The 114,172-nt window shown below is 68.9% G+C and carries 101 protein-coding genes and 2 pseudogenes (2 of these 103 running past the window's edge); 79 read left to right on the plus strand and 24 right to left on the minus strand.

The window, feature by feature from the left end:
* Positions 1-198, minus strand: the 5' portion of a protein-coding gene (locus tag D3H34_RS01330; protein WP_119551451.1) for a cell envelope biogenesis protein TolA. It extends 141 nt beyond the left edge of the window; 198 of the gene's 339 nt are visible here — the first part of the coding sequence; it begins with the start codon at positions 196-198; its stop codon lies beyond the left edge, outside the window.
* 219 nt (positions 199-417) lie between these two features.
* Here D3H34_RS01330 and icd point away from each other — a divergent pair, with 219 nt between their 5' ends.
* The 11 genes and pseudogenes from icd (at position 418) to D3H34_RS01385 (ending at position 12,228) form a co-directional block, all read left to right on the plus strand.
* Positions 418-1,677, plus strand: coding sequence for an NADP-dependent isocitrate dehydrogenase (gene icd / locus D3H34_RS01335; RefSeq protein WP_119551454.1), 1,260 nt, complete (start codon positions 418-420; stop codon positions 1,675-1,677).
* Positions 1,678-2,036: 359 nt separating this feature from the next.
* Positions 2,037-2,762, plus strand: a pseudogene (locus D3H34_RS34605) (Clp protease N-terminal domain-containing protein); the annotation flags it as partial.
* Positions 2,749-3,732: pseudogene (gene tssG, locus D3H34_RS01345) on the plus strand (type VI secretion system baseplate subunit TssG); the annotation flags it as partial. The pseudogenes D3H34_RS34605 and tssG, both read left to right, overlap by 14 nt.
* 25 nt (positions 3,733-3,757) lie before the next feature.
* A complete protein-coding gene (locus D3H34_RS01350) occupies positions 3,758-4,798 on the plus strand; it encodes a type VI secretion system protein TssA (protein WP_286185336.1) in 1,041 nt (346 codons plus the stop codon).
* Positions 4,795-5,367: a hypothetical protein gene (locus D3H34_RS01355; protein WP_119551459.1), complete on the plus strand. Its 573-nt coding sequence runs from the start codon at positions 4,795-4,797 to the stop codon at positions 5,365-5,367. The genes D3H34_RS01350 and D3H34_RS01355 overlap by 4 nt, the downstream gene beginning before the upstream one ends.
* Positions 5,368-5,507: 140 nt before the next feature.
* Positions 5,508-5,867, plus strand: coding sequence for an ATP-dependent Clp protease adapter ClpS (clpS, locus tag D3H34_RS01360; RefSeq protein WP_119551462.1), 360 nt, complete (start codon positions 5,508-5,510; stop codon positions 5,865-5,867).
* A gap of 67 nt (positions 5,868-5,934) precedes the next feature.
* Positions 5,935-8,256: an ATP-dependent Clp protease ATP-binding subunit ClpA gene (clpA, locus tag D3H34_RS01365; RefSeq protein ID WP_119551465.1), complete on the plus strand. Its 2,322-nt coding sequence runs from the start codon at positions 5,935-5,937 to the stop codon at positions 8,254-8,256.
* A 99-nt stretch (positions 8,257-8,355) separates the two neighbouring features.
* Positions 8,356-9,804, plus strand: a complete 1,449-nt coding sequence (gene cls / locus D3H34_RS01370; protein WP_119551468.1) for a cardiolipin synthase — start codon at positions 8,356-8,358, stop codon at positions 9,802-9,804.
* Positions 9,805-11,244, plus strand: coding sequence for an exodeoxyribonuclease I (sbcB, locus tag D3H34_RS01375; RefSeq protein ID WP_119551471.1), 1,440 nt, complete (start codon positions 9,805-9,807; stop codon positions 11,242-11,244).
* A gap of 17 nt (positions 11,245-11,261) precedes the next feature.
* Positions 11,262-11,693: a DUF3574 domain-containing protein gene (locus D3H34_RS01380; protein ID WP_119551474.1), complete on the plus strand. Its 432-nt coding sequence runs from the start codon at positions 11,262-11,264 to the stop codon at positions 11,691-11,693.
* Entirely contained in the window at positions 11,680-12,228 is a 549-nt protein-coding gene (locus D3H34_RS01385) for a GNAT family N-acetyltransferase (RefSeq protein ID WP_286185337.1), read from the plus strand. The genes D3H34_RS01380 and D3H34_RS01385 overlap by 14 nt, the downstream gene beginning before the upstream one ends.
* Here the strand turns inward: D3H34_RS01385 and D3H34_RS01390 are convergent.
* Entirely contained in the window at positions 12,225-12,734 is a 510-nt protein-coding gene (locus D3H34_RS01390; protein ID WP_119551480.1) for a GNAT family N-acetyltransferase, read from the minus strand. The two genes, D3H34_RS01385 and D3H34_RS01390, sit on opposite strands and share 4 nt — an antisense overlap.
* Positions 12,735-12,742: 8 nt before the next feature.
* Positions 12,743-13,807 carry a DUF72 domain-containing protein gene (locus tag D3H34_RS01395; RefSeq protein ID WP_119551484.1) on the minus strand — a complete coding sequence of 355 codons (1,065 nt, stop codon included), beginning with the start codon at positions 13,805-13,807 and terminating at the stop codon, positions 12,743-12,745.
* A gap of 61 nt (positions 13,808-13,868) precedes the next feature.
* On the opposite strand from D3H34_RS01395, the gene D3H34_RS01400 reads away from it, so the two are divergent.
* The 8 genes from D3H34_RS01400 (at position 13,869) to D3H34_RS01435 (ending at position 20,316) form a co-directional block, all read left to right on the plus strand.
* Positions 13,869-15,347, plus strand: coding sequence for a sensor histidine kinase (locus tag D3H34_RS01400; RefSeq protein ID WP_119551487.1), 1,479 nt, complete (start codon positions 13,869-13,871; stop codon positions 15,345-15,347).
* On the plus strand, positions 15,344-16,000 hold the full coding sequence (locus tag D3H34_RS01405; RefSeq protein WP_119551490.1) for a response regulator transcription factor: 657 nt from the start codon (positions 15,344-15,346) through the stop codon (positions 15,998-16,000). Before D3H34_RS01400 ends, D3H34_RS01405 begins: the two co-directional genes overlap by 4 nt.
* 117 nt (positions 16,001-16,117) lie before the next feature.
* Entirely contained in the window at positions 16,118-16,618 is a 501-nt protein-coding gene (locus D3H34_RS01410) for a GlcG/HbpS family heme-binding protein (RefSeq protein ID WP_119551493.1), read from the plus strand.
* Positions 16,618-17,316: an ankyrin repeat domain-containing protein gene (locus tag D3H34_RS01415; RefSeq protein WP_119551496.1), complete on the plus strand. Its 699-nt coding sequence runs from the start codon at positions 16,618-16,620 to the stop codon at positions 17,314-17,316. The genes D3H34_RS01410 and D3H34_RS01415 overlap by 1 nt, the downstream gene beginning before the upstream one ends.
* Positions 17,317-17,381: 65 nt before the next feature.
* A complete protein-coding gene (locus D3H34_RS01420) occupies positions 17,382-18,017 on the plus strand; it encodes an FMN-binding negative transcriptional regulator (RefSeq protein WP_119551498.1) in 636 nt (211 codons plus the stop codon).
* Position 18,018: 1 nt separating this feature from the next.
* Positions 18,019-18,243, plus strand: coding sequence for a hypothetical protein (locus D3H34_RS01425; RefSeq protein ID WP_119551501.1), 225 nt, complete (start codon positions 18,019-18,021; stop codon positions 18,241-18,243).
* Positions 18,233-19,339 carry a tRNA adenosine(34) deaminase TadA gene (tadA, locus tag D3H34_RS01430; protein ID WP_119551504.1) on the plus strand — a complete coding sequence of 369 codons (1,107 nt, stop codon included), beginning with the start codon at positions 18,233-18,235 and terminating at the stop codon, positions 19,337-19,339. Before D3H34_RS01425 ends, tadA begins: the two co-directional genes overlap by 11 nt.
* On the plus strand, positions 19,336-20,316 hold the full coding sequence (locus D3H34_RS01435) for an LD-carboxypeptidase (protein ID WP_119551507.1): 981 nt from the start codon (positions 19,336-19,338) through the stop codon (positions 20,314-20,316). The genes tadA and D3H34_RS01435 overlap by 4 nt, the downstream gene beginning before the upstream one ends.
* A 52-nt stretch (positions 20,317-20,368) precedes the next feature.
* On the opposite strand, the gene D3H34_RS01440 is transcribed toward D3H34_RS01435, so the two are convergent.
* Entirely contained in the window at positions 20,369-20,704 is a 336-nt protein-coding gene (locus D3H34_RS01440; protein ID WP_119551510.1) for a hypothetical protein, read from the minus strand.
* 336 nt (positions 20,705-21,040) lie between these two features.
* Between D3H34_RS01440 and D3H34_RS01445 the strand changes: the two genes are divergently transcribed.
* The 3 genes from D3H34_RS01445 to D3H34_RS01455 all read left to right on the plus strand — a co-directional run bounded on the left by D3H34_RS01445 (position 21,041) and on the right by D3H34_RS01455 (position 22,874).
* Complete coding sequence (locus D3H34_RS01445) at positions 21,041-21,988, plus strand: adenylate/guanylate cyclase domain-containing protein (protein WP_119551513.1); 948 nt, start codon at positions 21,041-21,043, stop codon at positions 21,986-21,988.
* 122 nt (positions 21,989-22,110) lie between these two features.
* On the plus strand, positions 22,111-22,458 hold the full coding sequence (locus D3H34_RS01450; protein ID WP_119551515.1) for a hypothetical protein: 348 nt from the start codon (positions 22,111-22,113) through the stop codon (positions 22,456-22,458).
* A 185-nt stretch (positions 22,459-22,643) separates the two neighbouring features.
* Positions 22,644-22,874, plus strand: coding sequence for a hypothetical protein (locus D3H34_RS01455; RefSeq protein WP_070060568.1), 231 nt, complete (start codon positions 22,644-22,646; stop codon positions 22,872-22,874).
* Positions 22,875-22,909: 35 nt separating this feature from the next.
* On the opposite strand, the gene D3H34_RS01460 is transcribed toward D3H34_RS01455, so the two are convergent.
* The 5 genes from D3H34_RS01460 to D3H34_RS01480 form a co-directional block, all read right to left on the minus strand.
* Positions 22,910-23,269, minus strand: a complete 360-nt coding sequence (locus D3H34_RS01460; RefSeq protein WP_119551518.1) for a response regulator — start codon at positions 23,267-23,269, stop codon at positions 22,910-22,912.
* Between the two features lie 77 nt (positions 23,270-23,346).
* Positions 23,347-24,573, minus strand: a complete 1,227-nt coding sequence (locus D3H34_RS01465) for a hybrid sensor histidine kinase/response regulator (RefSeq protein ID WP_119551520.1) — start codon at positions 24,571-24,573, stop codon at positions 23,347-23,349.
* Positions 24,563-25,174, minus strand: a complete 612-nt coding sequence (locus D3H34_RS01470; protein ID WP_119551523.1) for a chemotaxis protein CheB — start codon at positions 25,172-25,174, stop codon at positions 24,563-24,565. The genes D3H34_RS01465 and D3H34_RS01470 overlap by 11 nt, the downstream gene beginning before the upstream one ends.
* A complete protein-coding gene (locus D3H34_RS01475) occupies positions 25,171-26,001 on the minus strand; it encodes a CheR family methyltransferase (protein ID WP_491047148.1) in 831 nt (276 codons plus the stop codon). The genes D3H34_RS01470 and D3H34_RS01475 overlap by 4 nt, the downstream gene beginning before the upstream one ends.
* A gap of 53 nt (positions 26,002-26,054) precedes the next feature.
* Positions 26,055-29,573: a response regulator gene (locus tag D3H34_RS01480; protein WP_119551526.1), complete on the minus strand. Its 3,519-nt coding sequence runs from the start codon at positions 29,571-29,573 to the stop codon at positions 26,055-26,057.
* Between the two features lie 141 nt (positions 29,574-29,714).
* On the opposite strand from D3H34_RS01480, the gene D3H34_RS01485 reads away from it, so the two are divergent.
* The 8 genes from D3H34_RS01485 to bioD all read left to right on the plus strand — a co-directional run bounded on the left by D3H34_RS01485 (position 29,715) and on the right by bioD (position 38,285).
* Positions 29,715-32,051, plus strand: a complete 2,337-nt coding sequence (locus D3H34_RS01485) for an ATP-dependent DNA helicase (RefSeq protein ID WP_119551529.1) — start codon at positions 29,715-29,717, stop codon at positions 32,049-32,051.
* Positions 32,029-32,646, plus strand: coding sequence for an alpha-ketoglutarate-dependent dioxygenase AlkB (locus D3H34_RS01490; protein WP_119551532.1), 618 nt, complete (start codon positions 32,029-32,031; stop codon positions 32,644-32,646). The genes D3H34_RS01485 and D3H34_RS01490 overlap by 23 nt, the downstream gene beginning before the upstream one ends.
* Entirely contained in the window at positions 32,643-33,233 is a 591-nt protein-coding gene (locus D3H34_RS01495; protein WP_119551534.1) for a DUF4304 domain-containing protein, read from the plus strand. The genes D3H34_RS01490 and D3H34_RS01495 overlap by 4 nt, the downstream gene beginning before the upstream one ends.
* 125 nt (positions 33,234-33,358) lie before the next feature.
* Positions 33,359-33,670 (plus strand): plasmid stabilization protein, encoded by a 312-nt coding sequence (locus tag D3H34_RS01500; protein WP_119551536.1) that lies wholly within the window; start codon positions 33,359-33,361, stop codon positions 33,668-33,670.
* Between the two features lie 12 nt (positions 33,671-33,682).
* Positions 33,683-34,549: an NmrA family NAD(P)-binding protein gene (locus tag D3H34_RS01505; RefSeq protein WP_119551538.1), complete on the plus strand. Its 867-nt coding sequence runs from the start codon at positions 33,683-33,685 to the stop codon at positions 34,547-34,549.
* Positions 34,550-34,889: 340 nt separating this feature from the next.
* Entirely contained in the window at positions 34,890-36,287 is a 1,398-nt protein-coding gene (bioA, locus tag D3H34_RS01510; protein WP_119551540.1) for an adenosylmethionine--8-amino-7-oxononanoate transaminase, read from the plus strand.
* Entirely contained in the window at positions 36,271-37,503 is a 1,233-nt protein-coding gene (gene bioF / locus D3H34_RS01515; protein WP_119551542.1) for an 8-amino-7-oxononanoate synthase, read from the plus strand. Before bioA ends, bioF begins: the two co-directional genes overlap by 17 nt.
* Positions 37,500-38,285, plus strand: a complete 786-nt coding sequence (gene bioD, locus D3H34_RS01520) for a dethiobiotin synthase (protein WP_119551544.1) — start codon at positions 37,500-37,502, stop codon at positions 38,283-38,285. Before bioF ends, bioD begins: the two co-directional genes overlap by 4 nt.
* Here the strand turns inward: bioD and D3H34_RS01525 are convergent.
* Positions 38,268-39,320, minus strand: coding sequence for an aldo/keto reductase (locus tag D3H34_RS01525; RefSeq protein ID WP_119551546.1), 1,053 nt, complete (start codon positions 39,318-39,320; stop codon positions 38,268-38,270). The genes bioD and D3H34_RS01525 overlap by 18 nt on opposite strands.
* 246 nt (positions 39,321-39,566) lie before the next feature.
* Between D3H34_RS01525 and D3H34_RS01530 the strand changes: the two genes are divergently transcribed.
* Positions 39,567-40,550, plus strand: a complete 984-nt coding sequence (locus tag D3H34_RS01530; protein WP_119551548.1) for an AraC family transcriptional regulator — start codon at positions 39,567-39,569, stop codon at positions 40,548-40,550.
* A gap of 175 nt (positions 40,551-40,725) precedes the next feature.
* The gene (locus D3H34_RS01535; RefSeq protein ID WP_119551550.1) at positions 40,726-41,955 is read left to right on the plus strand and encodes an SAM-dependent methyltransferase; all 1,230 of its coding nucleotides are present in this window, start codon (positions 40,726-40,728) and stop codon (positions 41,953-41,955) included.
* 33 nt (positions 41,956-41,988) lie between these two features.
* Here the strand turns inward: D3H34_RS01535 and D3H34_RS01540 are convergent, their stop codons facing one another.
* The gene (locus D3H34_RS01540; RefSeq protein WP_062482179.1) at positions 41,989-42,195 is read right to left on the minus strand and encodes a dodecin; all 207 of its coding nucleotides are present in this window, start codon (positions 42,193-42,195) and stop codon (positions 41,989-41,991) included.
* A gap of 179 nt (positions 42,196-42,374) precedes the next feature.
* Here D3H34_RS01540 and D3H34_RS01545 point away from each other — a divergent pair, with 179 nt between their 5' ends.
* The 12 genes from D3H34_RS01545 (at position 42,375) to D3H34_RS01600 (ending at position 54,650) form a co-directional block, all read left to right on the plus strand.
* A complete protein-coding gene (locus D3H34_RS01545; protein ID WP_119551552.1) occupies positions 42,375-42,575 on the plus strand; it encodes a hypothetical protein in 201 nt (66 codons plus the stop codon).
* Positions 42,576-42,688: 113 nt separating this feature from the next.
* Positions 42,689-43,696, plus strand: coding sequence for an LLM class flavin-dependent oxidoreductase (locus tag D3H34_RS01550; RefSeq protein ID WP_119551554.1), 1,008 nt, complete (start codon positions 42,689-42,691; stop codon positions 43,694-43,696).
* A 36-nt stretch (positions 43,697-43,732) separates the two neighbouring features.
* The gene (locus D3H34_RS01555) at positions 43,733-45,073 is read left to right on the plus strand and encodes an LLM class flavin-dependent oxidoreductase (RefSeq protein WP_119551556.1); all 1,341 of its coding nucleotides are present in this window, start codon (positions 43,733-43,735) and stop codon (positions 45,071-45,073) included.
* On the plus strand, positions 45,073-46,293 hold the full coding sequence (locus tag D3H34_RS01560) for a M20 aminoacylase family protein (protein ID WP_119551558.1): 1,221 nt from the start codon (positions 45,073-45,075) through the stop codon (positions 46,291-46,293). The genes D3H34_RS01555 and D3H34_RS01560 overlap by 1 nt, the downstream gene beginning before the upstream one ends.
* A complete protein-coding gene (locus D3H34_RS01565; protein WP_119551560.1) occupies positions 46,290-46,826 on the plus strand; it encodes a GNAT family N-acetyltransferase in 537 nt (178 codons plus the stop codon). Before D3H34_RS01560 ends, D3H34_RS01565 begins: the two co-directional genes overlap by 4 nt.
* Positions 46,823-48,649, plus strand: a complete 1,827-nt coding sequence (locus D3H34_RS01570) for an amino acid ABC transporter permease/ATP-binding protein (protein WP_119551562.1) — start codon at positions 46,823-46,825, stop codon at positions 48,647-48,649. Before D3H34_RS01565 ends, D3H34_RS01570 begins: the two co-directional genes overlap by 4 nt.
* A 40-nt stretch (positions 48,650-48,689) precedes the next feature.
* Positions 48,690-49,613 carry an ABC transporter substrate-binding protein gene (locus D3H34_RS01575; RefSeq protein WP_119551564.1) on the plus strand — a complete coding sequence of 308 codons (924 nt, stop codon included), beginning with the start codon at positions 48,690-48,692 and terminating at the stop codon, positions 49,611-49,613.
* Between the two features lie 12 nt (positions 49,614-49,625).
* Positions 49,626-50,555 (plus strand): ABC transporter substrate-binding protein, encoded by a 930-nt coding sequence (locus tag D3H34_RS01580; protein ID WP_119551566.1) that lies wholly within the window; start codon positions 49,626-49,628, stop codon positions 50,553-50,555.
* Positions 50,556-50,584: 29 nt separating this feature from the next.
* Positions 50,585-51,628, plus strand: coding sequence for an LLM class flavin-dependent oxidoreductase (locus tag D3H34_RS01585; RefSeq protein ID WP_119551568.1), 1,044 nt, complete (start codon positions 50,585-50,587; stop codon positions 51,626-51,628).
* A gap of 132 nt (positions 51,629-51,760) precedes the next feature.
* Positions 51,761-52,711, plus strand: coding sequence for a sulfurtransferase (locus tag D3H34_RS01590; RefSeq protein ID WP_119551570.1), 951 nt, complete (start codon positions 51,761-51,763; stop codon positions 52,709-52,711).
* A 127-nt stretch (positions 52,712-52,838) separates the two neighbouring features.
* Entirely contained in the window at positions 52,839-54,047 is a 1,209-nt protein-coding gene (locus tag D3H34_RS01595) for a YeeE/YedE family protein (RefSeq protein ID WP_119551572.1), read from the plus strand.
* Between the two features lie 156 nt (positions 54,048-54,203).
* Positions 54,204-54,650, plus strand: a complete 447-nt coding sequence (locus D3H34_RS01600; protein ID WP_119551574.1) for a DoxX family protein — start codon at positions 54,204-54,206, stop codon at positions 54,648-54,650.
* On the opposite strand, the gene D3H34_RS01605 is transcribed toward D3H34_RS01600, so the two are convergent.
* The 3 genes from D3H34_RS01605 to D3H34_RS01615 form a co-directional block, all read right to left on the minus strand.
* Positions 54,622-56,529, minus strand: a complete 1,908-nt coding sequence (locus tag D3H34_RS01605) for an esterase/lipase family protein (RefSeq protein ID WP_119551576.1) — start codon at positions 56,527-56,529, stop codon at positions 54,622-54,624. The two genes, D3H34_RS01600 and D3H34_RS01605, sit on opposite strands and share 29 nt — an antisense overlap.
* Positions 56,526-57,539, minus strand: a complete 1,014-nt coding sequence (locus tag D3H34_RS01610; protein WP_119551578.1) for an Lnb N-terminal periplasmic domain-containing protein — start codon at positions 57,537-57,539, stop codon at positions 56,526-56,528. The genes D3H34_RS01605 and D3H34_RS01610 overlap by 4 nt, the downstream gene beginning before the upstream one ends.
* A 75-nt stretch (positions 57,540-57,614) precedes the next feature.
* Entirely contained in the window at positions 57,615-60,308 is a 2,694-nt protein-coding gene (locus D3H34_RS01615) for a bifunctional acetate--CoA ligase family protein/GNAT family N-acetyltransferase (protein WP_119551580.1), read from the minus strand.
* A gap of 318 nt (positions 60,309-60,626) precedes the next feature.
* Between D3H34_RS01615 and D3H34_RS01620 the strand changes: the two genes are divergently transcribed.
* The 16 genes from D3H34_RS01620 to D3H34_RS01695 all read left to right on the plus strand — a co-directional run bounded on the left by D3H34_RS01620 (position 60,627) and on the right by D3H34_RS01695 (position 89,298).
* On the plus strand, positions 60,627-62,000 hold the full coding sequence (locus D3H34_RS01620; RefSeq protein ID WP_119551582.1) for a homoserine dehydrogenase: 1,374 nt from the start codon (positions 60,627-60,629) through the stop codon (positions 61,998-62,000).
* Positions 62,001-62,115: 115 nt separating this feature from the next.
* Positions 62,116-62,547 (plus strand): type II secretion system major pseudopilin GspG, encoded by a 432-nt coding sequence (gene gspG / locus D3H34_RS01625; RefSeq protein WP_119551584.1) that lies wholly within the window; start codon positions 62,116-62,118, stop codon positions 62,545-62,547.
* 75 nt (positions 62,548-62,622) lie between these two features.
* Positions 62,623-63,573 (plus strand): type II secretion system minor pseudopilin GspK, encoded by a 951-nt coding sequence (gene gspK, locus D3H34_RS01630; RefSeq protein ID WP_167481096.1) that lies wholly within the window; start codon positions 62,623-62,625, stop codon positions 63,571-63,573.
* Positions 63,570-64,736, plus strand: a complete 1,167-nt coding sequence (gene gspL, locus D3H34_RS01635) for a type II secretion system protein GspL (protein ID WP_119551588.1) — start codon at positions 63,570-63,572, stop codon at positions 64,734-64,736. The genes gspK and gspL overlap by 4 nt, the downstream gene beginning before the upstream one ends.
* Positions 64,737-64,747: 11 nt before the next feature.
* Entirely contained in the window at positions 64,748-65,341 is a 594-nt protein-coding gene (locus D3H34_RS01640) for a type II secretion system protein M (RefSeq protein ID WP_147400356.1), read from the plus strand.
* Complete coding sequence (gene gspD / locus D3H34_RS01645) at positions 65,338-67,953, plus strand: type II secretion system secretin GspD (protein ID WP_286185339.1); 2,616 nt, start codon at positions 65,338-65,340, stop codon at positions 67,951-67,953. Before D3H34_RS01640 ends, gspD begins: the two co-directional genes overlap by 4 nt.
* A gap of 5 nt (positions 67,954-67,958) precedes the next feature.
* Positions 67,959-69,401 carry a type II secretion system ATPase GspE gene (gene gspE, locus D3H34_RS01650; protein WP_119551592.1) on the plus strand — a complete coding sequence of 481 codons (1,443 nt, stop codon included), beginning with the start codon at positions 67,959-67,961 and terminating at the stop codon, positions 69,399-69,401.
* A 16-nt stretch (positions 69,402-69,417) separates the two neighbouring features.
* Positions 69,418-70,623, plus strand: coding sequence for a type II secretion system inner membrane protein GspF (gene gspF, locus D3H34_RS01655; protein ID WP_119551594.1), 1,206 nt, complete (start codon positions 69,418-69,420; stop codon positions 70,621-70,623).
* A 164-nt stretch (positions 70,624-70,787) separates the two neighbouring features.
* Entirely contained in the window at positions 70,788-72,017 is a 1,230-nt protein-coding gene (locus D3H34_RS01660) for a substrate-binding domain-containing protein (protein WP_119551596.1), read from the plus strand.
* Between the two features lie 221 nt (positions 72,018-72,238).
* Positions 72,239-72,982, plus strand: a complete 744-nt coding sequence (locus D3H34_RS01665) for a hypothetical protein (protein ID WP_205736650.1) — start codon at positions 72,239-72,241, stop codon at positions 72,980-72,982.
* On the plus strand, positions 72,979-73,527 hold the full coding sequence (locus D3H34_RS01670) for an RNA polymerase sigma factor (RefSeq protein ID WP_119551600.1): 549 nt from the start codon (positions 72,979-72,981) through the stop codon (positions 73,525-73,527). The genes D3H34_RS01665 and D3H34_RS01670 overlap by 4 nt, the downstream gene beginning before the upstream one ends.
* Before the next feature lie 11 nt (positions 73,528-73,538).
* Positions 73,539-74,558: a FecR family protein gene (locus tag D3H34_RS01675; RefSeq protein ID WP_119551929.1), complete on the plus strand. Its 1,020-nt coding sequence runs from the start codon at positions 73,539-73,541 to the stop codon at positions 74,556-74,558.
* 73 nt (positions 74,559-74,631) lie between these two features.
* On the plus strand, positions 74,632-74,970 hold the full coding sequence (locus D3H34_RS01680) for a FecR/PupR family sigma factor regulator (RefSeq protein WP_119551602.1): 339 nt from the start codon (positions 74,632-74,634) through the stop codon (positions 74,968-74,970).
* The gene (locus D3H34_RS01685; protein ID WP_119551604.1) at positions 74,961-87,902 is read left to right on the plus strand and encodes a filamentous hemagglutinin family protein; all 12,942 of its coding nucleotides are present in this window, start codon (positions 74,961-74,963) and stop codon (positions 87,900-87,902) included. The genes D3H34_RS01680 and D3H34_RS01685 overlap by 10 nt, the downstream gene beginning before the upstream one ends.
* Before the next feature lie 125 nt (positions 87,903-88,027).
* On the plus strand, positions 88,028-88,660 hold the full coding sequence (locus D3H34_RS01690) for an RNA polymerase sigma factor (RefSeq protein ID WP_119551606.1): 633 nt from the start codon (positions 88,028-88,030) through the stop codon (positions 88,658-88,660).
* Positions 88,661-88,680: 20 nt separating this feature from the next.
* On the plus strand, positions 88,681-89,298 hold the full coding sequence (locus D3H34_RS01695) for a transposase (protein ID WP_167481097.1): 618 nt from the start codon (positions 88,681-88,683) through the stop codon (positions 89,296-89,298).
* A 13-nt stretch (positions 89,299-89,311) separates the two neighbouring features.
* Here the strand turns inward: D3H34_RS01695 and D3H34_RS01700 are convergent, their stop codons facing one another.
* Positions 89,312-89,743, minus strand: a complete 432-nt coding sequence (locus D3H34_RS01700) for a type II secretion system protein N (protein WP_147400357.1) — start codon at positions 89,741-89,743, stop codon at positions 89,312-89,314.
* A gap of 159 nt (positions 89,744-89,902) precedes the next feature.
* Here D3H34_RS01700 and D3H34_RS01705 point away from each other — a divergent pair, with 159 nt between their 5' ends.
* The 3 genes from D3H34_RS01705 to D3H34_RS01715 are packed head-to-tail and all read left to right on the plus strand — an operon-like array spanning position 89,903 to position 91,396.
* On the plus strand, positions 89,903-90,400 hold the full coding sequence (locus D3H34_RS01705; protein ID WP_119551930.1) for a prepilin-type N-terminal cleavage/methylation domain-containing protein: 498 nt from the start codon (positions 89,903-89,905) through the stop codon (positions 90,398-90,400).
* A complete protein-coding gene (gene gspI / locus D3H34_RS01710) occupies positions 90,390-90,755 on the plus strand; it encodes a type II secretion system minor pseudopilin GspI (protein WP_167481098.1) in 366 nt (121 codons plus the stop codon). Before D3H34_RS01705 ends, gspI begins: the two co-directional genes overlap by 11 nt.
* Entirely contained in the window at positions 90,752-91,396 is a 645-nt protein-coding gene (locus tag D3H34_RS01715) for a type II secretion system protein GspJ (protein ID WP_119551614.1), read from the plus strand. The genes gspI and D3H34_RS01715 overlap by 4 nt, the downstream gene beginning before the upstream one ends.
* A 6-nt stretch (positions 91,397-91,402) precedes the next feature.
* Here D3H34_RS01715 and D3H34_RS01720 read toward each other — a convergent pair whose 3' ends face one another.
* From D3H34_RS01720 to D3H34_RS01735, 4 genes are read right to left on the minus strand one after another with little or no spacing between them, the layout of a single operon-like run.
* On the minus strand, positions 91,403-92,104 hold the full coding sequence (locus D3H34_RS01720) for an MOSC domain-containing protein (RefSeq protein WP_119551616.1): 702 nt from the start codon (positions 92,102-92,104) through the stop codon (positions 91,403-91,405).
* Positions 92,101-92,793: a glutamine amidotransferase gene (locus D3H34_RS01725; protein ID WP_119551618.1), complete on the minus strand. Its 693-nt coding sequence runs from the start codon at positions 92,791-92,793 to the stop codon at positions 92,101-92,103. The genes D3H34_RS01720 and D3H34_RS01725 overlap by 4 nt, the downstream gene beginning before the upstream one ends.
* Before the next feature lie 21 nt (positions 92,794-92,814).
* The gene (locus tag D3H34_RS01730) at positions 92,815-93,366 is read right to left on the minus strand and encodes a redoxin family protein (protein WP_119551620.1); all 552 of its coding nucleotides are present in this window, start codon (positions 93,364-93,366) and stop codon (positions 92,815-92,817) included.
* 1 nt (position 93,367) lies between these two features.
* Complete coding sequence (locus D3H34_RS01735) at positions 93,368-93,916, minus strand: carboxymuconolactone decarboxylase family protein (RefSeq protein WP_119551622.1); 549 nt, start codon at positions 93,914-93,916, stop codon at positions 93,368-93,370.
* A 104-nt stretch (positions 93,917-94,020) separates the two neighbouring features.
* On the opposite strand from D3H34_RS01735, the gene D3H34_RS01740 reads away from it, so the two are divergent.
* Positions 94,021-94,908 carry an AraC family transcriptional regulator gene (locus D3H34_RS01740; protein WP_119551624.1) on the plus strand — a complete coding sequence of 296 codons (888 nt, stop codon included), beginning with the start codon at positions 94,021-94,023 and terminating at the stop codon, positions 94,906-94,908.
* Positions 94,909-94,912: 4 nt separating this feature from the next.
* Here D3H34_RS01740 and D3H34_RS01745 read toward each other — a convergent pair whose 3' ends face one another.
* Together D3H34_RS01745 and D3H34_RS01750 are read right to left on the minus strand one after the other, a co-directional pair.
* Entirely contained in the window at positions 94,913-96,100 is a 1,188-nt protein-coding gene (locus tag D3H34_RS01745; RefSeq protein ID WP_119551626.1) for a M20 aminoacylase family protein, read from the minus strand.
* Positions 96,097-97,083, minus strand: coding sequence for a tripartite tricarboxylate transporter substrate binding protein (locus tag D3H34_RS01750; protein WP_119551628.1), 987 nt, complete (start codon positions 97,081-97,083; stop codon positions 96,097-96,099). Before D3H34_RS01750 ends, D3H34_RS01745 begins: the two co-directional genes overlap by 4 nt.
* A gap of 138 nt (positions 97,084-97,221) precedes the next feature.
* On the opposite strand from D3H34_RS01750, the gene D3H34_RS01755 reads away from it, so the two are divergent.
* Entirely contained in the window at positions 97,222-98,106 is an 885-nt protein-coding gene (locus D3H34_RS01755; protein ID WP_119551630.1) for a LysR family transcriptional regulator, read from the plus strand.
* Here D3H34_RS01755 and D3H34_RS01760 read toward each other — a convergent pair.
* Positions 98,103-99,062, minus strand: coding sequence for a LysR family transcriptional regulator (locus D3H34_RS01760; protein ID WP_119551931.1), 960 nt, complete (start codon positions 99,060-99,062; stop codon positions 98,103-98,105). The genes D3H34_RS01755 and D3H34_RS01760 overlap by 4 nt on opposite strands.
* A 207-nt stretch (positions 99,063-99,269) precedes the next feature.
* Here D3H34_RS01760 and D3H34_RS01765 point away from each other — a divergent pair, with 207 nt between their 5' ends.
* From D3H34_RS01765 to D3H34_RS01785, 5 genes are read left to right on the plus strand one after another with little or no spacing between them, the layout of a single operon-like run.
* Positions 99,270-100,601, plus strand: a complete 1,332-nt coding sequence (locus tag D3H34_RS01765) for an MFS transporter (RefSeq protein WP_119551632.1) — start codon at positions 99,270-99,272, stop codon at positions 100,599-100,601.
* A gap of 51 nt (positions 100,602-100,652) precedes the next feature.
* Positions 100,653-101,207 (plus strand): 2-oxo-4-hydroxy-4-carboxy-5-ureidoimidazoline decarboxylase, encoded by a 555-nt coding sequence (gene uraD / locus D3H34_RS01770; protein ID WP_119551634.1) that lies wholly within the window; start codon positions 100,653-100,655, stop codon positions 101,205-101,207.
* Positions 101,200-101,712 carry a hydroxyisourate hydrolase gene (locus tag D3H34_RS01775; protein ID WP_119551636.1) on the plus strand — a complete coding sequence of 171 codons (513 nt, stop codon included), beginning with the start codon at positions 101,200-101,202 and terminating at the stop codon, positions 101,710-101,712. The genes uraD and D3H34_RS01775 overlap by 8 nt, the downstream gene beginning before the upstream one ends.
* 46 nt (positions 101,713-101,758) lie before the next feature.
* Positions 101,759-102,100: a hydroxyisourate hydrolase gene (uraH, locus tag D3H34_RS01780; protein ID WP_119551638.1), complete on the plus strand. Its 342-nt coding sequence runs from the start codon at positions 101,759-101,761 to the stop codon at positions 102,098-102,100.
* 18 nt (positions 102,101-102,118) lie between these two features.
* On the plus strand, positions 102,119-102,610 hold the full coding sequence (locus tag D3H34_RS01785) for a nucleoside deaminase (RefSeq protein ID WP_119551640.1): 492 nt from the start codon (positions 102,119-102,121) through the stop codon (positions 102,608-102,610).
* Positions 102,611-102,677: 67 nt separating this feature from the next.
* On the opposite strand, the gene D3H34_RS01790 is transcribed toward D3H34_RS01785, so the two are convergent.
* A complete protein-coding gene (locus D3H34_RS01790) occupies positions 102,678-104,744 on the minus strand; it encodes a DUF6351 family protein (RefSeq protein ID WP_147400358.1) in 2,067 nt (688 codons plus the stop codon).
* 279 nt (positions 104,745-105,023) lie between these two features.
* Here D3H34_RS01790 and D3H34_RS01795 point away from each other — a divergent pair, with 279 nt between their 5' ends.
* The 5 genes from D3H34_RS01795 (at position 105,024) to D3H34_RS01815 (ending at position 109,205) form a co-directional block, all read left to right on the plus strand.
* Complete coding sequence (locus D3H34_RS01795; RefSeq protein WP_119551644.1) at positions 105,024-105,830, plus strand: Crp/Fnr family transcriptional regulator; 807 nt, start codon at positions 105,024-105,026, stop codon at positions 105,828-105,830.
* 55 nt (positions 105,831-105,885) lie between these two features.
* On the plus strand, positions 105,886-106,206 hold the full coding sequence (locus D3H34_RS01800; protein WP_119551646.1) for a CoA transferase: 321 nt from the start codon (positions 105,886-105,888) through the stop codon (positions 106,204-106,206).
* Positions 106,207-106,273: 67 nt separating this feature from the next.
* Positions 106,274-106,885 (plus strand): TetR/AcrR family transcriptional regulator, encoded by a 612-nt coding sequence (locus tag D3H34_RS01805; RefSeq protein ID WP_119551648.1) that lies wholly within the window; start codon positions 106,274-106,276, stop codon positions 106,883-106,885.
* 53 nt (positions 106,886-106,938) lie between these two features.
* Entirely contained in the window at positions 106,939-107,388 is a 450-nt protein-coding gene (locus D3H34_RS01810; protein ID WP_167481100.1) for a nuclear transport factor 2 family protein, read from the plus strand.
* A gap of 119 nt (positions 107,389-107,507) precedes the next feature.
* On the plus strand, positions 107,508-109,205 hold the full coding sequence (locus tag D3H34_RS01815) for a long-chain fatty acid--CoA ligase (protein WP_119551932.1): 1,698 nt from the start codon (positions 107,508-107,510) through the stop codon (positions 109,203-109,205).
* A gap of 6 nt (positions 109,206-109,211) precedes the next feature.
* Here the strand turns inward: D3H34_RS01815 and D3H34_RS01820 are convergent, their stop codons facing one another.
* Positions 109,212-110,144, minus strand: coding sequence for a LysR family transcriptional regulator (locus D3H34_RS01820; protein WP_119551652.1), 933 nt, complete (start codon positions 110,142-110,144; stop codon positions 109,212-109,214).
* 152 nt (positions 110,145-110,296) lie between these two features.
* Here D3H34_RS01820 and D3H34_RS01825 point away from each other — a divergent pair, with 152 nt between their 5' ends.
* The 4 genes from D3H34_RS01825 to D3H34_RS01840 form a co-directional block, all read left to right on the plus strand.
* Entirely contained in the window at positions 110,297-110,722 is a 426-nt protein-coding gene (locus D3H34_RS01825) for a Rid family hydrolase (RefSeq protein WP_119551654.1), read from the plus strand.
* 135 nt (positions 110,723-110,857) lie between these two features.
* Positions 110,858-111,385, plus strand: coding sequence for a sigma-70 family RNA polymerase sigma factor (locus tag D3H34_RS01830; RefSeq protein WP_119551656.1), 528 nt, complete (start codon positions 110,858-110,860; stop codon positions 111,383-111,385).
* Positions 111,352-112,374: a FecR domain-containing protein gene (locus D3H34_RS01835; protein ID WP_286185343.1), complete on the plus strand. Its 1,023-nt coding sequence runs from the start codon at positions 111,352-111,354 to the stop codon at positions 112,372-112,374. Before D3H34_RS01830 ends, D3H34_RS01835 begins: the two co-directional genes overlap by 34 nt.
* A 144-nt stretch (positions 112,375-112,518) precedes the next feature.
* Positions 112,519-114,172, plus strand: the 5' portion of a protein-coding gene (locus tag D3H34_RS01840; RefSeq protein ID WP_119551658.1) for a TonB-dependent receptor. The gene runs 875 nt beyond the window's last position; the window shows 1,654 of its 2,529 coding nt (coding positions 1-1,654); its start codon is at positions 112,519-112,521; its stop codon lies off the right edge, out of view.

Below are 114,172 nucleotides of genomic sequence, written 5' to 3' on the forward strand. Positions count from 1 at the left end.
GCCTTCAGGCGTCTTGGCGATGTCGCCAGCAGCAGGAGCCACTTGACCAGCGGGCTTGGCTTCCTTCTTGGCTTCAGCGCGTGCTTGCGGCTTGCTGTTGGTTGCGTTGCCTTGTTCGGGCGTCGTGCCGGCCGGGTTCTGGGCATACGCGCCAGCGGCGAACAGGCCAGCGATCATGACTGCGAGAAGTTTGCTCATTGATGATTCCTCTATCGAGAATTGGTTGGAAACGCCTCCCGGCAGGCAGAAGGTCAGCCAGTAACGGACTCTATGGCCCTACGGTTGACAATCGTCCGCTGATGGGTTGCGTCTAAAATGTACAGCGATTTGTCAACGGGCTGTACAGCGATTCTCCCTCGCTGTCTTAATTCGTTGACACTCTCTCGAACCATGTCATTCTTGGAGTCAATCCCCCTCATGTCCAGCTATCAGCACATCAAGGTTCCGACCGAAGGTCAGAAGATCACGGTCAACGCCGACAATTCGCTCAATGTGCCTGATCAGCCGATCATTCCGTTCATCGAAGGCGACGGCACGGGGCTGGACATCACGCCCGTCATGCTCAAGGTGGTGGACGCCGCAGTGGCCAAGGCCTACGGCGGCAAGAAGAAGATCCACTGGATGGAGGTCTACGCAGGCGAGAAGTCGACCAAGGTCTACGGCCCCGACGTCTGGCTCCCCGAGGAAACCCTGCACGCGGTGCGTGACTATGTGGTGTCCATCAAGGGCCCGCTGACCACGCCCGTGGGTGGCGGCATCCGTTCACTCAACGTCGCACTGCGCCAGGAACTCGACCTCTATGTCTGCCTGCGACCCATTCAATACTTCGAGGGCGTGCCCAGCCCGGTGCGCGAGCCGCACAAGACCAACATGGTCATCTTCCGCGAGAACTCGGAAGACATCTATGCAGGCATCGAGTTTGAAGCCGAAAGCGACAAGGCCAAGAAGCTCATCAAGTTCCTGCAAGACGAGATGGGTGTCAAGAAGATCCGCTTCCCGAACACGTCGGGCATCGGCGTCAAGCCGGTGTCGCGCGAAGGCACCGAGCGCCTCGTGCGCAAGGCGTTCCAGTACGCCATCGACAACGACAAGCCGAGCGTGACCCTGGTCCACAAGGGCAACATCATGAAGTTCACCGAAGGTGGCTTCCGTGACTGGGGCTACAACCTGGCCGCCAAGGAGTTCGGCGCCGAGCTGATCGACGGCGGCCCGTGGATGAAGTTCAAGAACCCGAAGACGGGCAAGGAAATCACCGTCAAGGACAGCATCGCCGATGCGTTCCTGCAGCAGATTCTTCTGCGCCCCGCCGAGTACAGCGTGATCGCCACGCTGAACCTGAATGGCGATTACGTCTCCGATGCGCTGGCCGCACAGGTCGGTGGCATCGGCATTGCCCCGGGCGCGAACCTGAGCGACACCGTCGCCATGTTCGAAGCCACCCACGGCACGGCGCCCAAGTACGCCGGCAAGGACTATGTGAACCCGGGTTCCGAGATCCTGTCCGCAGAAATGATGCTGCGCCACATGGGCTGGACCGAGGCGGCCAACCTGATCATCAGTTCGATGGAAAAGGCGATTGCCAGCAAGAAGGTCACCTATGACTTTGCACGCCTGATGGACGGTGCAACGCAGGTGAGCTGCTCTGGTTTCGGCCAAGTCATGATCGACAACATGTAATTGCAAGCGCTGACGTCAAGAAACGTCATGCCTGTCCAAAGCCCTCGAGCTTCCGAAAGGACTCGAGGGTTTTTTTCTTGCCCGGCGTGCCCTCGATATCGTTGTTGAATTACCTCCTTTGTCTTCTGAATGTAAGGAGCGGCGGGCAAACATCACGGATCAATAGGACGCCTCTTTCGTTTAACCATTGGTAGAAACTGTACTGAATTTTCCTTGCAGAGAGCCGCCAGAATCGCGCCCATTCCAAGAAGCATGGGGCGCGAAATGGGGAAGAAGAACGCAGAAATCTGCTCGGCGATATCGAGCGTCGAAGATGATTCGGTTGAACGGAGCGTGTATGCCGCACGGCAGATCGCGCAATGACGATCTCTCGGCGAGCACTGTTCGGCAAGCTCAATCTCACCTTGTTTCGTGGCATCGAATCCGCCACTGCATTTGCCAAGTTGCGCGGCAATCCTTATGTCGAACTGACGCATTGGATTCATCAGCTCTGGCAGCTTAACGACAGCGATCTGCACCGAATCTGCAGGCATTACCAGATCGATCCGCAAGCTATCGAAAGAGACTTCGCATCGGCGTTGTCCAAGCTCCCTTCCGGGGCGACGTCGTTGACCGATTTTTCCAACCACATCGAAGTGGCCATCGAGCGCGCCTGGGTGGTGTCCAGTCTCGAATTGGGTGTGCATTGCGTGCGTGGTGCCTGGTTGTTTGCCGCGCTGCTGCAAACGCCAGAACTCCGGCGCGTGCTTCTCACAATTTCGCCCGCATTCCGAGGAATCCCCGCAGATCAATTGATGGAGGCCGCCGGCGCGATCGTGGCTGGGTCTCCTGAAGGGAAGGAAGGACCGCACGATGGCTCCGGCTTGCCATCCGCTGTGCCCGGTGAAGCCAGTGCCGTGTTCGCGGAGACGGCGCAGGATGGAAAGTCGGCGCTGCGACGCTACTGCACGGATCTGACCGAACGTGCGTCTCAGGGGCAGATCGATCCCGTCATCGGCCGTGGACACGAGATCCGCACGATGGTCGACATCCTGCTGCGCCGGCGTCAGAACAACCCTTTGCTCACGGGAGATGGGGCAGGCCGCGGCCTTGACTTTCGCGCCGCGCGAAATCGCCGGTGTGGTGCTTCCCGGCGAGTCGGAGCGCCGATTGCCGGGGGCGTCGCCGACGCGAGCTGGCAACAACCCCGCGCTTCCGATCGTGCGCCTGTACGGCCTCGGCCTTCTGGGACCCAACGGCCCCTTGCCGCTGCACTACACCGAACAGGTGCGGGACCGCACGGAAAACCACAACGACAGCACCCTCGCGGATTTCCTCGACCTGTTCCATCACCGTTACCTGACGCACATGTACCGCGCATGGGCACAAGGGCAAGCCGCGGCCGGGCTCGACAGGTCGGACGACGAGGTGTTCAGCGGCTATGTCGCGCGGCTGACGGGGCACGACCCGCTGGAGATTCGCGATTCGGTGCTGCCTGCGCACGCGCGGCTGGCGGCCTCGACCCACCTGGCCCGTGAGGCCCGCAATCCCGACGGGCTGGCCGCCACCCTGGCGCAGTTTTTCGCGGTGCCCGTGCAATTGCAGGAATTCGTGCGCCACTGGATCCGGATCGATCCCGAGGACCAGAGCCACCTGGGGCTCGCGCGAACCTCCAGCATCATGGGTGTGGGCGCCATTGCGGGGGAGGTCGTGGCCGACCGGCAGAACAAGTTCCGGCTCGTGCTCGGCCCGCTGAGCCTGGCGCAGTACCTGCGTTTCACGCCGCAGGGCCAGGACCTGGGCCTGCTCGTCGAATGGGTCCGCGGCTTCGTCGGCCATGAGTTCGTCTGGGAGGTGGAGTTGCGTGTGCGCAACGACAGCACGCCACCGGCGCGGCTTGACGACACCGAGAAGCTGGGCTGGTCCACCTGGCTCAGCGGCTCCGGGGGGGATGCAGACGAAGGGCGTGCCGTCGATGCGCTGCGCTCACCCCCCGGCTACACCGTCGGGATGGTGTTCGAGCCCGAGGCGTACATCGGCTCGCGCTGTCACGGCAATGCGACCGCAATACGCTGAATTCTTCACAGTCGAAGCCTGCCTCATGACCTCTCCCGTCCACACAGACGCCGTGCCCGCCGCCTACGCCATGCCAGCCCGAATCGAGGCGGACCGACTGTCGCCTTTCAGTGCAACGGCGCCTTGCGGTCCCAGCCTGGAGTACGACGCCGAATATGCCGTCCTGCTGGCGCGCATGGCTCCCCGCGGCGACGCTCAGTATGGCCAGTTCGTCGGAACGCCGGAGGCCCCCAACTGGGCCGAGATCGAGCGGGATTGCCGCCGATTGTTGCTGCGGACCCGCGACATCAACCTATTCGTCTGGCTGTGCCGCGCGCGCACCCGGTTGGCCCAGGCATCAGGGCTTGCGCAGTCCCTGGTCCTGCTGGCGGAGGCGCTCCAGACCTGGCCCGAGGCGGTCCACCCCCAACTGGTGATCGAAGGCGAGCGCGATCCGGCGGTGCGGGCCAATGCCCTCGCAGCGCTGGCTGATCCGGAAGGCTTGTTGGGCGACATACGCGAGATCGTCATTGCGGCCAATGCTGCACGTCATCTGACGGTGCGTGAAGTCGAGCGGTCGTTTGCGATACCTCGGCCCATTGATGCCGCCAGCCCCGAAGCCATGGCGCAACAACTGGCGGATCTGACGGCTGCCACGTCGGATGACGACCGGGCACCGCTGCATCTGTTGGCGCAAGCGGCCGAGGCCGCTGCACAGATCGTCGCCTGGGCCGGACAGCACCTGGGTCAGGACGCGCCCCCTCTGCACGCGCTGGTGCGATTGCTTGCCCATTTCCAGCGAAGCGCGTCACCGGCGGCACATGTCGTGGTCGCCACAACGCCAGATCCGCGACCGCCGTGGCCGGAGAGCAAGCCCCTCGGCAGGGGGCTTGCGACACGCGACGAGATCCTTCGCGACATCGGCAATGCCCGCCGATGGTTCGAGTGCAATGAGCCAAGCAGCCCGGTCGCCGTGCTGCTCAAGCAGGCGGAACGCATGACGGGCCTGCGTTTTTCGCAGGTGGCCGACGCCATTCCGCTTGATCTGTTGCGTAAATGGGATAGCGATGGGGAGATTTCGCTGTGACGCTGATTCAGGCCAATTTCCTTGTCATCTGTTTTGCGGTGGGCGTCGCCGGAGCCTTGCTTGGTCTCTGTGTGTCTGCGCACAGGATCGGCAGACAATTCGACGCCCAGCGCCGCGTATGGGAGATCGAGCGTGAGCAGACGCGGCAGATGGTTCGTGCCGAGTTGGCGCAATGGGGGCTGCAACAGGCCGGACACCACGAAGCGCAGCGCTTGGCGACAGTGCGCTGGCAGGCCGAGCAGGACGCGCGGCGACAGGCGGAGTGGCAGGCCTTGTGGCGAGAGCCCCAGACCTGGCCCGCCAGGAGAGAAGAACCGCCTGCGTTCCCGCAGCCGGTGCAGCCAAAGGCGCGCCCGTCCGCCCCCGTTCTTCGCCGGGATTCAGAGCCACAGGCTCCGCCTGTACCGCACGAGGTGTCGGCCCTGACCGTACAGAAAGAAGAGCCTGCGCCCGAACGCGAGCTCTCGGACGAAGAAATCGATGCCTTGCCGCCGGAACTACCGGTTGCGACCCGGGTGCTCGGCCGGAAACTGCCGGCACCCAAGGGGCCTGTTCTGCGTCAGCTCTGAAAAAAACCGGCAATTTGCCGGTTTTTTTACGTCTGTCTTCGTGCTGTCGTACACGACGCGTGCCCCTTGATTTGTCGAATAGGCGCCACCAAGTCGGTTGGCGTCGGCACGGTGCTTGCACGCTCTATAGAATCATTTTCATGGCAACGAGAATTCCCAAGACTCCCAGCACCCCACCGGCGCAGAAACCGGCGGGCGACGACGGAGATTCGGTCGTTCTGGAGCGCCGACCGCAAAAAACGGCACCGCCCCAGATGTACCAGGTCGTCATGCTCAACGACGACTACACGCCGATGGAGTTCGTGATCGTGGTCCTGCAGGAATACTTCAGCAAGGACCGAGAAACGGCGACCCAGATCATGCTCAAGATCCACCTCGATGGCCGGGGTATTTGTGGGGTTTATTCCCGCGACATGGCGGCCACCAAGGTCAATCAGGTGATGGAGGCCGCGCAGCAGGCAGGGCACCCGCTGCAATGTGTCAGCGAACCGGTCGCGTGAACCAGTTGAATTGCACGCGCTCCAACCCATCTGAGAACATATTTACAGCAAGGCAAAAGGAAATCACATGATTGCCCAGGAACTGGAAGTCAGCTTGCACATGGCCTTCGTCGAGGCCCGGCAGCAACGCCACGAGTTCATCACCGTGGAACATCTGCTGCTCGCTTTGCTGGACAACCCGAGCGCCGCGGAAGTTCTGCGCGCCTGCTCGGCGAACGTCGACGACCTGCGGGCGTCGCTCACCAACTTCATCAAGGACAACACGCCCCAGGTGGCGGGTACCGATGATGTCGACACCCAGCCCACCCTGGGTTTCCAGCGCGTGATCCAGCGCGCCATCATGCATGTGCAGTCCACCGGCAACGGCAAGAAGGAAGTCACCGGCGCCAACGTGCTGGTCGCGATCTTTGGCGAGAAGGACTCGCACGCCGTGTACTACCTGCACCAGCAGGGCGTCACCCGCCTCGACGTGGTCAATTTCATTGCCCACGGCATCAAGAAGAGCGATCCGCCGGAAGCCGTCAAGGGCAGCGGCGAAGCGCCTCAAGGTGAGGGCGAAGAGGGCGGTGGCGAACGCAACGAGAAGGCCTCGCCGCTCGAGCAGTTCACCCAGAACCTCAACCAGATGGCCAAGGACGGCAAGATCGATCCGTTGATCGGCCGCGAGTACGAGGTCGAGCGCGTCATCCAGATCCTGTGCCGCCGGCGCAAGAACAACCCGCTGCTGGTGGGTGAGGCCGGCGTGGGCAAGACTGCCATCGCCGAAGGCCTGGCATGGCGCATCACGCAGGGCGACGTGCCGGAAATCCTGGCCGAGTCGAACGTGTTCTCGCTCGACATGGGCGCGCTGCTGGCCGGCACCAAGTACCGCGGCGACTTCGAGCAGCGCCTGAAGGGCGTGCTCAAGTCGCTCAAGGACAAGCCGAACGCCATCCTGTTCATCGACGAAATCCACACCCTGATCGGTGCGGGCGCAGCCTCGGGCGGCACGCTCGACGCGTCGAACCTGCTCAAGCCGGCGCTGTCGAGCGGCCAGCTCAAATGCATCGGTGCGACCACCTTCACGGAATACCGTGGCATCTTCGAGAAGGATGCGGCCCTGTCGCGTCGTTTCCAGAAGGTCGACGTGGTCGAGCCGTCGGTGCAGGAAACCGTCGACATCCTCAAGGGCCTGAAGTCGCGCTTCGAGGAACACCATGGCGTGAAGTACGCCGTGGCGGCCCTGCAGGCTGCGGCCGAGCTCAGCGCCAAGTACATCAATGACCGTCACCTGCCCGACAAGGCGATCGACGTCATCGACGAAGCCGGCGCCGCCCAGCGCATCCTGCCGCCGAGCAAGCGCAAGAAGACCATCAGTAAGACCGAGGTCGAGGAAATCGTGGCGAAGATCGCGCGCATTCCCCCGGCCAACGTCAGCAACGACGACCGCAGCAAGCTGCAGACGATCGAGCGCGACCTCAAGAGCGTGGTGTTCGGCCAGGACAAGGCACTCGAAGTGCTGGCTTCCGCGGTCAAGATGGCGCGTTCGGGCCTGGGCAAGGGTGACAAGCCGATCGGCTCGTTCCTGTTCTCCGGCCCCACGGGCGTCGGCAAGACCGAAGCGGCGAAGCAGCTGGCCTACATCATGGGCATCGAGCTGATCCGCTTCGACATGTCGGAGTACATGGAGCGTCACGCGGTGAGCCGCCTGATCGGCGCGCCTCCGGGCTACGTCGGTTTTGACCAGGGCGGTCTGCTGACCGAGGCTGTCACGAAGAAGCCGCACGCGGTGCTGCTGCTCGACGAAATCGAGAAGGCGCACCCGGACATCTTCAACGTGCTGCTGCAGGTCATGGACCACGGCACGCTGACCGACAACAACGGGCGCAAGGCCGACTTCCGCAACGTCATCATCATCATGACGACGAACGCGGGTGCCGAGACCATGAACAAGGCGACCATCGGCTTCACGAACGCACGGCAGGCCGGCGACGAAATGGGCGACATCAAGCGCCTGTTCACGCCTGAATTCCGCAACCGTCTGGACGCTATCGTCAACTTCAAGGCGCTCGACGAACAGGTCATCCTGCGCGTGGTCGACAAGTTCCTGCTGCAACTGGAAACCCAGCTTAGCGAGAAGAAGGTCGAGGTCACCTTCACCGACAAGTTGCGCAAGCACCTGGCGAAGAAGGGCTTCGATCCGCTGATGGGCGCACGTCCGATGCAGCGTCTGATCCAGGACACGATCCGTCGTGCACTGGCCGACGAACTGCTGTTCGGTCGCCTGACCGATGGCGGTCGCCTCGAAGTCGACCTCGACGAGAAGGACGAAGTGCTGCTCGATATCCAGCCGATCCCCAAGAAGGAAGGCAAGTCGAAGCCCGAAGCCGAGGAAGCCGCAACGGGCTGATCGAGGCTCCACAGAGACTGAAGTCAAAGGTCGGTAGCATTCGCTGCCGGCCTTTTTCTTTGGGCCGGCCGAAAACACCCGTCTTCATCCGCTTTCGCCTTGATCCTTCCAGAACTTAGCCACGAATGGAAAACCGGCCTCTCCCTGGCGTGGAGCGGCTACATCGCCGTGCTGTCGATCTGGATCGTGATGCAAAAGCGCGCGCCGGTGTCCACCATGAGCTGGATCCTGTCGCTGGCGCTGCTGCCGTTCGCGGGCTTCATCGTCTATTACTTCCTGGGGCCGCAGCGGTTGCGCAAGCAGCGGCTCAAACGCCTGCGCACCCGCGCGAGTGCACATGCGCAGGCCGACCTGGCGCGGCTGCGGGATGCGTCGCAGCACGCGCCACCGGCGTTGCAGCAGATGGCCCGCCTGGGCACGGCAGCCTGCGGCCTGCCGGTGTCGAGCGCCACGGGCGTCGAGCTGCTCTCGGGCGGTGCGCGCACCTTCGACGCGATCTTCGAGGCCGTGCGGGCTGCGCGCGACCACGTCCACCTCGAGTACTACATCTTCGAGCCCGACCGGATCGGCACCGCGCTGCGTGACCTGCTGATCGAGCGTGCGCAGGCCGGCGTGCGGGTGCGCCTGCTGCTCGACGCGCTCGGCTCCAAGCGCATCGGCCGCAAGTTCATGGCGCCGATGCATGCGGCTGGCGTGGAGGTGGCGCTGTTCCACGACACCAAGATCGGCCGGCGTCTGCGCCCCGTGACCAACTACCGCACCCACCGCAAGATCGTGGTGTGTGATGGCCGCGTCGGCTTCACGGGCGGCGTCAACATCACCGACGAGGAAGACAAGCGCACCAACCCCAAGGACGCCTACCACGACGTGCACGTGCGCATCGAAGGCAGCGCGGTGCGCTGGTTGCAGACCACCTTTCTCGAGGACTGGAGCTACGCCACCGGTGACAGGCAGAACAAGTCGGATGCGGTCCTGGACGTACTGCTGCCCCAGGTGGAGGCGGGCGACATCCCGGTGCAGATCGTCACCAGCGGGCCCGACAACGCGCTCGAGGCCATCCACCGCATGCACGTCGAGGCCATCCATTCGGCCACGCGTCGGGCCTGGCTCACCACGCCGTACTTCGTGCCGGGAGAGCCCGCGCTGATGGCGCTGACCAGTGCGGCACTGCGCGGTGTCGATGTGCGCCTGCTCGTGCCGCGCCGCAGCGATTCGGCCATCGTGAGCGCGGCGGCGCGTTCGTACTTCGACGAACTGATGGCCGCCGGCGTCAAGGTCTGGGAGTACAAGGCGCGCATGCTGCATTCCAAGACGCTGGTGGTCGACGACCATTGCGCGATGATCGGCACCGCCAATTTCGACAACCGCAGCTTCCGGCTCAACTTCGAGGTCTGCGCCGTGGTCTACGGACCCGCGCTGACCCAGCCGCTGGCGGCGCAGTTCGAAACCGACCTGCACAGTTCCGGCGCCGTGCGCGCCAACCGGCCGCAGACTTTCTGGCGTCGCCTCGGCGACGCGATTGCGCGACTGTTTTCTCCCTTGCTCTGAATGAACCACACCTTTCTCTGGCACGACTACGAAACCTTTGGCGCCGTGCCGCGCCGCGACCGTCCCTCGCAGTTCGCGGCCATCCGCACCGACGCCGAACTCAACGAGGTCGGCGAGCCGCTGATGATCTATTGCAAGCCCGCGCCGGACTACCTGCCCAGTCCCGAGGCCTGCCTGATCACCGGCATCACGCCGCAGGTCTGCCTGGAGCGCGGCATTCCCGAGCACGAGTTCGCGGCCCACATCGAGAAGGCCTTCTCGCAGCCCGGCACGGTCGGCGTGGGCTACAACACCATCCGCTTCGACGACGAGGTCACGCGCTTCCTCTTCTGGCGCAACCTCATCGATCCGTACGCGCGCGAGTGGCAGAACGACTGCGGCCGCTGGGACCTGCTCGACGTGGTGCGCCTCACTTATGCGCTGCGCCCCGACGGCATCGAGTGGCCGAAGAAGGAGGACGGCAAGCCCAGCTTCAAGCTCGAAGACCTGGCGCGTGCCAATGGCCTGCTGCACGAGTCGGCGCACGATGCCTTGTCCGACGTGCGCGCGACCATCGCGCTGGCGCGGCTCATTCGCGACAAGCAACCCAAGCTGTTCGACTTTGCCTTCAGCCTGCACAAGAAAGACCGTGTGGCGATGGAGCTCGGCCTGCCCGCGATGCGCGAGACCGCCAAGCCCTTCCTGCACGTGTCGGGCATGTTCCCGGTCGAGCGCGGCTGCCTGGCCGTGATGTGGCCGCTGGCCAGCCATCCGACCAACAAGAACGAGCTGCTGGCCTGGGATCTGTCCCAAGACCCGAGTGAGCTGCGCGACCTGGATGCCGAGACGCTGCGCCTGCGCCTGTTCACGCGCACCGCCGACCTGCCGGAGGGCATGACGCGGCTGCCGATGAAGAGCGTGCACCTCAACAAATCGCCGATGGTGGTCGGCAACCTGCGCACGCTCGCGGCGCCCATGGCCGAGCGCTGGGGCGTCGACATGGACACCGCCATGCGCCACGCCGCCATCGCGCGCGACCTGCCCGACATGAGCGCGATCTGGTCGCAGGTCTTCGCCCGCCCGAAGGAGGCGACGCCCGATGTCGATGAAGACCTCTACGGTGGTTTCGTCGGTAACGGCGACCGTCGTCGCTTGAACCAGTTGCGCGGTCTCTCGCCCGAAGGGCTCGCCAAGGAACGCGTGGCCTTCGACGACGGACGGCTGGAAGAGATTCTTTTCCGCTACCGTGCGCGCAACTGGCCCGAGTCGCTGAACGAGGAGGAAACCGAGCGCTGGGAAGCGCTGCGCGTGGCGCGCCTGTTCAAGGGCGAGGGCGGGGCGCGCACCATCGAGGCGCTGTTCAGCGAGGTCGATGCGTTGTCCGAGAACGCCGACGAGCGCGGCGAGGAAATCCTGGGCGCGCTGTACGAGTACGCCGAGGCGATCGCGCCCGAGGCCTGAAAGACCGAGGCACCGAAATGAACGTCGCGCACCGACTGTCTCGCGCAGGCATGGCGGGCGCGCTGACGACGGCGGCGTTAATGCTTGCAGGCTGCGCCACGGGGCAGCCCGGCAACTGCGCCGAGGGCTTCGAAGCCTTCGAGCGCGACACCCTCTATTTCGGTCGCTCCATCCCAACGGGTGGACAGGTGTCCGATGCCGACTGGACCGACTTTCTCGACACCCGCGTCCCGGCCTTTCCGCAGGGCTTCACCGTGATCGACGCCGCCGGCCAGTGGCGCGGCGCGTCGGGGCAGGTGGTGCGCGAGCCTTCGAAGCTGGTGGTGCTGCTGCATCCGCGCGATGCCAAGGCCGATGCGGCCATCGCCGCGTTGATCGACACCTATCGCCAGCGTTTCGCCCAGGAAGCTGTGTTGCAGGAAAGGCAGGCCGTCTGTGCCCGTTTCTGAACCCGCCCATGTCGTTCGCCGCCTGGCGCCGCCGGACGCCTCAGCCTACCGAGCCTTGATGCTCGACGCGTACGCCAATCATCCCGAGGCCTTCACCTCGACCGTGGAGGAGCGCACCGCGCTGCCGCCGGACTGGTGGGTGGCGCGGCTGCAAACCGGCAGTGACACTGCCGAGGTGGTGTACGGCGCCTTCGATGCCGCGGGCACGCTGGTGGGCGCTGCGGGAATCGGCCGCGAGGCGCGGCAGCGTGCGCGTCACAAGGCCACCTTGTTCGGTATGACGGTGGCTGCTTCGGCACGGCGCGCGGGCGTCGGACGGTTGCTGGTCCTGGCGCTGCTGGCGCATGCCCGCGCGCTCGATGGTGTGCGGCTGGTGCAGCTCACGGTGACCGAGGGCAATCGACCGGCTCAGGCGTTGTACGCGCGCTGCGGGTTCCAGGTCTTCGGCACTGAGCCGAAAGCCATGTTGCTCGATGGCGTGTTCCTGTCGAAGGTCCACATGTGGTGCGACCTTGATGCCGTGCCGGCGGCTTAGGCGTCGCGCTCGCGCACCATCAGCAGGGCGGGCCCGTCCGGCGTAGCGACCTCGTCAACCGCACGAAAGCCCGCCTTGGCGAAGCTGCGGATCGCGCGCAGGTTGCGCGGCGACGGGTCGGTCTGCACGCGCGTGACCGCCGGGTCGGCGAACAGCTGATCGGTGAAGGCGCGCACCATCGCGCTGCCAAGTCCGCGATTCAGCTGGTCGGCCTGCGCCAGGAACTGGTCGATGCCGCGCGCGCCCGGGTCGCGTTCGTCCTCCCACCAGCCGCCTCCCGACCCCATCACGACATAGGACTGGATGAAACCCAGCGGCTGCCCGTCGAGCAGCGCGATGTAGCCGCGATCGGTCGAGCCGGGCGCCAGCATCGGCGTGAAGTCGGCCTCGACCTCGGCGAGCGTGGGCACGGGTGTCCACCACTCGGCCACATGCGGGCGGCACAGCCATTCGTGGAGCATGGCGAAATCCGTGGTGCGCAGTGGGCGGAACGAGATCGGGTGCATGGGGCGTGCTAGCGGGACATCCGGTCGACGATGTCCTGCGCCAGCGAGGCGATGGTCAGCGGCGCGCAGCCTTCCGCGTTGTTGCTCACGGTGACGAAGGCGTTCTGCCCGGCGCCCGTGGTGCCGGCGATCACCTTGGCCAGCGCGGCGCGGGTTTCGGGGTCGGGGTCGAGCACCTTGTCGAAGGGGCCGTAGAGTTTTTCGGCATCTTCATAGCCGAAGCGGCCGTGGCGGCGGTGCAGGTTCCAGCGGCACACCAGCGGACCGGGCCACAGCGCGCGCAGCATCGGCAACTGGTCTTCGATGGGCGGCATCTTCGCGTGCAGGCCCATGCAGAAGGTCGCGCCCACGCTGCGCAGCATGTCGGCGAAGGCGGGGCACAGGAGTTGCGGGTCGCGCACCTCGACGGCCAGCACGGCGTCGGGCGCGATCGGCTTCAGGTCGGGCAGCGAGGCCAGCATGGCGCCGATGCGCGCGATCAGCGCGGGCTGGTCGGCCAGCAGGTGCGACGGGATCGGGCTCAGCTGGAACACGAGCGCGCCGATGCGGTGGCCCAGCCCGTCGAGTGCCGGTTGCACGAACTCCTGCAGTGCGATCGCGTGGCTCAGGAACACCGGGTTGGCCTGCGTGCCGCGGCCGCTTTCGTCGCGCACGGTGGCGTCGGTCACGAGGCTCGGGGCCTTCACGACGAAGCGGAAGTCGTCCGGCACCATGGCCGCGTAGCGCGCATACTGGCTGGCCGTGAGGGCGCGATAGAAGTTGCGATCGAGGCTCACGGTGCGCAGCAGCGGGTGCTGCGCCAGAGCCGAGAGGCCGTTCTTGGACAGCACGGTTTCGGCGTAGTCGCCATCCCAGACCAGGCCGGCCCAGCCGGGGTAGCTCCACGACGAAGTGCCCAGCCGCAGCTGCGGTGGCAACTCCGCGGCCAGGGCGACCAGCGCCGCGTCGGCCGCCACGGGCTTCACGGTGGCGCCGCGCGACTTCTTCGGCGAAGGCGCCGGCGCGTCGACCTCTTCGGCCGGGCGCGGAAGTTCGGGGAGATCGGAAAAGAGGGAGTCCTGCACGTCAGCCATGTCTGGGTCGGCATTTTCGGCCAAGCAGGGAGGCCCGTCGGCGCCGGGCACAATCCGCGCCATGACACAGTGGTTGCGGACGCGGGGTGGTTGGTGGCTGGCCTGGCTGGTGCTCACGGCCGCCGGGGCCGTGTGGTTCGCGCGCGCCGAGCTGACCCGGCTCCAGCAGGATTTCGAGACCGATGCGCGCATCGCCCACCGGCTCATGAGCCAGCAGGTGGTGCAGTACGACGCCGTGCTGGCCACGCTCGCGCTGCTGGAACCCAACGCCGGCGCGGACTATCCCGAACGGCGCCTGCCGTCGGTGTACTCGTCGATCCTGCGCGTGCAGCGGCGCGCGGCCGACGAGCCCTGGCCCGATGCCGAACACGCCGACGCGCTGGCCGCCGCCGAAGCCCGCTCCCGGGCCGAACGCCGCGCCGACCTGGCCGTGCTCGACCTCGCGCATGGCCGCTACCAGCTCGTGATCGGCTCCGAGCCGCTCAGCTACGCGCTCGAAATCGACCTGGTCGGCTCGGTGCCCTGGCGCGACTGGCCGATGAACCCGCAGCGCAGCCCGGTGCGCCTGATCCTGCAGCGCGACGGCCAGCAACTGGTGCTGCAGCCCGGCCAGCCCGCCGAAGGCGGCTGGCACTACGGCCTGAGCAAGGCGCTCGCGTCGCCGAGCCAGCCCTTCGAACTCGTGGCCGAGCGTCAGGTCGGCTGGGCCGAGCTGCCGTGGCGCACCATCGGCGGCTGGGCGGCGGCGATGGCGCTGCTGCTCACCGGCCTTTGGGCGGCGCAGCGCCAGCGCATCGCCCGGCGCCGCGCCGAAGAGCTGCTTCGCCTGGGCCAGGTGGCGCGGCTCAATGCGCTGGGCGAGCTGTCGGCCGGGCTGGCGCACGAACTCAACCAGCCGCTCACGGCCGTGCTGGCCAACACCCAGGCCGCGCGCCGCCTGCTCGGCGACGAGCCGCCCGACCTCGCCACCGCGCGCGACGCGATGGGGCAGGCCGTCGAGCAGGCCCGCCGCGCAGCCGGCGTGGTCGGCCGCCTGCGCCGCGTGATCGAACGCCCCGAGGCCGGTGGCGACGTGAAGCCGCTGGTGCTGCAGGAGGTGGTGCGCAGCGCCATGCACCTGCTGGCGCCCGAGTTCGCGCGCCACGGCGTGGCGGCCCAGTTCGACGCCAGCGCGCAGGCGCCGGTGCGCGTGCAGGCCGAGGCCGTGGCGCTGGAGCAGATCGTGCACAACCTGCTGATGAACGCGACGCAGGCACTCGACCTCGTGCCCGCTGCCGAGCGCCGCCTCGTGGTCTCGGTCGGCCGCAACGGCGAGGAGGGCGTGCTGACCGTCACCGACAACGGCCGCGGCATCGCACCCGAGGCGTTGCCGCGCCTGTTCGAGCCCTTCTTCAGCACGCGCGAGGGCGGCCTGGGCCTCGGCCTCAGCCTGAGCGAAACGCTGGCCAGCGGCATGGGCGGCAGCCTGAGCGCCGCCAACGCCTCGCCGCGCGGCGCGCGCTTCACCTTGCTGCTGCCGCTGGTGGCGCCCTCGACATGAACCACAAGCCCACCGCCGACCAGCCGCAGTCGCCCCTGATCCACCTGATCGACGACGACCAGGCCGTGCGCGACAGCCTCTCGCTGCTGATCGGCACCGTCGGCCTGCGTGTGCAGGGCTGGGCCGATCCGCAGGCCTTCATCGACGGCTTCGACCGCGCCAGCGTCGGTGCCATCGTGCTCGACGTGCGCATGCCCGGCATCAGCGGCCTCACGGTGCTCGACCGGTTGGTGGCGCAGGGCGTCGACCAGCCCGTGATCATGCTGACCGGCCACGGCACGGTCGAGATGTGCCGTCGTGCCTTCAAGGCCGGCGCGGCCGAGTTCCTCGAGAAGCCGGTGGACGACGAGCAACTGCTCGAAGCCCTGCAGCAGGCCGTGCGCCAGCATGTGCGCTCGCGCGAGCGCTCGCAGGCCGACCACGCGGCGCGCGAGCGGGTGGCGCAGCTGTCGGAGCGCGAGCGCGAGGTGCTGGCCTTCATCGTGCAGGGGCTCACCAACAAGGAGATCGCGCGCGTGCTGGCGCTGTCGCCGCGCACGGTCGAAACGCATCGCGCCAACCTGTTCGCCAAGCTCGAGTGCGACTCGCTCGCGCAGCTGATCCGGCGCTATGCCGTGCTGGCACCGGATGCGGGCGAAAAGGGCGCTCCGTAGTTCTACGGAGTGCCGGACGTAGCCGTACGAATGGCTGCGGCGGGGCGTATTTTTTACAGTGACGCAGCTGTCGGCACAGGCCGGAGCCAACCCTCTCATCACTGGAGAAAAAACACCATGCAATCGATCATCCGCGTTGGCGGCCTCGCCGTTCTGCTCGCTGCTTCCGTCGCCCAGGCCCAGACGCCGGCCCCCGCTGTTCGCACCGAAAAGAACATCTCGCTCGCGCTGGCCAACCAGATCGCCGCAGAGACCGTCGCCGCCTGCGCCGCCAACGGCTACAACGTGGCCGCTACCGTGGTCGACCGCGCCGGTGTGGTGCGCGCCGTGCAGCGTGCCGACAACGCCGGCCCGCACACGCTGGCTTCGAGCGAGCGCAAGGCCTGGACCTCGGCGTCGGCCAAGAGCCCCACGCAAGCCATGATGGAAGGCGCCCAGAAGAACCCCGGCGCCGCCAACCTCGTCTACCTGCCGGGCTTCCTGCTGCTGGGCGGCGGCGTGCCGATCAAGTCGGGCAACGAAGTGATCGGCGCCGTGGGCGTGGGCGGTGCGCCGGGCGGCCACCTGGACGAGCAGTGCGCCAACGCTGCGCTCGAGAAGGTCAAGGGCCAGCTCTGATGAACGCGCGCGGTCTCTGGTCGGCGGTGCTTGCCGCCGCGCTCGGCTGGAGCGCCGCGCCCGGCGCGGCGGCCCAGGTGCCGCCGCTGGCTGCGGAGGTGCTGGCCTACGAGGGCCTGCATCGCGCGGCCTGGCACGGCGACCTGCCCAAGCTCAAGAGCCTGATCGCCTCGGGCGCCAGCCTCGATGCACGCGACACGCGCGGCCGCACGCCGCTGCAGGTCGCCACCTATGCGCGACAACGCGACGCCGTGAAGCTGCTCGTCAAGGCCGGCGCGAACATCGACCTGCTCGAAGACGACCGCTACGACGCCGTGACCATCGCGGCCGTCGCAGACGACGCCGCCACGCTCGCGCTGCTGCTGCAGCTGGGCGCCAAGCCCGGGCAGACCACCAGCCGCTACGACGGCACCGCACTGATTGCTGCCGCGCACTTGGGGCACGACGAGGTCGTGCGCCGGCTGGTCGCAGCCGGTGCGCCGCTGGACCACGTGAACAACCTGCACTGGACGGCGGTGATCGAATCGATCGTGCTCGGCGACGGTGGCCCGCGCCACCAGCGCACCCTGGCCGCCCTGATTGCCGGCGGTGCCAACCTGCAGCTGGCCGATCGGCAGGGCCTCACGCCGCTGCAGCTGGCGAAGGCGCGCGGCTACACCGCGATGGTGAAGCAGCTGGAAGCGGCGCGCGCCAAGTAGCCCGCCCATCCCGGAAGCCGGGGCGACTCGGGGACAATCGGGCCTCCCCACGAGGAACCCGCCCCATGTACATGCCCCCGCAGTTCAACGCCAAGGACCCGGCCGTCGCGCTGGGCCTGATGCGCGCGCACCCCTTTGCCAACCTGATCTCGAACGATGACGAGGGCTTGCCTTTCGTCACGCACCTGCCGCTCGTGGCCGAGCCGCGAGAGGGCGATGCGCTCGTGCTGCTCGGGCACTGCGCCAAGCCCAACCCGCACTGGCGCTACCTGCAGGCGCGGCCGCGCGCGGTCGTGGTCTTCCAGGGGCCGCACGCCTACCTGTCGCCGGCGGTCTATCCCGACCTGGCGCGGGTGCCGACCTGGAACTACCTCGCGGTCCATTGCACCGTCGAAGCCCGGCTCGTCGAGGCGCCCGAGGCCAAGGATGCGTTGCTCAAGAAGCTCATTGGCGAGCACGAGCCGGCGTATGCGCAGCAATGGAAAGACCTCGGTGAAGAGTTCCAGCGCAAGATGCTGGCCGGCATCATGGGCTTCGAGCTGCATGTGACGGCGCTGCAATGCAAGATCAAGCTCAACCAGCACCGGCCTGAATCGCATGCGGCGATGGGCGAGGTCTACCGCGCCGGCTCGCCGGACGAGCAGGCGCTGGCGGTGTGGATGGAGCGGCTCGGCATGGTCGCCGCGGCGCAGGAGCGCTGAGATGCGGGTGTTCGGATTGATCGGCCTCGTGCTCGCGCTGGTCGTCGTAGGGTTGCTGGCGAAGCAGCAGCTGTCGCGGACCGCAATCTCCAAGCAGCCGGCTGTACCCGGTGCGTCAGCCCCGGCGGCTGTCGATGCGCGCACGCAGGCGCAGCAGGTCCAACAGCAGGTCAAGGACGCTCTCGACGCCGCGACCCAGGCCCGCAAGATGCCCGATGACAACTGAGCCGAACGACGACGCGCACTGGATGGCGCTCGCCTTGCAGGAAGCGCAGCGCGCGGCCGATGCAGGCGAAGTGCCGGTGGGCGCGGTGCTGGTGAAGGACGGCCAGGTCATCGCGACCGGCCGCAACACGCCCGTGGCGCAGCACGATCCGAGCGCCCATGCCGAGATCAACGCGCTGCGTACCGGCGCCGCGGCGCTCGGCAATTACCGGCTCGACGGCTGCGAGCTGTTCGTCACTCTTGAACCCTGCGCGATGTGCGCGGGCGCGATGCTGCATTCGCGGCTGGCGCGCGTGGTGTTCGGTGCCACGGACCCCAAGACCGGCGCCGCGGGCTCTGTGCTCGACCTGTTCGCCGAGCCGAAGCTGAACCACCACACCCGCGTGCAGGGCGGGGTGATGGCCGACGACTGCAGCGCGTTGCTTCAGCACTTCTTCCAGCAGCGTCGCAGCGCCGCACGGGCGCAGGCCGAGCCGCTGCGTGACGATGCCTTGCGCACGCCCACTGAGCGTTTTGCCGCGCTCACCGATTTCGACTTCACGCCGCACCACGTCCAGGACCTGCCGGTCCTGCAAGGCTGGCGCCTTCATTGGGTGGACGAGAGCGGCCCAGCGGCCAGCGACGGTCGCGTGGCCGACTGCCTGTGCCTGCATGGCCCGGGCGAATGGGGCTATCTCTTTCGGCACCTTGTCGGTACGGCGGGACTGCGCACGTTGGTGCCCGACCTGATCGGCTTCGGCAAGAGCGACAAGCCCAAGCGAGAAGCGGCGCATCGGCTCGAATGGCATCGCGACGTGCTGCTCGCATGGCTGGACCAGATCCATTCCGAGCCGCTCGTGCTGGTGCACAGCGAGGCGGGCCGCGAACTGGCTGCCTTGCTGCAGGCCGCGGCACCAGGCCGCTTGACCATGAAGCTCGTCGCACCCGACAGCGGCGTGCGCGCCAAGGACGCCTGGCGCGCGCCGTTCCCCGACCGGGGCTACGAAGCCGCGCTGCGGGCGCTCGGTCCGCGCGCCGCATCGGGCGGGCCGACCACCGCGCAAGCCGCCACCCTGGCCCGGCAGATCCGGGACGCAATGGGATACTCGACGCCGTGAATCCGCAACATATCTACATCTACTCCCCCTCCAGTGCCATCCGCGACAAGGCTGCCTTCCGGCGTGGCGTGGCGCGACTCAAGGCCCTGGGCCATGAGGTCGAAGTCGACGAAGCCGCGCTCACGGCACATCAGCGTTTTGCCGGCGACGACGCCACGCGGCTCGCCGCCATCTCGCGCGCAGCCGCGAGCGGTGCCGATGTCGCGTTGATCGCACGCGGCGGCTACGGCCTCACGCGCATCCTCGACGCGCTCCCGTACAAGGCCCTGGCCAAGGCGATCGACAAGGGCACCGAGTTCGTCGGCTGCAGCGACTTCACGGCCCTGCAGAACGCACTGCTGGCCAAGAACGGCGCCGTCACCTGGTCCGGCCCCGCGGTCGGCGAAGACTTCGGTGCCGAAGGCGGCCCCGACGACATCATGGAAGCCTGCTTCGACGATCTGTTGACGGGGCAGGGCGAGGGCACCGGCTGGCGCATGCCCGTGCGCGACGCCGAACTCAAGATCAAGCCGATCGAAGACGCCGTGCTCTGGGGCGGCAACCTCTGCGTGCTGACCAGCCTGCTGGGCACGCCGTACTTCCCGATGGTCGATAAGGGCGTGCTCTTCATCGAGGACACCAACGAGCATCCGTACCGCATCGAGCGCATGCTCGACCAGCTGAAGCTCGCGGGCGTGCTGGCGCGGCAGAAGGCCATCGTGTTCGGCCAGTTCACGGGCGTGCGCAACATCGCCGGCTATGACCGCGGCTTCGGCATGAACACGGTGATCGACCGGCTGCGCGCCAGCCTGAAGAAGGTGCAGGTGATCGCTGGCCTGCCGTTCGGGCATGTGCAGACCAAGGTGCTGCTGCCGGTGGGTGCGAAGGTGGCGCTGGCCGCCGAAGGGCGCGATGTGTTCCTGGTGTGGGGCCATCGGCATGCCCATCATGACCATGACCATCATGGTCACGACCATCACCATCACCACGATCACTGAGTCGAAAAAAAAGCGGCCACCGGTGCCGCTGCGATGCCGGCCGGTCAGGCCATCACTGGTTCGTGAAGCGCTGATGGACGCGCGGGCCCATCGAGCCGGGCAGGCCGCCCTTGAACATGCTGTTGATTTCCTTCATCTGGCGTCGCGCGGCCGATTCGCCGTCGATGGCGCTCAACGCGACCATCACGTCCTGACGCAGATACCAGAGGGTCTCGACGTCGCCTGCAAAGCGCACGCGCTGGCTGATGCGCTGGATCGACTGGCCACCGCGGCCCTGGAGCACCGACAGCATGGCCGTGCGAATCCGCCCGAGCTGACTTTCCCCGACCTGCCGCGAGCCCAGGCCGGGTACGTTCAGGAGCTGAAAAAGACGGCGAAAGAGCAGCATGTCACGAAAAGCGTATTGCCGGGAGCTGAGACGGTCGCTACCTTAAGCCTCAGTTCGCCGAGACACAAGATGTGAAACACCGTTTCTTGTTTGCAAACAACAAGCTTTAGCGGTCACTTTTGATGTTATTTGAATTTTGAGTCAAAAAGTATTAAAAAACTTTCGACTCCATTTCCACCGGCGCGCCAAATCGCCCTTGCATCATGCAGCGTCAACAAGAAAGTTCTGCGGATCGTTCCTTGCATGTGCAGGCGCATGTCGGGGAAACTTCTTGCAGGAGCGGCGAGAGGCCCTGAGCAATATCAACCAGCGCTTGCAGCCACAAGAAAAAACAGTATGGGTGTCAATTCCACAGTCGTTTTCGCGGACTTGACCGGAAGTACCAGGGTCTTCGAAGCCATGGGGAACGCGCGTGCCACCGAGACCGTGACGCGTTTGACCCAATGGATCGGGCGCGTGTGCGAGGCGCACGGAGGCCGGGTCGTGAAATCGTTGGGCGACGGCGTGTTCGCCATCTTCTCGGGCGGCGCGGCCGCCACGCACGCGGTGATCGAGCTGCAGCGATACCACCAGAAGCGCCTGGCCGGCTGGCCCGTGCCGCTGCGCATGGCGCTGCAGATCGGCGTGGCGAGCGGCGACGTGGTCGAGGTGGAGGGCGACTGCTTCGGTGACGCCGTCAACCTGGCTTCACGCCTGAGCGATCTGGCCGGCCCCGGCCAGATCTGGGTTACCGAGGCGGTGATCAATCAGTTGCACGAAGGCGCCGTGCAGCACCGTGACCTCGGCCCGATCAACATCCGCGGGCGCAGCGAGATGCAGGTCGTCCACCGCCTCGACTGGCAGGAGGACCTGACCAGCTTCCTGACCGTGCCGGCCGCGCTCGTGCCGGCGCGGCTGCCCGACTCCACCTTCGGCCACATCGAGCTCGCGTGGCTGGACGTGCGCTCGATGTTCCGCATCGACCAGCTGCCGATTCACCTGGGGCGCGTCGGCGACGCGCAGTTCGTGGTCAACGACCCGCGCGTGTCACGGCTGCATGCGCGCATCGAGGAGCGGCAGGGCAGTTGTGTGCTGATCGACGTCAGCACCTACGGCACCTGGGTGCGCTTCCATGGCAACGGCGGGTTGAGCCACGAGATCGCGCTGCGGCGCGACGAATGCGTGCTGCACGGCCGCGGCGAGATCGGCCTGGGCGCACCGCTGAGCGACTTCAGCGCGCCGACCATCGCCTTCAACACGACCGGCGACGACGTGATGCTGTCGCGCCGCGCGATCGTGGATTGATGACCAACTGAGAATCTCGTTCACGTTTGGCAACCAGCTGGTGGGGTTTCGCGTGCACCACGCGGGGGCGTGCGGCGTTGCAGGACGACCCCGGCGCCGTTCGCGCCGGGCCTGGAGCCACCATGCATTCCCCAAGTGATTCTTCTGTTTTCAGATGGGCCGCCGTCGCGGTGATCGCGGCCGGCGCGCTGCTCGCCACGGGCGCTGCCAGCGCGCGCACGAGCTGGTCGGTGCAGATCGGCACGCCCGGCGCGGTCTATGCGCCGCCGTACTACGTGCCGCCGCCCGTCTATGCGTATCCGGCCCCGATCTACTACGAGCCACCGCCCAGGGTCTATTACCGTCCGCCGCCGCCCGTGTACTACCGGCCGGCTCCGATCTACACCCCGCCACGCGGACGCCTCTACTACGGCCCCGGCTATCCCTACCGTCCACCGAACGATGATGACGACGACGATGACCGCGATTGACCCGCGGCCCGCGTGCTGGCGGGCATGCCAATTCTTGGCGTGAACCCTGACGAAAACGTCACATTCGGTCACATTTGTAAGATCAAAGAATTCAATTCATGCCCGAAAGACTGTTTCAGCCTGGGGCATGACACTTGCCTTGGATCGCTCAACCGGCGCGGAGGGCGCTGAAGGAGCGACAAAAAATGCAGACCAGCGTTCGGCCATTCACCGATGTCGAGGCCGCCATCGCGGCGGTGGAGGCCTTGGACGGCGAACTCCGGAAGTTCGAGCTGGCCGTGGGGGACAACCTCCAGGACAGCATCGGCCTGCAGATGGCGCAGATCACCGATCGCGCGCTCGCACGCGGCTGGGAACCCAGCGGCTTCATCCAGAAGGAAGGTTTTCGCCTGTACCGCTACCGCGCGATGCGCTGAAGGGCGAGGGCGCCAAGCCCGGACAAGCCCCGGCTTCAGGCCGGCGCCAGGATGCGCTCGAGCGCGCCGATGTCGATGGGCTTTTGCAGGTGGTGGTCGAACAGCGCTTCACCCGGCGCCGCGTTCGCCGCGTCCCGTTCCGAAAACCCCGAGATCGCCACCAGCAGCCGCGGCGTGCCTTCGGCGGGGGCGGCGCGCAGCCGGCGTGCCACCTCGGTGCCCGGGAAGTCGGGCAGGGTGAGGTCGATCAGCGCCGCATCGAAGTGCTCACCGGCGGCCGCGTCCAGGGCCTGTTGCGCCGTGTAGGTGCAGCGGGCGGTGTGGTCCTGCAGCGTCAGCAGTTCGCGCAGCAGGTCGGCCGCGGCCTCGTTGTCGTCGACGATCAGCACATTCACAGTTGTTTTCTCTCGGCATCCATTGATTGCGATCCCGGAGTATCGACGCTGCACCCACCGGAAACCGTAACAAGGCCCTAGTTTGTGATCTCTCCGGTGTCCGGCGTGGCAACGGGTGGCTGCAAGGGCAGCTCGACGAAAAAGCGGGCGCCCTGGCCCTGTGTGCTCTCCACGCCGATGCGGCCCGCATGCAGGCTCACGATCTTGTGCGTGATGTACAGGCCCAGGCCCAGACCGGCCGCGTGCTTGCGGCTGACGTCGGTGCGCTCGAACTGTTCGAAGATGCGCTGGTGGTCCTCGGGCGAGATGCCGATGCCCTGGTCGCGCACGCTCACGACCGCTTGGTCGCCGTCCAGCCGCACCGTCATCTCGACCGGCTTGCCGCCGCCATAGCGCAGCGCGTTGGTCAGCAGGTTGGTCAGCACCTGTTCGATGCGGAACTCGTCCCACACGCCGCGCAACGTCTCGGGCGCCTCCAGTGTGATCGTGCTGCCCGCCGCTTCGGCCTGGTGGCGCAGGTTGTCCACCACGGCGTGGGCCAGCGAGGCGAGGTCGACCGGCTTGGTCTGGATCGACAAGGCATCGCGCCGCAGCCGCGTCACGTCGAGCATGTCGTCGATCAGCCGGACCATGTTGCGGATCTGCCGCTGGTCGCGCTCGATCATCGTGGGCAGCTTCTCGGGCGCGAAGCTATCGAGCTTGCCCTTGGACAGGTGCAGCTGCCGCAGCTGCGCTTCGAGGTAGAGCGTGTTCAGTGGTGTGCGCAGCTCGTGCGACACCATCGACATGAAGTCGTCGCGCATGCGCACCGCGCGTTCCAGCTCGCGCTGCGTGTGCTGCAGCTGCTGCACCAGCTCTTCCTGCTTGCGGTGCGCAGCCGCCAGTGATTCCATCTCGTGGCGCAGCGCCTTGCGGTGCTGGTGCAGGTCGACGAACACGCTGACCTTGCTGACCACCGCGTGCGGGTCGAGCGGCTTGTGCAGGAAATCGACCGCGCCGCTTTCGTAGCCCTGGAAGGCGTAGTTCATCTCGCGTCCGGCGGCGCTCACGAAGATGATCGGGATGTGCCGCGTGCGCTCGGTGCCGCGCATCAGCTCGGCCAGCTCGAAGCCGTTCATGCCGGGCATCTGCACGTCGACGATGGCGAGCGCGAATTCATGCTCCAGCAGCAGCGCCAGCGCGGCCTCGGCCGAGCCGGCGCGGTACACCAGCCGCCCGGGCGCGCGGATCAGCGCCTCGAGCGCCAGCAGGTTCTCGGGCAGGTCGTCGACGATGAGCAGCTTGCTTTCGACCTCAATGGGCATGGACGGGCTCCAGTTGCTGCAGCAGGGTGCGCAGTTCGCACAGGGGAAGCACGTGGTCGGGTGCGTGGCGCGCGATGGCGGCGAGAGGCATGGTGGGAACCAGGGCTTCTTTCGGGTCTTGTACGGCGGTGAGTCCGCCGGCGCGATGGATGTGGAGCAGGCCTTCGGCGCCGTCCTCGTTCGCGCCGGTCATGAGGAATCCCGCCACCGACGGCCCGTAGGCGTCGGCGGCCGAGGCCATGAGCACATCGATGGAGGGGCGCGAGAACAGCACGGGCGGCTCGCAGCTCAGCGAGAAGCGGCGCCCGCGCTCGATCGACAGGTGGTAGCCGGGCGGTGCGAAGTACAGGCAGCCGTCTTCCAGCGGCATCTTGTCGAGCGCCTCGTGCACGGGAATCGAGAGGCGCTGCGCAAAGATCTCGGCCAGGTGGCTCTCGTGCGACTCGGGCAGGTGCAGCACCACGGCCATCGGAATGCGCCAGCCCGCGGGCAGGCCGTCGAGCACCGCCCCGAGCGCGTCGATGCCGCCGGCCGAGGCGCCGAGCACCACGGCCTCCACGCGGCGAACCGGAAACGAACGGGGCGTGCCGGCGCGCTTCATGCGACCTTGCGGTAGATGCGTTCGGACCGCGCGTGGGCGTCGAAGCGGTCGGCGTAGCCCGAGAAGTCGATGCTTTCCTTCGAGCCCAGGCCGAGAAAACCGCGGTGCGACAACGACTCGTGGAACAGCCCGAGCGCGCGGTCCTGCAACTGGCGGTTGAAGTAGATGAGCACGTTGCGGCACGACACCAGCTGCGTCTCGGCGAACACGCTGTCGGTGGCCAGGCTGTGGTCGGCAAAGATGACGTCGGCGCACAGCGACGGGTCGAAGCGCGCAGCTTCGTAGGCGGCGGTGTAGTAGTCGGAGAACGCGCTGAGACCGCCTGCGCGCTGGTAGTTGGACGTGTAGCCGCGGATCGCCTCCAGCGGAAAGATGCCCTGGCGCGCCTTCTCGAGCGAGGCCGGGTTGATGTCGGTGGCGTAGATCTGCGTGCGTTCGAGCAGCCCTTCTTCGCGCAGCAGGATGGCCAGCGAGAACACCTCCTCGCCCGTGCTGCAGCCCGCCACCCACACCTTGACCGAGGGGTAGGTGTGCAGGATCGGCACCACGTGCTGGCGCAGTGCCAGGAAGTAGGCCGGGTCGCGGAACATCTCGCTCACGGGGATCGTCAGGTACTGCAGCAGCTGGCCGAACAGCGTCGCGTCGCGCAGCACGCGGTCCTGCAGCGCCGAGATGCTGGGCAGTTCGAGCTGTTCCAGCGCGTACAGCACGCGGCGCTTCTGCGAAGCGGTCGTGTAGTTGCGGAAGTCGTAGCTGTACTTGAGGTAGATGGCCTCCATCAGCAGGCGCAGCTCGATCTCGGTGTCGCTCAGCGGCTGGAGTTGCACGGGTCCGCTGGCCGGCGCATTGGCCGGTGTCGAGGAGGGGAGAGGCTTTCGCGTCACAGGCGCTCCATCTTCGGCATCCACACGCGCAGCAGCGAGAACAGGCGCTCCAGGTCCACCGGCTTGGCCAGGTAGTCGCTGGCGCCTGCGGCCAGGCACTGGTCGCGGTCGTCCTTCATGGCCTTGGCGGTGATGGCGATCACCGGCATCTTCACGAAGCGCGGGTCGGCGCGCAGCCGGCGCGTGGCTTCCAGGCCGTCCATCTCCGGCATCATCACGTCCATCAGCACGAGGTCGATCTCGCTCACTTGGTCGAGCCGCTCCAGCGCCTCGCGGCCGTTGCGCCCGATCTCGACCGTGGCGCCGCGCTGCTCCAGCGCACTGGTGAGCGCGAAGATGTTGCGCACGTCGTCGTCCACCAGCAGGATGGTGCGGCCCTCGAAGATGCGGTCGCGTCCGCGCGCCGTCTTCAGCATGCCCTGGCGCTCGCTCGACAGCTCGGCCTCCACCTTGTGCAGGAACAGCGTCACTTCGTCGAGCAGCCGCTCGGGCGAGCGCGCGCCCTTGATGATGATCGAGCGCGAGTAGCGCTGCAGCTCGGTTTCTTCGTCACGCGTGAGGTTGCGCCCCGTGTAGACGATGACCGGCGGGAACGACACGATCTCTTCCGCCGCCATCTGCTTGAGCAGTTCGCTGCCCTGCATGTCGGGCAGGCGCAGGTCGGTGACCATGCAGTCGAACACGCGCGTGCGCAGGAGATCCAGCGCCTCTTCGCCGGAGCCGACCGCGACGATCTCGATGTCGTCGTCGCCGATCAGCTGGATCACGCTCTCGCGCTGTCGCGCGTCGTCTTCCACCAGCAGCACGACCTTGACCTTCTGCGTGAGCTTTTCCTCCAGCCGCGCGAACACCTTGGTCAGCTCTTCGCGCGTAGCGGGTTTCAGCGCGAACCCGATGGCGCCCATGTGGAGGGCGGCGGCCTGTGCGTTGTCGGCGGCCGAGACCACGTGGATCGGAATGTGCCGTGTGTGCGGCGAGTCCTTGAGCTTTTGCAGCACGTCCAGGCCGGTGCTGTCGGGCAGGCGCATGTCCAGCAGGATCGCGTCGGGCACGAACTGCGTGGCCAGCTCGAAGCCATCGGCCGCACCGTGCGCCACCAGGCAGCGGTAGCCCAGTTCATGCGCCAGGTCGTACAGGATGTGGGCGAACTGGGGCTCGTCCTCGATCACCAGCACCCGGCGCACCTGGTCGCGCGGAATGGAGCGGTCGTCCGCGAAGCGCGGGGCCGGCACGACCGGCGCCGGGGCAGGCGGCGCGAGCGGCGGGGGCGACAGCACGGCCGGTGCATGCGAGTTCGAGGACGCAGAGGACGTCGACATGGAACGCAGCGCGCCCACCGAGCCCACAGGCATGGCCGGTGCGGGCGCGGTCTGCGGCGCGCGCGGCGGCAACTGCAGCGTGAAGGTGCTGCCCTGGCCAGCCTCGCTCTTCACCGTCAGCGTGCCGCCGAGCAGCTGCGTCAGGTCGCGCGAGATCGATAGGCCCAGGCCCGTGCCGCCATAGCGTCGGCTGGTGGTGCCGTCGGCCTGGCGGAAGGCCTCGAAGATCAGCTCGTGCTGCTGCGGGTCGATGCCGATGCCCGAGTCGTGCACCGCAAAGGCCGCGCCGCCGTCGGCCGTGGCCGACACCGTGAGCGCCACCTCGCCGCGCTCGGTGAACTTGATCGCGTTCGACAGCAGGTTCTTCAGGATCTGCTCGACCCGCTGCCGGTCGGTGATCAGCAGGGCCGGCGCATCGGGCCGCAGCTCGAGGCGGAACTCCAGGTTCTTGTCGCCCGCGAGCGGGCGGAAGGTGCTTTCCAGGCTCTGGGCGAGCTTGTCGAGCGGCACCTCCTCGGGCACCAGCTCCAGCTTGCCGGCCTCGACCTTGGCGATGTCCAGGATGTCGTTGATGAGCACCAGCAGGTCGTTGCCCGAGGCGTAGATCGATTCCGCGAACTTCACCTGTTCCAGCGTCAGGTTGCCCTGCGGGTTGTCGCCCAGCAGCTTGGCCAGGATGAGCGCGCTGTTGAGCGGCGTGCGCAGTTCGTGCGACATGTTCGCCAGGAACTCCGACTTGTAGCGGCTGGCGCGCTGCAATTCGTCGGCACGGTCTTCCAGGTCGCGTTGCACGCGGCGCAGCGCGGTGTTGCGCTGGTCGAGTGCCTCGGTGCGCTCGGAGAGCTGGCTGTTGGTCTGCTCCAGTTCGGCCTGCTGGTTCTCCAGCATGGCCTGCGAGGCGCGCAGGGCGCGCGACTGTTCTTCGAGCTCTTCGTTGGCGGTGCGCAGCTCTTCTTGCTGCACCTGCAGTTCTTCGTTGAGCTGCTGCGTCTCGGCCAGCACGTCCTGCAGCTGCTCGCGATAGCGCGCCGCCGCCAGCGAGGTGCCGATGTCGTCGGCCACCAGGTCGAACAGCTTGCCGCTGCGCTCGTCGGGCGTGCCCGGCAGGCCGAGTTCGACCACGCCGTTGACCGCGCCGTCGCTCGACACCGGCAGCAACAGCACGGCCTTGGGCGCCATCTCGCCGAGGCCGGAGTTCACCTTCAGGTAGTCGGCCTGCACCGGGTCGACCAGCATGCGGCGCTGCTCGGCGGCCGCCTGGCCGACCAGGCTTTCGGTGGGGGAGAACACCTGCGGCGAGGCTTCGGCCTCGCTGGAGAAACCGTAGCTTGCGGCGCGCCGCAACGGGCCGTGGCGTTCGCGCACATAGAGCGCACCGACCGAGCTGCCGAGGTGGCGCGAGAAGAACGCCAGGATCTTGCGGCCCATGTCCGGCGCGCTGAGTTCGCCGACCAGCTCGCCCACCAGTTCGGTCTGCGCGTTGCGCAGCCAGGCCTCCTGCGACAGGCGCTCCGCGTGGGCCGCCTGCTCGCGCAGCACCACGTCATAGCTGTCGGACAGCCGCACCAGCTGGCGGCGCCCGAAGAACGCCACCAGCCCGGAGTACACCAGCGTGAAGAGCAGGAACAGGCCCACCACCCACCAGCTCGTGCGGTTGGCCTCGTTGTTGCGCTGGAAGCGCAGCGCCTGCTCGGTGTCCATGAAGGCCGTGAACTCGGCGCGCATCTCGTCGGTCAGGCGCTTGCCGCGGCCCAGCCGGACGACGGCGTTCAGGTCCTGGCCATCACGGCGCGCCTCGATCATTTCGCGCGAGAACGCCAGCCACGATTCCTGCAGGCCGGCGATGCGGTTGATACGTTCCACCTGCTGGCGGTTGTCCGACACCTGCAGCCGCAGCGCGTCGGTGTCGGCCTTCAGGCGCGGCAGGGCCGCCTGGTAGGGCTCGAGAAAACTTTCCTCGCCGGTGATCAGGTAGCCGCGCATGCCGGTTTCCATGTCGATGGAGCGGCGCTGCAGTTCGCTGGCGGCGCGCGTGACCTGGTCGGTGTGCTCCACCCAGCTGATGGTCGACAACAGATACAGGATGAGCGCGACGAACGCCACCGCGCCGACCAGGCCACCGAGCAGCGGCAGCTTGAGGTTGCGGCCGAGCAGGCGGTCGAATTCGGCGGGATCGATCGCGGAGGGTGTTTTCATGAACGCATTTGTAAGCAAAACTTGTTGAGTCTTGCCGAAAAAGTTCATTAGACCTGTCGGAGAAGACCCCGATACCGTTTTGTGTGACGTATTGCCGCATTGGGCGCCCGGTATACTGTTATTTCATACAGTATCGGCGGCATGCCTCCCGAACCCCATTCCATCCCGTCCGCCACGGCCTCTGCCGCGGTGCCGGCGGTGCACGTCGTGTCCGTCAAGGCCTTGTGCGCGTTCGGCGCCAAGGCCGGCGACCTTGACCTGCGCTTCGTGCCCGCACCCAGCGCGCTCGAAGGCATGGCCGGCCATGCGCTGGTGCAGGCCCGGCGCGGCGGCGACTACCGCAGCGAAGTGCCGCTGGACAGCACCTGCGGCAACTTGCGCGTGCGTGGCCGCGCAGACGGCTACGACCCCGCACAGGCGCGGGTGGAAGAAATCAAGACCTTCCGCGGCGACTTCGACGCCATCCGCGCCAACCACCGCGCCCTGCACTGGGCGCAGGTGCGCTGCTACGGCTCGATGCTCTGCGCGCAGGAAGGGCACGACAGCCTGACCGTCGCGCTGGTCTACCTCGACCTGGCCAGCGGCGACGAGACCGTGCTGGAGGAGCACCACACCCGCGACACCCTGCGCACGCACTTCGAAGCCCTGTGCGCGACCTACAGCGACTGGGCACGGCGCGAGGCCGGGCACCGCGCCACGCTCGACGAGGCGCTGGCGCGGCTCGAGTTTCCCCACGCCGCCTTCCGCACCGGCCAGCGCGAACTGGCCGAGGCGGTCTACCGCGCCGCCGTCGGCAAGCGCTGCCTGCTGGCGCAGGCGCCCACGGGCATCGGCAAGACGCTGGCCACGCTCTTTCCGCTGCTCAAGGCGCGGGCGGCGCACCGGCTCGACAAGGTGTTCTTCCTCACCGCCAAGACCTCCGGCCGGCCCGTGGCGCTCGACGCGCTGCGGGTGCTGGGGCAGGGCGGCGCACGCCCGCGCGTGCTCGAGCTGGCCGCCCGCGAGAAGGTCTGCGAGTACCCCGACCGCGCCTGCCACGGCGAGGCCTGCCCGCTGGCGCGCGGCTTCTACGACCGCCTGCCCGCCGCGCGCGCCGAGGCCGCGCAGGTCGGCTGGCTCGACCGCGAGGCCCTGCGGCGGGTCGCGCTCACACACGAGGTGTGTCCCTATTTCCTGGCCCAGGAAATGACGCACTGGAGCGACGTCATCGTGGGCGACTACAACTACTACTTCGACGGCAGCGCCTTCCTGTTCGCCGGCATGAAGGACGCCGGCTGGCGTGTCGCCGTGCTGGTCGACGAGGCCCACAACCTGCTGGAGCGGGCGCGCGGCATGTACACCGCCAGCCTCGAAGGCGGGGCGCTCGAAGAAGCGCACCGCGCCGCGCCCGCCGCCGTGCGCGGTCCGCTGGCGCGTCTGTTCCGCGAATGGGACACGCTGCAGCAGGCGCAGACCGCCGACTACGACACCGCCGACGAGATCCCCGAGCGCTTCCTGCGCACGCTGCAGGCCGCCAACACCGCGATGGCCGAGCACTTCGCGGCCACGCCCGACGCGGCGCAGGGCCCGCTGCAGCGCTTCTTCTTCGACGCGCTGCATTTCGCGCGGCTGGCCGAGGCCTTCGACGACCACTCGGTGTTCGAGCGCACGCTGGGCGCTACGCAGGAGCAGCGCAGCCTGGCGATCCGCAACCTCGTGCCTGGTCCGTTCCTCGAAGGCCGCTTCGCCGACGCTGTGTCGGTCACCTGCTTCTCGGGCACGCTCGCGCCGTTCGCGTTCTACCGCGACGCGCTCGGCCTGCCCGAAGACACGGCACTGCTCGACGTGGCGTCGCCGTTCCACAGCCGGCAGTTGCGCGTCGAAGTGGCGACGGACGTCTCCACGCGCTTTCGCGACCGCGCCGGCTCGTTGCGCCATGTGGCGGACATCATCGGCGCGCAGTTCGAACGCCTTCCCGGCAACTACCTGGCCTTCTTCAGCAGCTTCGACTACCTCGACAAGGCCTGCGCAGCGTTCTCGCGGCGCCACCCCGGCGTGCCCGTGTGGGCGCAGACGCGCGGCATGCGCGAGGCCGACCGCCACGGCTTCGTCGCACGCTTCGAGGAAGGCGGGCAGGGCATCGGCTTCGCCGTACTCGGCGGGGCCTTCGGCGAGGGCATCGACCTGCCGGGCAGCCGGTTGATCGGCGCCTTCGTCGCGAGCCTGGGGCTGCCCCAGTACAACGCGCTGAACGAGATCACGCGCGAGCGCATGCAGTCGCGCTTCGGCAAGGGCTACGAATACACGTACCTCTATCCGGGCCTGCAGAAGGTGGTGCAGGCCGCGGGCCGCGTGATCCGCACCGAGGCCGACGTGGGCGTGCTGCACCTGCTCGACGACCGCTTTGCACGCGCCGAAATCCGCGAGCTGCTGCCGGCCTGGTGGCATGTGCAACTGGCCGGGGAGGCTGAAGAAGATGCGCGCCATCCGACGCCTTGAGCATGCCGGCCAGCCCGACCTGTTCGGCGAGGCGCCTGCCGCGGCCATCGAGGGCCTGCGTTACGACACGGAATTCCTGTCACACGAGGACGAGGCCAGCCTGCTGCGCATCGTGCAGCGCCTGCCGCTCAAGGAGATGCGCTACAAGGAATACACCGCGCGCCGCCGCGGCACCAGCTTCGGCGGCAGTTACGACTTCGACACCAACCGCCTGAAACCCGGCGCGCCGCTGCCCGAGGCGCTGCACCCGCTGCGCGCGAAGGCGGCAGCCTGGGCCGGCGTCGCTCCCGAAGACCTCACCCACATGCTCATCGCCGAGTACCGCCCCGGCACGCCGCTGGGCTGGCACCGCGACGTGCCCGACTTCGAGGACATCGTCGGCGTCTCGCTGCACGGCGACGCGGTGATGCAGTTCCGGCCGTACGTGCCGGGCGGGCCCGCTTCGGGGCCGGCTGCGCTCGAAATCCTCGTCGAGCCGCGCTCCGTGTACCTGCTGCGCGGGCCGGCGCGCTGGGCATGGCAACATGCCATCGCGCCGACCGAGGCGCTGCGCTATTCGATCACCCTGCGCACCCGGAGAACACGCGCGCCATGAACCGCACCACCTTTCTCAAGCTGCTCACGCAACACCTTTTTCCCGTGCTGAAGGCCGAAGGCTTCCAGGGTTCGGGCCAGACGCTGCGGCGCATCGATGGGCCCGTGATCCACGTCTTCAACGTGCAGGGCGCCAGCGGCGGCAAGGCCTGCTACCTGAACCTCGGCGCGCACCTGGACTTCCTGCCACCCGAGGGCGGCTCGCCGGTGGCGCCCGATGCCCTGGAGGAGTCGCACTGCGTGTTTCGCGACCGCCTGGACCCACCGCCCGGCGCTGCGTTCGGATGGGCCTACGGCACCACCAGGGAGCAGGCCGAGGAAAACATCGCATTCATCGTGAGCGAGTGGGAAGGCCCTGGGCGGGCCTTCTTCGCCCGGCACGGCAGCTACCCGCAAGGCTTCGCGCAGATGTTGACCGAGACCGATCCGAACGGGATCCATGCGCGAACCGCCTTGCACCTCGCACGGATTGCTGTCCACCTGGGCGACCGGGCACGGGCACAGGCCCTGGTCGATGCGGGCCTGGCGCGGGCGCCGGAGCGGGCCACGGCCTTGAAGGCAGAGCTCGCGCAAGTGCTGCCGGCCTAGCAAATAAATCGGCAGCAGCGCACGCCAGACTGCGCTGACGCACAGCGCATGCCTCTTCCGACCCACGGGGCGGCACAGGCGACCAGCATGAAGGCTTCTTTCTTTCCTCCCGAAGGAGCGCTGACATGCCAAGAGGTGACAAGTCGTCCTACACGGACAAGCAGAAACGCAAGGCCGAGCACATCGAGGAAGGCTACGAGCATCGCGGCGTGGCCAAGGGCGAGGCCGAGCGCCGCGCCTGGGCCACGGTGAATGCCGAGAGCGGCGGTGGCAAGAAGAGCGGCTCGGGCCGCGGCAAGTCCGAGAACCACGGGCCTTCGCGCAAGGGTGGTCGCCTGGGCGGCGCCGCGGCCGCGAATCGCACCGCTGCCGAGCGGTCGGCGTCCGCGAAGAAGGGCGCCGCCACGCGCAAGCGCAATGCCGAAAAGCGCAGCTAGCAGGGGCACGCCATGCACATCATTCTGGGTGCGACGGGCCATGTCGGCTCGGCACTGGCACAAGCGCTCCTGGCGCAGAACCAGCCCGTGACGCTGGTCACGCGCGACGCCCGAAAGACCCGGGCACAGCAGGACAAGGGCGCGCGGGTGGCGCAGGTCGACGTGTTCGACACGGCCGCGCTGCACCGCGTGATCCAGAACGGCACGCGGCTGTTCGTGCTCAACCCGCCGGCGGCGCCGTCGACCGACACGGTGGCCGAGGAACACCGCAGCCTGCGCGCGATCCTGGCCGCGGTCGAAGGCTGCAAGCTCGAAAAGATCGTTGCCGCGTCGACCTACGGCGCGCAGCCCGGCGAGGGCATCGGCGACCTGAGCGTGCTGTACGACATGGAACAGGCACTGGCCGCTGGGCCCGTGCCGCTCAGCGTGCAGCGCGCGGCCTACTACATGAGCAACTGGGACGCTTCCCTCGAGACCGCGCGCAACGAAGGCAAGGTGCACAGCATGTACCCGCCCGACTTCAAGCTGCCGATGGTGGCCCCGCACGACATCGGCGAGTTCGCGGCCCGGCTGATGCTGGCCCCGCCCGAATCCTTCGGGCTGCACCATGTCGAAGGGCCGGCGGCGTATTCGTCGGCGGACGTGGCGGCTGCCTTCGCGGCTGCGCTGGACCGGCCGGTCGAAGCGGTGCAGACGCCGCCCGCGCAGTGGGAGCAGGCTTTCCGGTCGATGGGGTTCTCCGAGCCGGCGGCGAAGTCCTATGTCGCCATGACACGGCTCACGCTCGATGAGGCCTACGAGCCGGCACAAGCGCCGAATCGCGGGGCCATTTCACTGGAGGCGTACATCACGGCGCTGGTGAAAAAGCGCAGCGGTTGAGCGGTTCGTTGAAATCAGCCACTGTCGTGTCTGAAAAGCGCGGCCGAGTCGGTCGACACCACGAGAACCGGACATTCGCTCACCATCTTTGGCGGCAGCCGGACAACTTGCAGCGGTGCTTGTCCACGTGCGGCTGGCCCGGCGGCACCGGGCAGCGCGCTCATGCAACGAACGTACGCATTTCACGGCGCAACGTCGCCCAAATTCCCCGGATTGCACCCCGCGAGCACCCGCCCGAAGCGGGTTTGCCGCGCCGTCTTTCCGTCGATACGATCCCGCGCCTTTGCCTTCGTTCCTCTCGACGGCTCAAGCTTTTTTCGGACCAGAAAGGAATGCGCGGGTGTCCTCCACAACGACCGCTTCTTCGAGCGCCAACGCGAACTGGCAGCAGCGCAGCCGTCGCCACGTGTGGCACCCCTGCACCCAGAGCATCCGCCTCGATGTGGCGCCGCCGCTGCCCATCGCGCGCGGCGAGGGCGTCTGGCTGACCGACCACGAAGGCCGGCGCTACCTCGATGCCACCAGCTCGTGGTGGGTCAACCTGTTCGGCCACGCGCACCCGGCGATCAATGCCGCGCTGAAGGCGCAGCTGGACACGCTGCCGCACGTGATGCTCGCCGGCTGCACGCACGCACCGGCGGTCGAGCTGGCCGAGCGGTTGTCGGCGCTCACGGGCCACGCGCTGGGTCATTGCTTCTATGCCTCCGACGGCGCATCGGCCGTAGAGATCGCACTGAAGATGAGCTTCCACGCGTGGCGCAACGCGGGTCGCGCCGACAAGCGCCGCTTCGTCGCGCTGCGCCACGGCTACCACGGCGAAACGCTGGGCGCGCTGCACGTGACCGATGTGCCGGTGTTCCGCGATGCCTACGCACCGCTGCTCGCCAGCGCGCACCTCGTGGCCTCGCCCGACGCGCGCGCTGCCCGGCCCGGCGAAGACGCCGCCGCCGTGGCCAACCGCGCCGCCGACGAACTGGAGGCGCTGCTGGCCGCCGAGCACGACAGCATCGCCGCCGTGATCGTCGAGCCGCTGGTGCAGTGCGCCACCGGCATGGCGATGCACGACCCTGCGTACCTGCGCCGGCTGCGCGCGCTGTGCGACTGCTTCGGCGTGCACCTGATCGCCGACGAGATCGCGGTCGGCTGCGGGCGCACCGGCACCTTCTTCGCGTGCGAGCAGGCCGGCATCTGGCCCGACTTCCTGTGCCTGTCGAAGGGCATCAGCGGCGGCTACCTGCCGCTGGCGCTGGTGATGACGCGCGATGCGATCTACCAGACCTTCGTCGACGACGACGCCGCACGCAGCTTCCTGCATTCGCATTCGTACACCGGCAACGCGCTGGCCTGCCGCGCGGCGCTCGCCACGCTCGACCTGTTCGCGCAGGAAGACGCGCTGAACCGCAACAAGGACCGCGCCGCGCGCCTTTTCGCCCGCTTGCGCGAAGGGCTGGCGGGCGGTTCGCCTGCGGTCGATCACCTGCGCCAGCGCGGAATGATCACGGCCTTCGACGTGCGCGAACCCGGCGCGCGCTTCGCCGAGCGCTTTCACCTCGCGGCGCGCGACCACGGCCTGCTGATGCGGCCCATCGGCGCGACCGTGTACCTGATGCCGCCGTATGCCATCGCCGACGACGAGATCGACCAGCTGGTGGACGGCACGCTCGCGACGCTGCGCACCGTCACCACCGCACCCCATGCCGCCACCGAAGAAGGAATCCGCGATGCTGCGCTTGCTTGAACGCCTGAACGACGAAATCACCGCACTCGACGCGCGCTCGCTGCGCCGTCGTCGGCAGATCGCCGAGACCGCCTGCGCGCCGGAGCAGATCCTCACGCTGGTCGGCGCCGACGCGCCGCGCACCATGCTCGGCTTCAGCAGCAACGATTACCTGGGCCTGGCCGCGCATCCCGCGCTGGCCGAGGCGCTGGCCGAAGGCGCGGTGCGCTACGGCACGGGCAGCGGCGGTTCGCACCTGATCCTGGGGCACTCGCGCGCGCACGCGCAGCTGGAAGACCAGCTCGGCGAGTGGATGGCGCCGCACATTCCCGAGGCGCGCAGCCTGTTCTTCTGCACCGGCTACATGGCCAACCTCGCGGTGCTGTCGGCGCTGGGCGACGGCGAGGCGGTGATCTTCTCGGAGGCGCTGAACCACGCCTCGCTGATCGACGGCACGCGACTGGCGCGCGCCCGCGTGGAGCGCTACCCGCACTGCGACCTTCAGGCGCTCGACGCGCAACTTGCGGCCTGCGACGCGGCGGTCAAGATCATCGTGAGCGACGCCGTCTTCAGCATGGACGGCAACATCGCGCCCGTGGCCGGCCTGCTCGCGCTGGCTGAGCGGCACGACGCCTGGCTGGTGATCGACGATGCGCACGGCTTCGGCGTGCTCGGCGCCACCGGGCGCGGCGCGCTGCAGGCGCTGGGGCTGCGCTCCGAGCGGCTGGTGCTGATCGGCACGCTGGGCAAGGCGGCCGGCGTGTCGGGCGCTTTCGTGGCGGCGCACCGCACTGTGATCGACTTCCTGGTGCAGCGCGCGCGGCCCTACATCTTCACCACGGCCGCGCCGCCCGCCATCGCGCACGCGCTGCTGACCAGCCTGGCCCTCATCGAGGGCGAGGAGGGCATGCGACGGCGCGCGCAACTGCGCGCCCGCATCACCCAGCTGCGCACCGGCCTGAAGCAGGTGTTGCCGGCCGACGGCAGCGCCTGGCTGGCCGACTCGCCGACCGCGATCCAGCCGCTCATCGTGGGCGACAACGCGCGGGCCATGCGGACCATGGAGCGGCTCGACGCGCACGGCCTGCGCGTCGGCGCGATCCGTCCGCCGACCGTGCCTGTGGGCACCGCGCGCCTGCGCATTGCACTGTCGGCCAGCCACACCGAGAGCGACGTGGCGCGCCTGATCGACGCGCTCGGCGAAGCGCTGGCCGGGCCCTGGCTGGAGGCCGCATGACGCGTGAACCCTTCTTGCCGCGAGAGCCCTTGCATCTGCCGCCGCCGCGCCGCTGGTTCGTCACCGGCACCGACACCGGCGTCGGCAAGACGCTGGTGAGCAGCGCCATGCTCGCGCTGCTGGCCGCCTCGGGCTTGCGCGCGGTCGGCATGAAGCCGGTGGCGGCGGGGCTGGACGCCATCGACGACGAATGGCGCAACGAAGACGTCGAGCGCCTGCAGGCGGCCGGCAATGTCGACGCGCCGCTCACCTGGCGTTGCCCCTATGTGCTGAAGGCGCCGATGTCGCCGCACCTGGCGGCGCGGGAAGAGGGCGTGCAGGTCGAGCTGCCCGTGCTGCTCGATGCCTTCGAGCGGCTGTCCGCGCAGGCCGATGCGGTGGTGGTGGAGGGCGTGGGCGGCTTTTGTGTGCCGTTGGGCGACGACCTGGACACGGCCGACCTCGCGGTGGCGCTCGATCTGCCCGTGATCCTCGTCGTCGGGCTGCGCCTGGGCTGCCTCAACCACGCGCTGCTGACCGCCGAGGCGATCCGTGCGCGCGGGTTGGTGCTTGCAGGTTGGGTCGCGAGCGTGGTCGATCCGCAGATGCTCTCGCCCGAAGGCAACCTGCAGACGCTGCGCGCCCGGCTCGGCGCGCCGCTGCTGGGCGTGGTGCCGCACCTGGAGGCACCCGAGGCCGCGCGCGCGGCTGAGCACATCGACCTGCGCGCGTTGCGTGCGAGTGCGGCCCACGCTGCGCGGCGGGGCGAGGTTGCACTGAGCGTGTCAGCCGCGGCGGCCTGAATCGGCCAGTCGCTGGGCGCGCACGCCGCCCTGGCGCGCCAGCATCCAGCCGGGGTACTCGGGCGCTAGCGCGCTCGCCTTGTCGAGCGCCGCGAGTTCGTCGGCCGTGAGCCGCACTTCGGTGGCGGCGATGTTGTCGTCGAGCTGGTCGATGCGCTTGGCGCCGACGATCACGCTGGTCACCACCGGCTGGTGCAGCAGCCAGGCCAGCGCGATCTGCGCCACCGACACGCCGCGCGGCTGCGCGAACTGGCGCATCAGGTCGATGCAGTCGTAGGCGCGTTCCACGTTCACCGGCGGAAAGTCGAAGCTTGCGCGGCGGCTGCCTTCCGCGGTGGCCGTGTGGCGGTCGACCTTGCCGCTCAGCAGGCCGCCGGCCAGCGGGCTCCAGACCATCAGGCCGAGCTGCTCGCTGCGCAGCATCGGCACCAGCTCGCGCTCCAGGTCGCGCCCGGCGACGGTGTAGTAGGCCTGCAGCGACTCGAAGCGCGCGAGCCGGTCGCGCTCGGCGATGCCCAGGGCCTTGGCGATCTGCCATGCAGCCCAGTTCGAGACACCCACGTAGCGCACATGGCCCTGGCGCACGAGGTCGTCGAGTGCGCGTACCGTTTCCTCGATGGGCGTGAGCGGGTCGGTGCCGTGGATCTGGTACAGGTCGATGTGGTCCAGCTGCAGCCGCTTCAGGCTGGCCTTCACGCCGTCCATGATGTGATAGCGCGAGGCGCCGGCCGAGTTCACGCCCTTGCTGCCGGTCTCGCCGAGCACCTTGGTCGCGACCACCACGCGGTCGCGCGGCACCTGAAGGTTCTTCAGCGCCTGGCCGGTGATGGTTTCGGAGAGGCCGTCGGAGTACACGTCGGCCGTGTCGATGAAGTTGATGCCTGCGTCGAGCGAGCGGCCGAGCAGACCTTCGGCCTCGCTCTGCTGCAGCTGGCCGATGTGCTCCCAGATGCCCGGCGCGCCGCCGAAGGTCATCGTGCCGAGGCAGAGTTCGGAAACCAGGAGGCCGGTGCGGCCGAATTTGCGGTATTGCATCGAAAGTTGTCCTTTGCGTGAGGAGGGGGCCGTCCGGCTTTCGCGATCCGCAGAAATGCCGGTGGTCGCGAAAAAGTATCCGGCCGGCGGCACCCGGCGGGTGAGCGCGTTCCTGCAAAGTCTTTGCCTATTTCTCCAGACCTCGCGCCGGGGCCGTGCAGATTGGAGGGCGCGGCGCTAAGCTGCGGGCAGCCCAATCCTCCATGGCCGCCGTCCAAGCGTGCCCCTTCTTCAGAGGCTCACCCAATGTCTGACGAAACCCCCGACACCGCCACCGTCCTCGCCATGCCGATGCCGCTGGAGCCCGAACTCGACGCCGCCCGCGAAGAGCTGGTGCAGCTCATCCGCCACATCACACGCGGGCAGGACGGCACGGTGGAATGCGCCGTGCCCGGCCTGCAGGTGCACTGCATCAGCAAGCCCGACGGCCCCAAGCACGGCTTCGCCACGCCGGCGCTGGGCCTCATCGCGCAGGGCTCCAAGCGGATCATCGTAGGCGACGACATCTACGTGTACGACCCGATGAACTACCTCGTCACCTCGGTCGACCTGCCGGTGTGCGGGCAGGTATGTGTCACCAGCGAGAACGAGCCCTACCTGGGCGTGCGGCTGGAGCTGGCGGTCGACGAGATCGGCGACCTCATCGGCGACGAGAAGCTGCCGGCCAAGGCCAATGCTCCGGCGTCGCGCGGCATGTACGTCAACCGCATCGCCATGCCGGTGCTGGAGCCGGTGCTGCGTCTGCTGCGGCTGCTCGACACGCCCGAAGACATTCCGATCATGGCGCCGATGATCAAGCGCGAGATCATGTACCGCCTGCTGGTGAACGGCGAGGGCGCGCGGCTGCGGCAGATCGCGCTGCACGACAGCCACACGCAGCGCATCGCCAAGGCCATCAGCGCGCTGCGCACGAACTACGCGCAATCGCTGCGCGTGGAAGACATGGCGCGTGCAGTGCACATGAGCGTGTCGTCGTTCCACCATCATTTCAAGGCCGTGACAGCGATGAGTCCGCTGCAGTACCAGAAGCAGCTGCGCCTGCAGGAGGCGCGCCGCCAGATGCTGATCGCCGGCACCGACGTGGCGAGCGCCGCGCACAACGTGGGCTACGAAAGCCCTTCGCAGTTCGCGCGCGAATACGGCCGCATGTTCGGCGCGCCGCCGCTGCGCGACAAGCGCCGCTGGCTCGGCGAGGCCGGCAACGACGCGACCTCGATGGAAGCTGCATAAAGCACTACATCGCATCGCACAGGCTTTGCATCGCGCCTGTGCGCCTATAGCACCTGGCGCGATTTCTTGCGTCGTCGCGGCCATGCAGGTTTCGCGAAATCTCGCTATCGTTTTGTTCGCTGCAGCACCCGCCCGCCCATGAAAGCGGGGACTACTCAACAACTCGGAGAGATGCATGCTTTGGGAAAAGAAGCTGGCGCAGTGGAGCGCCGCCGTCCGCGCACGGGCAAACCTGCCCGCGCGGCTCACCCTGTGGGACGGCCAGTCCTACGACTTCGGTGACTTCAGCGGGCCGGCGGTCACGCTGCATGTGAAGACGCCCGCGGCGCTGTCGCTGATGCTGCAGCCCACGCTCGACAACCTGGGCGAGGCCTACGTCAAGAGCAAGATCGACATCGAGGGCAAGCTCAGCGACGTGATCGACATCGCCTACGGCCTGGCGAAGACCTCGCTCGACAAGCCCGGCGGCGCGCTGCAGAACATGGCGCGCTACTTCGCGCACAGCAAGTCGTCGGACAAGAAATCCATCGAGTACCACTACGACGTGTCGAACGCGTTCTACCAGCTGTGGCTCGACGCGAACATGGTCTATTCATGCGCCTACTTCGAGAACGGCGACGAAGACCTGGCCACCGCGCAACTGAAGAAGATCGACCACATCCTCACCAAGATCGAACTCAAGCCGGGCCAGACATTGCTCGACATCGGCTGCGGCTGGGGCGCGCTGGTGATTCGCGCGGCGCAGAAGTTCGGCGCGCGCTGCGTGGGCGTCACGCTGTCGCAGAACCAGTTCGACATGGCGACCGAACGCGTGAAGGCCGCAGGGCTGCAGGACCGCATCGAGATCCGCCTGCAGGACTACCGCGACGTGACCGGCCAGTTCGACCGCATCACCAGCGTGGGCATGTTCGAGCACGTGGGCCGCAAGAACCTGCCCGACTACTTCAAGCGCGTGCAGCAGCTGCTGGCCGACGACGGCATCGTCATGAACCACGGCATCACCTCGTCCGACCCCGAGGGCGGCGGCGTGTCGTATGGCGGCGGCGACTTCATCGACCGCTACGTATTCCCCAACGGCGAGCTTCCGCACATCAGCCTGGCGCTGCAGGCCATGCAACAGGGCGGGCTCGAAGCCTTCGACGTGGAGAACCTGCGCCGCCACTACGCGCAGACTTTGCGCCACTGGAGCGACGCCTACGAAGCCCACGCCGACGAGGCGCGCGCGCTCGTCGACGAAGAGAAGTTCCGCATCTGGCGCGTGTACCTCGCGGGCTGCGCCTACGCCTTCGAGAACGACGACGTGGCGATCTACCAGATCGTCGGGCGCAAGGCGGGCAGGGCGGCCAGCACGCTGCCGTGGTCGCGCCGTTTTATCTACGAAGGCACGTCCGCGCTGCGCGCCTGAGCGGCCAGGGCCGCGCCGCGGCCCTGGGTTCGGCTATTCGAGCGTGAAGCCGATCTTCACCGTCACCTGCCAGTGCGCGACCTTGCCGTCCACCACGTGGCCGCGCGTCTCGGTGACGGTGAACCACTGGATGTTGCGCACCGTCTCGTGCGCCTTCGCGATGGCGGTCTGCACCGCATCCTCGATGCTGGTCTTGGACGAGCCGGTCAGCTCGAGCGACTTGTAGACATGGTTCGACATGGTGCTTGCTCCTTGGGTGGGTTCGCATCCATCGTAGTCAGTGCGAGGGGGGCGGCGCAACCCTCGGGCACCCGGGGATGCGAAGCAAACCGCATCAGGACATTCGCAATCCGTCGTTGGCAAGGGCGGGGGCGCTTCGCAGAATCGGCGGCATCGCTCCCCGGAGAAAACCGCCCGCCATGTCGCTGCACACCTTCGTCTCCTCGTCCCCGGCCGCTCAGGCCCGCCACATCCTCGCGCTGACCGCCATGGCCTGGCGCATCGCGCCGGCATCGCCGCATGAAGTGGCGCGCCGCGCACCGCACGGCCATGTGCCGCTGCGTGTGCGGCGCCGCCAGCACGCGGTCACGCTGGCCGCGTTGCTTCCGCATTCGTGGTGAACGGCGCGAACCCCTCAGATTCCAGATATCGATAGAGGAATTCAGCGCAAACGGCCCGCGCGAGGGCTCGCAGAATTTGAAGCATCTGCTTTCAACGCGCCTCGCCGAACACCGTGTCCTACTTGCTGTCCCTGCTCGACAAGAGCCTGATTCCCGAAGGTGCCGATGCCGCGCAGGCGTTCCAGCACACCATCGCGCTGGCCCAGCGCGCCGAGCGGCTGGGCTACCGGCGCTATTGGCTGGCCGAACACCACGGCAACCGCACGTATGCAGGTTCCGCGCCCGAGGTGCTGGCTTCGCACCTGCTCGCGAAGACCTCGCGCATCCGCATCGGCACTGGCGGCGTGATGCTGCAGCACTACAGCCCGTTCAAGGTGGCCGAGACCTTCAAGGTGCTGGCCTCGCTGGCACCGGGCCGTGTCGACCTGGGCATCGGCAAGGCGCCGGGCGGCCTGCCGCTGACCAGCAAGGCGCTGCAATCGCTGCACGATCCGGTGAAGGCCAAGGCCCTCGATTTCGAAGCGCGCCTGCGCGAACTCGATGCCTTCCTGCACGACGGTGTGGCCGCCGACCATGCCCTGGCGGGTGCCGTCGCCACACCATTCCCGCCGCAGCTGCCGCAGCGCGTGCTGCTCGGTGGCAGCCCTGAAAGTGCGCTGCTTGCGGCGCGGCTGGGCTGGCAGTTCGTCTATGCGGGGCACTTCAACGGCGACCCCGTGAACATCGAGCAATCGATCGACGCCTACCGCACCGCGACCGGACGCGCGCCGTTGCTCGCGCTCTTTGCCTTCGCCGCAGAGACGCATGACGAAGCCGCACAACTGGTGGGTGCGCTGCGCAGCTTCCGCGTGACCTTGCCCACGGGCCAGAGCGTGAACCTGCCGAGCCTCGAAGCCGCCGCCGAGTTCGCGCGGCAGGCTGGCGCGAGCGACTACCGCACCGAGGCGCGGCGCCCGCATGTCATCGCCGGCACTGGCGACGAGGTGCGCGAGGCGCTCGATGCGCTCAGCGCGCGCCACGGCATCGAGGAGTTCGTGATCGACATCCCGGTGGCGAACTTCGCCGCGCGCGCCACGGCGGTCGAGCTGCTGGCGCAGGCCCGCGAACCCGCGCTGGCCTGAGCTTCCTTTCCCACTCCCATCACAAGAACGATCGTCATGAGCAACATCCAGTTCGGCGTCATGCTGCAAGGGGCCGGCAGCCACATGAATGCCTGGAAGCACCCGGGCGGCCCGGCCGATGCCAGCGTCAACCTCGACTTCTTCATCCGCAGCGCGCAGAAGGCCGAGGCCGCGGGCATCGCCTTCGCCTTCGTGGCCGACGGGCTGTACATCAACGAGAAGTCGATCCCGCACTTTCTCAACCGCTTCGAGCCGATCTCGATCCTTTCCGCACTGGCAGCGGTGACTTCGAAGATCGGCCTGGCGGGCACGATCTCCAGCTCCTACAGCGACCCGTTCACGGTGGCGCGCCAGTTCGCCTCGCTCGACCTCATCAGTGGCGGGCGCGCGGGCTGGAACGTGGTGACCACGCCGCTCGAAGGCAGCGCCAAGAACTACAGCCGCAACCACCCCGAGCACGCGCTGCGCTACGAGATCGCCGACGAGTACCTGGCCGTGACGCAGGGCCTGTGGGACAGCTGGGACGACGACGCCTTCGTGCGCGACCGCGACAGTGGCCGCTTCTTCGACCGCGACAAGCTGCACACGCTGGACCACAAGGGCCGCTTCTTCCAGGTGGCGGGGCCGTTGAACATCCAGCGATCGCCGCAGGGGCAGCCGGTGATCTTCCAGGCCGGCTCGTCGGACGCGGGCATCGGGCTGGCCGGCAAGTACGCCGATGCAGTGTTCACGCATTCGCCCTCGCTCGAAGACACGCGCACCTTCCTCAAGCAGGTCAAGGCCAGCGCCGTGGCGCAGGGCCGCCAGGCCGGCGACGTGAAGATCTTCCCCGGCATCGGCCCCGTGGTCGCGGCCACGGAAGCGGAGGCCGAGGCCAAGTACCTCGCCATCCGCGCACTGCTGACGGTCGAGGAGGCGCTGGCCTACCTCGGCCGCTTCTTCGACCACCACGACTTCAGCCAGTACCCGCTCGATGCGCCATTCCCCGAGCTGGGCGAGATCGGCCGCAACAGCTTCCGCTCGACCACCGACCGCATCAAGGCCAACGCGAAGGCCAAGGGCCAGACGCTGCGCGAAGTCGCACTCGAAGTGGCCACGCCGCGCACGCAGTTCGTGGGCACCGGCGAGCGCATCGCGGACGAGATCATTCGCTGGGTGGACGAAGGTGCGGCCGACGGCTTCATCCTTGGCTTCCCGGTGCTGGGGCAGGGGCTGGACGACTTCATCGAGTTCGTGATTCCCGCATTGGAGGCCCGTGGTCGCTACCAGCGAGAGCTGCCCGGCCAGACCCTGCGCGACCACCTGAGCCTTCCGCGCAAGGCGAGCCGCCATGCGTCTGTGCAGGGCGACGCCGCCACCGAGCGGAAAGCCGCCTGATGGGCGTCGCGCTGCCACGGCCGGCCTTGAAGGACATCCACCGCGTCGAATCGATCATTGCCGGCTACGGCGACGAGTTCATCGCGCTGCGACGCGACATTCACCAGCACCCCGAGCTGTCCTTCAAGGAACACCGCACCTCGGCGCTCGTGGCCGAACGGCTGACGGCCTGGGGCTACGAGGTGACGACCGGCCTCGCGGGCACCGGCGTGGTCGGCACGCTGCGGCGCGGACCGGGGCGCAGCCTCGGCATCCGCGCCGACATGGACGCGCTGCCGATCCACGAAGCCACGGGCCTGCCTTATGCGAGCGAGAACGCGGGCGTGATGCACGCCTGCGGGCATGACGGCCACACGGCGATCCTGCTCGCGGCGGCGCGCTTCCTGGCCGAAGCAGGCGTCTTTCAAGGCACGCTGCACCTGATCTTCCAGCCCGCCGAAGAACTCGGCGCGGGCGCGAAGAAGATGATCGACGAAGGCCTGTTCACGCGCTTCCCGTGCGACGCGGTCTTCGGCCTGCACAACTGGCCCGGGGTCAGCACAGGGCACGTGGGCTGCGTCACCGGGCCCGCGATGGCGGCCATCGATCAGGCGCACATCACGGTGCGCGGCAAGGGCGGCCACGGCGCGCAGCCGCACGAAACGGTCGACCCGGTGGTCGCGAGCGCGCACCTGATCGCGGCGCTGCAGACCGTGGTGGCGCGCAACGTCGATCCGCTGGACATGGGCGTGGTCACCGTGGGCTCCATCCACGGTGGCGAGGCCTCCAACGTGATCCCGAACACGGTCGAGCTCAAGCTCACGGCACGCGCCTTTAGGCCCGAGGTGCGCGCGCTGCTGGCGCGCCGCATCCCGGCGCTGGCGAAGGCGCAGGCCGAGAGCTTCGGCGCCGAGGCCGAGGTGGACTACCGGCCGGGCTTTCCGCCGGTGGTCAACCACGCGGAAGAAACCGCCTTCGCGCGCACCGTGGCGCTCGACACCTTCGGCGCGGAGCGCGTTGATCCCGCCTTCCGGCCGCGCACCGCCAGCGAGGACTTCGCCTACATGCTGCAGGCACGCCCCGGCAGCTACGTGTTCTTCGGCAACGGCGAAAGCGCCTCGCTGCACAGCCCGCGCTACGACTTCAACGACGCCATCCTCGCGCCCGCGGCCGTGTACTGGGCCCGGCTGGCCGAGCGCTTTCTTTCCGTCGGCAGCGACCTCCAGGAAACCACCCCATGAGCGACTACTTTCTCTACACCACGCCCCTGGACCCCTTGGCCCGGCCGTTGATCGAAGGGCTCACCTTCGAGTACGACAGCCGCTACGGCGACGTGCTGCGAGAGCCCGGCGCCCCGCGCGAGATCGACCGCTACGCACCCGAGGTGTTCGCGCCGCCGCACGGCAACTTCGTGCTGCTGCTGCGCGACGGCATCGCCATCGGCGGCGGCGCCTTCATGCGCCACGACGAACGTACCGCCGAACTCAAACGCGTGTGGACGCACGGCGCATTGCGCCGCCAGGGCCTTGCAAGCCGCGTGCTCGCTGAATTGGAAGCGCAGGTGCTGCGCCAGGGCTACGAGCGCATCTACCTCACGACCGGCTTTCGCCAGCCCGAGGCCGTGGGCCTGTACCGCAGCCACGGCTACACGGCGCTGTTTGGGGACGTTGCCGATCCCGAGACGCCGCGCAAGCTGCCGTTCGAGAAGCACCTGGCGCAGTGGAGCGCACAGGCCCGTCCGGACACGGTGTTGAGCGAGGCGGTGTCGCGATGAACACGACCACGATCCTCGACGTCGGCCCGGAGCCGCGCAGTCCCGTGCCCGTGGCCCGGTCCGCACCTCGCACCGATGCGACGCCGCCCGCCAAGGGGGATTACTCGCATTTGCGCATCGTGCCCGCGACGTACCCGGCGCGCACGGTCGGCACGGTGTTCGCAGTGGCGGTGATCGGCCTCGTTCTGCACTCGGTGCTCACCAATCCGCGCTGGGGCTGGCCGGTGTTCGCCGAGTGGTTCTTCGCGGAGCCGGTGCTCGCAGGGCTGGGTCGCACGCTGCTGCTGACGGCGCTGGGCGCGGTGCTGGGCTTCTTCTTCGGCACCGGGCTGGCGCTGGCGCGGGTGTCGCGCTCGCCGCTGCTGGCGCGGCTGGCCTGGGTGTTCACCTGGCTCTTCCGGTCGGTGCCGGTGATCGTGCTGCTGCTGATCATCAACAACCTCGGCTACCTGTACGAGACCGTGTCGCTGGGCGTGCCGTTCACCGACCTGACGTTCTTCTCGTACCCGACCACGCAGCTCATCAGCCCCTTCGTGGCGGCGCTGCTGGGCCTCACGCTGAACCAGGCGGCCTTCGCCTCGGAGATCGTGCGCGGGGGCATCCTGTCGGTGGACCAGGGCCAGCTCGAGGCGGCGGCCGCGCTCGGTCTTTCGCGCCGGCGCCAGGCCTCGCGCATCGTGCTGCCGCAGGCCATGCGCAGCATCCTGCCCACGGCCTTCAACGACATCATCGGGCTGGCCAAGGGCACCTCGAACCTCTACATCCTGGCGCTGCCCGAGCTGTTCTACACGATCCAGATCATCTACCGGCGCAACCTGGAAGTGATTCCGCTGCTCATGGTGGCGACCGTGTGGTACCTCGTGATCCTCACGGTGCTGTCGGTGGCGCAGCACTACATCGAACGGCATTTCTCGCGCGGAGCCTTGCGCCATGCGCCGCGCTCCTGGCTGGGCGGCGTGCTGCACGGGCTGTGGGCGCGGGGCAGGGCGCCGGCCGTGGTGCCGGTGTCTGCGCCGGCCCCGGCGCCCGCGCAAGTGCCGCGCTGGAACGGCACGCGCGCACCCGGCGGCGAGGTGACGATCCACGGCGTGTCCAAACGCTTCGGCGCGCTGCAGGTGCTCGACGACGTGAGCTTCACCGCGCCGCGCGGCAGCGTCACGGTGATCCTCGGCCCCTCGGGCTCGGGCAAGTCGACGCTGCTGCGCACCATCAACCACCTGGAGCGCGTGGACGACGGCTTCATCGCCATCGACGGCGAACTCATCGGCTACCGGCGCGATGCCGACACGCTGTACGAGCTGCACGAGAAAGACATCCTCACGCGCCGCGTCGACGTGGGCATGGTGTTCCAGAACTTCAACCTGTTCCCGCACCTCACGGTGCTGGAGAACATCGTCGAGGCGCCGCAGTCGGTGCGCGGCCTTCCTCGTGCCGAGGCCGAGGCGCTGGCCCTCGACCTGCTGGCCCGCGTCGGGCTGGCCGACCGCAAGGACGCCTACCCGCGCCAGCTCTCGGGCGGCCAGCAGCAGCGCGTGGCGATTGCGCGGGCGCTGGCGCTCAAGCCCAAGGTGCTGCTGTTCGATGAGCCCACCTCCGCGCTCGACCCCGAGCTGGTGGGCGAGGTGCTCGCCGTGATCCAGGAACTCGCGAACTCCGGCACCACGCTGGTCATCGTGACGCACGAGATCGGCTTCGCCCGCGAGGTGGCCGACACCGTGGTGTTCATGGAGCAGGGCCGCATCGTCGAAACCGGTACGCCCGAGCAGGTGTTCAACGCGCCGAAGCATCCGCGCACGGCCGGGTTCCTGGCCAAGGTGCTCTGACCTTTTTTCCCTTCTTCCTCTTTCCAAACGACCGCCTTTCATGACCCATCGACGCCATCTCCTGTCCGTTCTTCTGGCCGCCTTGCTGCCCCTGGCCGCCACGGCCCAGACCGCCCCGGCGCCCGACCTGAGCCCGGAGCAGCCAGGCCGCCCGCGCGCGCAGAAGATCGAAGAAGCCGTGCGGCTCGCGAAGGACTTCAAGTTCCAGAAGGAAGGCGTGCTCGTCGTCGGCACCACCACCGGCCGGCTGCCGTTCGCGGCCTATGCCAGCGACACCAAGACGCCCGTGGGCAATGCGCCCGACATCGCGCAACTGGTGGCCGACAGCCTCGGGCGCAAGCTGGAGCTGGTGTCCACCGCCTGGGCCGATTGGCCGCTGGGCCTGCAGTCGGGCAAGTTCGACGTGGTGGTCTCGAACGTGACCGTGACCGAGGAGCGCAAGGAGAAGTTCGACTTCTCGACCTACCGCAACGACCAGCTCGGCATCTACGTGAAGTCGAACAGCAAGCTCGGCGCCATCAAGGAGCCGAAGGACATCGCGGGCCTGAAGCTCATCGTGACGGCCAGCACGAACCAGGAGCAGATCCTGCTGCGCTGGAACAAGCAGAACCTGGCCGCGGGCCTCAAGCCCATCGAGATCCAGTACTACGACGACGATGTGGTGCAGCGCCTGGCGATCCAGTCGGGCCGCGCCGATGCATATGTCGGCCCCAACGCCATCGCAGCTTACGAGGCGCGCGACGGCAAGACCCGGCTGGCGGGGCTGGTGTCGGGCGGCTGGCCGCTCAATGCGGAGATCGCCGTCACTTCGCGCAAGGGCTCAGGCATTGCCGAGGCCGTCACGCTGGCGCTGAACACGCAGATCAAGAACGGGAACTACGGGAAGGCGCTGTCGCGCTGGAACCTCGCGTCGGAGGCGATCGAGGTGGCGCGCACCAACCCGCCCGGCCTGCCGAAGAACTGAGGGGAGGGGACCATGTCGCTCAAGAAGAAACTGGGGGCACTGGCCGCCCTCGGCCTGATGACGTTCCTGCCGGCGGCACACGCCGCCGACCCTTTCGACTTCAGCCCCGCGCAGCGCGGGCGCCTGCACACCGGCAAGGACGCCGAGGCCGTCAACGCGATTTCGCCGAGCTTCAAGTTCGTGAAGGAGAGCGTGCTGACCATCGCGATCGCGCCGTTCGCGCCGCCGATCTCCACCTACGCCACGGACGCGAAGACGGTGGTGGGCTTCGACCCCGACTTTGCGCACCTCATCGCCGAGGCGCTGGGCCTGAAGCTCGAGCTGTTGCCCATCGCCTGGGCCGACTGGCCGCTGGGGCTGAGTTCGGGCAAGTACGACGCGGTGATCTCCAACGTCGGCGTGACCGAGCAGCGCAAGGAGAAGTTCGACTTTTCCACCTACCGCCTCGGCCTGCACGGCTTCTACGTGCGCACCGACAGCGCCATCCAGGCGATCCGCGAGCCGAAGGACGTGGCGGGACTGAAGCTCACGACCGGCGCGGGTACGAACCAGGAACGCATCCTGCTCGAATGGGACCGACAGAACGTGGCGGCTGGCCTGAAGCCGGTGTCGATCCAGTACTACGACGACGATGTGACGCGCTGGCTGGCGGTGACCACCAAACGCGTCGACGCCAACTTCAACCCCAACGCGCCGCAGGCCTACGAGGCCGCGAAGAACGGGCAACTGCGGTTGGCCGGCACGGTCAACGCGGGCTGGCCGCTGAAGTCGGACGTGGCCGTGGCCACGCGCAAGGGCAGCGGCCTGGCAGTGGCGCTGACCACCGCGGCCAACAACCTGATCCGCAACGGCACCTACGGCAAGGCGCTCGCGCGCTGGCGCCTCGCGGAAGAGGCGCTGCCGAAGTCCGAGGTCAACCCGCCCGGGTTGCCGAAGTTCTGAGCACGCGACGCACAAGAAGCGCACGACCCATGACCATCCACCACATCGGTTTTCTCACGCCCGGCAACTACGACGAGGCCGACCCGCACGCGGGCCTCGAGGCCGCGCTGCGGCTGTTCGAATTCGGCGAGCGACGCGGCTTCGACAGCGCCTGGGTGCGCCAGCGCCACCTGGAGCGCGCCGTGTCGTCGGCACCGACCTTCCTGGCCGCCGCGACGCAGCGCACGCGCCGCATCGAACTCGGCGCGGCGGTGATCCAGATGGGCTACGAAAACCCGTTCCGCCTCGCCGAAGACCTGGCCACCGTCGACGTGCTCTCGCGCGGACGGCTGCAGGTGGGGCTGAGCGCGGGTGCGCCGCCGCATGGCGCCTTGCTGGGAGGGCGTTTCCAGGACGCACCGCCGGCCACCGTCGACTTCACGCACAAGCGCGTGGCGCGGCTGCGGGCCAACCTCGAAGACGTGTTGCTGGGCGATGAAGACACCGTGGTCGAGTCCGCCGGCGGGCGCGTGCGACCACGCGTGCAACCTTATGCACCCGGCCTGGTCGGGCGGCTCTGGTACGGCGGCGGGTCGCTGCGCTCGGCCGAATGGGCGGGGCGCAACGGCTTTCACCTGCTGCTGGGCAATGTGCTCACGGGCGAGGCCACCGACGACTTCCTCGAAGCGCAGACCAGCCTCGTCGAGCGCTACCGTGCGAGCGAAGTGCCCGGTGCGCGGCGCGGGCGGGTGGCGCTGGGCCGCGTGATCGTGCCGCTGGACGGGGCCGATGCCGCCACGCGGCGGCGCTACCGCGCGTTCGCGGCGGGGCGTGTCGAGCGCACGCTGTCGCCGCAGGGCGAGCGACGCACGCTGTTTGCGGGTGACCTCGTGGGCAGCGCGGACGAGATCCTCGAACGCCTGCGCCGCGACCCGGTGCTGCCGCTGGTGAGCGAGCTGCGCGTGGAGCTGCCCTACAACTTCGCCGGCGAGGCCTACGAGCAGATGCTCGACGACATCGCCGTGCGCATCGCGCCCGAGCTGGGTTGGCGCGTGCGCGCCGAAGTGCCGCGCGACGCGCTCGCGCTGATCTGAACTTCTGCATTCAGCCTCAGAAGCTTTGGTGATGCGCTTATCGCAAACGCTTCGTTGGTGATTGCGCGCGGCTTGCCTAGAGTTCGCTCTGATTTTTCTTTGATGTCTTCCATTCAACACAAGGAGTTCCGCATGTCGATTCTCAGCAGATGGTGGCGCGCTGCGTCCCTCGCCACGCTGACCTTCCTGGCCACCGCGCCCGCCGCTTTTGCCCAGGCCTCGGCCGACGGCAGCGGCCCGCTGGTCTCGACCGACTGGCTCGAGAAGAACCTGCGCAACCCGAAGCTGCGCGTGATCGAGGTCAGCGTGAACCCGGGCCTGTACGAGCGCGGCCACATCCCGGGCGCGGTCAACTTCTCGTGGCACAACGACCTCAACGACCGCGTGCGCCGCGACATTGTGAGCCAGGCCGAATTCGAGAAGCTGCTGTCGGCGGCCGGTGTCGACAAGGACACCACCGTGATCCTCTACGGCGATACCAACAACTGGTTCGCGGCCTGGGGCGCCTGGGTGTTCGACCAGTACGGCGTGCAGAACGTGAAGCTGCTCGACGGCGGCCGCAAGAAGTGGGAGGCCGAGAACCGCGTGCTCGACAACCGCGCACCCGAGCATGCCGCCACGCGCTTCAAGGTGACGCAACCCAACCCGCAACTGCGCGCGCGGCTGGCCGACGTGCTGGCGGTGGCCGAGGGGCGCTCCGACGCGAAGCTGGTCGACATCCGCTCGGCCGACGAATACAGCGGCAAGATCTTCGCGCCGGCCGGCGCCGCCGAACTGGCGGTGCGCGCGGGCCACGTGCCGGGCGCGGCCAACGTGCCCTGGGGCCGCGCGGTGAACGAGGACGGCACCTTCAAGTCGGCCGCCGAGCTGAAGGCGATCTACGCGGCCGTGGGCATCGACGGCAGCAAGCCGGCCATTACTTACTGCCGCATCGGCGAGCGTTCGAGCCACACGTGGTTCGCGCTGCACAAGATCCTGGGCTACAAGAACGTGCGCAACTACGACGGCTCGTGGACCGAATACGGCAACGCCGTCGGCGTGCCGGTCAACAACCCGGCCGGCACGGTGTGGGCGTCCAAATGAATGAGTTGAGGTGAGATGAGTTCGAGGTGAGTCGGCGTTGGAGGGACCTCGCGGCCTCTCTGATGGACGACATTGGGCGAGCCCTCGGGCTCGCTTTTTTTTGGACCAACGAAAGAGGGACTGGGGTATGTCCGCTTCATCAATCACTGCGGCTCCTGCGAAGCCGCTTTCGCGCAAGGGCCTGGCCGCCGGCGCCGTCGTGTTGCTGCTGATCGCAGCTGGCGTGCATCTGCTCGGCGAGCGCAGCGGCGGCCGCGCGCTGGCCTTCGCGCTCGGGCTGGGCGCCGTGCTCGGCGTGGTGCTGCAGCGCTCGCGTTTCTGCTTCTACTGCCATGCGCGCGACTACTTCGAAGGCGGCGATGCACGCGGCCTGCTGGCCATCGTCGCCGCGCTGGCGGTCGGCACGGTGGGCATGCACGTCGTCATGACAGGCTGGCTGCCGGTGCCGCAGCCGGGGCGGTTGCCGCCCGACGCGCACATCGGGCCGGTCAGCGCGGCGCTGGTGCTCGCGGGGCTGGCCTTCGGCGCGGGCATGGTGGTGTCGGGCTCGTGCATCAGCGCGCACTGGTACCGGCTGGGCGAAGGCTCGCCGACTGCGCCGTTCGCGCTGCTCGGCGCGGCAGGGGGATTCCTGCTGGGCTTCATCAGCTGGAACTGGCTCTACAGCGCCACCATCGCCACTGCGCCCGTGGTGTGGCTGCCGCATCACCTGGGGTATGCGGGATCGGCAGCGCTGCAGCTGGTGGTGCTGGCTGCGCTGAGTGCGTGGCTCTGGCGGCGGCTGCCCGTCAGCGAAGCCGTGGTGCCCGCGCCGCGCAGCTTCATCGAGGCATTGCAACGCCTGCTGCACGGGCGCTGGCCGTATGCGTGGGGCGGGCTCGCCGTCGGCGCGATCGCCGTGATCGTGGTGCTCCGGCTGCGCCCGCTGGGCGTGACGGCCGCGCTGGGCAGCGCTGCGCGCGACCTCGGCAATGCGCAGGGCCTGCTGCCGCAGCGCCTGGACGGGCTCGACGGTTTCGGCGGCTGCGTCACGGCCGTGGTCGAAAGCCTCTGGCAGACGCCCAACGCGCTGCTGGTCGGCGGCCTCGTCGCCGGCGCGCTGGCCGCGGCGCTTGCGAGCGGGCAGTTCAGGCCCGCATGGCCGACAGCGGGGCAGGTCGCGCGCGGACTCGGCGGCGGCGTGCTGCTGGGGTGGGGCGCGATGACCGGGCTGGGCTGCACGGTCGGCAACCTGCTGTCGGGCACCATGGCCGGCGCGCTGTCGGGCTGGGTGTTCGGCGCGAGCGTGCTGCTGGCGGTGTGGGGTGGGTTGCGGTTGAAGCGGATGCGAACCTGAGCGCGAATGCAGTGGAAGGCCGGGGCGATTCAACTTCACCGCTTCTGAGAAAAGCAGTGGGCGAAGCATGATTTTCGTGCTTGGGATGTGAGAAGGCGGCTCGCAGAATTTCGGCGGGTTCTCCCTTCCTTCAACCTTTGTCCGGACTTCATTGCCATGACCCTTCCTTCGACCGACCGCCTGGTTCCGCCCGCACTCTCGGTGCTTCGCATCGTCTCGGCCTACCTGTTGATCCAGCATGGCTCGGCCAAGCTGTTCGCGGTGCCGCACGTCGCCTTCTTCGACAACCTGCAGCTGTTCTCGCTGCTGGGCGCGGCGGGCATCCTGGAGTTCTTCGGCGGCCTGCTGTTGCTGGTGGGCCTGTTCACGCGACCCGTGGCCTTCGTGCTTTCGGGGCTGCTGGCCTTCGCGTACTTCCTCGGCCACGCGCCCAAGGGCAACGTGCTGGTGCCGTTCCTCAACCAGGGCGAGTCCGCCGTACTGTTCTCGTTCGTGTTCCTCTTCATCGCCGCGGCCGGCGCGGGGCCGTGGAGTGTCGATGCCTGGCTGCGCGGGCGCGCGAAACCAGAGGAACTCAAGGTGCGCGCTGCAACTGCGCCCTGAGAATCCGCCGGATCTCCAGGATCGCCAGCGGGTTCTCCTGCACGCTGTGGGCCGACGGAATCACCAGCTCCGACACGGCTCCGTCGAGGTGCGCGCTGGTGTAGGGCACGATGCCGTCGCTCGACTCGGCCAGCGGCACGCCGGGCGTGTCGTTGCCGATGATCGAGTGGTAGCGCACCTTCGGGCTCAGCGGCAGTCCCGATGACAGGCGCACGAAGGCGTCGCGGTCGCTGAGGTTGTCGATGCTGTTCGGAATGCGCAGCGGGCCCATGTCCTGCGAGCTGGGCGCCACGCGCATCAGCTCGCGCGAGATGTCGTTGAGCTGGCCCAGCATGGCCACCGGCAGCGTGATGAGGTTGGCCACCCAGCGCGAGATGCGCTTGTTGGCGAACGAGGTGCCGCGATGCGGCGATGCGATGAAGATGGCGTCGCTGACCTGGGGCAGGGGTTCGAAGCGCAGGTACGGCCCCAGCCCTTCCTCGATGCGGCGGCGTTGCGCGGCCGGCATGGGGTAGCCCTCGCGCAGCGCGTCCCACAGCACGTCGCCCGACGAGGACACCAAGAGGCGCGAGAGCACGCCGCCCATGCTGTGGCCGATGAGCGTGACGTTGCGCGACGCCTCGGCGCGGCCCTGCGGATCGAAGTGCGCCATCGTCTGCGTGATGGCTTCGCGGATCGCCAGGTTGTTCAGCGGCAGCGGCGCGTTGGTCGGGTAGTACACCTGCCAGATCTGGTAGCGGCGGCGCAGCGTCTCGTCGCCCAGCACTTCGTTCGCCACGTTGATCCAGGCCTCGGGGCTGCTGGCCAGGCCGTGCAGCATGACGATGGTGCGGCGCTTCGGGTCGTAGGGCTGCATCAGGTAGATGTGCGGCCGGGTCAGCCCTTCAGCGCCGCCGAACAGGCTGCGCAGCGCCTGCAGTGCGAAGTCGGAGCGGGCCAGCCACAGGCCGTAGCCCGAGGTGAAGTTGGCGGCCAGCGGGATCTCCTCGCCGGCCAGCCGGATCGTGCTGGTGCGGTAGGGGTCGAACACGGCGATGCGCAATGCGCGCGTGGACAACACGTCCTGCAGCGTGGTGCCGTCGAACTGCAGCAGGGCCGTGAGCGCGGGGAAGGGCGTTTCGCTGAAGGGCGGGGCGTCTTCATCGGCCTGGGCATCGGTCGGGCGCTCGCTGCCCGAGGCGACCAGCTCGGCGCCGAAGCCGTCGCGGCGGTAGATGTTGCGCAGGCCCGAGAAGGTCAGCGAGGCGGCGGGAATCAGCTCCTGCGGCAATCTGGCGTCGGCCGGGAGCTGCAGCGCGGACAGGTCAGCCCCGATGCGCCAGTCGCCCACTTCCGGAATGGTCGCGCGTGGCACGCCGTCCTTGCGGTAGCGGCCGAACAGCCCGGTGATGGCGCGCTGCACCGCGTAGTTGTAGTAGTCGCGCACCTGCGTCTGGCGGTCTTCGAAGGCACGGTCGCGCGGCTTGCGCGCGGTGAAGAACAGGTAGGCGTAGGCGTGGCGCGCGGTTTCGAGCCAGGCGTCGATGGCCTCGGGCGCGGTGGGTTGCGCGGCCGAACCGCCGTCGCCACCAGCCAAGGCGACCTGCAGCCACACCTCGGACAGCGCCGACATGCGCTGCTCGTCGCTCAGGCCGGCGGAGGTGGCGAGGTTCTGGCGGCAGGCGCGGCCATCCTTGCGGCACTGGTCGGCATCGGACCCGATGACGCGCAGCACCTCTTGCGCCGAGCTGCTGAGCTTGCCGGTGGTGAGCACGTCGCCGCGTCGCTGGGCGAGGTATTCGGCGGGCGAGATGGTGCCGACCGTGACGCCCGCGCAGCCCGTGAGCAGCGACAGCGCCAGCAGCAGGGCAGGCCAGAGCGGAAAGCGGACGCGGTTCATGGCGCAACGCCCGGCAGGCCGTTGCGGATGGCTTGCGAGAAGTTCACGCCGGGTTGCTGGTCGGTGGCGATGGCGCGGTCGGTGATGCGGCCGGCCGCGCGCAGCGTTTCCATGCTCTGCCCCGGCGTCAGGCCGCCCACGTCGTGCAGGTACTCGGGCAGGTAGCCCGAGGCCAGCAGGCGCCAGTCCATCGGCAGGCCGGGCACGACATGCTTGGCGAGGCTGTAGACGATGGTCGTGCAGTTGGCCGTGAGCGTGTTGTAGAAGCTTGGCGCGCGCGCCAGCGCGTTGGCCTCGTCCACATAGCCGAGGAACAGCGAGCGCATCTCCGCCTGCGGCAGGCGCACGCGGTACATGTAGACGTCTTCGCCGCGCACGTTGGTGCGCACGCGCAGGATGTCGTGCTCGTCGGCGGCCACGAGGCTGTTCTCGAATTGCTTGAAGAAGCCGCCCACGGCCGAGAAGCTCTCGCCGCGTTCCTTGCGGATCTCGATGGAGAAGGTCAGGAATTGGCCGTCGTCGAAGCCGAAGGACACCAGCGTATGGGCGATGGCCGGGCCCATCCAGTGGGAGAGCGAAACGTCGACCGAGCGCAGGCGGTCGAGGTCGTAGCGGCGCGTGTCCCAGCGCGCGGTGTAGTCGGTGTCGCTGCGCCAGTCGAAGTTGCGCACGTTCTCCATCGTGACCACGCTGCCCTCGACGCGCGGCTTCAGATGGCGCGCCACGTCGTCGGCCCATTCGCGGTGCTGCGAGGGCGCGATGGTGCCCCACCACTCGAGCAGCACGACGAAGCCGATGGCGTAGGCCAGCAGCGAGCGGCCGGCCTTGCCGCGCCACAGCAGCACGATGGCCACCAGGCCGAAGAGGCCCCACAGCACCATCGCACCGACCTTGACCGGCAGCGTCGCGGGCAGCTGGTACCACAGGGCCGCACAGGCCCAGGCGGCCGACAGCAGCACGGCGAGGGTCGCGAGCAGACGGCCGAGGGAACGCAGGAAGATTCGGAGCATGAAAGACGGCGCAGAGGGAAGGGGGAGGGCGGCCGATTTTCGTCGAGTTGCGGCCGCCTATCGCTGGTCGCGCGGCTACAGCGGGTAGGTCACCAGCTTGAAGTCCGGGTCCTCGGGGAAGGACTTCACCGAGAAACCCAGCCGGCGCACCAGCTTGAGCATGTCGGGGTTGCCGGCCAGCACGAGTCCGTCCATCTCCGAGAGGCCGCGGTCGCGCGCCACGTCGATGATGCTTTCCATCAGGCGCGAGCCGATGCCCTTGCCGCTGAACTCGTCGGCCACCACGAGCGAGAACTCGCAGCTGGTCTGGTCGGGGTTGGTGATGTAGCGCGACACGCCGATGATGCGCTCGGTCTCGAGGACGCTGCCATCGGGCGCGTCGCTGCGCTCCATCACGGTGGCGACCAGCGCCATCTCACGGTCGTAGTCGATAAGGGTGAAGCGCGACAGCATCGACGGCGGCAGCTCGTGGAAGCGCGACACGAAGCGGAACCACCGGCTCTCGGGCGACAGGCCCTGCACCAACGCCTGCAGCATCTGCGCATCGTTCGGATGCACCGGCCGCACGACGTACGCGCCGCCACCGGGCAGCGGCCATTCACGCCGGTAGCGCGCGGGGTACGGCATGATGGCCAGGTGCTGGTAGCCGTTGCCCGCCGGGCCCGCCACAGCCTGGGTGCTGCTGTCGACGACGATGCGCGCATCGACCGACACCGCGCCGTCCTCGTCCACGATGATGGGGTTGATGTCCATCTCGCGCAGCTCGGGCAGCTCGCACACCATCTCGGACACGCGCAGCAGCACGTCCTCGATGGCCTCCATGTTCACCGCGTTGGCGCCGCGCCATTCGCCCAGCGTCTCGGCCACGCGCGAACGCTCGATGAGGTGGCGCGCCAGGAACTGGTTGAGCGGCGGCAGCTCCATCGCGCGGTCGTTCATCAGCTCGATCATGGTGCCGCCCGCGCCGAAGACGATCACCGGGCCGAAGGGCTGGTCGGTCACGAGGCCCACGTAGATCTCGCGCCCGCGCCGCGCGCGCACCATCTTCTGCACGGTCACGCCGTTGATGCGGGCGTCGGGCGCGAGGCGCGCCACGCGCTCCATCATCTCGAGGTAGGTGTCGCGCGCGCTGGTGCCGTTCATCACGTTCAGGGCCACGCCCTCGACGTCCGACTTGTGCGAGATGTCGGGCGAGTCGATCTTGAGCGCCACCGGAAAGCCCAGCTGCGTGGCGATCATCATGGCCTCGTTGGCGCTGCGCGCGAGCAGCGTGCGCGTGATCGGGATGTGAAAGCACGACAGCAGCGACTTCGACTCCATCTCGGTCAGCACCTTGCGCCGCTCGGCCAGCACGCTCTCGATGAGCAGGCGCGCACCGTCGATGTCGGGCTTGGCCAGCGCGGACAGCGGCGGCGGCGTCTGCTGCAGCAGCTGCTGGTTCTGGTAGAAGGCCGCGATGTTGCCGAAGGCGCCCACGGCCGCCTCGGGCGTGCGAAAGCTCGGGATGGTGGCCTCGGCCAGCACCGCCCGCGCATCGCCCACGGAGGCATCGCCCATCCAGCACGACAGCAGTGGCTTGGGCATGGGGCGCGGAATGTCGGCCAGCGCGCGCGCCGTGGCGGCCGCGTCGCTGCCGGCCTTGGGCGAGAAGATGGCCAGCACGCCGTCGATCTGGCTGTCGGCCGAGGCGGTGTCGATGGCCGCGCGGAAGTGCGCGGGCGTGGCGTCTTCCGACAGGTCGATGAGATCGGTGAGCGACGCCAGCGCGGGCAGTGAAGGCTGCAGCAGCTTCTGCGCGGGTGCGGAGAGACGGCCCAGGTCCAGACCGATCTCGTTGATCCAGTCCGCCGCCAGCACGCCGGGGCCGCCGCCGTTGGTGACCACGGCCAGCCGCTTGCCCACCGGCCGGTAGCGCGAGGCCAGGCACTTGGCGGCCGAGAACAGCTCGACGAAGGAGCGCACCCGCACCGCGCCCGCGCGGCGCAGGGCGGCGTCGAACACGTCGTCGCTGCCGACGATGGCGGCACTGTGCGTCTGCGCGGCTTCGTTGCCGGCGGGCTTGCGGCCCGCCTTGAGCACCACCACCGGCTTGGCGTGCGAGGCCGAGCGCAGCGCGCTCATGAAGCGGCGCGCGTCGGCAATGCCTTCGAGGTACACGATGATGCTGTGCGTGGCGGAGTCGTTGGCCAGGAAGTCGAGCACTTGCGGGATGTCGATCGAGGTGTGCGGCCCGAGCGAAACCACGCTCGAGAAGCCCACGCCGTTCTGCCGCGCCCAGTCGAGCATCGATGCCGTGAGCGCCCCCGACTGCGACACCAGCGCCAGCGGCCCGGTGCGCGCGAGTGGCCCGGCCACGCTGGCATTCAGGTGCAGCGGCGGGCGCTGGAAGCCCAGCGAATTGGGGCCCAGCAGGTGCACGCCTTCGCGGCGCGCGATCTTGCGCCACTGCGCCGCCTGATCGGCGGCGATGCCGGTGGAGAGCACCGCCGCGGCCTTGCAGCCGATGCGGCCCGCGATTTCGAGCGCGGCGGCCACGTCGCGCGGCGCCAGCGCGATCAGCGCCAGGTCGGCATGCGTCTGTGCCAGCTCTTCGAGCGTGCCCTGGGTGCGCACATCGAGAAAGCGCAGCGTGCCGTCGAAACGGTCGGCGCGGAAGGCTTGCCGCAGCGTGTGACCCAGGGCGGTCTGCCCCCCCGGATCGCTGGGCTGGCCGACGAAGGCCACGATGGATGCCGGGGCGAACAGAGGGGTCAGGAAATGCTTGTCCATGCCCTAGTTTGCCCGTATCGGGGCGTGCCGCAAGCACCGCGTGTACACTCCGCGGCTCATGTCGTGCCTTTCACTTTCCCCCGTTGCAGCATCCAGCGCCGCCGTTCTCGGCCGCACGATGCCGTTCGTCGCTTGCGTGCGAACGAGCGACGCAGTGAATGCACGAATGATTACCACCATGACCGCCGCGGCCCCCTGAGCACGCGCAGGGTGGCCGCTCCGGCAGCCACCTGGTGTCTCTTCTCCCGAATGAACGAAACCCAGCTGGCAGCTGGGTTTTTTTGTTTTGTCCTGTTCGTTCGTTGTTTGGAGAAGCCCATGTACCGCGATCCCGTCTCGTCCTTCCTGCCCCAGCCTAGCCGCGACGCGGCCATTCGCCCCTTGCGCGTCGGCATGATCGGCATCGGCACCGTGGGCTCGGGCACTTTCCGCGTGCTGGCCCGCAACCAGGCCGTGATCGCCGCACGTGCCGGGCGCGGCATCGAGGTGACGATGGTGGCGGCGCGCAACCTCGCGCGTGCCCAGGAGATCGTCGGCGAGGGCGTGGCGCTCACGGCCGATCCGATGCAGATCGCGACCGATCCCGATGTCGACGTGGTCGTCGAGGTGGCCGGTGGCACCGGCCCGGCGCGCGACTGGGTGCTGGCGGCCATTGCGCACGGCAAGCACGTGGTCACGGCCAACAAGGCGCTGCTGGCCGTGCACGGCCCGGAGATCTTCGCCGCCGCCAGCGCGCAAGGCGTGGCCGTGATGTACGAAGGCGCGGTGGCGGTGAGCATCCCGATCGTGAAGGCGCTGCGCGAGGGCCTCACGGCCAACCGCATCGAATGGGTGGCGGGCATCGTCAACGGCACCACCAACTTCATCCTGAGCAAGATGCGCGACGAGGGCCTGGACTTTGCCGACGCGCTCGCGCAGGCCCAGGCGCTGGGCTATGCCGAGGCCGACCCGGCCTTCGACATCGAGGGCGTCGACGCCGCCCACAAGACTGCGCTGCTGGCTGCCAACGCCTTCGGCATGCCGGTGCGCTTTGCCGACGCGCAGGTCGAGGGCATCACCGCGCTGCAGCGCATCGACGTGGCCTGCGCGGAGCAACTGGGCTTTCGCGTCAAGCTGTTGGGCGTGGCGCGCCGCCGCTCCAATGAAGGCGAGGATGGCGTGGAGCTGCGCGTGCAGCCCGCGCTGGTGCCCGCGACGCACCTGCTGGCGCAGGTCAACGGCTCGATGAACGGCATCATGGTCAAGGCCGACGCGGCGGGCGTCACGATGTACTACGGCGCGGGCGCCGGCTCGGAGCAGACCGCCTCGGCCGTGATCGCCGACCTGGTCGACGTGGCGCGCCTGGACGGTACCCACGCGGGCCAGCGCGTGCCGCACACCGGCTTTCACGCGCATGCGGTGCGCGAGTTGCCCGTGCTGCCGCGCGCGGCGGTGCGCAGCGCGCACTACCTGCGGGTGCCGGTGCAGGCGGCGACCGACATCGCGGCCGTGGCCGATCTGCTGGCCGCGCAGCGCCTGCCGGTGCGGCAACTCGTGCTGGCGAACGGGCCGGCCGATGCGACGCCGCAGGTGCTGGTGCTGACCGAGTCGGCGCTGCAGAGCGCAGTCGACCTTGCGCTGCATGCGTTGCAGGCCAGCCCGGTCGTGGCCGGGCCGGTGATCGCGCTGCGCGTGGAAACGCTGGAGGACTGAGGGGCCGTCACAGAACTCCCGAGGATTTTCAATCGGACTGACATGCGCCGCTGCGAGGATGGCCCGCAGTGCTCGTCGTTGTCCTTGTGAAGTCTTTTCCCGGGAGTTGTGGAACATGGCCGCCCGTTCAATCCGTCGCCGTGCCGAGCGGGCATTCACCCTCATCGAACTGATGGTGGTGCTGGTCATCATCGGCGTGCTGGCAGCGCTGATCGTGCCCAGCCTGATGGACCGCCCCGACCAGGCCCGCGCCACCGCGGCGCGGCAGGACGTGGCCGCGATCATGCAGGGGCTGAAGCTCTATCGCCTGGACAACGGCGCCTATCCCAGCGCCACGCAGGGCCTGCGCGCGCTCGTCGAAAAACCGGTCACGGGCAAGGTACCCACCAACTGGCGCACCTACCTCGAACGCCTGCCCCAGGACCCGTGGGGCAATGCCTACCAGTACCTGAATCCCGGCACGCATGGCGAGATCGATGTGTTCTCGCTGGGCGCCGACGGCGAACCCGACGGAGAAAAGGCCAACGCGGACATCGGCTCCTGGTAGCGCGGGAACGGCACCGTGGGCGCGATGGCGGGGATCGGAACAGATCGGCGGCGGCTGCGACTTCACATGCGCGGCATGGCGGTGGTCAGCGCGCTGCTGATCGTCGCGGTGATCGCTGCGCTGGCTGCCGCCTTGCTGGGGCGGCAGTCGGCCTTCATCCGCACCACGCAGGGCGAGCAGTCGCGCGTGCAGGCGCGCTGGCTGCTGCGCGGGGAACTGGGCGCGGCGCAGCGGCTGTTGCGCGCCGAAGCCGTGCGTGAACCGACCACGCGGCTCGACGGACTTTGGAATCGGCCGCTCGCCGGGCCCGTGGCAGGGCAGGTGGCCGCCGACGGCGCACGGCTACTGAGCGAAATCACCGACGAACAGGGCAAGTTCAACCTGCGCAACCTCGTCGACCGGGGGCGCATCGACCCCGCCGAGATGGCCGTGTTCAACCGGCTGTGCGCCATGACGGGCGTGTCGCAGGCACAGGCACAGGCTCTCGTGCGGCGGGTGGTGGGCAGCATCGCCGACCCCGAAGGCGAGGCGGCGCAGACCGCTCCCGATGCGGCGGCCGACACATTGGCCGCAACGCTGGGCCTGCCGTCCGAACTGCCACGCGCCCCGCAGGCCCCGCGCCCACGCGTGCTGGAAGACCTGCTGGCCGTGCCCGGCATCGATGCCAGCGTGCTCGCGCGACTCGCGCCGTTCGTCACCATGCTGCCGGCGCGCACCTGGATCAACGCGAACACGGCCAGCGCCGAGTTGCTGGCGGCCGGCGTGCCCGGCCTCGCGTTGGACAAGGCGCGCGCCATGCTCGCCGCCCGCGACCGTGGCCAGTGGTTCATCAACCGCGGCGACTTTGCCAATCGCCTGCAGATGCCCGTGCTCGATGAGCGGGACGTGCGCATCGGTATCGACAGCAACTGGTTCCGCGTCGCCAGCGTGCTCGATACGCCGCGCACGAAATACGTGCAGGTGGCGCTGCTGCAGGACGACAAGACGAACCTGCCGCGCGTGGTCTGGCTGCGGGAGGGCGTGTGAAGGTCGCGCGCTTGCGTCTGCAGCTGCCGCCCTGGCCGGGTGAGGATGCCGTCGATGCCGAAGTTCGCTGCGGCTGGCGCGATGCCGATGGCCGGTGGCATGACGGCGGTCTGGTTGCTCTGAGTGCTATGGCTGGTCGCTTTCAGGCACGGCGTGTTGATGTCGCCTTGCCGCCCGGCGAAGTGGCGCTGGCGAGCTTCACGCTGCCGCCATTGACCGGTCGGCGCCTGCATGCGGCGGTGCTTGGGGCCGTGGAGCCCTGTGCGTTGCAGCCGCTCGAAAGCCTCGTGATTGGCGTTGGTCCGCGTGGGTCCGATGGCACGGTGCCGGCCGCATGGATCGCACGCGACGCGATGATTCGCTGGCTGGTGCTGTTGCGCCGGCACGGCATCGCGCCGCGCGAACTGAGTCTGCTGACGGCCTTCCTGCCATGCCCGACACAAGGATGGACCGGTCTGCAATCCGGCCGCTGGCTCGTGGTGAGGACCGGCACGGGCGCGGGCTTCATTCAGGAGCTGCCCGATGGCATGGAGCGCGATATGGCACTCGCGGCGTGTGGCGACACACCGGCTCCGGCCGTGCAGTGGATCGACGAAGCCGACAAGGTGTCACAGTGGTCAGGCGACGGCTGGCGCTGGGCACTGCCCGCAAACGATCCATCCCGGAACCACGCAGGCTTTGCGACATGGTTCCGACCCGCAGCCGCATGGGGCGCAGTCGCCGCCGTCGTATGGATCACCGGCCTTCACGTCCACGCCGGCCAGCTCGCGACCGAGGGGCAGGCCCTGAAGCGCCAGATGGCCGCGCGGGTCAAGGCCGCCTTTCCCGAGCTGCCCGTGGTCGTCAACCCCGTACAGCAGGCGCGCCAGCAGAAGGAGGCGAGGGCGGGGCAACTGCCGCAGGCCACGGTCGGCAACGACTACGCGGCGTTGTCGCGCGCGGCGGTGGGCTTGCTCGCGCAATTGCCTGCCGGGCAGGTCCAGGCACTGAACTACACGACGGGCGAGCTGCGCATCCGCTGGCGCGACGGCGCGGCGCCGAACACCGAAGCCCTGCGCATGTTGCAGGCGCAGGCGCGCGAGCAGGGCTTGTCCGCCGATCCGGACGCCGGCGCACTGCGCATCACCCCGGCTGTGGCGCGTGCAGAGAAAGAAGCACAGTGAACCTGTCCTACATGACCCGTTCCCTCGACCCCGCGCGAAAGATGGCGCGCGAGGCGGCGAGCCGTTGGCACGGGCTCCCCGCACGCGACCGCCTGGGAGTGGGCGTCGCGGCGCTGACCGTTGCACTGGCGATCCTCTGGCTGGGCCTGACCCGCCCGGCGCTCGACACCGTCGCCCGCTGGCAGCGCGACCTGCCGAAGTTGCGGGCCCAGTCGGCCGAACTCGACAAGCTGCTGGCCGACGTGCCCAGCGCGCACGCCACGCCCAACAGTGCGGCAGGCGGTATTGATGCCGCTCTCGATCGCGCCGGCCTGCGCGGGCGCTACCGCCTGCACGACGCTGTGGCCGATGGCCCTCCTGCAGCCGGAAGCCCGTCGCAGCCCGCCCGCGCCTGGCGCGTCGAGTTCCCGGAGCCCGTGCCGGCCGCGCAGGTGTTCGCCTGGCTCGTCGCGGTCTCCGCGCGCCGCGACCTGGAGATCACACGGGTGGAACTGGAGAGCATCGACAGCCTCGACGGTTCCGACGCAAACGACAGCACGCCGCAGGGCCGCGTGCGCGGCGCGGTGGCACTGCAGTCCACACAACTCAACAAGGATGGCCAGTGACACGAGATCGAAAGGGCACGGCCCTGCGCCGATGGACCGCGGCATGCTGCCTGGGGGTCTTCGCAGCGGCAGGGGCCGCACCCGCGCCACTTCCCGCCAAGGCCGCGCCGCGCGCCGGCGCCGAGGAACGCGTGGTGCTGAACTTCGTCGATGCCGACATCACCTCGGTGGTCTCCGCGCTGGCCCGCTTCCTGGGGCGCAACTTCCTGTTCGATCCGCGCGTGAAGGGCCAGATCACGCTGGTCTCCGAAGGCGAAGTGCCGGCCGCCACCGCCTACGGCATGCTGGCCTCGGCGCTGCGCATGCGCGGCTTCGCGATCGTCGATGTGGGCGAGGTGAGCCGCGTCGTGCCCGTGGCCGACGCGAAGCTGCAGGGCGGTTCGGTCAACGCGCGTGGTGGCGGCGTCGGCGGCGGGCTCGCGACCCGCACCTTCCGGCTCAACTACGAGAACGCCGAGGCGATGGTGCCTGTGCTCAAGCCGCTGGTCGCGGCCGAGAACAGCATCGCGGCCTACGGCGCCAACAACACGCTGGTCGTGACCGACTACATCGACAACCTCGAACGGCTGGCACGCATCATCGAAAGCATCGACACGCCGACCGCGCTCGACGCCCAGCTGGTGAAGCTGCGCAACGGCATCGCCACCGACATCGCCGCGCTCGCCACCGAACTGCTCGAAGGCAGCGGCGAGAAGGGCCGGCGCGACATCGTGGTGCTGGCCGATCCGCGCTCCAACAGCATCGTGATCCGCTCCAGCAGCCCGGGCCGCACGGCGCTGGCGCGTGAACTCATCGGCAAGCTCGAGAGCGCGCAGGGCGACCCGGGCAACCTGCACGTGGTCTACCTGCGCAACGCCCAGGCCGTGCACCTGGCGAATGTGCTGCGCGGGCTGCTCACCGGCGAGTCGGGCGATCAATCCGCCACGGGCGGCGGTGGCAGCTCGGTGCGTGCCGCGCTGGGCGCGGGCGGCATGCTCGGCGGGGCTGGGGCGGCGAATGGTAGTGCGGCAAACGGGGCATCGGCCAACGGCAGCCCATCCGCGACCGGCGGCGCAACCGGCTCGGGAGGTACCGCAGGAAAACTCGGCGGCCTGCGCGGCGTGGCTGGCGGCGCTACCGGCCAGGCGCAGGGTGCAACAGGCGGCACCGGCGGCACCTCCACCGCGTTCTCCAGCGGCGGCGTCACCGTGCAGGCCGACGCCACCACCAACACGCTCATCATCGCGGCGCCCGACCCGATGTACCGCAGCCTGCGCAGCGTGATCGACCTGCTCGACCAGCGACGCGCGCAGGTGCTGGTCGAAAGCCTGATCGTCGAGGTCACCGAGCGCGACGCGGCCGAGCTGGGTATCCAGTGGATGGCCGGCGGCAACAACGGCCGCGTGCGCGGCGGCACCAACTTCGGCGGCTCGGGCCTCAATGCCGATGCGCGCACCACCATCGATGCGGTGCCGCGCGGCCTGAGCATCGGCGTGGTCGACGGCACCATCAAGCTGCCGGGCGTGGGCGAGGTGCTCAACCTGAAGGTGCTGGCGCGCGCGCTGCAGGCCAAGGACGGCGCCAACATCCTCTCGACGCCGAACATCCTCACGCTGGACAACGAGCCCGCCTCGATCATGGTCGGCAAGACCGTGCCCTTCGTGAGCGGCCAGTACATCACCAACGGCAACAGCAGCACCAACCCGTTCCAGACCATCCAGCGCGAGGACATCGGCCTGAAGCTCAACATCCGGCCGCAGATTTCCGAGGGCGGCACGGTCAAGCTCGACATCTACCAGGAGGTGTCGAGCATCGACGAGCAGACCTCGGGCGCGGCCGGCATCGTCACCAACAAGCGCGCGCTGGACACCAGCATCCTCGTGGACGACGGCCAGATCATGGTGCTGGGCGGGCTGATGGAAGACAGCGTGGCCAACGGCACCGAGGCCGTGCCCGGCCTGGGCTCACTGCCGGTGCTGGGCAACCTGTTCCGCTACGACAAGCGCCAGCGCGTCAAGACCAACCTGATGGTGTTCCTGCGGCCCTACGTGATCCGCGACGCCAACGCCAGCCGCGGGCTCACCCTCGATCGCTACAACTTCATGCGCCTGCAGCAGGGCCGCGCGCGCCCGATGGCGCACGGCTTGCTGCCCGACACCGGCGCGCCCGTGCTGCCGCCCGCCGATGTGCCGAGTCTTCGCCGCCCGCTGTCCACGCCCGAGGTCGACCTGCGCCCCCAGAGCTGGGAGCACACGCGCGACCAACCGCCGCCGCCCACCGCCACGGCCAGCGCGGTGCGCCAGGCACCCGCGGCGGCGCCGCCGCCCCCACCGACGCAGCGCTCGCGGCTGCCGGCGGGCGTGACGGTCGAATCCGACCCGGCCGCGCTGTACGGCGGCGCCAACGACAAGGTCACGGTGGTGCAGTTCGCCGACACGAAGACCGAGCAGGACGCGCTGCGCATCGTGCAGCGCGTGCGTGTGAGCGGCATCGGCGCCTACATCGTCGGCGGCCCGGGCGGGGAGGGCGCGATGGTGCGCGTGGACGTGCCGCGCGAGCCGCAGGCCGTCGACAACGCGGTGGCCGTGCTGCGTGAGCTGGGCTATCGGCCCGAACTGGTGGTGACGCCATGACCCCCATGAACGGAGCACACGCCGAAGTCGCATTGCCCCAGGCCTGGGCCCGCAGCCAGCGCGTCGCGGTGCAGCGCGAGGGCGACGCGGCCTTCCTGGCGGTCAGCCCGCGCACGCCCGGCTGGGCGGTGGTCGAGGCGCGCCGCCTGCTGGGCGGATTGCCGCTGCGGCAGATCGACGATGCGCAGATGGACGGCCTGCTCGCCGAGCGCCACGCCGAAGCCGGCGATGCCGCCTCGGTGGTCGGGGCGGTGGAACAGCAGGTCGACCTGGCGCGGCTGATGCAGGACATCCCGGCCGTCACCGACCTGCTCGACGCGCAGGACGATGCGCCCGTCATCCGCATGATCAACGCGCTGCTCACGCAGGCCGCGCGCGACGGCGCGAGCGACGTGCACCTCGAATCCTTCGAGACCCATTCGGTGGTGCGCTTTCGCGTCGACGGCACGCTGCGCGACGTGGTCACGCCGCGCCGGGCGCTGCATGCGGCGCTGATCTCGCGCATCAAGATCATGTCGCAGCTCGACATCGCCGAAAAGCGACTGCCGCAGGACGGACGCATCACGCTGCGCGTGGGCGGGCGGCCGATCGACGTGCGCGTGTCGACCGTCCCCACGGCGCATGGCGAGCGCGCCGTGCTGCGGCTGCTCGAGAAAGACGCCGGCCGGCTGCGGCTCGAACGGCTGGGCATGGCGAGCGACACGCTGGCCGAACTCACGCGGCTGGTGCGCCAGCCCCACGGCATCGTGCTGGTCACCGGCCCCACGGGCAGCGGCAAGACCACCACGCTGTACGCCGCGCTGGGCCAACTCGACCTGGGCACCAGCAACATCCTCACCGTCGAAGATCCGGTGGAATACGACCTGCCGGGCATCGGCCAGATCCCGGTGCACGCCAAGATCGGCATGACCTTCGGCGCGGCCCTGCGCGCGGCGCTGCGGCAGGACCCCGACAACCTCATGATCGGTGAAATCCGCGACCTGGAAACCGCGCAGATCGCGGTGCAGTCTTCGCTCACGGGGCACGGCGTGCTGGCCTCGCTGCACACCAACGATGCGGTGTCGGCCGTCACGCGCATGACCGACATGGGCATCGAGCCCTTCCTGCTGTCGTCCTCGCTGCTGGGTGTGCTGGCGCAGCGACTGGTGCGCTGCCTGTGCCCGGCCTGCAAGGCGCCGCGCGTGCAGGACGACGGCCGCACGGTCTATGTGCCCGTGGGCTGCACGGCCTGCGGCCAGTCGGGCTTCAAGGGGCGCACGGGCATCCACGAACTGTTCGTGGTGCACGACGACATCCGGCGACTGATTCACGAAGGTGGCGACGAGCAGGCGATGCGCGCCGCCGCCGTGCGACACGGCATGCGTTCGATGCGCGAGGACGGTCAACGCTGGGTGCGCGAAGGCGTGACCACCGCCGAGGAAATATTGCGCGTCACGCGCGACGCCTGAGGGAAGGGCGTTCGCCATGGCACGGTTCCAGTACGAAGCGGCGAACGCGGCCGGTGAGGTGCAGCGCGGGAGCACCGAGGGCGAGTCCGCGCGATCCGTCCGGGCCCAGTTGCGGGAACGTGGCCTGACGCCGCTGGGCATCCGCGAACAAGCGGCCAGCGGCAGCACGCTGGCCTGGCTGCAACCCAGGCTCGGTGCGGCCGACCTGTGCTGGGCCACGCGCGAACTCGCGAGCCTGCTGGGTGCACGTCTCACGCTCGAAGCCGCGCTGGTCGCCACCATCGAACAGGCCGAGCGCCGCCATGTCGCCGAGGCGCTGGGCGCGGTCTGCGACGGTGTGCGCGCCGGCCTGCGGCTGGCCGATGCGCTCGCCGAACGGCCGCGCGACTTCCCGCCGATCTACCGCGCGCTTGTCAGCGCCGGCGAAGACTCGGGCGACCTCGCACGCGTGATGGAACGGCTGGCCGACTACCTCGAAAACCGCGACACCCTGCGCGGCAAGGTGCTCACTGCCTTCATCTACCCGGCCATCGTGGGCTTCGTCTCCTTGTGCATCGTCGTCTTCCTGCTCGGCTATGTCGTGCCGCAGGTCATCGGCGCATTTGCTCAAGCGCGTCAGGAGCTGCCGACCATCACGCGGGTGATGCTGGCGGCGAGCGCCTTCGTGCGCGAATGGGGCTGGCTCACGGCGGGTGTGTGCGCGGGTGCCGGGTTGCTGGCCCGCGCCGCGCTGCGCGATGCGGGGCGCCGGCTGCGCTGGCATGCGCTCGTGCTGCGCCTGCCGCTGGTGGGGCGGTACGCGCTCGGCGTGGACACGGCGCGCTTTGCCTCCACGCTGGCGATCCTCATGGATGCGGGCGTGCCGCTGCTGCGCGGGCTCGAAGCCGCGCGCCAGACGCTGGGTAACGAGTGGCTGCGCCGCTGCGTGCTCGAGGCCACGGGCCGCGTGAAAGAGGGAACACCGCTCGCGGCGGCGCTGAAGGCGCAGAAGATTTTTCCGTCGAACCTCGTGCATCTGGTGGCCAGCGGCGAGAAGACGGGAGCGTTGGCGGCCATGTTCGAGCGCGCGGCGCAGAACCTCTCCCGAGATCTGGAGCGCCGCGCGATGCGCCTGACCACGCTGCTGGAGCCGCTGATGATCCTCGCCATGGGAGGCGTGGTCATGGCCATCGTGCTCGCGGTGCTCATGCCGATCATGGAAATCAACCAGATGGTGCGTTGAATGTTCGGGAGCTTGCCGCGCGCAAGCGACCTGTTCCGCGCGTATTCACGGGAGCATGTTCCCGAGCTTTTTTCGGGTGGCTGTCACCTCGCGCACGCACCATCGATCACGTCGCCAGAGGGGCGACACGAGTCAAATTTTCTGGTCCCTTCAAAGGAGTTTCCATGCGTGCAAAGTTCAAGTCGGTCGCCCTGTCGGCCGTGATGATGGCAGCCCTCGTGGCCGCCGGCGCCGCTTCCGCCCAGATCGCCGTTGGCGGCGGTGCGACCCTGCCCGAACTGCTCTATGACGATCTGCTCCCCAGCGGCATCGGCCTCACCAACTTCAGCTACACCGGCACCGGCAGCGGCGCTGGCAAGACGGCCTTCATCAGCAACAATGCCTCCGCCTTCAAGAACGAATCGGTGGTCGGCACCCCCAACTGGCCGGCCACCGGCCAGTCGGTGCACTTCGCGGGCAGCGATTCGGCGCTGATCCAGTCGGAACTCGACGCCTACAACGCCAACGCCGCCGGCACCACCGGCTGGGGCCCGATGATCCAGGTGCCCGCCGTGGCCACCTCGGTGCTCATCCCCTACAAGCGCGCCGGCATCGCCGACCTGAACCTGTCCGGCGCCAAGATGTGCGCGATCTTCAGCAACAAGACCGGCGGCCAGACCTGGGGCCAGGTGCGCGGCACGGCCGACACGACGACCGTGAACGTGGTCTACCGCAGCGACAACAGCGGCACCACCGAACTGCTGAGCCGCTACCTCGTGGCCGCCTGCCCGGGCTCCGGCTTCAAGGTGTCGAACAACTTCGCCACGGTGGTCGGCAGCGCGCTCTCGCCGGCGAACGTTATCCCCTCGAACTGGGTTTCCGCCAACGGCAGCGGCGGCGTGAAGACCGCCCTGACCACCGACGCGCGCGTGGGCTACCTCAGCCCGGACCCGGACTACACCGGCACCAACAACGCTGTTGTCGCGAAGATCAACGGCGTGCTGCCGGCCGCCAGCTCCATCCGCAACGCGCTTGCCAAGCAGGTGCTGCCTACCGGCGCGGCGAACAACCCGCTGAACTGGGTGCCCGCCTACGTGATGCCGGCCGCCGGCACCGAGTACCCGATCTTCGGTACGACGAACCTGCTGCTGAACCAGTGCTACAAGGATGCCGCCATCCAGACCAAGGTCAAGAACCTGCTGACGGGCCTGACCGGCACGACCTATGACGGCCTGATCGAGACCGATCCCGTCAACAACCACAACTTCGTGGTGATTCCGAACGGCACGTCGCCCGGCACGCCGCCGGCCGCGAACAACAACTGGAAGGCCGCCATCGCCGCCAACTTCCTGACCGCCACCAGCCCGCTGAGCATCGGCTTCGCCGGTGTCTGCAACGGCAAGGGCCGTCCGTAAGTTGCTGATCGGTCCGGCCTGAACGGGCGTGGCCCGTTCGCCGGCCGACAGGCCCCGTGAAGAGACTGCGCTTCGGCGCGGCCGCTTCCGGGGCCTCTTCGCTGTCTGCAGCGGGTCCGAAGACCGAACGGATGTCATGCGTGCGTCACCGTCGATCACTACCGTGACCACGGCCTTCCGCAGTTCTGTGCGCGCGGAAGAACGAAGTCACCCAGGAGCCTGTGCGTCCCACCGGTATGAGAGCGAATGCGGCATCGGTCGGTGCATGGGCGCTGGCCGGGTGCCTGGCCTGGGGCACGGGCGCGCAGGCGCAGTCACCGGGTCTCGCGGCCAAGGCGGCATCGACGGCACGCCAGGCGTTCGACATCGCACCGCAGCGGCTGGGCGATGCGCTCGATGTCTACAGCCGGATGACCGGCCTGGACATCCTGATCGACGGCGAGCACGCGCAGCGGCCTTCGGGTCCGGTGCGCGGCACGCTGAGTGCGGCCGAGGCGCTCGAGGCCATGCTGGCCGGCACGGGCATGGAAGCGCGCTACGCGAATGCGACCTCGGTGGTGATCCGCCAGGCCGCTGCGGGGCCGGGGGAGACGGGACTGTCGCCAGGTGCGGCAGGCCTGGAAGGGTCGGGTTTCAACGAAGGGGATGTCTTGCATCAAGCCTATGCCGCACAGGTCCAGAACGCCTTGCGTGGCGCCCTGTGCGATACGACGCAGACGCGGCCAGGCAGCTACCGGCTGGCGCTGCAGTTGCACCTGGACGCACGCGGCGCGGTGGACCGTTTTCGCCTGTTGAGCACCACGGGCGAGCCCGACCGCGATGCCGCGGTGCGCTTCAAGGTGCAGCGGCTGTCGGTCGGCGCGCCGCCGCCGCCGTCACTGCCGCAACCGCTCGTGGTGCTGCTGCTGCCGGAAGGGCCGGGCGCTCGCACCGACTGCGCGCCGCCGCGGCCGACGTCGCCATGACCGACAGCCTTGCTTCCACGCTGCGCGCGCGCATGGTCTCGCGCTATGTCGAGCTGCGCGGCAAGCTCGAGCGCATCGTCGGCTCGCGCGACGACGCGGCTGACGCGATGCAGGAAACCTGGCTGCGGCTCGCCGCCATGGGCGACGCGGGCACGGTGCACAACGCCGACGCCTACCTGCTGCGCATGGCCGCCAACATCGCGACCGACGGCTACCGGCGCGACAGCGTGCTGCTGGTGCGCGGCGAGATCGACGCGCTGGTGCACCTGGTGGACGAGGCGGGCGACCCCGAGCGCATAGCCAGCGCGCGCAGCGACGTGCAGGCGCTGAGTCAGGTGCTGGCGCGCATGCCGACGCGGCGCCGCGAGATCCTCGTGGCCGCGCGGGTCGAAGGGCTGCTCAACAGCGAGATCGCGCTGCGCTTCGAGGTGTCGCTGAGCACCGTCGAGAAAGAGCTGCGCGCGGCGCTGGAATATTGCAAGAAGCATTTGCCGGACGTGGACGCGGTGCAGCGCGGCCACTTCGCCGGGCCGAGACACAACTGACGATGAGCGCCATGTCTTCACCCCATCCCGAATCCAGCGAAAGCGGCCAGCTGGAACGCCAGGCGCGGGCCTGGTGGGCACGCCTGCATTCGGGCCAGGCCACGCGTGCCGATGCCGACGCCTTCAAGCAATGGGCCGCGTTGAGTGCCGCCCACGCCCAGGCCTGGCGCGAACTGATGCGCGTGTGGTCCGCGCTCGATCCGCTGCTGGCCGAAGAGGCCAAGAGACAGGCACAGCAAGCGCAGCAGGCCGAGGCCGCGCGTTCCCGCGCGAAGGGCCACCGCTTCTGGCCGGCGTTGTCGAATGCACTGCATTCGCCGGGGCGGCGGGCCTTTCTGGGCGGTGCGGTCGCGGCCTCGGTGACTGCTGGCGTGCTCGCGGTCGATCCGCCGCTGGGCCTGTGGCCTTCGGTCGGAGAACTGACGGCCGACTTCAGCACCGCCACCGGCGAGCAGCGGCAGGTGGCGCTGGGCGAGGGCGTCAGCGTGCGCATGAACACGCAGACGCAGATCAATCGTCTCCAGGGTGCGCGCGGGCTGGCGCTGGTGGCCGGCGAAGCCGAGATCGCAACCGCCGGCGAGTCCGAGTTGTTCGTCGAAGCCGGTGGCGGTCGGCTGCAGGCGCGCGGGGCGCGCTTCAACATCCGCCACACCGGCCCTGAGGTCTGCGTGACCTGCCTCGACGGCCGCGTGCTGGTGTCGGTGAATGGACAGCAACGCTCGGTCGAGGCGGGCCGGCAGGTGGTGTACGACCCGAGCGGCCTGCACGAGGTGGTGCGCGCCGACCTGGCGAACGTGAGCACCTGGGGTACGGGCGTGCTGTCTTTCGACGGCACGCCGTTGGCCGAGGTCATTGCGGAGATCAACCGCTACCGGCCAGGCCGGATCATCCTGCGCAACGAGGCACTGGGCCGCGTGGCGGTGCGCATGCAGCTGTCGCTGCGCAGCATCGACAACGCGCTCGTGATGATCCGGGAGCTGTACGGCGTGAAGCTGCGCAGCCTGCCGGGCGGCATCGTGCTGCTGAGCTGAACGTTCACGCATCGCGACGTCGGCAGCCCGCAAGAAAGTTTACGGGTTGCGTCGCGCAGGCTCGTCATGGGGTATGCAACCGACGCCTCGTGACACCTGCCTGAGCGACGAAGCCCTGGCCTGGATCGTGCGCCTGAACCGCCAGCACGGCGGCGAGGCCGAGGCGCAGGCGCTTGCGGGCTGGTGTGCACGCAGCGCGGCCCATGCACGGGCCTGGCGCGATGCCTTCGCGCTGTGGCAGTTGCTGTTCGCGGCGTGCCAGGCCCGGCCGTTGCGCGCCCACCGATTCCCCTCGATCGCCCGTGCGGCGAACGACATCCATGTGTCCGCGCGCCGTCCGGGTTCCCGGGCAGCGTTCGATCCCGCCGTTTCTTCCTTCGCGCCGTTCCGCTCCCGCTCATCATGGTCCTGAATCCGCACGCCCATCCTTCGCGCCGACGCGCCGTTTCGACCGAGGACGCGCTGCGTCTCACGCCGCTGGCGCGTGCGCTGGCCGTCGCGCTGGCCACTGCGGGGGCGCTGGGCGTGGCGCAGGCGCGGCAGGCCTTCAGTCCGGCCTGGTTCGCCGACAAGGGCGCGGCGCAGGCCGGTGCGATGCAGAGCGGGCGTCTGCCCAACGGCATGCCCGCATCGAGCCTCACGAACCCGGGGTTGCAACAGCAGCAGGCCAATGTGCAGCTGCAGCGCTCGATCAGCAACCTGAACCTCGCGGCGCAGGCCATCGCGGCGCAGCAGTCCGCACAGGCAGCCGCGCGCGAGGCGGCGCGCAACGCACCGTCGTCGGTGCCCGACGGCCTGACCGAAGGCGGCCTCGCGGTCGATACCAACAGCCTCACGGCCGGCTGGCACAACGCCAGGGCACCCGAGCCGCTTCCTTCGGCCGACGGCCGCACGCACGTGGCGATCCAGCAGACCGGCGACCGCGCGATCCTGAACTGGGAGACTTTCAACGTCGGGCGCAACACCACGGTCGAGTTCAAGCAGCAGGCCGACTGGGCCGCGCTGAACCGCGTGAACGACCCGAAGGCGCGGCCTTCGCAGATCCAGGGGCAGATCAAGGCCGATGGCACGGTGCTCATCGCCAACCGCAACGGCGTGGTGTTCAGCGGCACCAGCCAGACCGACACACGCAACCTCGTGGCCGCCGCCGCGCACATCAGCGACGACCAGTTCAAGGCGCGCGGCATCCACAGCGCCCGTGCGGGCGAAGGCTATGCGCCGAGCTTCACCGATGCGCAGGGCGCGGTGAAGGTCGAGGCGGGCGCGCAGCTCGCCACGCGCACGCCCGCCTCGGTGACGCAGGGCGGCGGCTATGTGCTGCTGATGGGCAAGGACGTGCACAACGCCGGCACCGTCACCACGCCGCGCGGGCAGGCGCAGCTCGCGGCGGGCGACTTCTTCATCGTGCGGCCGGGGCAGGGCACGGCCGGCAACACCTTCTCGACCACGCGCGGCAACGAGGTGGCGCCGCAGTTCCTGCCCGACAGCACGGCAGGGCAGGTGACCAACACCGGCCTGCTGCGCGCGGCCGAGGGCGACATCACGCTGGCCGGGCGCAAGGTGGTGCAGGACGGCGTGGCGCTGGCCACGACCACGGTCGACACGCGCGGCACCATCCATCTGCTGGCGTCGGCCGCCGATGCGAAGAGCAGCGTCACCGTCACCGGGCGCGCGCTGAACGTGGTGCTGCTCGACACGCAGGACGGCCGCACGGCGCTGGACAGCCAGCGCAGCGCGCTGATCAACGAATCGGCCAGGCAGGACCTGCTGCGCAGCGTGGCGGCGCCGGGCGCCTTCGACAACCTCTCACAGCTCAACGACCGGCGCGACCTGTCGCGCATCGAGATCGTCTCGGGCGGCAGCGTGCTGTTCGAGGGCGATTCGACCACGCTCGCCACCGGCGGCCAGATCGCGGTGAGCGCGGGCCGCCAGGGCGGGCGCAGCACCGTGGCCGACGGCGCGCGGCTGGACGTGTCGGGCGCCGTGGGTGTGCGGGTGGCGATGTCGTCGAACAACGTCGAGATCAACATCCAGGGCAACGAACAGCGCGACGCGCCGCTCAACCGCGACACCACGATGCTCAACAACAGCAACGTGTGGATCGACCGGCGCAAGCTCACGCGCGTGGCCGCCGGCACCGGCGGCTACGACGGCGAGCGCTGGTACACGGCGGGCGGCCTGCTGGAGGTGGGCGGCTACCTGGGCCTGCAGGGCCACGGCATCGGCGAATGGGCGGCGCAGGGCGGCCATGTGGTCTTCACCGGCGCCGAGGTGGTGACGCAGGCGGGCTCGAACATCAACCTCTCGGGCGGCACGCTGGACGTGCAGACCGGCGTGATCCGCCAGAGCTGGCTCAAGGGCCGCGACGGGCGGCTGTACGAGGTGTCGAGCGCGCCGGCCGACATCGTCTACACCGGCGTCTACAAGGGCTTCGAGGACGAGCACAAGCGCTGGGGCGACAAGACCACGGGCTACTTCTACAACCCGCTCATCGGGCCGCAGCAGCGGCTCGAAAACGGCTACACGGTGGGCCGCGACGCGGGCCGCCTCGAAGTGGCGACGGGCGCGGCGGTGCTGCGCGGCGACATCACGGCCACCGCCTACCAGGGGCCGGGGCAGGGCACCAAGAGCGATGCCGCGCTCGACGGCTATGCGCAGTCGCACAACGCGGCGGCTCGCGCGGGGGAGCTCATCCTCGGCAACAACCAGATCGTCGGCACCAACGACGACCCGACTAAAGGTGCGACCGGCATCTTCCGCCAGCTGGTGCCGACGCTCGACCGCATCGTGTTCGAGGACGGTGCGGCAGGCGCCGACACGGCAAGGCTTGCGGCTGGCGACCCGTTGCCGGCCGCTGACAAGGAGGCGCTGCGCCTGGACAGCCGGCAGCTCAGCGGCTTCGGCCTGGGTGCGCTGGTGGCCGTGGCCGGCAAGGAGGTCACGGTGGACGGCGCGCTGAGCGTGGCGCCGGGCGGGCGCATCGCGCTGCACGCGACGACGGTGGCGGTGCGCGCCGACCTGACGGCGCGCGGTGGCCAGATCATGCTGGGCAACGTGGTGCGCAGCGCCAGCAACGTCGGGGGGCCGGGCGACGCCAATCTGCCGCTGGCGGAAGGCACGGTGCCCGAGGCCATCGGCGTGAAGGTCGCGCCCGGCGTGACGCTCGATGCGCGCGGGCTGTGGAGCAACCTGCAGATGGACCCGTCCGGCAGCAGCGGCCTGCCGTACCTCGACGGCGGCGCGGTGCGGATTCGCAGCACGGGCGCGATCGACCTCGCGGCGGGGTCGCTGATCGATGTGTCCTCGGGCGGCGCGGTGCTGGCCAACGGCAAGACACGCGGCGGGCGCGGCGGCGATGTGGACCTGCTGGCGGACAGCAACGCCACGGTGGCGACCCACGGCCTGCTGCAGGCGGATGGCGACATTCGTGGCTATGGGGTGAGCGGTGGTGGGACGTTGCGGATGGCGTCGGGCACGGGGGTGGTGATTGGCGGCGAAGCGCTCGGCGAGCGCGCGGCCACGGACCTGATCCTGCTGGAGGACTATCAGGTGAGGGCGGGCAGCATCCTGCCGGTCGACTACCAGTACGAGCGCACGAGGGCGCGTCCCGGAGAGCCGATGGGGGCGGTGCCATTCTTCGCCGACAACGACGCGAATGCCGTCACCATCGCTGCGGACTGGGTGCTGCCTCGCAGTGTGGGCCTCGGATTCAGGGTCGTTGCGATCGTGAACGGTTCGGTCGAAAGCTTCCGCTCCTACGCTTCGGGCGACCCCCGGGAACCCCAGACGGTGCCCGCCGGCGCGAAGATCATCGACATGAGAAGCCCCGAGACCTTTCCGATCGACTACGTTGTTTCGGCGGCGATCTTTCCGAACGGGGTGAGCGTGTATGGGCGCATGGTCACCGTCCCCACGGGGCACGTGGCCCCCGCCGACTTCACCATTGCGAGCGGCACGCGGGTGGCGGCGGGCACGGTGTTCGACCGGCCTGTCACGGCCCTGGCGCAGATCGCCATCGACAGCGGCATCTTCCAGACGGGTTTCTCGCGCTACGACATCAACGGACACCTCGGTCTGGTCGTGGCCGATGGCGCAAGGCTCGATGTGCGCATGCCGGTCTATCGCTTCGCTTCCGACGCGAAGACCATCGCGGGCGGCAGCGAGCCCGTGCGAGCCCTGGAACTGTGGATGCCGCCGTTGTGGACCGAAGACCCGGTGCGCGGCGTGCTCATGCAGCGCGGTGGCGCGAGCCTGCAACTGCAGGCGGCCGTGGACAACGGCACCTCCACGGTGTCGCGGGCACCGATCGATGTGCGACCCGGCGCGGAAATCACGGTCGATGCGGGCCAGTCCATCGGCTTGCGCGGGCGCGAGATCACCGTCGACGGCCTGCTGCGCGCATCAGGCGGCACGATCAGCGTGGAAGGCAGCGGGCTGCCAGGTGCGCCTGGCCAGCCCGGGCTGGTGTGGATCGGCGAGCGCGCCGTGCTCGACGCCTCGGCGCGGGCCGCGGTGGCTTACGACAACTTCGGCCGGGCCTACGGCCAGGTGCCCGATGGCGGCACGATCCGCATCGGTGGCGCGTTCGATTGGGAGCAGAGCGGCAAGACCCAGGCACCCGAAGCCTTCGTCGTGGTCCGCCCGGGCGCGTTGCTCGACGCGTCGGGCACGCGCGCTGACCTCGATCCGGGCGCGGGTGGGCCGCGCGGCGTGGCCTCGCCAGTTGCGGTTGCGAGCAACGGCGGCACCATCGTCCTCTCGTCGAGCCAGGGCCTGTACCTGGACGGCACGCTGCGCGCAGCGGCAGGCGGAGCAGGCGCCGCGGGCGGCACGCTGGCACTGGCCCTCGAGTCGGGAATCTATCCGACCGCGCTCACGGCGGGCGAACTCCTGCGGCATCGCGAAATGGTGCTGGCCCAGACGCAGGGCGACAGCCCGCTCGCAGCCTCTGCCTCGCGGTTCGACGCACGGCAACTCCTGCGCACGGGCACCGGCCGGATCAGCGTCGATCGCATCGAGGCCGGGGGCTTCGACAACCTGTCGCTGCTGGTGCATGGCCCGTTGAGCTTCGATGGCGACGTTGCGTTGACCCTGGGACAAAGCCTGCGCTTCTATGCAGCGTCCTATGCCCACAGCGAAACCTCGGCAGCGGGCACTTCGGTGGCGCTGAGCGCGCCGTACGTGCGGCTTGCGGGTGTGCGTACACCACTCGTTCCCACCGAGATGCCGGAGGGCTCAATCATGCCTGAGGCCGGCTGGGCGCAGGGACCGTCCACCCAGGCGGGCGATGGCACCTTCGCGGTCCTGGGCGACCTGATCGACGTGCGTGACCGGGTCGGCTTCGGCGCTCATGCCGAGGTCAATCTGGGCACGGCGCGCTACACGGTGGACCGCCGCGGCTTCGGCGACGTCGAAATCAGCAGCAGGGGAGACATCCGCCTGCTGGGCGGCGGCCAGAGCCAGGGGCTCTCGAGCGAGTCCACCACCGAGTTGTCGACCAGCGGCCGGATGACGCTGACCGCCGCGCAGGTCTATCCGGCGACAGGCGTTGGCGCGCAGATCCTGGCCGGCGTGATGCCGCGAGACCCCGCTTCCGGCGAGCCGCGGCGATATGCCGAGGGCAGCGTGCTGGCGATCCGTCGCCAGGGCGAGGGCGAGGTCGCGATGCCGTATTCCGCGTTCGGCAGCCTGCGGCTCGGCGCCGAGACCATCGAGCAAGGCGGTGTCGTGCGCGCGCCATTGGGGCGCCTGCTGCTGGGCTCCAACCCCACAGGCGAGGTGACCGAACGGGTGGTGCTGCTGCCTGGCAGCGAAACCTCGGTGAGCGGTGCGGGCCTGCAGATGCCCTACGGCGGCACGGTCGATGGCCTGAGCTATCGCTACAACGGCCAGACCGTGACGCCGGACGGCGCGGGTGGCATGGGCGGTGCCGCAATTGTCGGGCGTGGTGTTGGCATCAACGCCCGCCATGTCGACGCGCAGGCCGGTTCGCTGCTCGACCTGTCGGGCGGCGGCACGCTGATGGGCGCGGGCTTCGCCACCGGGCGCGGCGGCTCGGTCGATGTGCTGGCCACGCCGCTTGCGAACGCGAACCCCTTCAACGGCTACAGCGACCGCCGCAGCGACGTGTACGCCATCGTGCCCGGCAGCGCGGCCAGCTACGCGCCAGTGGCGCCCGAAGCAGGCTTTGGCGCACCGGCGATGGGGCAACAGGTCACGATTCCGGCCGGCGTGCCGGGCCTGCCGGCGGGCACCTACACCCTGATGCCCTCGACCTATGCGCTGCTGCCCGGCGCCTTTCGCGTAGAGATCGGCGCGGGCGACCGCATCGGCCTGTCGGGCGTGACCGGCGTGGGCAACGGCTCGTATGTCGCGCCCGGCTACCTGGGCGTCGCCCACACCGCGATCCGCGAGACGCTGCCGAACCGCCTGGTGCTCACGCCCGGCACGCAGGTGCGCGCGCATTCGGGCTACAACGAGACCGACTACAACACCTTCCTGCGCGCGGATGCCGCGCGCCAGGGCTTTCCGCGCGGCATGCTCACGGTCGACGCGAGGACGCTGGACATCTTCCTGGCGAAACCGACCGACACCGACACGAACCGCTTGGGCTTCACCTTCGACGGTCAGCTCCGCTTGAACGCAGCGCCTGCTACCGAAGGCTTCGGCGGCACGGTGAATGTGCGCGGCCTGGGTGAGGTGCTGGCAGCAGGGCAGACAGCTGCTACCGACCTGGCCGGCGCCTCCGTGCAGGCCGACGAACTCAGCAAGCTGCACGCACCACGGCTGGTGCTCAACGGCGGCATCTTCGTGGGCTACGGGCAACGTGGCCGATTGGTCGAGATCGCCGGCGCGGGCAGCCTGGTGGTGCGCAGCGGCGCGCGCCTGTCGGCGGGTGACATCGTGCTGGCGGGCGGCCCCAGCTACGCGGGCGAGGGGCAGATCGTCATCGAGGAGGGCGCGTCGCTCAGCACCCTCGGCCAGAAGGGCTCGGGCTTCGATTCGAGCGCGGGCTACGTGTTCACGGGTTTGTCGGTGCTGGCCCTGTCGAACGGCTGGTTCAACCTGCAACTGGGCACGCCCGCGGCGGACGCGCAGTACGGGGTCGGCATCCAAGTCGGCCAGTGCGTGACCGCGTCGTGCAGCGGTGCGACGCAGCTGGTGTCGGAGGGCACGCTGGCCATCGCCACAAGCGGCGCGCTGACCCTGTCCGACAACCTGTCCTACGGCACGCGCAACCTGTCGGTCGCGGTGGCCGCCGTGAACCTCGGCGAGGACGCCGCGATTGCGGCCGCGGCCGCCAACGGCCGTCTGCCGCTGGGTCTGGGGCTGAACCAGGCGCGGCTGGACCGCCTGCTCGCGGGCAACACAGCCCTGGGCGCGCCGCCGCTCGAAAGCCTGATCTTCAACGCGCGCGACGCCGTGAACATCTTCGGCGCGGTGAAGCTCGACGCCAGCAGCCTCGACCGCCTGGTGTTCGGCACGCCGGCCATTCACGGCTACGGTGCGGCAGGCGACGTGGCCGCCATCCGCGCGGGCGAGTTCGTCTGGTCCGGCTCCGACGCCGTGCCCGGCGCAGCCATGGCCGACCTGCTGGGCGCGGGCACGCTCGACATCGGCGCCCGCACCATCGTGCTGGGCCACGGGCCGTATGCGCAGCCAAGCGGTCAGGTCACCGATGCGCGCCTGGCGCTGGGCTTCGCCGATGTGAAGCTGACGGCCAGCGAGCGTGTCACCTCCAGCGGTCGCGGCACGCTCGCGGTGCACCAGCGGCAGGGCGCGTACACGCCGGGCGAGGGCTATGCCTACGAAGGCGGCAACCTTGCGGTCGTGGCGCCGGTGTTCACGGGGCAGGCGGCCTCGACGATGCGGATCACCGCGGGCGGCGACATCACCGTGGCCGGGCCCGACGGCGTGAAGTCCGGCACGAGCGACGCGCTGGGCGCGACACTGGAACTCAGGGGGAAGCGCGTCGGCCTGGAGGGCAGCATCGTGCTGCCCTCCGGCCGGCTGGTGCTGGCGGCAACGGACAACATCACGCTCGGCGCGGCCTCGCGCATCGACCTGTCGGGCCGCACGGTGACGCTGTTCGATGTCGCGAAGGACAGCGCCGGCGGCGAGCTGCTGATGACCAGCGCGGCCGGCCACATCACGCAGGCGGCGGGCGGCCTCATCGACGTGTCGGCGCGCAACCAGCGCGGAGGCACGATCGAAGCCGTGGCGCTGGGCGAGGGCGCCGGCCATGTGGCGCTGGATGGCGCACTGCGCGGCGCCACCAGCGGCAGCTACGACGCGGGCGGCACGATGGTGCCTTACGAGGCGGGCGAATTGACCGTGCGCGCCCGGACCCTGTCCGACTTCGCGGGCCTGAACCAGCGACTCAACGAAGGCGGCGTGTTCGGCGCGCGACGCTTCCAGATCAAGCAGGGCGACCTCGTGGTGGGCGACGGCGTGAAGGCGCGCGAGGTGTCCATTGCGCTGGACGGCGGCAGCCTGCGCGTGGACGGGCGGATCGACGCCAGCGGCATGCAGGTCGGCACCATCCGGCTGGCCGCGGCGGGCGACCTGCACGTGAACGGCACGCTGGACGCGCACGGCACCGGCCTGCGCGTGGACAGCGCGGGCCGCATCATCGACAGCCCGAACCGCGCCGTGATCGACCTCACCAGCCGCGACGGCACGCTCACGCTGGGCAGCGGCGCGCGCATCGACCTGCGCGCCGGCACCGACGTGCCCGTGGGCTCCCGCGCCGGGCAAAACGACGGCCGCGCGCGCGGCACGCTCGACCTCAATGCACCGCGTGTCGGCACGAACGACGTGGCCGTGGCGGTCGAAGGCACGCCGGCCATCGCGGGCGCGAAGACCATCGCGGTCAATGCCTTTCGCATCTACGACGATGCACCGCTGGCCGCGCTGCCCGACGTGACGGGCCACCGGCCGCAGCTCATCACCCAGCGGTACCTCGACGACATCGACGTCGACAGCCAGCACTTCATGCAGGCCGCGCTCGGCAATGCGGCCCTGGGCGGCCGCCTCGCGGGGCTGGGCAGTTATCACCTGCGCCCCGGCGTGGAGATCGTGAGCGACCGGCTGAACAACCCGAACGGCGACCTCACGGTGGACGGCGACCTCGACCTGTCGGGCTACCGCTACGGCCCCGCAGCCGACCGCGGCGATCCGGCGCGTCGCGGCTTCGGCGAACCCGGCAAGCTGGTGATTCGCGCGGCCGGCGCGCTCAACGTGCACGGCAGCATCAACGACGGCTTCGCACCGCCGCCGGCCACGCCGGACGATGTCGGCTGGATGCTCGCTGAAGGGCGCTACGCGGGCGGCGAGGTCGTCGTGCCCATCGACGGCGTGACGCTCGACACCGGCACCCGCTTTCCGCAGGGCGCTCGTCTCAACTACAGCGTGGCAGTGAACGCGGCCACGCTGCCCGCCGGCACGGTGCTGCCGGTCGACGCGGTGCTGCAAGCGCCGTGGAGCCTGCCGGCCGGCACGGTGGTCGCGGCCAACATCTACCGCCCCGATGGCTCGCTGGCCCATGCCGCGGGCTCGGTGCTGGCGACGGCCGTGACGCTGCCGCCCGAAACGCGGCTGGGTGCCGGCACCGCGTTGCGCACGCCCGCCTCGGTGGGCGCGCTGACCTGGCCCAAAGGCGTGGAGATGCCGGTGGAGATGACCATGGCCGGCCCGCTGCAGCTCGCGCGCGGCGCGCTGATCCCGTCCAACACCACGGTGGAACTGCCGGGCAACACGCCGGTGCAGTTGCGCCCCACGGTCGACGGCGTGCAGGGACGCAACTGGGCGATTGCACCGATGCTCGGCGAAGGTGCCACCTCGTGGGACCTGCAACTGGTGGCAGGCGCTGACCTCGGCGCGGCCGACCGCCGGGCCGTGCGGCCAGATTCGCGCGCGGCGCTGCAACTGGCCGACGCGCACAGCGTGCTGAAGTTCAAGATCGAAACGCCCGGCGGTGGCATGGTTTGGGCCCCGGGCAATTGGTTCGGCTATGAGCCGGGGACACCCGTGCCGCCCGGCGAGATTTCATGGTGTGAGTACCCGGGTCAGTGCATGCCCGGCGGTGGCGGCGATCCGGTCGCCATCGGCTCGCCGAGCACGGCCGCCTTCAGCGTGCTGCGCACTGGCACCGGCGACCTCGAACTGCTGGCAGCAGGTGACCTGCGGATGCGTTCGCCCTTCGGCGTGTACACCGCAGGCACGGCGACCGCGACCGAGGCAGATCACAACCGCCCGCGCGGTGCCGGCACCGACGGCCCGCTGGGACCGCAGTCGCCGCTGACCGACTACAGCGGCGCGCTGTCCACCTACCGCGCGTGGTACCCCGAGCAGGGCGGCAACCTGCTGATTGCGGCGGGCGGGGACCTCGTGGGTCACATCGTCTCCGATGAACGTTCGAGCGTGCTGGCCGGCAACTGGCTCTGGCGGCAAGGCTCGGGCACGGCGGGCATCGACAGCCCGATCCCGAGCGCATGGTGGATCAACTTCGGCGCCTACATCGGCGGCCTCGTACAGCCTGGCCTGTTCACCGAGCCGACGCTGGCCGGCTTCACCGGTTTCGGCACGCTGGGTGGCGGCAACCTGAGCGTGCGTGTCGGTGGAGACGCAGGGGCCATCGCGCCGCGCACGCCGCAGCCACTGGTGAACTCGCAGGACAGACCCCGCAGCGGCGGGCTCGTGCTCGCCGTGGCGAGCACCGGCCGCGTCGGCGCGGACGGCGCGCTGACCCTCACGGGCGGCGGCGACATCGACATGCGCGTGGCTGGCGCCCTGAACCCGCACCGCGCGCTCAACGGGGCCGCGGAGAACCTCGTGCTCACCGGCGCCATCGCCAACCTGCGCGGCAGCACCGATGTGCGCACGGCGTCGATCGGCAGCCTGGGCCTGCAGTACCTGTCGAGCAACTTCAACATGCGCGACCCGATCGACACGCGCGCCATCGACCCGTTCAACCCGACCTTCGCCGACGCGCGTGGCGGCATCAACCTGCTGCCGGGCGATGCGACGATGCGCCTGAGCACGCGCGGTGACCTGGTGCTCGGCGCCGCGGCCGACCCCGGGCGCGTACCCACGCCCAACAACTCGCCCTTCCGCCTCGAAGGCACCGGCTACGACGGGGGCGGGCAGGGCTGGTTCAGCCTCTGGAGCGACCGCAGCGCCATCGACCTGCAGTCGGCGGGCGGGCACCTGACGCCTGTGATGGCACGTCGGGACAACGCTGACACGACACTGAAGACCACCTCGCCGGACGCATGGATCGTCTATCCGGGCATCTTTCACGCCGCCGCGTTGACAGGGAACATCTACGCCGGCTATGCGGCGCTGCCGCAAGCACGGGACTACCCCGTGGCATTGAGCTACGGGCTCACCCTGGCGCCTTCCGCACGCGGCGAATTCGAGATGCTGTCGGGCGGTTCGATCTACGCGGGCCAACTCGCCATGGGCATGTCGGGCACCGGCACGCCGCTGCCGACGCCGTTCAATCCTGCGTTTTTTGCCGAGTTCGACGCGCAGGGGGTGAAGCAGTTCGTCACCAACGCCTCGCCCACGGGGATGGCCGTTTCTGGCTCCCAGTTCCTCGGGCCTTCGCTGTTCGCCTTCGGCCCGAACACGGCAGCGCAGCCGTTCCCCCGTGACGCCGCTGCGCCGCCCGTTCGCTTCTACGCAGCCAGCGGCGACATCGTCGGCCTGCGCACCGGCGAGACCCTGACCCTGGCCGACGGCAGCGCGACCTGGTACCACGCCGCCGGACCGGTCTGGATCAAGGCCGGCCGGGACATCGTCAACACTGGCGATGCGCCGGGTACGTTCTGGGGGGTGGTTCCGGGCGAGCTCCAAGGCATGCGCCAGCGCGGCAACCTCATCGTCCACCAACACCCCACCGACGTCTCGGTGATCTCCGCCGGCCGCGACATCCTCTACGCCAACGTCGACATCGCCGGCCCCGGCACGCTCGAAGTCTCGGCGGGCCGCCACCTGCGGCAGGAAGACCGCGGCGGCATCACCTCGATCGGCCCCATCGTGCCCGGCGACACGCGGCCGGGCGCTTCGGTCGCGCTCATGGCCGGCGTCGGTGCACAGGCCGCGACGCAGGGGCTGGACATGGCGCCGATCCGCGCGCGCTACCTCGATCCGTCGAACCGCGCCGACACAGGCACGCCGCTGGCGCAGCAACCGGGCAAGGCCGCGAAGACCTACGAGACCGAACTGGCCGAATGGTTGAAGGCGCGCTACGGCTTCGACGCCGGCACCACCGCGCAGGCGCTCGCGTACTTCGACGCGCTGGCCCCGGCGCAGCAACGCATCTTCCTGCGCGAGGTGTACTACGCCGAGCTGCGCGAAGGCGGGCGCGAGTACAACGACGTGGACGGTCCGCGCCAGGGCAGCTATCTGCGCGGGCGCGAGATGATCGCCACGCTGTTCCCCATGCGCACGGCGCTCGAAGGCGACATCACGATGTTCGGCGGCTCGGGCGTTCGCACCCAGTTCGGCGGCGACATCGACATGCTCGCGCCGGGCGGCGGCATCATCCTGGGCGTGCAGGGCGCGGTGCCGCCGGCCACCTCGGGCGTGCTGACGCAGGGGCAGGGCAACATCCGCTTCTTCAGCGAGGGCAGCCTGCTGCTCGGGCTGTCGCGCATCATGACCACCTTCGGCGGCGACATCCTCGCGTGGTCGGAGAAGGGCGACATCAACGCCGGGCGCGGCGCCAAGACCACGGTGGTGTTCACGCCGCCCAAGCGGGTGTACGACGCGCTCGGCAACGTCGAGATTTCGCCGCAGGCGCCGAGTTCGGGCGCGGGCATCGCCACGCTGGCACCGATCGCCGAAGTACCGCCGGGCGACGTCGACCTGATCGCGCCGCTGGGCACCATCGACGCGGGCGAGGCGGGCATCCGCGTCTCGGGCAACGTCAACGTGGCGGCGCTGCAGGTGGTGAACGCGGCCAACATCCAGGTCAAGGGCGAATCGGCCGGCCTGCCGGTGGTGGCCTCGGTGAACGTGGGCGCGCTCACCAACGCCAGCGCGGCCGCCTCGCAGGCCAGCATGGCCGCGCAGGACGTGATGCAGCGCGAACGCGCGGCCGCACGCCAGGCCTTGCCCTCGGTGTTCACGGTGCGCGTGCTGGGCTTCGGCAACGAGCCCGCCAGCGGCGGTGCCGGCAACGGCGCGCAGGCGCCCGCCGATGGCGCCAAAGCCACCACCACCGCCGCGAGCTACAACCCGCGCAGCGTGATCCGCGTGCTCGGTGGCGGCGGCAACCTGCCGCCGGCCATGAGTCGGCAACTGACGGACGAGGAGCGCGCCAACCTGCAACGCTGACCGCCCCGTCGAGCCCGCGCCCCGGCCGACGGGCGCTCGTGTTCCTTCCCTTGTTGTCCCAGGCCTGGCCGCTGCCGCCACCGGAGAGTCCGGGGCGGCGCGACGGGCGCTCAGCGAAACCGACCATGACTCCCCATCCTCACGCCTTGCGACGCGCCCCGGACCGGTTCTCCTCGATGCTGCCCGCGGTCTGGCGACTGATCGACGACCGGGTCGCGGTGCCTTCAGCCAGGCCGATGGCGCCACCGGCGCCGACGCCAGGCGCGCAGCTGCAGCGCCATCTGGTGGCGCAATACGCACCGCTGCAGCAGCGTCTCGAACGCCAGCTCGGCTGCGCGGACCTGGCCAGCGAATGTCTGCACGAAGCCTGGCTGCGGCTGGGCGACTGCCCGCTGCAGGAGGCGCCCGCGAACCCCGATGCCTACGTCTACCGCGTGGCGTCCAACCTCGCGATGGACCGCATCCGCACGCGCAAGCGCTGGCAGGGCGTGAGCGCGGAAGGGAGCGATCTGGACGCATTCGCCGACCCGCACCCCGGCCCGGCGCAGATCGCGCAGGCGCGCTCAGACATCGCCGCCGTGGACCGCGCGATGGCGCGCCTGCCGCAGCGCCATCGCGCGGTGCTGCTGGCGCTGCGCTGGCACGAGATGTCGCGCCAGGACGTGGCCCGGCGCCAGGGCATGTCGGCGCGGCGGGTCGACACGACGCTCAGGCAGGCTCTGGCCGAATTGCGCCAGGGCAGCGCGCAGACCCGCTGAAGGGAGCCAGGAGGAAGATGATGAAGTGGATGTCACCGTTGCGGGTCACCATGCAGGAGCTCGATGCCCGGCTCTCGAAGATCGTGGAGCGCGCGCGCGAAGGCCCGGTGGCGGTCAACCGCTACGGCTCGCCCTGGGTCTGGATCGTCAGCCACCAGGCCTGGGTGCAGGCGGACAACCTGCGCGCACTGGTGCCCCAGAGCCACCCGCTGGTGGCGTTGCGCGACCAGGTGGAAGACACGCTGCGCCATGAACGCACCTTGCTGGCGGAGCTCGAGCGCCAGCATGGCGGCACGGTGGATGCGTCGACGCTGTTCAAGAGCCTGATGCTACAGATCATCTATTCGCTCGAAGACGCGCAGAAGGTGCACGAGAGCCTGGCCTACAACATGCTCTTTCGCTGGTTCGTGGGCTTCGAGCGCTTTGCCGACGAGTTGCCCGCGCGCGCCGCCTTCGCGCGCGAGCTGGAGGCCTTCGGCGGCGATCCGCGCGCGGTGCGCGTGGTCACGCGGGCGCTGTCGGGTGCCTTCCTGCCGGAGTCGGGCGACGGTGATTTCCGCGTCAATCGCGGGCTGCTGCACGCGCTATCGAGCTGGGCCTCGGCGCCGGACGCGCGCCCGCGTGAAACGGCACCCTGACCGCAGCGAAAGCTCAGCGCGCGGCGCGCACGATGCCGGGCGCCGTGGGCAGCACCGGCGCGGCGATGCGCAGCGACGTGCCGGCCTTGTCGACCGTCACCGCATCGGCCTCGATGCCCGAGAGCGTGAGCGCGCGGCCCAGCGCGTCGCCGACCCGGTAGGGCTGCGGCGCGCCATCGTTGACCGACAGCACTGCCACGCCGCCTTGGCCCGCGCCCTTGATCAACCCCTTGACCGCGATGTTCGCGCGGACCTCGCCGGGTCCGAACCAGGCTGCGAGCGCACCGGATGTGGGATCGGCCACTGCAGCTTGCGCGGGTGCGGCGCGCACCGGTGGTGCAGACGGCGTGAGCAGGCGGGCCCAGGTCGCGACACCGGCCACGACCAGCAACAGGCCTGCGGCATGAACGAGAAGGCGGGCGGAAGGCGGAGTGAAAGGGCGCATGGTCGGTGGTGGGCAGCGGGCCGCGACGGCGGCGGGCACACCCTGTGTCTATCACGCCGGCGTTGGGGTTTCGTGTCAGCCCTGCGTTTCATCGCGGCATCACGCAGCCTGCCTAGCATCGGCCGCATGGCGTGTTTCCACGACGGGATGACGAGCGGCATGCAGCGAGCCACGCACCACGGGCGCGGGGAGGGCGGCTTCTCGCTGATCGAACTCATGATCGTGCTGGTCATCGTCGGCATCGCCACCGCCGCGATCAGCCTGGGCATCGCGCCCGACCCTGCGCAGGAATTGCGGCGCGACGCGCGCGAGCTGGTGCGGCACCTTGCGGTGGCACAGAACGAAGTGCGCGTGGACGGCCGCGTGATCGCGTGGCAGGCCGATGCCGACGGCTACCGCTTTGCGCGCGGCACCTGGGTGCAGGGCGCCGGCAGTGCGATCCCGTCGGTGACGACGCTCGGCGCGCTCGACACCTTTGCAGCGGACGATGAACTGCGCCCGCGCGGCTGGCGCGTGGCGCCGGTCGAGGTCGTGCCGGCGGGGCCGGTCGTTCTCACGTCGGAGCCTGTGGGGGCGAGCTGGCAGCGCGAACTGCGCCATGGGGCCGTCACGGTGACGGTGACGCGGGATGCATCCGGAGCCTTTCATGTGCGCTAAGGACCGCGGCTTCACGCTGATCGAGATCCTCATCGCGCTGACCATCGTGAGCATCGCGCTGGCGGCGATCGTGCGTGCCTCGAGCCTCACCATCGGCAACCTCGGCCTGCTGGAACGGCAGTCGCTGGCGATGCTGTCGGCGGGCAATGTGCTGGCCGAACTGCAACTGGGCGGCTCGCCCGCTGCGCCGGGTGTCTCGCGCAGCGACTGCCCGCAAGGCGGCATCCGTTTCGTCTGCTGGCTCGAAGTGGGCGCCGTGGTCGATGGACTGCGGCCGGTGCGCGTGGAGGTGCATGCGGCCGACGACGGCGACCGATTGCTGGCCACGCTGCACACGCGCAGCGCGTCGCCATGAAACCCATGCAGCGCGGCTTCACGCTGGTCGAGGTGATGATCGCCATCGCACTCATGGCCGTGCTCAGCGTGATGGCCTGGCGCGGCCTGGACAGCGTGAGCCGCGCGAACGACCAGCTCGAAGACCGCACCGAGCGCGTGGCCCGGCTGCTGCGCGTGCTGGACCAGTTCGAGCGCGACGTGGCCTTGCGTGCGACCACCGAGTTGCCGACACCGGTCGGGCCGTCTGCGAACCCTGCGGCATCCACGAGCACACCGTCCGTGCCGCTGCTGCCGGTGGCGATCCAGGCGCGACAGCCGAACGGCGCGCCCTTCGTGGTCGAGATTGTGCGCACCGCACCGGCTGCGCCGGGGCAGTGGCAACGCGTGCAGTGGTGGGTGCGCGGCGGTGTGCTCTACCGCGCGGCGGGGCCGGTGTCGGCCGTGTTTCCGTTGCAGGCACCAGAGCCTTCGGACCGCGTGGCGCTGCTCGACGATGTCGCCACCTTTCAACTGCGCGCCTGGGAGCCCGGCCCGGGTTGGCGCCGCCTGCCGGGCGTGGCGCCGGCACGCGTACCGGCCACCGGGGTGGAGCTGCTGCTGGCGGTGTCCGCCGGCAACGACGCCGCGGCGCGGACGTTCAGGCGCGTGCTGGCGTTCTGAGCAACGTCATGCTTCGGGCGCGCGCAGGCGCGGCTCCCAGTCTTCGACGTGCCCGGCATCCACCCGCTTGCGAAACGTGAGGCGCCAGCGCTCGGCCAGAGTGGGCAGGGCGGCGGCTTGCTCCCATTCAGGTGCGAAGCGCGCATCGCGCGAAAACAGCAGCGTGATGAGGCGCGACAGCGGCCAGTCCGCATGCGGGCGTTCCACGCGCGTGGCCGTCGCGCCAGCGCGCACCCAGCCGGATTCGAGCACACGGTAGTACCAACCGGTGCAGCCGCGCGCCTGCATTTCGCGCGCCATGCCGGGTCTGCCGAAGTGCGCATCGAGCTTCCAGCAAGGCTGCCGGCCCTGCGACACCTGCACCAGCGCGTCGCCGAGCCGCACCACGTCGCCGATGCACACCGTCGACTCGTCCCAGCCCGTGGTCGAGATGTTCTCGCCGAAGGCGCCGGCGTGCGCCAGACGATCGGCAGGAAGGCCCGCTGATTCCCAGCCTGCGTAGTGCTCGCGGGGATAGTGGTGCACGGCCTTCTCAACGCCGCCGTGGATGCGCAGATCGGCCTGCGCGTCGCCCTGCAGGCCGGTGGGCGACAGCCACAGCGCATCGGCCACGGGTGTCTTGCGGATGCCGCTGCGCGTGCGGCCGTCGGGCAGCAGCGCGACGGGGCCGACCAGCAGCGCATCGATGGGCAATGCGGTCTGCGTCATGCGAGCTGGCCCAGCCATGCCGCCAGCATGCGTGTGTCGGCATCGTTTCGCACCTCGGCCAGTTCGGCGCTGCGGGTGCGCAGCGCGGGGATATCGATGCCGGCCGAGGCCAGCTCTTGGTGGTGCCCGATCAGCCAGGGCTCGATGCGCGCGGGGTCGGCTTCGGGGTGGAACTGCAACGCGAGCGCATGGCGACCGTGGCAGAACGCCTGGTGTGGCGTGAGCGCGGTGCTTGCAAGCAGCTCTGCGCCGGACGGCAGGTCGAAGGTGTCGCCGTGCCAGTGCAGCACGGGTTCGCCTTCCGGCGCCGCAAGGCACGAGGCCCGTCCCGCCGCGCTCAGTTCGACAGGCGCCCAGCCGATCTCCTTGTGCCCCGACGGGTACACGCGTGCGCCCAGTGCGCTGGCCATGAGCTGCGCACCGAGGCACAGCCCCAGCGTCGGGCGCCGGAGCGCCAGCCGTTCGCGCAGGCCGGCGATCTCGTCGGCGAGCCAGGGATAAGTGGCCGTGTCGTAGGCCGCGATCGGCCCGCCGAGCACCACGACCAGGTCGGCGTTGCGCCACTCGTCGGCACTCAGCGCGGACACGCCCGCCTGCCGGTAGTCGATGGCGTAGCCGGCACGAGCCAGCACGTTCTCAAAGCGCCCGAGGTCTTCGAACGCGAGGTGTTGCAGGGCGATGCATTGCATGCGGCGAGTGTCCCTTCTTCTTCAGGTGCGGCAGCCGTTGTCGTCGCATGGGTCGCTCTGCGGCGCATCGTCCGAAGGCTGCGCGATCAGGTGCGCGGGTACGTCTTCGGCCGCGAGTTGGCCGATGGCCGCGCCCAGTGACATGTCGTCGATCAGCCCGAAGTGGCTCAGCCGGAGACGGCCTTGCCGGTCGACCAGCACCGTGCTCGGCGTGCCCTGCCACTGGTAGGCGCGCATCGTGGCGGGAATGCCGCCGTCGGGCGAGGGCGCGTCGATGCCGATGGGAAAGCCGAGGCGGTACTCACCCACGAAGGCCTCCAGCGCGGCGGGTGTCATGACGTCGCGGTGCTCGAACACGGTGTGCAGGGCGATCACCACGACGTCCTTCGCGGCGAACAGCTGCCGCGTCTTCTTCGCCTGCGGCAGGCCGTGCGACACGCAGGCCGGGCACAGCATCTGGAAGGCATGCAGCACCACGACCCGACCCCGCAGCGATGCGAGGGTGATCGGCGCCTCGGTGTTGAGCCATCGGGCGACCTGCAGCTCGGGCGCCTCGGGGCGTGGCCAGGCCATCTCAGGCCACCTCGGTGCGCAGCTTCACCTGCGGAAAATCCAGCGGCACCTGGAGCGCCACGTTCACGTAGTTGGTGAACAGGTTCAGCGCGACGTGCGCCAGGATCTCGACAATGTGCCGGTCGTCGAAGCCCACGGCACGCAGGGCCTGCACGTCGGCGTCGTCGACCTGTCCGCGCGCATCGACCAGCTTCAGCGCAAAGCGCAGTGCCGCCGCCGTGCGCGGGTCGGCCGATTCGCCGGCCTGCGCGGCCGTCATGTCGGCGGCGGGCACGCCGGCCTTGCGGCCCAGCGCGCTGTGCGCGGCAAGGCAGTAGTGGCAGGCGTTGCGATCGGCCACGGCCACGGCGATCTGCTCGCCGAGCTGCGCGGAAATGACGCCGCCGCCGAGCGCACCGAACGATCCCCACATGCTGCGCAGCGCCGCGGGCGAGTTGGCGACGGCGCGGAACATGTTCGGCGTGGCACCGAAGGCACCGTGGATCTCGGAGAGCAGGGTCTGGGCGTCGCCGGTGGCGGCGGTGTCGGTGACGAGGTTGACGCGGGACATGAAGGCTTCCTTTCAGTGATGACAGCAATGGCGATGGATGCAGTGTCTTCCCATAATCCGTATGATTTGAACGCTTTCATCCATTCAACATACCTTTTCGTCCAATGCAGAGCGCGACTTCATCGGTGCCGCCCATCGACAGGCTGTCGTCCCTGCTCGAACGCTTTCGCGTCCGGGCCCACCTGTTCCACACGGGGCCGCTGTGCGGCGTGACGCACTTTGCCGCGAAGGAGGGGCGCAGCTTCCTGCACGTGATGCGGCGTGGCGAGATGGTGGTCACGCATTCGGCGCCGTCGGTGCGGTCGGCCGGCGTGCCGCGCAAGCTGGTCGTGAAGGAGCCCAGCCTGCTGTTCTACCCGCGCCCGCTGGCGCACGACTTCCACAACGCACCCACGGAAGGATCGGACTTCGTCTGCGCCACGGTCGACTTCGACGGCGGCGAGGCGCATCCGCTGGTGCGCGCCTTGCCCCCGCTGGTGCAACTGCCGCTGCACGCGGTCGACGGCCTCGAAGCCGCGCTGGCGCTGCTGTTCGCGGAAACCGGGCGCGTGCTGTGCGGGCACCGCCTGCTGGCCGACCGGTTGTTCGAGGTGGTGCTGATCCAGCTGCTGCGCTGGTTGCTCGACCATCCGCAGGAAAGCGGCGTGCCCGCCGGCTTGCTGACTGGCCTGGGTGATCCGCAACTGGCGCGCGTGCTAGTCGCTCTGCACGAGCGGCCGGGCGAGCCCTGGCCGCTCGAACAGATGGCGACGGAAGCCGGCATGTCGCGCAGTGCGTTCGCGGCGCGCTTCAAGGCGGTGGTGGGCGCGACACCCGCCGACTACCTCGCGCAGTGGCGCCTGACCATCGCACAGGCCGAGTTGCGCACGGGCGCGTCGGTCAAGACGATTGCCGACCGCCTCGGCTACGCGAACGCCTCGGCGCTGTCGCGGCTGTTCGCGCAGAAGGTAGGTGTGTCGCCGCGCGAATGGCTCGCGCGGCAGTCGGCCTGAGCGGTCAGCCTGCCGTGCGCAGGAAGCGCTCGGTCAGCAGCACCCAGTAGGCGCCGCCCACCGCGACATTGCTGTCGTTGAAGTCGTAGCCCGGGTTGTGGACCATGCAGGCACCGTGCGCGTCGCCCTCGCCATTGCCGATGAGCAGGTAGCAGCCGGGCACGCGCTCCAACATGAAGGCAAAGTCTTCGCTGCCCGGCAGCGGCGGCGTCTGCCAGGTGACCTGCGCCGGGCCCACGAGCTCTTCGGCCACGGCGCGCGCAAAGGCGCTTTCCTCGGGCGTGTTGACCAGCACCGCGTAGCCGGGCCGCCAGTCGACCTGTGCCTGCACGCCGAAGCTCTCGGCCTGCGCAGCCACCAGCGCCTTGATGCGGGTTTCGATCTTCTTGCGCACCTCGCGGTCGAGGGCGCGCACGCTGAGTTCGAGCACGGCGCCTTGCGGGATCACGTTGTTGGCCTTGCCCGCATGGATGGCGCCCACCGTCACCACCGCCATCTGCAGCGGATCGATGTTGCGCGACACCACGCTCTGCAGCGCCATCACGATGCTGGCCGCGGCCACGATCGGGTCGGCCGCGCGATGCGGCATGGCGCCGTGGCCGCCTACGCCGGTGAGGGTGACGGTGGCGTAGTCCGACGAGGCCATGGCCGGCCCTTCGCGCATGGCCAGCCGACCCTGCGCCATGCCGGGCATGTTGTGCATCGCGAAGATGGCGTCGCAGGGGTAGCGATCGAACAGGCCGTCGTCGATCATGCGGACCGCGCCGCCGCCACCTTCCTCGGCGGGCTGGAAGATCAGGTTCAGCGTGCCGTCGAAGCGACCGCGCTCGGCCAGGTGCTGGGCCGCCGCCAGCAGCATCGCCGTGTGGCCGTCGTGGCCGCAGGCGTGCATCACGCCCGTGTGTGCGCTGGCGTAGGCCAGGCCCGTGGCTTCGTCGATGGGCAAGGCGTCCATGTCGGCGCGCAGGCCGAGGCGGCGCGTGCCGTTGCCGCGTACCAGCCGGCCCACCACGCCGGTGCCACCGACGTGGCGCTCGACGGTGTAGCCCCAGGCCTTGAGCTTTTCGGCCACCAGCGCGGAAGTGCGGTGCTCGTCGAAGCCGAGTTCGGGGTGCTGGTGGATGTCGCGGCGGATGCCGATGAAGGTGTCGGCGCTGGCGTGCAGGTCGTTCAGGAGGGCGGTGGTGCTCATTGGGGTTCCAGGCGGATGGACTTGGCGATGTCGCGGTAGCGCGCGGTTTCGGCTTCGTAGAACTTCGCGCCTTCGGCCAGCGTGGTCGGCGGCGAGGCCAGCTGCGTCTGGGCGGCGAGCTGCTCGCGCACGCTGCCCTCCTTCAGTGTCGTGCCGATGGCCTGGTGCAGCTTCTGCACCACGTCTTCGGGCGTGTTCTTGCGCACGAAGAAGCCGCTCCAGGTCTTGTAGTTGACGTTCTTCAGCTCCTTGCCTTCGCTGGCGGTGGGCACGTTCTTCAGCAGTTCGGAGCGCTGTCCGCCGAGCTGGCCGAGGATCTTCAGCCGGCCCTGGTCGGCCAGCGCGCCCATGGCGGCGCTGTAGACCAGCACGGCGAAGTCGACCTGCCCGCCGCCGATGTCCTGCAGCAGCGGTGCGTTGCCCTTGTAGGGCGCGTGCATCAGCTTCACGCCGGTGTCCAGCTGCACCTTCTCCAGGATCAGGTGGTAGAGCGAGCCGATGCCCACGCTGCCGTACGACAGCGGCTTGTCGGCCGACTTGCGCGCCAGCGCAATCAGCTCGTCGACGTTGTTGGCCGGCAGGTCCTTGCGGGCGACGAAGACCATCACCGCCTCGGCGACCGGGTGGACCATGCGGAAGTCTTCGGCCTTCAGCTTCACGGCCGCATTGGCCAGCGGCGACAGGATGATTTCGTTCGGCGAGCCCTGGAAGATGTAGTAGCCGTCGGCCGGCGCGGCCAGCACCTTCTGCGCGCCCATGGCGCCGCTCACACCCCCCAGGTTTTCCACGATCACCTGCTGGCCCAGCGCCTTGCCCAGCGGCACGGTGAAGATGCGCGCGGTGGCATCCGAAGGGCCACCGGCCGGGTAGGGAACCATCAGGTTCACGGGCTTGGAGGGAAAGCCGTCGGCGCTGGCAGGGCCCGCGGCCAGCAGCAGGCCGCAACCGAGCAGAACCGCAGAACGGAAGAACGAAGTCGTCATCAAGTCATGTCTCCTGGGGTGTGCCGGCTCGTGGGGCCGGATGCAGGGGAATGCTAGAAGTGGCGAGAAGCAACGTCCAATGCATTGTTGGCTGCATTAGCATGAGTCCATTGCATTCATCAAAACGAGGCCGCCGCGATGACGCTGGTTCAACTGAGACACCTGATTTCGCTCGCCCACACCGGCTCGTTCAGCAAATCGGCACAGGCCCTGCACCTGACGCAGCCCGCGCTCAGTCGCAGCGTGCGTGCGCTCGAGGAAGAGCTGGGCATGCCGCTGTTCGACCGCATCGGCCGGCGCAACGAACTCACGGCCTTCGGGCGCGAGGTGCTGGAGCGCGCGCGGCTCTTGGTGTCGGAGGCCGAATCGCTGCGCGATCGCGGCCGGCAGATGCGCGAAGGCGAGGGCGGCACGGTCCGCATCGGGCTGGGTTCCGGGCCGGGCGCGTTGTTGATGACGCCCTTTTTGCTGCACATGGCGCAGCACCATCCGGCCGTGCGCACCGTGATCGCACGCGGCAGCACCGACCTCCTGGCGCAAGCCCTGCGCGAGCGCAGCCTGGATGCGCTGGTGGTCGATGCGCGCGCGCTCAAGCCCGCGCCGGACCTGACCCTGACCCACGTGTACGAGCTGCGCGGCGCCTTCCTGTGCCGCCGCGGTCATCCGCTCACACGCCTGCGCAAGGGCGTGAGCTTCGAGGCGGTGCAGCGCTACCCGATCGCATCGACGCCGCTGAGCGACGAAGTGGCTCGCGGGCTGGTCGAGACCTACGGCCCGCAGGCGCATCCTGCCAACTGCGTGACCCTGCAGTGCGAGGAGATTCCCAGCATCGCCGATGTCGTGCGCCAGAGCGACACGGTGCTGCTCGCGGTGCACGAGTCGGCGCCCGACCTGGTCGAGCTGCGGATGGAGCCGCCGATGCACGGCACGGCCCGCTTCGGGCTCGTGACCCTGCGCCAGCGCACGGAGGCGCCGGCGTTGGCGATTCTTCGGCGGCTGATGGAAACGCAGATGGGCGGCTAGCCCACCTTGGCCTTCGCTGACGCAACCTCAGGCCGCGCCAGCCCCGACGCCACCGCCGCCAGGATGCCGCGCAGCCACCGGTGCGCCGGCTCGTTCTGCGAGCGGTCGTGCCACAGCTGGTAGAAGCGCATGCGCGGAAAGCCCTGCGGCGCCGGCACCGCCACCAGCGGCAGCGTGTGCACGAACTGCATCGCGAAGTGGCGCGCGGTGGTGAAGATCAGGTCGGTGCCCACCAGCAGGTGCGGCGCCACGGTGAAGTAGGGCACGGCGATGCAGGCCTCGCGCGTCTGGCGCAGCGTGGCCAGGTGCGTCTCGACCACGCCGCGCTGCGACGCCGCATAGGGCGTGGGCACCACGTGGCGCGCCGCGATGTAGCGCTCCATCGTCATGGCGCCCTTGACGGCGAGCGGGTTGTTCTTGCCCATGAGGCACATCAGGTCGTCTTCGAGCAGCAGCGACAGGTGCAGGCGGTCGGGCGGCTGCGGCCAGTTGCCGATGACGATGTCGAGTTCGCCCTGGGCCAGCGCGCGCTCGTAGTCGTAGGTGACGCTCAGCGGGTGCACCACCAGCCGCGCGTGCGGCGCCTCGGCGCGAAACCGGGTGGTCACCTCGGCCAGGAAGCTCATCGCCAGGTAGTCGGGCAATGCGAGGTGGAAGGTCATCGCGCTGGAGGCGGGCTCGAACTGTTCCGGCCCGGAGAGCATGCGGTCGATTTCGAGCAGCGCACCGCGCGCGCGGTCGCGCAGCTGCAGCGCCCGCTCGGTCGGCACCATGCCGCTGCGCTCGCGCACGAGGATGGGGTCGGCGAACACCTCGCGCAGCCGGCGCAGGGCGGTGCTGATGGCCGGCTGGGTCTGGTTCATGCGCACCGCCACCCGGGAAACGCTGCGCTCGGCCACCAGGGCGACCAGCACGCGCAGCAGGTAGGTGTCGATCGGGGCGTGGGAGCGTGACATGGCGGCGGGGCTGGGAAAAATGGCCTCTGGGGGCGGTGCCCGCTGCAGGACCATCATGGCAAACCGTTATGCCGCACATTCTAGAGAGCGTGATCCGGCGCGGCGATATCTGCCTACAGTTCGCCACCCACGGGACGGCAGCCGCACACGGACCCACAGAAGGTCCCAGGCGGCGCGTCCCGTCCACACCTAGAAATGGAGACAACCATGAGCATGGACGCCACGCTGGCGCCGGTCCGGGAGCACACCGCCACGGCGGAACTGGACGGCATCTACCGCAAGATCATCTTTCGCCTGATTCCCTTCCTGATGCTGCTGTGGGTGCTGGCCTGGATCGACCGGGTCAACATCGGCTTCATCAAGCTGACGATGCTCGACGAGCTCAAGTGGAGCGAGGCGGCCTACGGCCTGGGCGCGGGTATCTTCTTCCTGGGCTACTTCTTCTTCGAGGTGCCGAGCAACCTGCTGCTGCAGAAGATCGGCGCCAAGAAGACCATCATGCGCATCACCATCGGCTGGGGCCTGACCTCGATCGCCACGATGTTCGTGAAGAGCACCGAGATGTTCTACCTGCTGCGCTTCCTGCTGGGCGTGTTCGAGGCGGGCTTCTACCCCGGCATCATTCTTTACCTGACCTACTGGTTCCCGGACGGCCGGCGCGCCAAGGCCTTCGGCATGTTCATGTCGGCCTCGGCCTTCGCGGGCGTGATCGGCGGTCCGCTGGCCGGCGCCATCATGAACAACATGCACGGCGTGAACGGCTGGTCCGGCTGGCAATGGGTGCTGCTGCTCGAAGGCATTCCCTCGGTGCTGGCGGGCATCGCCACCTACTTCTACCTGACCGACCGACCCGAGCAGGCCCACTGGCTGACGGCCCGTGAACGCCAGCTGGTGCACGACGACCTGGAGCGCGACCGCAAGGCGCTGGGCCACCGCGAGCACAGCATGCTGGCCTCGCTGAAGAACGGCAGGTTCTGGCTGCTCATCCTGATCTTCTTCTGCATCATCGCGGCCAATTCCTCGCTCACGTTCTACGGCCCGACGCTGGTGAAAGAGGTCGGCTTCACCAACCCGCTGACCGTAGGCTGGATCATGGCCGGCGCCTACCTGTGCGGCGCGGCCGGGATGATCTGGAACGGCTTCCACTCCGACCGCCACCAGGAGGCGCGCTACCACTGCGCGCTGGCCGCGGCGCTCGGTTCCGGTGCACTGCTGGTGGTGGCGCTGTTCCTGCGCCAGAGCCCGGGCCTCGTGCTGGCCGGCCTGACGCTGGCCATCGTCGGCACCATGAGCGCCATTCCCGTGTTTTGGCAGATGCCCAACCGCTTCCTGGCCGGCACCGCCGCCGCCGGCGGCGTGGCGCTGATCAACTCGATCGCCAACCTCGCGGGCTTCGGCGCGCCGTGGATGCTGGGCCTCATCAAGACCGCCACCGGCAGCCTCTCGCCGGGCCTGTATGTGGTCGCGGCGGTGGAAGTCTGCGCCGCCGTGCTGATCCTGCTGTTCGTGCCGCGTCTGCAGAAGACGCCCGCGCGCTGATCCGCGCTCTCTCGCTCAACCCTTTCCGTCTGAAACAAGGAGAAGCTCTCCATGCCTTCCCACGCCTATCGCCTCGACCTCCAGGCGCTCAACGCCATGGACTGCGACGCGTTCGTCGCCGCGCTTGGGCCGACTTTCGAGAACTCGCCCTGGGTCGCACGCACGGCCTGGTCGCTGCGGCCCTTCGCCACCATCGACGCCTTGCACGAAGCCATGCTCGACGTGGTGCGCCGCGCCCCCGACGCCCAGCAACTCGCCTTCCTGTGCGGCCACCCCGAGCTGGCGGGCCGCGAAGCCCAGGCTGGCACGATGACCGCCGAGTCGGTCGGCGAGCAGGGCAGTGCGGGCTTGAACGCGCTGAGCTCCGAAGAGATGACCGAGATCCAGCGGCTGAACCGCGTGTACCGCGAGCGGCACGGCTTTCCTTTCATCATCGCCGTGCGCCGCAGCACCAAGGGCCAGATCTTCGAGGCGATGCGCAGCCGCACCGCCGAGTCCACCGAAGCCGAGCGCCGCGCGGCGCTGACGCAGATCGGCCTGATCACCCGCGGGCGCATCGACACGCTGCTGGCTTCTTCTACTTCTCAAGGAGCGGTCCATGCCTGAGCAAGACATTTCCCGTTCTGCGCGCCGCCGCTTTGCGCTGTCGGGCCTCGCGCTCGGCGCGGCGGTCCTGGCGCCCCACGGCGCCGCTGCGCAAACCATCGCACCCGCCGGCCCGGCCCAGGCCAGCGGCCCCATCGTGCTGCACGGCGTGAGCCCGCGCCTGACGGTGCACGCGCTCGACACCTTCCACGGCGCCGCCGCCACCGGCTTGCGCATCGACTTCTCGGTGCGCGAAGGCGACGGCTTCAAGCTGCTGCGCACCGTGACCATGAACGGCAACGGACGCTCCGACGAGCCGTTGCTGATCGGCGACAGCTACCGCGCCGGCGACTACGAGCTGCTGCTGCACGTCGACGAGTACTTCGCGCGCAAGCAGTCACGGCTGCCTACGCCGCCGTTCCTGTCGAAGCTGCCGGTGCGCATCCGCGTTGCCAACGTGGCCGAGCGCATCCACCTGCCGATCCAGTTCGGCCCGTGGAGCTACACCTACTCGCGCGGCAGCTGATGCTGCTGGCCTGGCCCATTCCTTTCGTTCGCAAGGAGTTCTTCTCATGACCGGCATCACGACCCACGTGCTCGACATCACCACCGGCCGCCCGCTCGTCGGGCTGAAGGTCGACCTCTACGACGTGGCGACCACGCCGCCGACGCGGCTGAACAGCACGCGCACCAACACCGACGGCCGCACCGATGCGCCCATGCTGCCTGCGGCCTCGGCGCGCGCCGGACAGTTCGAACTGCAGTTCCACGTCGGGGACCACTTCAAGGCCGCCGATGCGCTGTCCGACGTGGTGCCCGTACGCTTCGCCATCGCCATCGCCGACGCCACGCAGCACTACCACGTGCCGATGCTGTGCGCCCCCTGGTTTTTTTCCACCTATCGCGGCAGCTGACCGCGGGAGCTTTCCTGAATGACGACACCCCATGACCCGAACGCAGGCGCGTACCTGCTCGACTCCATCCGCCTCGCCATGGGCAACATCCGCGAACGCAAGACCTGGCCCTTCGGCGCGGTGATCGCGCGCGACGGGAAGGTGATCGCCACCGCCGTCAACGAAGTGGACGCCCTGTGCGACCCCTCGGCGCACGCCGAAATGCAGGCCGTGCGCGCCGCCGCGAAGGCCCTGAAGAGCACGAACCTGTCGGGCTGCACCGTGTACGCCAGCGGCTACCCATGCTCGATGTGCCTGACGGCGATGTACCTCGCCGGCGTGAAGGAGGTCTACTACGCCTATTCGAACGAGGACGGCGAGCCCTACGACCTGTCGGCCGAGCGCGGTTACCTCGAGATCGCACGTCCGCCGCAGCAGCGCGAGATGCCGCTGCACTCGATGCCCGTGCGCGACGAGGGCGACGAAGACCTGTACGAGGCTTGGCGGAAGCTGGCGGAGCCGGCTGGCTGACGGACCGCATCGCTCACCAGTTGCCGGGCTCGTCGTCGAGCCCGGCCGTGGTCTCAACTGCTTCGGATCAGTTCAGCGGCAGCCGCAGATAGGTGCCGCGCAGCGCATCCTGTCCCGCGCCCGGCTTGCTCCAGTCGCACACGCCCGCCGGGAAGATGGTCTGCAGCCGCGCCAGATCGGCGCCCGCGATGGTCACCGAATAGTCCGCGGCGTTGACCGGCTTCAACTGACACTTGAGCACGTCGTTCACCAGCGGCGAGCCGGCCACGATGCGCGGTGTGCTGAAGCGCGGGTAGACCGCGTTGCAGGCGGCGGCCGGGTCGGTCGATGCGACCTCGTCGATGCGCTTGCCGGTCGCGTCCCAGCAGGCATCGTTGGCGCCGGCGGGCTTGTTGCGCACCACCTTGTCGATGGACGCCGCGGCCGGGTCCGCCGCCATGTTGTCCAGCCACTTGTTGACGAGGTCGAGCGAGGCCGACATGTAGTCGACCGGCGACTTCGAGCCCAGCGTCCAGATGATCTGGTTGTCACTGCGACCGTTGGCGCGCTGCAGGCGGGCACGGATGATCAGGTCCTGCATCGTGTCGTGGATGTCGCCCGTCGAATCGGCGTTGCCGCGCTGCGTGATGATCGGGATGTTCGCTAGGCCCGGTCCCTTGAAGCTGTTCTTGAAGCCGCCCGAGTAGGTGAGCTTCAGCGCATCGGGGTCGGCTTCGGAGCGGGCGGCTTGCGTGTTGCCGTCGCCGTCGTAGCCACCGACCTTCTCGTTCAGGTCGAGGAACTCCTTCACCGAGATCACACCGCTGTTCAGCGCGGCCAGGCCGTACTGCACGCCGATGTTGTCGATGGGGCGGCGTGCCTCCTGCGTGCCGGCGCGCTTGCCCAGCAGGTTCACGTTGGTCTGGAACAGGTCGCAGCGGATGCCGTTGGGGTTGGTCGCACGATTGAACACGTTGGACGTGTTCGCCGGTTCGCGCAGACCGCAGCCCGTCGCATGGTCGGACTTGATGATGCTCGCGAAGGACGCGTCCCAGCTCGTGCAGGTGGTGGTCTTGAGACTGGTGTTGGTGTTGAAGCCGTTCACCGCGGTCTGCTTGGCCAGGGTCCAGGTGGCGGTGTCGAGCTTGTAGACGTTGTTGAGCAGCCGGCACTCCATCACTTCGGGCATCAGCGTCTCGGGGAAAGACACGATGGGCTGGATGCCGTCGAGCAGTCCCGGATAGAGCTGCGCGATCAGGTACTGCTGGATGGCGCCGCCCGAGCCGCCGAAGCCGACAGTCCACTTGGGCACGGTGCCGAATTCCTCGATGACGTGCTCCTTCAGCATCATCAACGTCTCGCCCTGCAGGTGCGGGTTGGCGTGCTGGTTGTTCCACAGCTCGGTCGAGTTCATGAAGGCGAAGCCGCGCGAGAGCTGGATGTGGCCGGCATCGCCGAGGATCGACTCGATGGGGTGCACGCCCTGGTTGTACTGGGCGGAGCCGCAGCAGTCGAAGTACACGACCAGCTTCTTGTTCCAACCTGTGCCGGGCTTCCAGGTGGCGGGCGCGTCCTTGGCGGGGTTGTCCAGCACCGCGAGCCGGTACACGCCGCGGTTGATGGTGCCGGACTCCACGCGCACGATGTAGGGCACGGTGTTGCCGTCGTTGGTGGTCGTGGTCGCGAGGTCGGCCGGACGTGTGCCCGTAGGGTTTGAAAGCGGCTTGAACGTGTTGGCGGTGCTGCGGTAGTACCAGACCACCTGCGTCGTCGCGGAGCAATCGGCATCCAGCGGCGCGCCCAGGCCGTTGTCCACCGTGCGGCATTCATAGGGCGAGATGTGCGGACCCGAGAGGATCGGGCCGGTGATCGGATAGTTGGTCAGCTTGACTTCGGTGCGCTGCGCGCTGTTGTCGGCGTTGCTGACCACCAGCGAATTGCTGCTGCCGGTGGTGCTCGACGCATCGGTCGTGAGCCCCGTGACAAGGCCGCGCAACACGCGGGCCGTGCTGTCTGCCACCGGCACCTGCGCACTCACGTCCTTGCCGTTGAGGCTCACACGTACCTTGTCGAGCGCCACGCCTGCGGGCGCGGTGATTTCGAGCAGCGTGTCGCCGCCGCTGATCATGTCGGGCGATGACGAGAGCGTCTTCACCTGGAACGCGGCTGGTGTCGGTGTCGGCGTCGACGGGGGAGGGTTGGCGCCGGGAAAGAATGGAAAACTCGGACCGCTGCCGGAGCCTCCCCCGCACCCGGCGATCAGCAGGGCGCCGGCCATCGCCACAAGGCCCGCCGCAACGGCGCGGGACGGGCGAGGCCACGGAAAAACCCGCTTGCGCGGGCGGGAGGGTGTAGCGAACATGGGTGTCTCCTGTGTTGTATGCCTTGAAAGAATACGAATGGACGTTCCGGTCCGCGGTCGTTGCGACGACACATGACGCGCGAATTGCTACAGGTAATCCCTGATCCGCCGAGCGAGGTTCCTGCCTCTTCTGCTTCCCCTGCATCCGCCCCCCAGGCGATGGAAGAAATGGTGCGGCGTTCCAAATGGGCGTTGGCGCTGTCACCCAACGACCTGGAACACGTGCTCGGCAGCATGCAGGAGCGGCAGGTCGCGCGTGGCGACTGCATTGCACGCGCAGGGGAGCTGGTGGAGCACTGGATGGCGCTGATCGACGGCTTTGCCAAGATGTCGGTCGCCTCGGAAGACGGGCGGGTATCGACGCTCACCGGGGTATCGGCCGCCGTATGGTTCGGTGAAGGCTCGCTCTTCAAGCACGAGGCACGCCGCTATGACGTGTTCGCGCTGCGGCCCGCACGCGTGGCGCTGATGCCGCGCCGCACCTTCGAATGGCTGCGCGGCACCAGCGTGCCTTTCAATCACTACCTGCAGGATCTGCTCAATGCACGGCTGAGCCTCTTCATCGGCGCGCTGGAGCACGAGCGCCTGCTCGACACCGACGCGCGGGTCGCGAACTGCCTGGCAAGCCTTTACAACCCGGAGCTTTATCCGGACGCGCCGCGCTTCCTGGAAGTGGGGCAAACAGAGATCGGATTGCTCGCCAACGTGTCAAGGCAGCGCGTCAACGTCGCGCTGCAACGATTCCACGCGCTGGGGCTCATCCGCCTCGGAAAGCGTGGACTGACGGTGCTCGATCCCGCGGGGTTGCGCGGGTACAAGGCGTCTTGCGGCTGTGCCCTGGCGGCGGAGGGCGGGCGACCCGGGTCAGGGACGGCGTAGAGCGGGAAGGCCCTCAAGATTGGTCCTGTGACTTTCCGGCCGGCGCACGCAGTACATCGATGCGGTCTACGCCTTCGTGGAGCAGCACATCGCGCAGCACCCGACGGCGCACTGGCTCGAGGTCTTGCTGGAGGCCGACATTCCGGTGGCGCGCATTCCGAACGTCGAGGCGCTCATCCGCGAGTTGAAGGACAGCGACAGCGGCCCGGTGCGCGACTATGCCGACGCGCAGGGCAACACCTACGTCGGCCTGGAGCCCGCGGCGCGCTGGCTGCATGCGCAGCCGGTGGCGGGCAGGGCGGCGCCCCGGCTCGGCGAGCACACGGAAGACATCCTGCGAGAGCTGTCGGTGGCACAGGCCGGCCAGCCGGCCTGACTGACACCGCGTGCCATACTGGCCGCGTGTTCACGTGGCGCAGCAGCCATCGAGGAGAAAGAGGCACATGGTCCAGCAGGCCAAGCGCAGCGCAACCACCGTCGGGGCCATCCTCGCCTCGGCGCGACAGCTGTTCATCGAGCGTGGGTTCGCGGCCGTCAGCATCGACGACATCGCCGCCGGCGCCGGGATCGCCAAGGGCGGTCTCTATCACCACTTCCGCGCCAAGCACGACGTCTTCGAGGCGGTGCTGGACGCGGTGCAGGCGGAACTTGCCGCGGAGCTCGGCACGCGCATCCAGCGCATCGAAGGGCACCGTTCGCCGCACACCATCGCGACCAACCTGCGCATCTACCTCGAGGCGGCCACGCAGGAAGGCCTTCGCCAGCTGATCCTGGTCGACGGGCCAGTGGTGCTCGGCTGGGAGCGCTGGCGCGGCATCGACGATCGCCACTTCATGGTCTCGATTCGCACCGGGCTGGTGGCCATCATGCCGGCCGGTACGCCGCCGACGGAGATCGAAGCCGCGACGCGGCTGATCGCCGGTGCGGTCGCCGAAGCGGCGCTGGCCTGCGGCGCGGCGCCCGACCCGGTCGCCGCCGTGCACCTGCACTGCCGGTTGCTCGAAACCATGCTGTGCGGGTTGCAGCAACACGGGGCCGGTTCGCACCCGGATTGACAAACCGACTTTGAGTCGGTAAATTTTCTCCATCACATCCGATGGAGACAGACATGGCGTTTCCTGAAAAGACCGGTCTCGCTGACCCCGCCCTGGGGACCGAAGCGTTGTTCGCGCGATATCACGTCGGATGGGAAACACGCGACCCCGACCGCATCGTGTCGCTGCACTCCGAAGACACGACCTACTGGCTCCACGACGGTTCCGCGCCGGTGCACGGGCGCGAGGCGCTGCGCCAGTACTGCATCGGCGTGTTCGCCCGCTATCCGTTCAGCTTCGAGCTGCGGCGTAGCCTCTTCGGTGCGCGGCACTGGGTACTGGAGTGGGTGATGGTGCTGCCGCTGAAAGACACGGCGGGGCAGCCCTTCACCGCGCGGGTCGAGATGCTCGATGTGGTCGACGTCAACGACGCCGGCGAGGTGACGCGCAAGGACGTCTACATGAACGGTGCCCAGTCGCAAGCCGCCTTTGCGCGCGCTGGCATCGCGACGGGCCCGCAATAGCAGCCCGCAATTCCTCTTGACGAATCGCTCCCGCCGTCCGCATGACGGAGGCGGGCAGGGCGCAGCCGCGCCCATCGATCGACGGTTTCTTTCGCATCACCATCCACCAGGAGCACGCCATGCACACCCGTCCGCATCACACGTTCTGGCCCCGGCGCCTGCCTCGCGCATTGCGCGCGGCGCGCACGCCGCTGTGGGACAACCTCGCGGTCAATGCCCGCCGGTTCCCCGACAAGGCGGCGCTGATCTTCATGGGACGCACGCTGAGCTACGCACAGCTGTGGACGGCCGTCGAGCGCCTGTCGGCCAGCCTGCATGCGCTGGGCGTGCGCCGGGGCGATCGCGTGCTGTTGGCCATGCAGAACTGCCCGCAGCTCGTGATCGCGCATTTCGCCATCCTGCGCGCCGACGCCGTGGTGGTGCCGGTCAACCCGATGAACCGTGCAGAGGAACTGAAGCACTTCATCGCCGATCCCGATGCCCAGGTGGCGATTGCGACAGCCGAACTGGCGGTGGAGCTCGCCAAGGCCAGCGACGCCTTGCCGCAGGCGCAGCGGCTGCGTCAGCTCGTCGTGACGCAATTCACCGACGCCTTCGACCCGGCCGTGTTGCAGGAGCAGGACCTGCCGACGGCCTGGGCGCCATGGCTGCTGCCGCGACGTGAACTGCCCGAGCTCGAGGGTGGCGCGGTGCATGCATGGACCGACTGCCAGGCCTGCGAAGAAGCACCACCCGTTGCCGAAGTCGACGCGGATGCGCTGGCGCTGTTGCCCTATACGAGCGGCACGACCGGCCTGCCCAAGGGCTGCATGCTCAGCCACGCGAACGCGATGCACAACGCCATGGCCATCAACGCATGGGGCAACGTGACGCCGCAGAGCATCCACCTGGTCGCCGTGCCGATGTTCCACATCACCGGCATGGTGGGCGTCATGCATGCGGCGATGCAGGCCGGCGCCACGATGGTGCTGATGCCGCGCTGGGACCGCGAACTGGCCGGCCGGCTGATCTCCACGCACCAGATCACGCACTGGGCGAACATCCCGACCATGGTCATCGACTTGCTGGCCAGCCCGAACGTGGGGCGCTTCGATCTCTCGAGCCTGGTCGCCATCGGCGGCGGGGGCGCGGCCATGCCGCAGGCGGTGGCGCAGCGGCTGTTCGAGCAGTACGGCCTGCGCTATGTCGAGGCCTACGGTCTCACCGAGACCGCCGCCCCCTCGCACTACAACCCGCCCGACGCGCCCAAGCTGCAGTGCCTGGGCATCCCCTTCATGAGCACCGACGCCCGCGTGATCGATCCGGACACGGGCCGCGAGGTCGAGCCGGGTGCGCAGGGCGAGATCGTGATCCACGGGCCGCAGGTCTTCGCGGGTTACTGGAAGCGTCCGGCGGACACCGAGGCCGCCTTTGTCGAGATCGACGGCAAGCGGTTCTTTCGCTCCGGCGACATGGGCCATGTGGACGAGGAGGGCTACTTCTTCGTCACCGACCGGCTCAAGCGGATGATCAATGCGTCGGGCTTCAAGGTCTGGCCGGCCGAGGTCGAAGCGCTGATGTTCCGCCACCCGGCGATCCAGGAAGCCTGCGTGATCGCGACCAGGGACGCTTATCGCGGTGAATCGGTCAAGGCTTTGGTGGTGCTCAAGCCTGCGCAGCCGCCGGTGACCGAGCAGGACATCATCGACTGGTGCGCCGCGAACATGGCGGCCTACAAGGCACCACGCGTGGTGCAGTTCGTCGATGCGCTGCCCAAGAGCGGCAGCGGCAAGGTGATGTGGCGCGCGCTGCAGGAGGCCGAAGCCGCGGCGGCATGAAACCGTTCATCCCGACGGGCCGGGTCGAACGATGACCGGCGCATGCTGCGCCATGAGCCCAGCGACCCATTCGATGAACGCGCGCAGCTTGGCGCTCACATGCCGGTTCGGTGCAAACGCCACGTACAGCGGCATCGGTTCGAGCTGCCAGTCTTCGAACAGGGGCACCAGTTCACCGCTCGCCCGGTGCGGCGCGGCCATGTAGTCCGGCAGCCACAGGATGCCCAGGCCCGCCAGTCCGGCTGCGAGGTAGGCGTTGCCGTCGTCGACCGAGAACACGTAGCGGCCCTGCACGTCGATGCGTTCGCCGTCGCGGCGCATGGCGTACGGAAAGGTCTTGCCGTTGCGCGACCACAGGAAGCCGACGATGCGGTGGTGCGTGTCTTCCAGTTCGCGCGGATGCGCGGGCGTGCCGGCGAGCGCCAGGTAGCCCGGCGCCGCATAGACCCCGAGCCGCAGGTCGCCCACGCGGCGGGCCATGAGCGAAGGGTCGGTGATCTCGCCGCCGCGCACGACGCAATCGACGTTGTCGCCGATCACATCGACCATGCGGTCGCTCACGCCCATGTCGAGCTGGATGTCCGGATACCGCGCATGAAAGGCCGGCAGCGCGGGCACCAGGATCATGCGGGCCAGCGGGCTGGGCACGTCCACCCGCAGGCGGCCCCGGGGCAAGGAGGAGGCGCTGGACAGGCTGGTCTCGGCATCGTCCAGGTCGGCCAGCAGGCGCACCGCGCGTTCGTAGTACGCCGCGCCATCGGCCGTGACGCTCAGCTTGCGCGTGGTGCGGTGGAGCAGCTTCACGCGCAGCCGGGCTTCGAGCTGCTGCACCAGCTGGGTCACGCTGGTCTTGCTCAGGTGCAGCGTTTCGGCCGCCCTGGTGAAACTGCCGGCCTCGACCACGCGCGTGAAGGCCTGCATTGCATCGAAACGGTCCATGTGAGGGCTCCTGCGCGGCATGTGCCGGGATGACGTGCCGGGATTGTTTGGGATCTGCAAACAGTGATTGTTGGCCTTGCCTGTTTATCGATGAGGCGCGGCTTCCTAAAGTCCCTTCATCGTCATCACTCACTGCAGAAGGAACGCAAACCATGACCTCACGCGACGTCGTTTTTCCCGCCGGGCGTCAGGCGCTCTATGAACGCAACCGCTATTCGCCCGCGATCCGCTCGAACGGTTTTCTCTTCGTGTCGGGGCAGGTCGGCAGTCGCGAAGACGGCTCGCCGGAACCCGAGCTGGAGGCGCAGGTGCGGCGTGCGTTCGACAACCTGAACGCGGTCTTGGCGGCCGCAGGGTGCACCTTCGACGACGTGGTCGACGTGACGGTTTTCGTTGTCGACCCCGAATCGAACTTCGAGAGGATCTGGAAGCTGGTGCCCGAATATTGGGGTGAAGCGCCGCACCCGACGCTGACGGGCATCGGCGTGACGTGGCTCTATGGCTTTCAGTTCGAGATCAAGGTGATTGCGAAGCTGCCCGAGGCTGACAAGGCAACGCCGGGGCTGGCATCGAGCTGATTCGCCGAGATTGCGTGAGCTTGGTCCATTGGCCGCTCCGAAGTCGGTTCGGACGGCCGTGTGCCTCTCCCATTGGTTGAGAAGTATTCGCATTTATAATGAATGCGAAAGTTTCTCAACTGAAAAGAGGCATCGATGGTTGTCGGCGAGTCGACCCCGCAGCAGCAGGCGCACGCCCTCTACCGCGAGCACCACGGCTGGCTCTCCAGCTGGTTGCGCAGCCGCCTGGGCAACAGCTTCGATGCGGCGGACATCGCGCACGACACCTTCCTGCGCATCTGGTCCGGCCTGCGTGCGGGCGCGATCCCGACGCTGCACGAACCGCGCGCCTACCTGACCACCGTGGCCAAGCGCCTCGTGATCAATCACCACGAACGGCAATCGCTGGAGCGCGCCTACCAGGCGTCGCTCGCGCTGCTGCCTGAAGCGCTGGTGCCCTCGGTGGAGGAGCGCGCGATCCTGCTCGAGACCCTGCACGAACTCGATGCGCTGCTCGACGAACTGCCTGCCCGTGCGCGCACCGCGTTCCTGCTGTCGCAACTCGAAGGCCTGGCCTATGAAGACATCGCCGCGCAGCTCGGCGTCAGCGTACGCACCGTGACGCGCTACATGGCGCAAGGATTCGCGCAGTGCCTGAAGCTCATGCTGGCGACGCCGCTGTGACCGTGACTGTGAGTGGGGCGCAGGCGCAAGGCGCGGTCGATCCGCGTCTGGTGGACGAAGCAGCCCAGTGGCTTGCGCGCATGTACGCGGGTCGCCTGTCCGAGGCCGATGCCCAACGCTGGACGCAGTGGCGCGACCAGAGCCCCGAGCATCAACGCGTGTGGCACAGCGCGGAAGAACTGAGCCGCAAGTTCGGCGCGGTGCCCCCGGGCCTGGGCATGCCGGTGCTCGACCGGCGCCGCGGCCTGGCCAACCGGCGCGCGCTGCTGCGGACCGTGGCCGTGCTGCTGGTCGCGCCGTCCGCCGCCTGGGTCGGCTACCGGGCCGTGCCCTGGCCGTCGCTGGGGGCCGAGTACCGCACGGCCACGGGCGAGCGACGCACCATCGAGCTGGCCGACCGCAGCCGCACCACGCTCAACACGGCGACGGCCATCGACGTGTCGTTCGACGCCACGCAGCGGCTGGTGCGACAGCGCAGTGGCGAAATCCTCGTCGAGACCGCGCCTGATCCGGCGCCCGGTGTCGCGCGCCCCTTCCTGGTCGAGACGCCGCAAGGCCGGCTGCGCGCCCTGGGCACGCGCTTCATCGTGCGCATCGACGGGGACGGACGCAGCCGCCTCACGGTGCTGGCCGGTGCGGTGGAAGTGCGCCCGACCCGTGCGATAGGCGCGTCGGTGATCGTGCCGGCCGGCCAACAGATGAGCTTCACCACCGATGCGACGGGCCCGATAGCACCGGCCGCCAACGGCGCCGAAGCCTGGACCCAAGGCGTGCTCTACGCCGAAGAAATGCGCCTGGCCGATGTGCTCTCCGAAATCGGCCGCTACCGCAGCGGCGTGTTGCGCTGCGACCCCGCGGTGGCCGACCTGCGTGTATCGGGCGCCTTCCAGCTCGAAGACACCGACCGCGTGCTCGCCGTGCTTGCGCAGACCTTGCCCGTGCGCGTCGACGCACGCACGCGCTACTGGGTGACGGTGACGGCCCGGTGATTTGCCGGCGCATCGCGCCGCGTTGAAAAGAATTTGCAAAAAACTTGCCGGCGCGTGTCCGGTTTTCGCGCCTCGCCTGTCATGTCGATTGAAAGCACACAAGCCAGCAATCCACATCCCGACACGCGACAAGGACAACCCTTCATGACCGCCAGGCCTTCCGTCTTCCAGAACCCTCGTGACGCAACGCACCGCCAGCGCCTCGCCGTGCGCGCCGTACAAGGCGCGTTGTGCGCCCTCGGCATGGCCACCGTCGGGCTGACCGCGCTGCCGGCCCAAGCGGCCGATGCCGTGGCGGCGCCAGCGCGCAAGGCCTACCGCGTGCAGGCCGGTCCGCTGGGGCCGGCGCTGCTGAGCTTTGCAGGGCAGGGCGGGTTCAACCTCAGCTTCGACCTGGCCCGCACGCGCGGGATGAGCACGCCGGGCCTGTCCGGCGAGTTCTCCGCCGAAGAAGGGCTCGGCCGCTTGCTGGAAGGCAGCGGTTTGCGCGCGCGGCGGCTGACCAGTGGCGACTTCACGCTGGATGCAGCGCCGGCCCCTGTCTCGGCCACCGCGGCCACCTCGGCCATCGAGTCGAAGCCAGCGGACGATGCGCTGCCCGCCATCACCGTGACCGCGCGCACACAGAGCAGCCTCATGGCGCCGACCCGGCAGGTCACCGTGCTCGAGCGCGAAGAGCTCGACAACCTGCGTCAGGGTTCCGACAGCGTCGCCACGCTGCTGAGCAAGGTCGTGCCCGGCATGGCCGATTCGAGCCACACCATCACCGACTTCGGCCAGACCCTGCGCGGGCGCAACATGCTCGTGCTGGTCGACGGCATTCCGCTGAACACCAACCGCGACTCGTCGCGCAACCTCGCCAACATCAATCCGGCCGACGTCGAGCAGATCGAAGTGCTGCGCGGCAGCAGCGCCATCTACGGCAGCGGCGCGGCCGGCGGCATCGTGTCGATCCGCACGCGGCAGCCCAGTGGCGAGGCACGCGCCGAAACCACCGTCTCCGGTGTGCTGCCGCTGTCGCGCCTGGGTGGGGCAGGGCTGGGCGGCGAGGTGCAGCACTACATTTCGGGCGGCGGCGAGGTCTTCGACTACGCGGTGAGCCTGGGTGCGCGGCGCGTGGGCGGCTCGTACGATGCACGCGGCGACCGCATTGCGCCGGAGCCCAGCCAGGGCGACCTGTTCGACTCGAACATCTACAACGCCTCCGCCAAGATCGGCTACCGCATCGACGCCAACCAGCGGCTGCAGTTGTCGGCCAGCCACTACGACGCGAAGCAGGACACCGACTACGCCTCCGACCAGTCGGTCGCCAAGCTGCCCGCGGGCAGCGTGGCCGCACGACCGCTCAAGGGCCTGCAGCTGGACAAGCAGAACCGCGTGACCAACAGCCTGCTCGGCCTGGACTACACGAACCGCGACATCGCCGGCAGCACGCTGGCCGCGCAGCTGTACTACCGGGACTTCTTCACCCGCTTCGCGCCCTTCGACGCGCGCGGTGTCGTGGCCCGCGGTTCCAGCGTCGACCAGGTGATGCAGAACTCGCGCGTGTACGGCGGCCGGCTGACGATCAAGACGCCGTTCGGTGCCGACAAGAAGACGCAGCTCACCTGGGGCGCCGACTTCAACCAGGAGCGCACCGACATGCCGCTGGACGTGTTCGACCCCAGGCTCTACGACGCCAGCCGCGGCCTGAGCTTCCAGCGCACCGGCACGCTGATCTTCATGCCGCCGATCACCACGCGCAGCCTGGGCGCCTTCGGCCAGCTGCAGCACCGCTTCAACGAGCAGTGGTCGGTCG

Source organism: Acidovorax cavernicola (assembly GCF_003581445.1).

Bases quoted from the DNA above. Each gene is read 5' to 3' on its own strand.
- D3H34_RS01615 (WP_119551580.1), bottom strand. From the start codon at position 60,308: ATGGACAAGCATTTCCTGACCCCTCTGTTCGCCCCGGCATCCATCGTG.
- D3H34_RS01685 (WP_119551604.1), top strand. From the start codon at position 74,961: ATGGTCCTGAATCCGCACGCCCATCCTTCGCGCCGACGCGCCGTTTCG.
- D3H34_RS01495 (WP_119551534.1), top strand. From the start codon at position 32,643: ATGAACCGCACCACCTTTCTCAAGCTGCTCACGCAACACCTTTTTCCC.
- D3H34_RS01585 (WP_119551568.1), top strand. From the start codon at position 50,585: ATGACCATCCACCACATCGGTTTTCTCACGCCCGGCAACTACGACGAG.
- D3H34_RS01660 (WP_119551596.1), top strand. From the start codon at position 70,788: ATGCGTGCAAAGTTCAAGTCGGTCGCCCTGTCGGCCGTGATGATGGCA.
- D3H34_RS01785 (WP_119551640.1), top strand. From the start codon at position 102,119: ATGACGACACCCCATGACCCGAACGCAGGCGCGTACCTGCTCGACTCC.
- gspE (WP_119551592.1), top strand. From the start codon at position 67,959: ATGAACGGAGCACACGCCGAAGTCGCATTGCCCCAGGCCTGGGCCCGC.
- D3H34_RS01695 (WP_167481097.1), top strand. From the start codon at position 88,681: ATGAAGTGGATGTCACCGTTGCGGGTCACCATGCAGGAGCTCGATGCC.
- D3H34_RS01405 (WP_119551490.1), top strand. From the start codon at position 15,344: ATGAACCACAAGCCCACCGCCGACCAGCCGCAGTCGCCCCTGATCCAC.
- D3H34_RS01535 (WP_119551550.1), top strand. From the start codon at position 40,726: ATGCTTTGGGAAAAGAAGCTGGCGCAGTGGAGCGCCGCCGTCCGCGCA.
- D3H34_RS01670 (WP_119551600.1), top strand. From the start codon at position 72,979: ATGACCGACAGCCTTGCTTCCACGCTGCGCGCGCGCATGGTCTCGCGC.
- D3H34_RS01505 (WP_119551538.1), top strand. From the start codon at position 33,683: ATGCACATCATTCTGGGTGCGACGGGCCATGTCGGCTCGGCACTGGCA.
- D3H34_RS01775 (WP_119551636.1), top strand. From the start codon at position 101,200: ATGCCTGAGCAAGACATTTCCCGTTCTGCGCGCCGCCGCTTTGCGCTG.
- gspK (WP_167481096.1), top strand. From the start codon at position 62,623: ATGGCGGTGGTCAGCGCGCTGCTGATCGTCGCGGTGATCGCTGCGCTG.
- D3H34_RS01820 (WP_119551652.1), bottom strand. From the start codon at position 110,144: ATGGACCGTTTCGATGCAATGCAGGCCTTCACGCGCGTGGTCGAGGCC.
- D3H34_RS01485 (WP_119551529.1), top strand. From the start codon at position 29,715: ATGCCTCCCGAACCCCATTCCATCCCGTCCGCCACGGCCTCTGCCGCG.
- D3H34_RS01730 (WP_119551620.1), bottom strand. From the start codon at position 93,366: ATGGCCTGGCCACGCCCCGAGGCGCCCGAGCTGCAGGTCGCCCGATGG.
- D3H34_RS01575 (WP_119551564.1), top strand. From the start codon at position 48,690: ATGACCCATCGACGCCATCTCCTGTCCGTTCTTCTGGCCGCCTTGCTG.
- D3H34_RS01490 (WP_119551532.1), top strand. From the start codon at position 32,029: ATGCGCGCCATCCGACGCCTTGAGCATGCCGGCCAGCCCGACCTGTTC.
- D3H34_RS01565 (WP_119551560.1), top strand. From the start codon at position 46,290: ATGAGCGACTACTTTCTCTACACCACGCCCCTGGACCCCTTGGCCCGG.
- D3H34_RS01545 (WP_119551552.1), top strand. From the start codon at position 42,375: ATGTCGCTGCACACCTTCGTCTCCTCGTCCCCGGCCGCTCAGGCCCGC.
- D3H34_RS01560 (WP_119551558.1), top strand. From the start codon at position 45,073: ATGGGCGTCGCGCTGCCACGGCCGGCCTTGAAGGACATCCACCGCGTC.
- D3H34_RS01595 (WP_119551572.1), top strand. From the start codon at position 52,839: ATGTCCGCTTCATCAATCACTGCGGCTCCTGCGAAGCCGCTTTCGCGC.
- D3H34_RS01395 (WP_119551484.1), bottom strand. From the start codon at position 13,807: ATGGCTGACGTGCAGGACTCCCTCTTTTCCGATCTCCCCGAACTTCCG.
- D3H34_RS01690 (WP_119551606.1), top strand. From the start codon at position 88,028: ATGACTCCCCATCCTCACGCCTTGCGACGCGCCCCGGACCGGTTCTCC.
- D3H34_RS01470 (WP_119551523.1), bottom strand. From the start codon at position 25,174: ATGAAGCGCGCCGGCACGCCCCGTTCGTTTCCGGTTCGCCGCGTGGAG.
- D3H34_RS01530 (WP_119551548.1), top strand. From the start codon at position 39,567: ATGTCTGACGAAACCCCCGACACCGCCACCGTCCTCGCCATGCCGATG.
- D3H34_RS01415 (WP_119551496.1), top strand. From the start codon at position 16,618: ATGAACGCGCGCGGTCTCTGGTCGGCGGTGCTTGCCGCCGCGCTCGGC.
- D3H34_RS01725 (WP_119551618.1), bottom strand. From the start codon at position 92,793: ATGCAATGCATCGCCCTGCAACACCTCGCGTTCGAAGACCTCGGGCGC.
- D3H34_RS01480 (WP_119551526.1), bottom strand. From the start codon at position 29,573: ATGAAAACACCCTCCGCGATCGATCCCGCCGAATTCGACCGCCTGCTC.
- D3H34_RS01610 (WP_119551578.1), bottom strand. From the start codon at position 57,539: ATGCTCCGAATCTTCCTGCGTTCCCTCGGCCGTCTGCTCGCGACCCTC.
- D3H34_RS01420 (WP_119551498.1), top strand. From the start codon at position 17,382: ATGTACATGCCCCCGCAGTTCAACGCCAAGGACCCGGCCGTCGCGCTG.
- gspG (WP_119551584.1), top strand. From the start codon at position 62,116: ATGGCCGCCCGTTCAATCCGTCGCCGTGCCGAGCGGGCATTCACCCTC.
- gspI (WP_167481098.1), top strand. From the start codon at position 90,390: ATGTGCGCTAAGGACCGCGGCTTCACGCTGATCGAGATCCTCATCGCG.
- D3H34_RS01810 (WP_167481100.1), top strand. From the start codon at position 106,939: ATGGCGTTTCCTGAAAAGACCGGTCTCGCTGACCCCGCCCTGGGGACC.
- D3H34_RS01700 (WP_147400357.1), bottom strand. From the start codon at position 89,743: ATGCGCCCTTTCACTCCGCCTTCCGCCCGCCTTCTCGTTCATGCCGCA.
- D3H34_RS01465 (WP_119551520.1), bottom strand. From the start codon at position 24,573: ATGCCCATTGAGGTCGAAAGCAAGCTGCTCATCGTCGACGACCTGCCC.
- D3H34_RS01765 (WP_119551632.1), top strand. From the start codon at position 99,270: ATGAGCATGGACGCCACGCTGGCGCCGGTCCGGGAGCACACCGCCACG.
- D3H34_RS01760 (WP_119551931.1), bottom strand. From the start codon at position 99,062: ATGTCACGCTCCCACGCCCCGATCGACACCTACCTGCTGCGCGTGCTG.
- D3H34_RS01350 (WP_286185336.1), top strand. From the start codon at position 3,758: ATGACCTCTCCCGTCCACACAGACGCCGTGCCCGCCGCCTACGCCATG.
- D3H34_RS01620 (WP_119551582.1), top strand. From the start codon at position 60,627: ATGTACCGCGATCCCGTCTCGTCCTTCCTGCCCCAGCCTAGCCGCGAC.
- D3H34_RS01540 (WP_062482179.1), bottom strand. From the start codon at position 42,195: ATGTCGAACCATGTCTACAAGTCGCTCGAGCTGACCGGCTCGTCCAAG.
- D3H34_RS01600 (WP_119551574.1), top strand. From the start codon at position 54,204: ATGACCCTTCCTTCGACCGACCGCCTGGTTCCGCCCGCACTCTCGGTG.
- D3H34_RS01380 (WP_119551474.1), top strand. From the start codon at position 11,262: ATGAACGTCGCGCACCGACTGTCTCGCGCAGGCATGGCGGGCGCGCTG.
- tadA (WP_119551504.1), top strand. From the start codon at position 18,233: ATGACAACTGAGCCGAACGACGACGCGCACTGGATGGCGCTCGCCTTG.
- D3H34_RS01735 (WP_119551622.1), bottom strand. From the start codon at position 93,916: ATGTCCCGCGTCAACCTCGTCACCGACACCGCCGCCACCGGCGACGCC.
- icd (WP_119551454.1), top strand. From the start codon at position 418: ATGTCCAGCTATCAGCACATCAAGGTTCCGACCGAAGGTCAGAAGATC.
- uraD (WP_119551634.1), top strand. From the start codon at position 100,653: ATGCCTTCCCACGCCTATCGCCTCGACCTCCAGGCGCTCAACGCCATG.
- D3H34_RS01555 (WP_119551556.1), top strand. From the start codon at position 43,733: ATGAGCAACATCCAGTTCGGCGTCATGCTGCAAGGGGCCGGCAGCCAC.
- bioD (WP_119551544.1), top strand. From the start codon at position 37,500: ATGACGCGTGAACCCTTCTTGCCGCGAGAGCCCTTGCATCTGCCGCCG.
- sbcB (WP_119551471.1), top strand. From the start codon at position 9,805: ATGAACCACACCTTTCTCTGGCACGACTACGAAACCTTTGGCGCCGTG.
- D3H34_RS01720 (WP_119551616.1), bottom strand. From the start codon at position 92,104: ATGACGCAGACCGCATTGCCCATCGATGCGCTGCTGGTCGGCCCCGTC.
- D3H34_RS01410 (WP_119551493.1), top strand. From the start codon at position 16,118: ATGCAATCGATCATCCGCGTTGGCGGCCTCGCCGTTCTGCTCGCTGCT.
- D3H34_RS01400 (WP_119551487.1), top strand. From the start codon at position 13,869: ATGACACAGTGGTTGCGGACGCGGGGTGGTTGGTGGCTGGCCTGGCTG.
- D3H34_RS01450 (WP_119551515.1), top strand. From the start codon at position 22,111: ATGCATTCCCCAAGTGATTCTTCTGTTTTCAGATGGGCCGCCGTCGCG.
- D3H34_RS01390 (WP_119551480.1), bottom strand. From the start codon at position 12,734: ATGCACCCGATCTCGTTCCGCCCACTGCGCACCACGGATTTCGCCATG.
- D3H34_RS01675 (WP_119551929.1), top strand. From the start codon at position 73,539: ATGTCTTCACCCCATCCCGAATCCAGCGAAAGCGGCCAGCTGGAACGC.
- D3H34_RS01815 (WP_119551932.1), top strand. From the start codon at position 107,508: ATGCACACCCGTCCGCATCACACGTTCTGGCCCCGGCGCCTGCCTCGC.
- D3H34_RS01440 (WP_119551510.1), bottom strand. From the start codon at position 20,704: ATGCTGCTCTTTCGCCGTCTTTTTCAGCTCCTGAACGTACCCGGCCTG.
- D3H34_RS01750 (WP_119551628.1), bottom strand. From the start codon at position 97,083: ATGACGACTTCGTTCTTCCGTTCTGCGGTTCTGCTCGGTTGCGGCCTG.
- D3H34_RS01570 (WP_119551562.1), top strand. From the start codon at position 46,823: ATGAACACGACCACGATCCTCGACGTCGGCCCGGAGCCGCGCAGTCCC.
- D3H34_RS01715 (WP_119551614.1), top strand. From the start codon at position 90,752: ATGAAACCCATGCAGCGCGGCTTCACGCTGGTCGAGGTGATGATCGCC.
- clpA (WP_119551465.1), top strand. From the start codon at position 5,935: ATGATTGCCCAGGAACTGGAAGTCAGCTTGCACATGGCCTTCGTCGAG.
- D3H34_RS01680 (WP_119551602.1), top strand. From the start codon at position 74,632: ATGCAACCGACGCCTCGTGACACCTGCCTGAGCGACGAAGCCCTGGCC.
- D3H34_RS01580 (WP_119551566.1), top strand. From the start codon at position 49,626: ATGTCGCTCAAGAAGAAACTGGGGGCACTGGCCGCCCTCGGCCTGATG.
- D3H34_RS01830 (WP_119551656.1), top strand. From the start codon at position 110,858: ATGGTTGTCGGCGAGTCGACCCCGCAGCAGCAGGCGCACGCCCTCTAC.
- D3H34_RS01455 (WP_070060568.1), top strand. From the start codon at position 22,644: ATGCAGACCAGCGTTCGGCCATTCACCGATGTCGAGGCCGCCATCGCG.
- D3H34_RS01755 (WP_119551630.1), top strand. From the start codon at position 97,222: ATGACGCTGGTTCAACTGAGACACCTGATTTCGCTCGCCCACACCGGC.
- gspF (WP_119551594.1), top strand. From the start codon at position 69,418: ATGGCACGGTTCCAGTACGAAGCGGCGAACGCGGCCGGTGAGGTGCAG.
- D3H34_RS01740 (WP_119551624.1), top strand. From the start codon at position 94,021: ATGCAGAGCGCGACTTCATCGGTGCCGCCCATCGACAGGCTGTCGTCC.
- D3H34_RS01605 (WP_119551576.1), bottom strand. From the start codon at position 56,529: ATGAACCGCGTCCGCTTTCCGCTCTGGCCTGCCCTGCTGCTGGCGCTG.
- D3H34_RS01745 (WP_119551626.1), bottom strand. From the start codon at position 96,100: ATGAGCACCACCGCCCTCCTGAACGACCTGCACGCCAGCGCCGACACC.
- D3H34_RS01705 (WP_119551930.1), top strand. From the start codon at position 89,903: ATGCAGCGAGCCACGCACCACGGGCGCGGGGAGGGCGGCTTCTCGCTG.
- D3H34_RS01500 (WP_119551536.1), top strand. From the start codon at position 33,359: ATGCCAAGAGGTGACAAGTCGTCCTACACGGACAAGCAGAAACGCAAG.
- D3H34_RS01795 (WP_119551644.1), top strand. From the start codon at position 105,024: ATGACGCGCGAATTGCTACAGGTAATCCCTGATCCGCCGAGCGAGGTT.
- uraH (WP_119551638.1), top strand. From the start codon at position 101,759: ATGACCGGCATCACGACCCACGTGCTCGACATCACCACCGGCCGCCCG.
- D3H34_RS01525 (WP_119551546.1), bottom strand. From the start codon at position 39,320: ATGCAATACCGCAAATTCGGCCGCACCGGCCTCCTGGTTTCCGAACTC.
- D3H34_RS01590 (WP_119551570.1), top strand. From the start codon at position 51,761: ATGTCGATTCTCAGCAGATGGTGGCGCGCTGCGTCCCTCGCCACGCTG.
- D3H34_RS01805 (WP_119551648.1), top strand. From the start codon at position 106,274: ATGGTCCAGCAGGCCAAGCGCAGCGCAACCACCGTCGGGGCCATCCTC.
- D3H34_RS01825 (WP_119551654.1), top strand. From the start codon at position 110,297: ATGACCTCACGCGACGTCGTTTTTCCCGCCGGGCGTCAGGCGCTCTAT.
- D3H34_RS01640 (WP_147400356.1), top strand. From the start codon at position 64,748: ATGACCCGTTCCCTCGACCCCGCGCGAAAGATGGCGCGCGAGGCGGCG.
- D3H34_RS01445 (WP_119551513.1), top strand. From the start codon at position 21,041: ATGGGTGTCAATTCCACAGTCGTTTTCGCGGACTTGACCGGAAGTACC.
- D3H34_RS01425 (WP_119551501.1), top strand. From the start codon at position 18,019: ATGCGGGTGTTCGGATTGATCGGCCTCGTGCTCGCGCTGGTCGTCGTA.
- bioF (WP_119551542.1), top strand. From the start codon at position 36,271: ATGCTGCGCTTGCTTGAACGCCTGAACGACGAAATCACCGCACTCGAC.
- clpS (WP_119551462.1), top strand. From the start codon at position 5,508: ATGGCAACGAGAATTCCCAAGACTCCCAGCACCCCACCGGCGCAGAAA.